The following is a 111,776-nucleotide window of genomic DNA, read 5'->3' as shown; positions in this document are numbered from 1 at the left end:
CTGGGCAACGCCATCAGCAATCGCGACAGCGCCGCCAAGGCCTGCGCGGTGCTGGCCATCGTCGGCGTGATCAACATTCCGATCATCAAATACTCGGTGGAGTGGTGGAACACCCTGCACCAGGGCGCGACCTTCACCCTCACCGAAAAACCGGCGATGCCCGCCGAAATGTGGCTGCCGCTGCTGCTGACGGTGCTGGGTTTCTACTGTTTCTTCGGCGCCGTGCTGTTGCTGCGCATGCGTCTTGAAGTGCTCAAGCGCGAAGCCCGCGCCAGTTGGGTAAAAGAAGAAGTGCAGAACAGCCTGGAGGCCGCTCGATGAGTTTCGCGTCATTCGGCGACTTCCTCGCCATGGGCCATCATGGCCTGTATGTCTGGTCGGCCTACGGCATCTGCCTGGCGGTGCTGGCCCTCAACGTGGCGGCGCCGATCCTGGCCCGCAAGCGGTATCTGCAACAAGAGGCGCGTCGTCTGCGCCGGGAGAACGGCAAGTGAATCCGCTGCGCAAAAAGCGTCTTATCATCATTCTGGCGATTCTGGTCGGGGTCGGCGCTGCCGTCGGCCTGGCCCTGAGCGCCCTGCAGCAGAACATCAATCTGTTTTACACCCCGACCCAGATCGCCAACGGCGAAGCACCGCAGGACACCCGCATCCGTGCGGGCGGCATGGTCGAGAAAGGTTCGCTGCAACGTTCCTCGGATTCTCTGGACGTCAAATTCGTGGTCACTGACTTCAACAAATCCGTGACCATCACCTATCGTGGAATCCTGCCTGACCTGTTCCGTGAAGGGCAGGGCATTGTTGCTCTCGGCAAGCTCAACGCCGACGGCGTCGTGGTCGCCGATGAAGTGCTGGCCAAGCACGACGAAAAATACATGCCACCTGAAGTGACCAAAGCACTGAAGGACAGCGGTCAATCCGCGCCAACCCCTGCGAAGGAGGGTTGATCGATGACATCCAGCATTTTCATTCCTGAGTTGGGCCACCTGGCCATGATCCTGGCGCTGTGTTTCGCGCTGGTGCAGGCCGTGGTGCCGTTGCTCGGTGCCTGGCGTGGCGACCGTCTGTGGATGGGCCTCGCCCAACCGGCGGCGTGGGGGCAGTTCGCATTCCTGCTGTTCGCCTTCGGTTGCCTGACCTACGCGTTCATGACCGACGATTTCTCCGTGGCTTACGTCGCGATGAACTCCAACAGCGCGCTGCCGTGGTACTACAAGTTCAGCGCCGTGTGGGGCGCCCACGAAGGTTCGTTGCTGTTGTGGGCGTTGATCCTCGGTGGCTGGACCTTCGCGGTGTCGGTGTTCTCCCGGCAGTTGCCGCAAGTCATGCTCGCTCGCGTACTGGCGGTGATGGGCATGATCAGCACGGGTTTCCTGTTGTTCCTGATCCTGACCTCGAACCCGTTTTCGCGGATCCTGCCGCAGATCCCGGCCGACGGTCGTGACCTCAATCCGTTGCTGCAGGATATCGGCCTGATCGTCCACCCGCCGATGCTGTACATGGGCTACGTCGGTTTCTCGGTGGCGTTTGCGTTCGCCATCGCCGCACTGCTCGGCGGTCGTCTCGACGCGGCGTGGGCACGCTGGTCGCGTCCGTGGACCATCGTCGCCTGGGCCTTCCTCGGCATCGGCATCACCCTCGGTTCGTGGTGGGCTTACTACGAACTCGGCTGGGGCGGCTGGTGGTTCTGGGACCCGGTGGAAAACGCTTCCTTCATGCCTTGGCTGGTGGGCACGGCGCTGATCCATTCGCTGGCGGTCACGGAAAAACGTGGCGTGTTCAAGAGCTGGACGGTGTTGCTGGCGATTGCCGCGTTCTCCCTGAGCCTGCTCGGCACTTTCCTCGTGCGTTCCGGCGTGCTGACCTCGGTGCACGCGTTTGCCTCGGACCCCGAGCGCGGCGTGTTCATCCTGATCTTCCTGTTGTTCGTGGTCGGTGGTTCGCTGACGCTGTTTGCCTTGCGTGCTCCGGTGGTCAAGAGCCAGGTCGGTTTCAACCTGTGGTCGCGGGAAACCCTGCTGCTGGGCAACAACCTGGTGCTGGTGGTGGCCGCGTCGATGATCCTGCTCGGCACGCTGTATCCGCTGATTCTGGATGCCATCAGTGGCGCCAAGCTCTCGGTCGGTCCGCCGTATTTCAACGCGTTGTTCATTCCGCTGATGGCCTTGCTGATGGTGGTGATGGCAGTCGGTGTGATAGTGCGCTGGAAAGACACACCGGTGAAATGGCTGGCAAACATGCTGACCCCGGTGTTGCTGGGCAGCGTTGCACTGGCGGTCGTTGCCGGTGTCGCCTACGGCGATTTCAACTGGGCGGTGATCGCAACCTTCCTGCTCGCAGCCTGGGTGTTGCTGGCCGGCGTGCGCGACATCTTCGACAAGACTCGTCACAAAGGCCTGATCAAAGGCCTGCCGACCCTGACCCGCAGCTATTGGGGCATGCAACTCGCCCACCTCGGCATCGCCGTTTGCGCCCTGGGCGTGGTGTTGTCGAGTCAGAACAGTGCCGAGCGCGACCTGCGTCTGGCGCCGGGCGAGTCGATGGAACTGGCCGGTTATCAGTTCGTGTTCGAAGGCGCCAAGCATTTCGAAGGCCCGAACTTCACCTCCGATAAAGGCACCGTCCGGGTGATCCGCGATGGCCGCGAAGTCAGCGTGCTGCACCCGGAAAAACGCCTGTACACCGTGCAGAGCTCGATGATGACCGAAGCCGGGATCGACGCCGGTTTCACCCGCGACCTCTACGTCGCATTGGGTGAGCCGCTGGGCGATGGCGCCTGGGCAGTGCGGGTACACGTCAAACCGTTCGTGCGCTGGATCTGGTTCGGCGGTCTGCTGACCGGTTTCGGTGGTTTGCTGGCGGCGCTGGATCGGCGCTACCGGGTCAAGGTCAAAGCCAAGGTGCGTGAAGCGCTGGGCATGGAAGGAGCCGCTGCATGAGACGTTGGTTGATGCTGGTGCCATTGGCGATTTTCCTGCTGGTGGCCGTATTCCTTTATCGCGGTTTGTACCTGGATCCGGCGGAGCTGCCGTCGGCGATGATCAACAAGCCATTCCCGGAGTTTTCCCTGCCGGCCGTGCAGGGCGACAAGACCCTGACCAAGGCTGACATTCTCGGTAAACCGGCACTGGTCAACGTCTGGGGCACCTGGTGCATTTCCTGCCGGGTCGAGCACCCGGTGCTGAACAAACTCGCCGAGCGCGGCGTGGTGATCTACGGCATCAACTACAAGGACACCAACGCCGATGCGTTGAAGTGGCTGGCCGAATTCCACAATCCGTATCAACTGGACATCCGTGACGACGAAGGCTCCCTGGGCCTGAACCTCGGTGTCTACGGCGCGCCGGAAACCTTCTTCATCGACGCCAAGGGCATCATCCGCGACAAGTACGTTGGCGTGATCGATGAGCAGGTCTGGCGGGAAAAACTGGCGGCCAAGTATCAGGCGCTGGTTGACGAGGCCAAGCCATGAAGCGCTTTTTAGCTGCCGTGGTGTTGGGCTTGAGCCTGGCCGGTGTGGCCCACGCCGCCATCGACACCTACGAGTTTGCCAAAGAAGGCGATCGCGAGCGTTTCCGTGAGTTGACCAAGGAACTGCGCTGCCCCAAATGTCAGAACCAGGACATCGCCGACTCCAACGCGCCGATTGCCGCCGACCTGCGCAAAGAGATTTTCCGCATGCTCGGCGAGGGCAAGGACAATCAGCAGATCATCGACTTCATGGTCGACCGCTACGGTGATTTCGTGCGCTACAAACCGGCGCTCAATGCCAAGACCGCGCTGCTGTGGTTTGGCCCCGCCGGATTGTTGCTCGGCGGTTTTGTCGTCATCGCCGTGATCGTCCGCCGCCGTCGCGGGCAACATGCCGAGACTCCGCAATCGCTGTCCCCTGAAGAGCGTCAGCGTCTCGACCAACTGTTGGATAAAAACCAAGAATGATTGATTTCTGGCTTGCCGCAGGGCTGTTGCTTCTGGTCGCCCTGAGTTTTCTGCTGATCCCCGTTCTGCGTGAACGTCGCGCCCAGCGTGAAGAGGATCGGACTGCCCTGAACGTCGCGCTGTATCAGGAACGTGTCGCCGAGCTGCAATCGCAGCAGGCCGAGGGCGTTCTCGATGCCGCGCAAATGGACAGCGGCCGTGCCGAAGCGGCGCGGGAACTGCTGGCCGACACCGAAGGCGTGGCTCCAGCGCGGGTTTCGCGTCTGGGCAAACCGCTGCCGTTGCTGGCGGCCGTGCTGGTGCCGGTGTTGGGCCTCGGCCTCTATCTGCATTTTGGTGCCGCCGACAAAGTCGAACTGACCCGGGAATTTTCCCAGGCGCCACAGTCGATGGAAGAGATGACCCAGCGTCTGGAGCGCGCCGTAGCCGCGCAACCGGATTCCGCCGAAGGCCTGTACTTCCTCGGTCGTACCTACATGGCTCAAGATCGTCCGGCAGACGCGGCGAAGATGTTCGAGCGCGCTGCCAACCTGGCCGGTCGTCAACCGGAACTGCTCGGCCAGTGGGCGCAGGCGCAGTACTTCGCCGATGGCAAGAAGTGGTCGGACAAGATTCAGGCCCTGACCGACGAAGCACTGAAGGCTGATCCGAAAGAAGTCACCAGCCTCGGCCTGCTGGGGATCGCCGCGTTCGAAGGCGAGCGCTATCAGCAAGCCATTGATTACTGGAACCGTCTGCTGGCGCAACTGCCGCCGGAAGATAAATCCCGCGAGCCTCTGCAAGGCGGCATCGCCCGCGCCACTGAAAAACTTGAAGCCAGCGGCGGTAAAGTCGCCCAGGCACCGGTCGCGAAAACCGCGCTGCTCAAGGTCAGCGTCGATCTGGCCAGCGAGCTCAAGGGCAAGGTGCAACCGGGCGACAGCGTGTTCATCTTCGCCCGTGCAGTGTCTGGCCCTCCAGCGCCGCTGGCGGCCAAGCGACTGACCGTCGCCGACCTGCCGGTGACCGTCGAACTGGGCGATGCCGACGCAATGATGCCGCAGTTGAAACTGTCGAACTTCCCCGAAGTCCAACTGGTTGCGCGCATCTCCCGTGCCGGTCAGCCGACCGCCGGTGAGTGGGTCGGTCGCAGCGGGCCTCTGGCCAGCAGCACCACCGCGACGCAGACACTGACCATCGACAGCCCGGACAAATAGCCGGAATCAACAGGAAAGCACCGCCATGAACGCCATCGCCCGAATCACAGTCCTCACACTGGCCCTGGGCTTGAGCGCATGTGCGGTGCAACGACCGGAGCCGACCACCCGGCTGCCGCCGATCCCGCCTTCACAACCCGGCCCGACCCCGTCAACCACCCCGACACCGAGCAAACCGGGCATCCCGGCCAAACCCGCGAAACCGGCCCCACGCACCTCCGCCAGCTTCGCCCCGCCACCGGGTGGCAACAGCCACTGGGATCAGAAGCTGGGCGTATACGTACTGGATGACCAGACCAACACCTTCTACCGCCAGCGCACCTACTACCGCTGGAACAACGGCTGGAGCCGCTCGATCAGCCCGAACGGACCGTGGGAAGAAACCAACATCCACGGCGTGCCGGCGGGGCTGGGCAAGCAGTTCGGGGAGTAATGAAAAACGGCGATCTTTGGATCGCCGTTTTGCTGTGTGCGGTAATGAATTTTCAAAGGATCGCGTGATAGTCGCTGAGTGCCTGGACCGACTTAACCAGGCCTTGGCGGCGCAGTAGATCAAGAAACGGTTCGACATCCATGGCAGGCATTTTCAGTTGGCGACGCTGCTTTTGGGCCGCTGCAACCACTGCTGCCGGATCAAGCCCCAAGAGGTTGTCGACGAACTCGTCCGGATGCTGCGCCTCGATGCCGAAAGGCTCCAGCGTTTTGCCGGGAAAGTCTTTCTGGTTGAAGGTCACTATCACACTTGCGCCGCAACGGATGGCCGCTGCCAGAACATGACGATCATCGCAGTCAGGCAACGTGAGTCCGGCAATCAGGTCTTCATAGTCATGGACACAGGCATCGGGTATCGCTTGATCCATCAGGCCGGACGTACGATCCAGCTGTTCCATCGTCAGGTCAGGGCGGTTCTTCAGCAGATTGCGTTTCCATTCGCAGTGAATCTCCTGGGTCCATCTCGCCCGAAATCGCCCTGAGAGCGCAAGCCACATCAGAAAGTCTCTCAAGGGGGCGGGGTACAAGACACATGCGTCGGCTTTTCATTGGCGAGGCAGCGGTGAAAGAGGAATGCCTCACTCGTATCCTGTCCTTAACGCCTGAGCTTGCTCTGCGAGAAGCGTCATTGCCTGCTCGCTGGCGGTGGTGCGCCGGTTCTTATAGTCCATCAGATCGGCAAAGCGCACACGTCGGTGCTTGCCTGTTTTGTGGTAGGACAACTCGCCGCTTTCCAGCAGTTTTATGAGGTGTGGACGTGAGACGTTGAGCAGGTCGGCGGCTTCCTGGGTCGTCAATTCGGCATGCACCGGCACGACCTGAACCGCGTTGCCGGCTGCCAGCTCTGCCAGAATGTCGATCAGCAGGCGCAGGGCCGAGGTGGGCAGTTCGACGCGATGAGCTTCGTTCTGCTCGTCGAAAATCTGGATGTGCTGAGTCTCGAAATGGGTTGCGAGGTAAGCAGCCAGCGCGCGCTGTCCTTCAATGGCGGCTTTTACTTCGCGTTCTACAGGGAGGCTGATTGAGGGATGAATAACGGTCGACATGGCGAGTCCGGCTTTGGGAATGATGAATGCCGGAACGTTATTCGAAATAAGCGAAAATCGCAATAAACGAAACGAGTGCTGATTTTACGACATTTCCGCCAACAAGCCCTGCACATATTCAACAAACGCCCGCGCCTTCGCGCTGGCCATCCGTCCCGTCGGAAACACCGCCCACAACTCCTGCTTCGGCAACACCCAATCGCTCATGACAGCCTTCACTGCGCCGCTGGCCAGTTCAGGTGCAAACATCCACTCCGAGCCCAGCCCCAGGCCCTGATGGGCGAGAACCGCCTCACGCAAACCTTCGGCAGCACTGACGCGCAGGCGCCCATTAACAGTCACGGACTGTTCTTCCCCATCTTTGCTGAAATGCCAGGTCGCGCCACCGCCGCGGTTGTAGATGACGGCGCGATGTCGGGTCAGATCGGCAGGGCAGGCGGGTTCGCCGTGGCTGGCGAAGTAGGTCGGCGTGCCCAGCACAACGCGACGGCATTCGGCGATCTTGCGCACGGTCAGGCCAGAGTCGTTGAGCGGGCCCAGGCGCAGGGCGATGTCGATGCCTTCTTCCACGAGGTTGATGTTCTGGTCGTCAAGCAGCAGGTCGACATTGAGTTGCGGGTGCTGATCGAGGAACGGCCCCAGGTGTGGAACCACATGCATCCGGCCGAAGGTCACGGCGGTGCTGATGCGCAGGTTGCCGCTCAGGCCGCTGGCGGTGCCGCGAGCTGCATTGTCGGCCTCATCGGCTTCTTCGAGGGTGCGTTTGGCCCGTTCGAAAAACGCCAGGCCGGCTTCGGTCGGCGTCAGGCCTCGGGTCGAGCGCAACAGCAGGCGCACGGCGAGTCGGGTTTCGAGTTGGGCGATGGTTTTCGACACGGCCGGCTGACCGATATTCAGCCGCCGGGCGGCAGCGGAAAACGAGCCGGTTTCCACGACGTAGACAAAGGTTTCCATGGCGGCGAGGCGGTCCATCGGGTGTCCTTGTGCCAGTGATCAGAACGCGGCTTTGCCGACCGAGGCGCCGCCGTCGACAAACAACGTCTGCCCGGTGATGAATCCGCTTTGCTCGGACAACAGAAAAGCAATCGCCGAAGCAATCTCTTCCGGCTGCCCGAGACGACCCATCGGCACCCCGGCCAGATACCGCGCTTCACCTTCGCTGCCCGGCGGGTTGTTGGCGCGGAACAGTTCGGTCTCGGTCGGCCCCGGCGCGACGGCGTTGACGGTAATCCCGGTCTGCGCCAGTTCCAGCGCCCACGAGCGCGTGAAACTGACCAGCGCTGCTTTCGCCGCCGCATACGCGGTGCGCTGAGCGATACCGAGCACGGTCAGGCTGGAAATGTTCACCACCCGGCCCCAGCCGCGCGTGCGCATGCCCGGCAACAACGCCTGAGTCGCCTGCAAGGCCGAATGCAGGTTGACCCGCATCACATCGTCAAATGCGTCGAGATCGATGTCCCCCAACGCTTGCGGTCGCACCAGCCCGACGTTGTTCACCAGCCCATCGAACTCATAAGTGCGCGCCAGATCCGCCAGCACTTCACCGGCGAGCTTGCGATCACTCAGGTCCAGCGGAAACAGAATCCCCGGAAAGCTCAGATCCGGCTTACGGGCAATCCCCACCACCCGATGCCCGGCCCGATCCAGATGCTCGGCCAGCGCCCGCCCGATACCCTTGCTGGCGCCGGTGATGAGGAAGGTACGACGGGTCATGGCAACTCCTTGGGGCAGGCTGCGGCTCGGGCAGCCATTGATTGTTTGAAGATGCCGAGTGTAATGCGGGTTGTGCGTGGCGTCCTCAAACGGTATGCGGTGATTGCAACGGTTCTGGAAAACACGCTGCAACATAACCGACCGTCGTTCTGCGAATTTCTGTGCTTGAGTAAATATAACTCTAGGGTTACTTTTGTTTGGCCGAAGCAAGGAGACGCTTGGTGCAGAGCAGGTTATTGATCAAGGAGCTGGAGGAGGCAGGCTGGACGCTGGATCGGGTTACCGGCAGTCATCACATCTTCACGCACCGTTACAACCCTTACACGATTCCCGTTCCTCACCCGAAAAAGGATTTGCCGGTCGGAACGGTCAAGAGCATCAGGAGGCGTGCCGGGTTGCACAACCCGCCAGCCAGTTACAAAGGAGATCCGTAATGCAATATCCAATCTGCATCGAGTGGGGCGACGAGAACACCGCCATCGGTATTCAGATCCCCGATATTCCCGGCGCCGTGACGGCCGGAGATACGTTTGAGGATGCCTACAACGCTGCCGTCGAGATTGCGCACATCATGCTGCAGGAGATTGCAGCGGAAGGTGATTCGATTCCGATGCCGACTTCTGCGGCTGCTCATCGCAACAATCCAGAGTTCGCGGACATGGGGTGGGGCATGCTGGAGCTGGACATCTCGCCGTACATGGGCAAGACCGAAAAGGTCAATGTGACATTGCCCGGCTATGTCATCCAGCGGATTGACCGCTACGTGCGTGAGCACAATGTCAAAAGCCGCTCTTCCTTTCTGGCGGATGCCGCCATGGAAAAACTGGTTCGGCATTGAGCATCAGGCACTGTCGGATCAGCGATCCGACAGTGCTTTCAAGTTTCTAGGCAGTCGCCAAAACACCCTTTTGCGAAGCACTCAAGAACCGCACCAGCGCCAGCAGCGGGAACACGCTGCCAACAATCACGATCCACAGCCAGCCGCCGTGCTCATACACCGCGCTGGCGATCGATGAGCCGAAGGCGCCGCCGACGAAGATGCTGGTCATGTACAGCGCGTTGAGGCGGCCGCGGCTTTTGGCGTCGAGGGAGTAGACCGCGCGCTGGCCGAGCACCATGTTCATTTGCACACAGAAGTCGAGTACGACGCCGGTCACGGCCAGGCCGATCACGCTGTAGGCCGGGTGGATGAAGGCGGGCAGGAAACACAGGCTGGCGAACAGCATGGCCAGCAGCGAGGCGACGCGGGTGTGGCCGGCGTCGGCCAGGCGTCCGCTGATCGGGGCGGCAATCGCACCGATGGCGCCGACCAGGGCGAAGATCGCGATTTCACTCTGGGACAGGCCATGGTTGCGCGCGAGTTCCAGCGGCACGGCGGTCCAGAACAGGCTAAAAGTGGCGAACATGCAGGCCTGGTAGAACGCCCGCTGACGCAGCACCGGTTGTTTGCGCAGCAGCGTCCACAACGATCCAAGCAACTGGCCGTAGGAAGCGCTGTGATCCGGTTGACGCTTGGGCACGGTCAACGCCAGGACGACGCTGATTGCCGCCATCAACCCTGCCGCGATCATGAACATCGCCCGCCAGCCGAGATGGTCGGCGACCACGCTCGACACCGGCCGCGCCAGCAGAATGCCCAGCAGCAGACCGCCCATGATCCCGCCGACCACCCGGCCACGGGATTCTTCCGGTGCCAGATGCGCCGCCAATGGAATCAGCACCTGCACCGACACCGAGCTGAAACCCACCAGCAACGAGATCAGCAGGAACACATTCGGTTGATCGGTAAACGCTGCGCCGAGCAGGCTGGCAATCGCCACCACCGTGGTGATGATCATCAAGCGGCGGTTTTCCAGCAGATCCGCCAGTGGCACCAGGAAAAACAGGCCCAGCGCATAGCCGATCTGGGTCAGCGACACGATGAAACTGGCCATGGTGTCGGTCAGTCCGATGTCCGGGGCAATCAGGCCGATGATCGGCTGGGCGTAGTAGATGTTGGCAACGATGGCGCCGCAGCAGAAAGCGAACAGCAGCACCATGCCTCGGGTCATTGCGTGAGTTGTGGCGGTCATAGGGTTTCTCGATCCAGCGAAAAGGAATGCGGTGAGGCTAAGGGACGAACCGGGCCGGCGGTAGAAGCCTTGGATCGATATCAGTTATTCCGTTGCGGAATAGGTGGCGGCCGGTGAGGTGTCGTCCATCGGCGAACCTTGCGTCCGACCGGGGAGGGGCGATGATACATTCACTTACATCTTGTTCGATAGCGTGCTTATGTTGTCAGTGGATTTCCACCTGCAAACAACCGGAGGATTGCGATGTTTCGTCAGCTGCTTCGCCACACCACGACTCTTGCATTGATCGGCGTGCTCAGCGCCGGCAGCGTCTACGCCGGTGACGCCCCGGGGATGCGCATTGGCGTGCGCGGCGAAATCACCGGGGTCAGTTCCGAGTCGCTCAAGGTTCACGTCAACAGCGGTGAAAACGTGGTGGTCCAGTTGACCCCGGACACCAAGGTCCGCGCCGTCACCCTGGCCAACATCGAAGACATCAAGCCCGGCAGCTACATTGGCTCGGCAGCCATTCCGATGGAGGATGGCACGCTCAAGGCGCTGGAGGTGCATGTCTTCCCGCCGGAGTTGGCCGGCAGCGGCGATGGCCATCGGCCGTTCGACCTGGCCAAGGGCAGCAGCATGACCAATGGCAGCGTCGGCGATCTGGTGGTGAGCAACGGCCGGGTGCTGACCGTCAACTACAAGGGCGGTCAGCAGAAGATCCTGGTGCCGGAGGACGTGCCGATCGTCAACCTGATGCCGGGTGATCGCAGCCTGCTCAAGGTTGGCGTGAAGATCGTCACCTTCGTGACCCAGAGTGCGGACGGCACGTTGACCGCGCAATCGATCTCGGCCGGCAAGGATGGCGTGAAACCGCCGATGTAAACGCATAAAAAAGGCGACCTCTTCAGGTCGCCTTTTTCATTTCAGCTCACGCCTTACTGGCCGCTGTAGATCTGGTCGAAGATCCCGCCATCGTTGAAGTGGGTCTTCTGCACGGTGCGCCAGTCGCCGAAGGTCTTCTCTACCGACAGGAAGTCGACTTTCGGGAAGCGGTCGGTGTACTTGGCCAGTACCGCCGGGTCACGTGGACGCAGGTAGTTGGCGGCGGCGATCTCCTGGCCTTCCGGCGACCACAGGTACTTCAGGTATTCCTCGGCAGCGGCGCGGGAGCCTTTCTTCTCGACGACTTTGTCGACCACCGATACCGGCGGCTCGGCTTCGGCGGAGACGCTTGGGTAGATGACTTCAAACTGGTCGCGGCCGAACTCGCGGGCGATCATTTCGGCTTCGTTTTCGAAGGTCACCAGCACGTCGCCGATCTGGTTGGTCATGAACGTGGTGGTCGCGGCACGGCCGCCGGTATCCAGCACTGGCGCCTGCTTGAACAGCTTGCCGACGAAGTCTTTGGCCTTGTTCTCGTCACCGCCGTTTTTCAACACGTAGCCCCAGGCAGACAGATAGGTGTAGCGGCCGTTGCCCGAGGTTTTCGGGTTCGGCACGATCACCTGCACGCCGTCCTTGAGTAGGTCAGGCCAGTCTTTCAGGGCTTTCGGGTTGCCTTTGCGGACGATGAACACGGTGGCCGAAGTGAACGGCGCGCTGTTGTTCGGCAGACGGGTGACCCAGTCCTTCGGCACCAGTTGACCATTGTCCGCCAGGGCATTGATGTCGGTGGCCATGTTCATGGTAATGACGTCAGCCGGCAGGCCGTCGATGACCGAGCGCGCCTGCTTGCTTGAACCACCGAAAGACATCTGCACGGTGATGCTCTCTTTGTGTTCGGCCTGCCAGTGTTTCTGGAACGCAGCGTTGTAGTCCTTGTAGAAATCGCGCATCACGTCGTAGGAAACGTTGAGCAGGGTCGGTGCGGCTTGAGCCACGCTACCGAAGGCAAGACCAGCGGCGAGAAGTGAGGCGCCAAAGAGTTTTTTCACTGCGCATTCCTTGTTCTGTAGGGGGTGTCTTTACAAAGATGAGGCCATTTGCCAGCGACTATAGCGGGGCGCGCATAGTCGCTTAAAGATTAAAAAGAACTTTGCTTATTCCATTTTCTTGAACAGCGCATTGCCACAACGGGAGCAGAACGACGCTTCCTGTTCATGGCTGTTTTTTGTGCACACCGGGCAGTCGTGCTGCAACTGACCCCCGCGCATGGCCGTGGCCAGTTCAGCGGTGAAAATCCCGGTGGGTACGGCGATGATCGAATAACCGGTGATCATCACCAGTGACGAAATCACCTGGCCCAGAACGGTCCTCGGCACGATGTCGCCATAACCCACGGTGGTCAGGGTCACGATAGCCCAATAGATGCCTTTGGGAATGCTGGTGAAGCCGTGTTCCGGGCCTTCGACCACGTACATCAAGGTGCCGAACACCGTGACCAGGGTGCAGACGCTGAGCAGGAACACGAGGATTTTCTGCTTGCTGCCGCGCAGGGCATCGAGCAGGTAATGCGCCTGTTTCAGGTACGGACCGAGCTTGAGTACGCGGAAGATCCGCAGCATCCGGATCACCCGGATGATCAGCAGGTACTGGGCATCGCTGTAATACAACGCGAGGATGCCGGGCACGATCGCCAGCAAGTCCACCAGCCCGTAGAAACTGAAGGCGTAGCGCAACGGCTTGGGCGAGCAGTACAGGCGCAGCAGGTACTCGCCGAGGAAGATGACCGTGAAGCCCCATTCGATGTACGCCAGCACATCGGCGTAGTTCTGGTGGACGTCGTCGATGCTGTCGAGGATCACCGTCACCAGACTGGCGAAGATGATCAGCAGTAGGGTCTTGTCGAAACGGCGGCCGGCCACCGTATCGGTCTGGAAAATGATCACGTACAGGCGATCACGCCACGTGTTGTTACCGTTCATGCACATCGCCTTGGCCATCAATCAGCGCAGCCTAGGTTGATTCTCCCCGTTAGCGCAAGGCGCGGCGTTGATCTGCGGTTGGCGCATCAGGCGAATGCCGGTGCGCAGCAGCCAGCAGGCGAGAATGAAGGGCGCCGTGAGGGTCGCAAGGCCAAGGGCACTGAACAGCGGCGTCAACAGCAGCGCCAGGCCGATGCCGAACAATGGCAACCACGGTTGCTGGCGTTGCGCGCTGAAGGCGAGGGCGGCGAGCACCGCGTTGTAGCCGCCCAGACCCAGCAACGCGACCTGGCTGTCGTGGTGCAACAGGCTGGAACCGAGGCCAATCACCGAAGCCAGCAGCGCCCAGGCGAAGGCCCGGCGATCGGCGATCAGCAAGCCGGCAGCGATCAATCCACCGGCCAACGGATGGTCGAGGAACATCACCTGGCCGAATCCTTTCAGGGTGGCACCGAGCAGGTTCAGGGTGTTCAGTTCAAGTGCCGGAGCCGGCGTCGAAGGCTCGGCGAAACACAGGAACACCCAGCTCAGCAACACGAACGGCGCGGTGTAGGCGGGCAGGTACTCGGTGAGGCGTGCGCGTTTCAGCCATTGCTGCGTGATCATCGCGCTCAGACCCCCAGCCGCCAGAATCAGCGGTGGCAGCATCGGCGACCAAGGGAAGTACAGGCTCAGCAACAGACCGACCAGCACGCCGTTATAGCTGAACAGTCCGGCCTGGCGATCCGCCTTGGCGTAGTTACGGCGTTGCGCGGTGAGCAAACCGGCGACCGCGCCGAGCAGCGCGCCGGCAAACAGCACGGGCGCGGTGAATAAAATGGCCAAAAGGCACAGGAGTCCACACAGCGGATGGCGCTGGAGGAAGATTTGACTGAAGCCGTTGAGCAAAGCCTCGGCCCAGTCGGGGCAGTGGGTGTTGAAATGGTTGGCAGGCATGTCTGGGAAATCTGGGCAGTGGGAAAATCAAAAGGTCTTGCTTGAAGCTGTAGCGAGGGAGCTCGTGCCCGGTGAATGCGGTGTCTCTTGTGGAAACCGTCATGCCGAGCGACGGGAGCACGCTCCCTCGCCACACAGGTGTTGCTTAAATCAATGTTTCGATCCGCAGCGAATTAGTCGACCCCGGCTGCCCGAACGGCACACCCGCGGTGATGAGCAACGTATCGCCACGCTCGGCCATTCCTTGAGCCTGAGCGATTTCCAGCGCGGTCGAGCACACCTCATCCACCTGACGCAGGCGATCATTGACCACCGAGTGAATGCCCCACGCCACGCTCAAGCGGCGGGCGGTCTGCAGGTTCGGCGTCAGGTTGAGGATCGGCGCTTTCGGCCGCTCCCGCGCCGCACGCAGACTCGATGCACCGGACTCGCTGTAATTGACCAGTACAGCCACCGGCAGCACGTTGCTGATGCGACGGATCGCGCAACTGATCGCATCGGACACGGTCGCTTCGGCTTTCGGCCGGCTGACGTCGAGTTGGGTCTGGTAGTCCGGACCGTTTTCGACCTGACGGATGATCTTGCTCATCATCTGCACGGCTTCCAGCGGGTACTCGCCGGACGCGGTTTCGGCCGACAGCATCACCGCATCGGCGCCTTCAGCCACGGCGTTGGCAACGTCGGTGACTTCAGCGCGGGTCGGTGCCGGAGAGAAGCGCATCGATTCGAGCATCTGCGTCGCCACTACTACCGGTTTGCCGAGCTGACGGCAGGTGGTGATGATGTTTTTCTGGATCTGCGGCACGCTTTCGGCCGGCACTTCCACGCCGAGGTCACCGCGAGCCACCATGATCGCGTCGCTCAGTTCGGCGATCTCACGCAGTTGCTCGACGGCCGACGGCTTCTCGATTTTCGCCATCAGGAACGCCTTGTCGCCGATCAGCTCGCGAGCCTCGATGATGTCTTGCGGACGTTGCACGAACGACAGCGCGACCCAGTCCACACCCAGCTCCAGACCGAAGCTCAGGTCGCGGCGATCCTTGGCCGTCAGCGGGCTCAGGTCGAGCACCGCCTGCGGCACGTTCACGCCCTTGCGATCCGACAGTTCGCCGCCGTTGAGCACGGTGGTGTCGATCGCGTCGGCGTATTTGGTGACGACCCGCAGACGCAGTTTGCCGTCATCGAGCAGCAGATCCATCCCGGCTTCCAGCGCGGCGATGATCTCCGGATGCGGCAGATTCACCCGGCGTTCGTCGCCCGGCGTCGCGTCCAGATCGAGGCGGAAGGCCTGACCGCGATGCAGTTGCACCTTGCCGTCAGCGAACTTGCCGACCCGCAGTTTCGGCCCTTGCAGGTCCATCAGGATCCCGAGCGGATAGTTGAGCTGGCGCTCGACTTCGCGGATCCACTGATAGCGCTTGGCGTGGTCGGCGTGATCGCCGTGGCTGAAGTTGAGACGGAAGATGTTGACCCCGGCCTCGACCAGCTCGCGGATGTCTTCGATGCCGTCGACGGCAGGCCCGAGGGTGGCGAGGATTTTGACCTTTTTGTCAGGCGTCATGATTTAGAGCTCTCGAGGATCAGGATGGCGCGGAAGTCGTTGACGTTGGTGCGGGTCGGCTCGGTGACGATCAGCGCATCGAGCGCCTCGAAGTAGCCGTAACCGTTGTTGTTATCCAGCTCGTCGCTGGCGCTCAGGCCCAGGGCAACGGCACGGGCGTAGCTGTCCGGGGTCATGATCGCGCCGGCGTTGTCTTCCGAGCCGTCGATGCCGTCGGTGTCACCGGCCAGCGCGTAGACGCCGGGCTGGCCCTTGAGGCTGTCGGTGAGGCTGAGGAGGAATTCGGCGTTGCGTCCGCCACGGCCATTGCCGCGCACGGTCACCGTGGTTTCGCCGCCGGAGAGAATCACGCACGGCGCCGCCAGCGGCTGGCCGTGATGAATGATCTGGCGGGCGATGCCGGCGTGGACTTTCGCCACTTCGCGGGATTCGCCTTCCAGGTCGCCGAGGATCAGCGTGCTGAAACCGGCCTGACGGCATTTCACCGCCGCCGCATCCAGCGATTGCTGAGGGCGGGCGATCAACTGGAAGTGACTGCGGGCCAGGCTTGGATCACCGGGTTTGACGGTTTCCGATTCCGGGCTTTGCAGCCAGCTGCGCACGGAGGCCGGAATCTCGATGCCGTAGCGCTTGATGATTGCCAGCGCTTCGGCGCTGGTGCTCGGGTCGGCCACGGTCGGGCCGGAGGCGATGACCGTGGCGAGGTCGCCCGGTACATCGGAAATCGCGTAGGTATAAACAGTCGCCGGCCAGCAGGCTTTGCCCAGGCGTCCGCCCTTGATCGCCGAGAGGTGCTTGCGCACGCAGTTCATCTCGCCGATGGTCGCGCCGGATTTGAGCAGGGCTTTGTTGATCGACTGTTTGTCGGCCAGGGTAATACCTTCGGCCGGCAGCGCCAGCAGGGCAGAGCCGCCGCCGGACAGCAGGAAGATCACGCGGTCGTCTTCGGTCAGGTTGCTGACCAGTTCCAGCACGCGTTTGGCCACGGCCAGGCCTGCAGCGTCCGGCACCGGATGTGCGGCTTCGACCACTTCGATTTTTTCGCACGGGGCGCCGTGACCGTAGCGGGTCACCACAAGGCCCGAGACTTCACCTTCCCAGCAGCGCTCGACCACTTGCGCCATGGCAGCGGCAGCCTTGCCGGCGCCGATGACGATCACGCGACCGCTGCGATCGGCAGGCAGATGGGCTTCGAGGACCTGGTTCGGATGGGCCGCGTCGATGGCTGTGGCAAACAGCTCGCGCAGCAGTTGTTGCGGATCGACCGACATGGCGGGCTCCCATTCTTATTGTTCTTGGTTAGTGCAGTTGATCGTTCCCACGCTCTGCGTGGGAATGCCTCAATGGACGCTCTGCGTCCGCTTCGGCAGGGACGCGGAGCGTCCCGGGCTGCATTCCCACGCGGACGGTTCGACGCCTCGACGTGGGAACGAGCGACGGGGCAGGCTTACTTCTTGTCGCGAATCGAGAAGTTGGCCATGTGTTCCAGGCCCTTGATCAGCGCCGAGTGGTCCCAGTTGCTGCCACCGATGGCCGCGCAGGTGCTGAACACTTGCTGGGCGTTGGCGGTGTTCGGCAGGTTGATGTTCAGCTCCTTGGCGCCTTGCAGGGCCAGGTTCAGGTCCTTCTGGTGCAGGCTGATGCGGAAGCCCGGATCGAAGGTGCCTTTGATCATTCGGTCGCCGTGCACTTCGAGGATCTTCGACGAGGCGAAACCGCCCATCAGCGCTTCACGGACCTTGGCAGGATCGGCACCGTTTTTCGACGCGAACAGCAGGGCTTCAGCGACGGCCTGAATGTTCAGGGCCACGATGATCTGGTTCGCGACTTTGGCGGTCTGACCGTCGCCATTGCCACCGACCAGGGTGATGTTCTTGCCCATGGCCTGGAACAGCGGCAGTGCGCGTTCGAAGGCATCGGCGTCGCCACCGACCATGATGCTCAGGGTCGCAGCCTTGGCGCCGACTTCACCACCGGAAACCGGGGCGTCGAGGTACTGCGCGCCTTTCTCGTTGATCTTCGCCGCGAAAGCCTTGGTGGCGGTGGGCGAGATCGAGCTCATGTCGATCACGACCTTGCCTTTGCCGATGCCGGCAGCGACGCCGTCCGCGCGGAACAGCACGTCATCGACCTGCGGGGTATCCGGCACCATGACGATGATGAATTCAGCTTCCTGCGCCACTTCGCGCGGGTTGGCCAGGGCGACGGCGCCAGCGGCGACCAGGTCGGCAGGGGCGGCGTCGTGGTGCGCCGACAGGAACAGGCTGTGACCGGCTTTCTGCAGGTTCGCCGCCATTGGGTGGCCCATGATGCCGGTGCCGATGAATCCGATTTTAGCCATGAGAAATTCCTCTTGTTTTTGTCTTGCTCAAGCAAATAGGGGGTCAGATCGCGTTGTGGGTCTTCAGCCAGCCGAGGCCCGCTTCAGTGGTGGTCAGCGGTTTGTATTCGCAGCCGACCCAGCCCTGATAACCGATGCGATCGAGGTGTTCGAACAGGAAGCGGTAATTGATTTCGCCAGTGCCCGGCTCGTTGCGGCCCGGGTTGTCGGCCAACTGCACATGGTTGATCTCGGCCAGGTGCGATTGCAGCGTGCGGGCCAGATCGCCTTCCATGATTTGCATGTGATAGATGTCGTATTGCAGGAACAGATTGGCGCTGCCGACCTGTTCGCGAACCGACAGGGCCTGCGCCGTGTTGTTCAGGTAGAAACCCGGGATGTCGCGGGTGTTGATCGCTTCCATCACCAGTTTGATACCGACGGCTTGCAGCTTGTCGGCGGCGTACTTGAGGTTGGCGACGAAGGTCTTTTCAACGGTGGCATCGTCCACGCCTTGCGGACGGATACCGGCCAGGCAGTTGACCTGGGTGTTGCCCAGCACCTGTGCGTAAGCGATGGCCAGATCGACCCCGGCGCGGAATTCTTCGACCCGGTCCGGCAGGCACGCGATACCGCGCTCGCCCTTGGCCCAGTCACCGGCCGGCAGGTTGAACAGCACTTGGGTCAGACCGTTGGCGTCGAGTTTGGCCTTGATTTCGGCGGAGCTGAAATCGTAGGGGAACAGGTATTCGACACCGCTGAAGCCAGCCTTGGCGGCGGCGTCGAAACGGGCAAGGAAATCCTGTTCGGTGAACAGCATGGACAGGTTGGCTGCGAAACGCGGCATGGTGGTCTCCCGTTAGAGTGATCGTTCCCGCGCCCGGCGCGGGAACGAACGGCAAGCAGTTTTAATCGAGCAGCGAAATCGCCGTTGGCGCATCGTTGCCGACCAGCGCCAGGTCTTCGAATTCGTTGACGGCGTTGATCTCGGTGCCCATGGAGATGTTGGTCACACGCTCCAGAATGATCTCGACGATCACCGGCACCTTGAACTCTTCGATCATCTGTTCGGCCTTGCGCAGGGCAGGGGCGATTTCAGACGGTTCGAACACACGCAGCGCCTTGCAGCCCAGGCCTTCGGCGACTGCGATGTGGTCGACACCGTAACCGTTGAGTTCCGGCGCGTTCAGGTTATCGAAGGACAGCTGCACGCAGTAGTCCATTTCGAACCCGCGCTGGGCCTGACGGATCAGCCCCAGGTACGAGTTGTTCACCACGACGTGGATGTACGGCAGATTGAATTGAGCGCCGACCGCCAGTTCTTCGATCATGAACTGGAAGTCATAGTCCCCCGACAGGGCCACGACTTTACGGTTCGGATCGGCCTTCACCACGCCCAGCGCTGCCGGAATGGTCCAGCCCAATGGGCCCGCCTGGCCGCAGTTGATCCAGTGACGCGGCTTGTAGACGTGCAGGAACTGCGCGCCGGCAATCTGCGACAGACCGATGGTGCTGACGTAGCAGGTGTCCTTGCCGAACACCTGGTTCATTTCTTCATACACGCGCTGCGGCTTGACCGGCACGTTGTCGAAGTGGGTCTTGCGTTGCAGGCTGGACTTGCGCTGCTGGCAGTCTTGCAGCCATGCACTGCGGTTTTTCAGTTTGCCGGCGGCTTGCCATTCACGAGCGACTTCGATGAACACGGTCAACGCGGCGGCAGCGTCGGAAACGATGCCCAGGTCCGGGGTGAACACGCGGCCGATCTGGGTGCCTTCGATGTCGACGTGAATGAACTTGCGACCTTCGGTGTACACGTCGACCGAACCGGTGTGACGGTTGGCCCAGCGGTTACCGATGCCCAGCACCACGTCGGATTTCAGCATCGTGGCGTTGCCGTAACGGTGCGAAGTCTGCAGACCGACCATGCCGACCATCAGCGGGTGATCGTCCGGAATGGTGCCCCAGCCCATCAGGGTCGGGATGACCGGGATGCCGGTCAGCTCGGCGAACTCCACCAGCAGGTCGCTGGCGTCGGCATTGATGATGCCGCCACCGGCCACCAGCAATGGACGCTCGGCCTGATCGAGCAGCGCCAGAGCCTTCTCGACCTGTACGCGGGTCGCGGTCGGTTTGGCCAGCGGCAGTGGCTGGTAGGCGTCGATGTCGAATTCGATTTCGGCCATCTGCACGTCGAACGGCAGGTCGATCAGCACTGGGCCTGGACGGCCGGAGCGCATTTCAAAGAAGGCTTTCTGGAACGCGTAAGGCACCTGGCCCGGCTCCAGAACGGTGGTCGCCCACTTGGTCACTGGCTTGACGATGCTGGTGATGTCGACAGCCTGGAAGTCTTCCTTGTGCATACGGGCGCGGGGGGCTTGCCCTGTGATGCAGAGGATCGGGATCGAGTCCGCGGAGGCGCTGTACAGGCCCGTGACCATGTCGGTGCCGGCAGGACCGGAAGTACCGATGCACACGCCGATGTTGCCGGCCTTGGTGCGGGTGTAGCCCTCGGCCATGTGCGAGGCGCCTTCAACGTGGCGAGCAAGGACGTGATCGATGCCACCGACTTTCTGCAGGGCGGAATACAGCGGGTTGATTGCAGCGCCCGGAATGCCAAAAGCGGTATCAACCCCTTCACGGCGCATCACCAGAACGGCGGCTTCGATTGCTCTCATTTTGCTCATGGTTTTGTGCCTCTTTACGTTTTGTAATTGTATACAAGTGGCTTTGCGCAGAGTGTATTCACGGCGGACGGCGCAGGTCAATCCATTTTCTCAAGCGGCTGTTTCATTCGTCGGAAGCCTGTTCTGCTGTGGCTTTTCGTCGCATGGAGCGCTTTTCGAGAATTATTGTATACAAAAAAATAATTCATTGTGTTCTATTTGTTGCATCGGGCTGCGGCACAAACGCGCAGCCCAACGGCTTTCCCAATAACAAAATGAGGACGGCACCATGAGCGCTTTAACCTTGAAAGTCGCAGTCAACCTGGTCAACGAAGCCATCAGCGCAGGGCGGGCAATCTCCGCCGCGCCGCTGACCATTGCAGTACTGGACACCGGCGGCCATCTGGTCACCTTGCAACGCGAAGACGGCGCCAGCCTGCTGCGCCCGAACATCGCCATCGGCAAAGCCTGGGGCGCCATCGCCCTGGGCAAGGGCTCACGCCTGCTGGCGCTGGACGCGCAACAACGTCCGGCCTTCATCGCTGCACTCAACAGCATGGGGCAGGGCAGCGTCGTGCCGGCACCGGGTGGTGTGTTGATTCGTGATCAGGCGGGCAACGTGCTGGGAGCGATCGGTATCAGCGGCGATCTGTCGGATGTCGATGAGCAAGTGGCGATCAAGGCTGTGGAGGCCCTGGACCTGCGGGCGGATGCGGGGGTGGCGGCCTGACGGGAACTGAATCACCTCGGTTGGTATTGAGGTGATGACGAATCGGGGTGGCGTCGATAGACTGCCGCCCCGTTTTTGTATCAAGGAAGATCAGCGTGAAGACGCTACTTGGCTTTTCTCTGGCCACGGCCATGACCCTCATCACTCCCTTTCTGCACGCCGCCGAACCGCTGGACGCCGAAGACATCGCGTTCCAGGCGCTGAGCCCGGTGGTCACCGCGCTGATCAATGCCGACGATGTTCCTGAATTGATGGCGCGGGCCGAGAAGCTCGAAGACACCGATACCTTGCAGGCCATTGCGGTTTATCTGGCGGCCACTCGTGAAGACCCGAAGCAAATGCTCGCGCCTTATCAGGTCGCTGCGCTGTTTGCTCGCCGTGGTGACGACAAACTGGCCTTGCGCTTCCTGCAAGAGGCTGACGATCGTGGCATGTGGTTCGGCCCATTGCTGGCCGGCGACGAGGATTTTTCCGACCTGCGCGAGACCGCCACCTACAAAGCCGTATTGGCCAACGCGCAGCAGCGCTACAAGACCATCGCGCCCGGCAAGGTCGGCGCCATTTCAGTGCTCAACCCATCGGCGGATATTCCCGCGCCCAAGGCGTGCCGTCCGGTGGTGGTCTGGCTGCACGGCTACGGTATCAACGGCGAGCTCGACGAGAGCTACCAACCACTCGCTGATACCGGGGCCATTATTCTTGGCATCAACGGTACAGAGATGATCAATGCGGTGGACAGCTTCCGCTGGATCGGCCCGGGCTTCGAAGGCACCCATCAAACGGTGCAGAACGGCTTGAACCAATTGGCGGCGCAGCAATGCATCGATCGCAAGCACGTCTACCTGATGGGCTTCTCTCAAGGCTCACAACACGCGGGCGCACTGCTGGCGCAACATCCGGATGACTACGCGGGTGCTTTGTTGCTGTCACCTGGTGGCCGACAGCCGACACCGACGGTGAGCAAGGCGCACGGCAAAAGGGTGTTTGTGATCAACGGCAAGATGGAAGGGTCGGGCAATCAGCAGATGGCCACGGACTTCCGCAAGTTGTTCAGTGACGGTAACGAAGTCAAATCCCGTACCCATGAGGGCGGACATTCCTTCCCGGACGACTGGAGCACCTCTCTACCCCAAGCGCTGCGCTGGTTGATGGGTAGCGACGCCTGAAACAAAAAAATCGCAGGTCTGGCCACGTCTTCAGGACGCTTTGGCCAGGTCTGCGATTTTTTTTGCGTGTGTGTCGCGCAGTCAGTCCGGTTCGCAGCCCTTGAGGACCAACCGGATGATGGTTTGCGCCGCGGCTTCATAGTCGGCTTCGTCGAGCTTTTCCTTACCGGTCACGGCGGAGATCTGCCAGTCGAAGTCGGCGTAGGTCTGGGTCGCGGCCCAGATGCTGAACATCAGGTGGTTGGGGTCGATCGGGGCGATCTGGCCGCGGTCGATCCAGCTCTGGATGCAGTCGATGTTGTGCTTGGCCTGGCTGTTCAATTGCTCGACCAGGTCGGCGCTCAGGTGCGGGGCGCCGTGCATGATTTCGCTGGCGAACACCTTCGAGGCAAACGGCAGGTCGCGGGAGATGCGGATCTTCGAGCGGATGTAGCCGCTCAGCACTTCGCTCGGCACGCCGTCCGGGTTGAACGGGGTCGAGGCCTGCAGGATCGGCACGATGATGCTTTCCAGAACCTCGCGGTAGAGGTTTTCCTTGGACTTGAAGTAGTAGTAGACGTTGGGCTTGGGCAATCCCGCCTTGGCGGCGATGTCGCTGGTTTTGGTCGCAGCGAAGCCCTTGTCGGCAAACTCCTCACTGGCAGCACGCAGGATCAGTTCTTTGTTGCGCTCGCGGATTGTGCTCATAAACCCGGTGGTTCCTTGCCTGTACTGGCGGTTGCGCATGGTAGCACCGGCCTCGCGCAGCGCTCAACAATGCCGGTCGGTGGCGCTCGTCGCGTCAGTCTGTCGCCAGCCTGAACGAGTTCACCTTCGCCCGCGACGGCTTTCGGGGCGCTGCTAGAGTCTAGGCAGACGCGGGGGCAAGAGGCGGGCGGTCATGGCGAAACGCAGGCGCGGCAAAGTCCTGTTGATCATCGGCATTGTGCTGTTGCTGGGGCTTGGCCTGTGGCTCTACCTGAGTGCCGGTCAGCATCGGGTCAAACCTCCGCCCGCCGCCGAGCCGGTCGCAACGGTCGCGGTCAAGCTTCAAGACGTGCCGGTCTACATCGACGCTTTGGGCACGGTGACCCCGACCCGCAGCGTGACCGTGGTGACGCAGGTCAACGGCATTCTCAGCTCGGTCGAGTTCAAGGAAGGCCAGCACGTCGCCAAGGGCCAGGTCATCGCCCGCATCGACGACCGGGCGCTGAAGGCGCAACTGGCGGTGGCCAAAGGCACGCTGATGCACGATCAGGCGCTGCTTGCCAACGCCGTGCGGGATCTGGCGCGTTATCGCGAACTGATTAAAGTCGGCTCCACCACCCAGCAGACCCTCGATACCCAGGCCTCGCTGGTGCAACAACTGCAAGGCACGGTCGCTTCGGATCAGGGTAGTGTGCAGAACCTCGACGTCCAGTTGAGCTACTGCACCATCACCTCGCCGGTGGACGGCGTAGTCGGTTTGCGCCAGGTCGACCCCGGCAACTACGTGACCACCACCAGCACCACCGGGATTGCCGTGATCACCCAGATGACCCCGGCCACGGTGGTGTTCGCCGTGCCCGAGGATGATCTGGGGGCGATCAATCAGGCCATGGCCAAGGGCGCAGTGACGGTGCTGGCGTATGACCGCAACAAACACAACCTGCTGGCCACCGGCAATCTGCTGGCGCTGGATAATCAGGTCGATACCAGCACCGGCACGATCAAGGTCAAGGCGCAGTTCGACGATGCCGACAAGGCGCTGTTTCCCAATCAGTTCGTCAACGCCCGGCTCAAGACCGACACCCTGAGCCAGAACCCCGTGGTGCCGACCCGGGCGATCCAGCACGGCAGCAAGGGTGATTTCGTGTTTGTAGTGGTCAACCCCGGCAACAAGGTCAGCCTGCGCAACATCAAGACCGGGCCGGCCACCGGTGATGTCTCGGCGGTGCTCGACAACGGGGTGAAGGAGGGCGAGCAGGTCGTCACCGAGGGCGCCGACAAACTCGACGATGGCGCTGCGGTGAAAGTCGTCGCGCCTTAGGAGGCGTAGCCCATGAACGTCTCGCGCCCCTTCATCGAACGCCCGGTGGCTACCACGCTGTTGATGGTCGCCGTACTGTTGCTGGGGCTGCTGGGTTATCACTTGCTGTCGGTGTCGGCGTTGCCGGAAGTCGATTACCCGACCATTCAGGTGTTTACCCAATACCCCGGCGCGAGCCCCGAGGTCATCAGTTCGTCGATCACCGCGCCGCTGGAACGCCAGCTCGGCGAGATGCCGGGGCTCAAGTCGATGAACTCCACCAGCTCCGACGGCGCCTCGGTGGTGACACTGCAGTTCGATCTGTCGCTGTCGCTGGATGTCGCCGAACAGGAAGTGCAGGCCGCGATCAACGCCGCCGGCACCTTCCTGCCGGCGAACCTGCCGTACCCGCCGGTCTACAGCAAGGTCAACCCAGCCGACGCGCCGGTGCTGACGCTCTCGCTGACCTCCGACGTGCTGCCGTTGACCAAGGTCGAAGACCTCGCCGATACGCGGCTGGCGCAAAAGATTTCACAGATCACCGGTGTCGGCCTGGTCACCCTCAGCGGTGGTCAGCGCCCGGCGGTGCGGGTCGAGGCCAACACCTCGGCGCTGAACAGTCTGGGGCTGTCCCTCGATGACCTGCGCACTTCGCTGGGCACGGCCAACGTCAATCAGGCCAAGGGCAATATCGACGGCAAATATCAGGCGTATTCCATTGGCACCAACGACCAGTTGCAGTCGGCCGAGGAGTACCGAGACCTGGTGATCGCTTACAAGAATGGCGCGCCGATTCGCCTGTCGCAGATCGCGTCGTCGACCCAGGGTCCGGAGAATCCTCGGCAAGCGGCATGGACCGACAGCACGCCGTCGATTGTCCTGAACATTCAGCGCCAGCCAGGCGCCAACGTCATTGATGTGGTCGACCGCGTGCAACAACTGCTGCCCAAGTTACGTGCGAGTTTGCCGGCGACGCTGAAGGTCAACGTGCTCACCGACCGCACGCAAACCATCCGGGCCTCGGTCACCGACGTGCAGTACGAACTGGCGGTGGCGGTGTTGCTGGTGGTGATCGTGATTTTCCTGTTCCTGCGCAACGTGGCGGCAACGATCATCCCGGCGGTGACCGTGCCGCTGACGCTGGTCGGCACCCTGGCGGTGGCCTATGCGGTGGGGTTTTCGCTGAACAATCTGACGTTGATGGCGCTGACCATCGCCATCGGTTTTGTGGTCGATGACGCCATCGTCATGATCGAAAACATCACCCGCTACATCGAGGCCGGCGACTCGCCGATGCAGGCCGCGCTCAAGGGGGCGGAGCAGATCGGCTTCACCATTATTTCGCTGTCGGTGGCGCTGATCGCGGTGATGATCCCGCTGTTGTTCATGGGCGATGTGGTCGGTCGGCTGTTTCGCGAATTCGCTATGACCGTGGCGGTAACCATCGTCATCTCGGCGCTGATCACCCTGACCCTGACGCCGATGATGTGTTCGCGGATGCTCAAGCACAAACACGAGGAGCGCCGCGTCGATTTGTTCGACCGGGTCAACGGCTATTACGTCAAAGGCCTGGATTGGGTGCTGCTGCATCGCGGGCTGACGCTGATCTCGGTGGTGCTCACCGGGTTGCTGACGCTGTTGATCATCGTGGTCATGCCCAAAGGCTTTTTTCCCGAGCAGGACACTGGACTGATCCAGGGCATTTCCCAGGCGTCGCCGGGCATTTCCTTCCAGCAGATGCAGCTCGAACAGCAGCGGCTGGCTGCGCGGATTCTCAAGGATCCGGCAGTGGCGAGCCTGTCGTCATTCGTCGGTATCGACCAGACCAACCCGACGATCAATCAGGGCAACCTGTTGATCAACCTCAAGCCCCATGGCGACCGTGACAGCAGCGCAGCGGTGATTCGCCGGCTCTCCGACGCCAATGCCGACGACGCCGGGATTCGCCTGTACCTGCACAGCGTGCAGGACCTGACGCTGGACGCCACGGTCTCGACCACCAGTTATCGCCTGGGCCTGCAAGCTACTGACCCGGGCGAACTGGAAACCTGGACCAACAAACTGCTGACGGCGATCAAGCAAGACCCGATGTTCACCGACGTGCAAAGCCAGGCGATGCAGTTCGGCAATCAGATCCAGCTCAACTTCGACCGCGCCACCGCGTCGCGTCTGGGCATCACGCCACAGGCCATTGACGATGTGCTGTATGACGCCTTTGGCCAGCGTCAGGTGTCGACCATCTACACCCAGCTCAACCAGTATCACGTGGTGATCGCCACCGACCATCCGCCACACAATCTGGCGGATCTGTTGACCGGGCTCTACGTCGACATTCCCGGCGGTGGCGTGGCGCCGCTGTCGAGCATGGCGACGATGCAGGTGATTCGCGCGCCGGTAACGATCAATCGTCTGGGGCAGTTTCCCTACGCCGATGTCTCGTTCAACCTCGCCCCCGGCCAGACCCTCGGCGCGGCGGTGACGCGACTCAAGGACATCGAAACCCAGGCCGGCCTGCCGCTGTCGGTGCAGGCCAATCTGGAAGGGGCGGCGGCGACGTTCGAGGCGTCGTTGTCCAATCAGGTGTTTCTGGTGCTGGCGGCGATCATCGTGGTGTACCTGATGCTGGGGATTCTCTACGAGAGTTTCGTGCACCCGGTGACGATTCTCTCGACCCTCTTGTCCGCCGCGCTCGGCGCCTTGCTGGCGTTGCTGATCACCGGCACGCAGTTCGACATCATCGGTTTGATCGGCATCGTGCTGCTGATCGGGATCGTGATGAAAAACGGCATCATGATGGTCGACTTCGCCCTGGAGCTGGAGCGCAAGGGCGGACTCGATCCGGTGGCCGCGATCCGTCAGGCCGCCGAGCTGCGTTTCCGTCCGATCCTGATGACCAGCATGGCTTCGCTGTTTGGCGCAGTGCCGCTGGCGCTGGGCACCGGGATCGGTTCGGAACTGCGCCATCCGCTGGGGATCGCGATCATCGGCGGGCTGTTGCTGAGCCAATTGTTGACGCTGTTCTCGACCCCGGTGATTTTCCTCGCCATGCATGGCCTGGCGCAGCGCTTCACCCGGCGCCGGCCAGCTTCGGCCGAGGCCTTGCGCGATGAACCTTAGCGCGCCGTTCATCCAGCGCCCCATCGCCACCACGCTGTTGGCGGTCGGGCTGGCGCTGTTCGGCGTGCTGGCGTTCAACCTGCTGCCGGTGGCGCCGTTGCCGGAGGTGGATTTCCCGACCATCAGCGTGCGTGCGTCGTTGCCGGGTGCCGACCCGAGCACCGTGGCGTCATCGGTGGCGACGCCGCTGGAGCGTCAGTTCGGGCAGATCGCCGGGGTCACCGAAATGACCTCGTCCAGCTCGCTGGGGGCGACCCGCATCACCTTGCAATTCGACCTCAATCGCGACATCGACGGCGCGGCGCGGGACGTGCAAGCGGCGATCAACGCGGCGCGCAGCAGCCTTCCGAGCGATCTGTCCGGCAACCCGACCTACCGCAAGGTCAACCCGGCCGATTCGCCGATCCTGATCCTCAGCCTGACTTCCGACACGGCGACGCGCGGCCAGATGTACGACGTGGCCTCGACCCTGCTCGAACAGCGCCTGTTGCAGACCACGGGTGTGGGCGATGTGACGGTGGGGGGCGCGGCGTTGCCGGCGGTGCGCATCGAGCTCAATCCGGATCGGCTCAACCGCTACGGCGTCAGCCTGGAACAGGTACGACAGGTGATTCAGGCATCCAACGTCAACTTGCCCAAAGGCACCGTGTCGGTCGGCGATCAGTCCTATGGCCTGAAGGCCAACGACATGCTGTATCAGGGCAGCGATTACGGGCCGTTGGTGGTCAAGCAACGCAACGGCGATGTGGTGCGCATCTCGGACCTGGGCGACGTCAGCGAAGACGTCGAAGACTTGCGCAACTTCGGCCTGTCCAACGGCAAACCGGCGGTGTTGCTGGTGGTGTTCAAGCAGCCCGGCGCCAACGTGATCGATACCGTGGATGCGGTGAAGGCCGACCTGCCGTTTCTGCAGAGTTCGATCCCCTCGGCGATCAGGATCAACATCCTGATGGACCGCACCACCACGATTCGGGCATCGCTGCACGACGTGGAAGTGACCCTGCTGATTTCGATCGCGCTGGTGACGCTGGTGACCTTCGGCTTCTTCCGCGACTGGCGCAGCACATTGATCCCGGCCATCGTTGTGCCGTTGTCGCTGCTGGGCACTTTCGGGGCGATGTATTTTCTCGGCTACAGCCTCAACAACCTGTCGCTGATGGCGCTGACCATTTCCACCGGGTTCGTGGTGGACGATGCGATCGTGGTGGTCGAGAACATCATGCGTCACCTGGAAAAAGGCGAGAGCCGGGTGCAAGCGGCACTGGCCGGGGCGCGGGAGGTGGGCTTCACGGTGATGACCATCAGCGTGTCACTGGTGGCGGTGTTCATTCCGTTGCTGCTGATGGGTGGGGTGGTCGGGCGGCTGTTTCGCGAGTTTTCGATTTCGCTGTCGGTGGCCATCGTGATTTCGATGCTGGTGTCGCTGACGGTGACGCCGATGCTGGCCAGCGTGCTGCTGCGCACACAGCAGCAGAGCGGCAACGGCGACGATCACCCGGACTCGTACTTTCACCGGTTCTACGACCGCACGCTGGGTTGGGTCGTCGAGCATTCGTTCCTGATGGGCCTGCTGACGCTGCTGGTGATTGTGCTGGCGTGCGTGCTGTATGTGCTGGTGCCCAAGGGTTTCTTCCCGCAGGAAGACACCGGGCGCATGTCCGGCAGCATCATCGCGGCGCAGAGCATTTCCTTCGGGGCGATCCAGTCGAACTTCAGCGAGATCAATAAAAAGGTCTTGAGCAATCCGAACGTAGCGACGGTGGGCGGGTTCGTCGGCGGTGGTGGCGGGATTGGCGGGGCGGTCAACAGTGCGCAACTGTTCATCACCCTCAAGTCCCTGGAGGATCGCAAGGACAGCGCCGATCAGGTCATCGCGCAGGTTCGCCACACCCTCGGCGACATGCCCGGCACGCGCCTGTATCTGCAATCGGCGCAGGACATCACGGTTGGCGGGCGGCAGAGCGGGGCGCAGTACCAATACACGATGACCGCCGACGACCAGAGCACCCTCGACGAATGGGTGCCGAAAGTCGTCGCGGTGCTGCATGGCTTGCCGCAACTGACCGACGTGAACACCGATCAGCAGGACAACAGCCTGATGGCCAGCGTGACGGTCAATCGCGATGCCGCCGCCCGGCTCGGGGTCAGTATGTCGGCCATCGACCAGACGCTTTACGACGCCTTCGGTCAGCGCCAGGTTTCAACCATTTACCGCTCCGCCAATCAGTATCACGTGGTGATGGAAGTCGCGCCGCCGTACTGGGATTCCCCGGCGACCCTGAAAAACATCTACGTGCCGGTGGGCTCCGCCGCTGTCACCGGCAAGGGCGCTGCGGCGGCGCCGAACCTTAGCGCCACAGCCTCGCAGGCGTTGGTGCCGCTGTCGGCACTGGCCGATTATTCGGTGGGGCGCACGGCAATTTCGATCAGTCATCAGGGCACTTTTCCAGCGGTGACTGCTTCTTTCAATCTCGCGCCGGGCGTCTCCATCGGCCAGGCGACGACGCTGGTGGACAACGCCGTGAAGCAGTTGCGCATGCCGGCCAGTGTAGTCGGGCAGTTTGCCGGGACGGCGCAGGTGTTCCAGTCGTCGGTGGCCAGCGAGCCGTTGTTGATCGTCGCGGCGTTGCTGTCGGTGTACGTGGTGCTGGGCATGCTCTACGAGAGCCTGGTGCACCCGTTGACGATCCTTTCGACCTTGCCGTCGGCCGGTGTCGGCGCGCTGATCGCCTTGCTGCTGACCGGCACCGAGCTGTCGATCATCGCGCTGGTGGGGGTGATTCTGCTGATCGGGATCGTCAAGAAGAACGCGATCATGATGATCGACTTTGCCATCACCGAGCGCCGCGAATTCGGTTTGAGTGCCAAGGACGCGATTCGTCGCGCCTGCCTGATCCGCTTCCGGCCGATCATGATGACCACGCTGGCGGCGATCCTCGGTGCGCTTCCTTTAGTGCTCGGCAGCGGCTATGGCTCGGAACTGCGCCGGCCGTTGGGGATTTCGATCATTGGGGGCTTGCTGTTCAGCCAGTTGCTGACGCTGTACACCACGCCGGTGATCTACCTTTGGCTGGACCGGGCGTCGCAGCGCCTGAAGCGTAAGGAGCGATAAATGAAACGTCGCCTGTTCCCCGTGTGTGCCAGCCTGTTGCTGAGCCTGTTGTTGACCGGTTGCATGGTCGGGCCGGACTACCACAAGCCTGCCATTGAGCTGCCGACTTCGTTCAAGGAAGGCACGCAATGGCAGCGTGCGCAGGCCAATCCGCAAGGTGCATTGGACAGCCAATGGTGGCGGGACTATCAGGATCCTGTGCTCAACGATTTGATCGAGCGCTCGGCCAAGGCCAATCAATCGATCATCGGTGCCGAGGCGGCGTATCGGCTGGCGCAGGCGCAAGTGGCGTCGAGCCGCGCCGGGTTGTGGCCGACCGTGGGCGTGGGATTGTCCGGCGCTCGCGGAGTCGGCGGCGGGGCCAGCGGCAGCACCACCAGTGGTTTGACCGGCAGCAGTGGCAGCACCGTCGAACAAACGGTCAGCGCCACCCTGACGGCCAGTTGGGAGCCGGATTTGTGGGGGCAGGTGCGGCGCGGTATCGAGTCGAGCCAGGCGTCGCTGCAATCCTCCGACGCGTTGCTGGCCGGCGTGCGGCTGTCCATCGGCGCCAGCGTGGCGACCAACTATCTGGGGCTGCGGCAACTGGATATCGACATCGACCTGTTGCAGCAACAGCAGGCCATCAATCAGCAACTGCTGACGATGATTCAGGCGCAAACCGTTCAGGGCACGGCGACCAACGATCAATTGCTGGTGGCGCAGGATCAGCTCAGCACGGTGATCACGGCGCTGCAAACGGCGCAGCGTTCGCGGGAGCAGGCCGAGCATGCGCTGGCGGTGCTGGTGGGCGTGGCGCCGGCGCAATTCGATCTGCCCAAGGCCGCCGACTATCGCTTCACGACGCCGATGCCGCCGCTTGTATTGCCGTCGAATCTGCTGCTGCGCCGACCGGATGTGGTGTCGGCCGAACGCCTCGCAGCGGCGGCCAACGCGCGGATCGGCGTCGCTGAAGCGGCGTTCTTTCCGACCCTGAGTCTGACCGCCGAAGGTGGCTTCCGTGGTTCGGCGCTGGGCGGTCTGTTCTCCGTGCCAAACCGTATCTGGACCCTTGGGCCGGCGCTGGCTGAAACCGTTTTTGACGGCGGCGCCCGCGAAGCGGCCAAACAGGAAGCCGAGGCCACTTACGATCAGGACGTTGCGACGTATCGCGGCACGGTGCTCGGCGCGTTGCAAAACGTCGAAGACAACCTGTCGGCGATCCATCACCTGCACATTCAGGCGCAAGCCTTTGATCAGATGTTCCAGCGCAATCAGCAATTGTTCGGCAGTCAGCAGGCGCAGCAGCGGGCAGGCACGGTCAGCCAGCAAGCGGTGCTGACCCAGCAATTGGTGCTGTTGCAGGCCGAGCAGAACCTGCGCGATACCCAGGGATTGCTCAGTCAGGGCAGTGTCGCGCTGTTCCAGAGCCTGGGCGGTGGCTGGCAGGTGCCGTAGCATCTCGCTCCCTTGAGTGGCGCACGGTATGCTGCGCGCACTTTTTTCACGTAGGGAAGCCTGACCCATGGCAGGAAGCAGTTTGCTGGTGCTGATCGACGACATCGCCACCGTTCTGGACGATGTGGCGTTGATGAGCAAAATGGCCGCCAAGAAGACCGCCGGGGTGCTCGGCGATGACTTGGCGCTCAATGCCCAGCAGGTCTCGGGCGTGCGCGCCGAGCGGGAAATTCCCGTGGTGTGGGCGGTAGCCAAGGGTTCGTTCGTCAACAAGCTGATCCTGGTGCCGTCGGCGCTGGCGATCAGTGCCTTCGTGCCGTGGCTGGTGACGCCGCTGTTGATGGTCGGCGGCGCGTACCTGTGCTTCGAGGGCTTCGAGAAACTCGCGCATCCGCTGCTGCACGGCAAGGAGGAAGATCAAGCCGAGCATGCACAGTTGACCGAAGCGGTGGCCGATCCTGCTACCGATCTGGTGGCCTACGAGAAGGACAAGATCAAAGGCGCGATCCGCACCGACTTCATCCTTTCGGCGGAAATCATCGCCATCACGCTTGGCACCGTGGCCGAGGCTTCGCTGACCCAGCAAGTGATCGTGATGTCGGGCATCGCCATCGTCATGACCGTGGGCGTCTATGGTCTGGTGGCCGGTATCGTCAAACTCGATGACCTCGGCCTGTGGCTGACGCAGAAACCCGGCGCTGCGGCGAAACGCATCGGCAACGCGATCCTGCGCGCCGCGCCTTACATGATGAAAGGCCTGTCGGTGATCGGCACGGCGGCGATGTTCCTGGTCGGCGGCGGCATCCTGACCCACGGCGTACCGGTGGTGCATCACTGGATCGAGAGCGTTGCCGCAGCGGCGGGCAGCGCTGGGTTTGCAGTCCCCGTGTTGCTCAATGGCGTGGCGGGGGTTGTCGCGGGTGCGGTGGTGCTGGCTGTTGTATCGGTCGTCGGCAAGATCTGGAAAGCGCTGAAGGGCTGATCGCCTGCTCAATGAAAAAGGCCATTCGACTCGCATCGAATGGCCTTTTTTGTGGCTGCCGGTTTTATTCGGCGATCTGCAGTTTGCGCGATTCGGTGTACACGTAGCGCACCTTCTCGTACTCGAACGGCGAGTTCATCTGGCCGTAGCGGAAGTGGGTCTGATAGCGCTTATCGACTGCACGCAGCGCCCAGATTTCCGGGTGGTTTTCGCTGACTTTCGACACGTTCAGGTAGTTGATCGCCGATTCGGCGGTGTAGTCCACGGCCAGGCCGGCGGTGTCGCGGATGTTCGACGGGCCGAGGATCGGCAGCACGAAGTAGGCGCCGCCCGGTACGCCGTAGAAGCCCAGGGTCTGGCCGAAGTCTTCGTTCTGGCGCGGCAGGCCCATGGCGGTGGCCGGGTCCCACAGGCCGGCGATGCCGATGGTGGTATTGAGCAGCAGGCGCGCGGTGGTTTCCATCGAGCGCTTGCCCTTGAACTGCAACAGGCTGTTGACCAGGTTCGGTACGTCGCCGAGGTTGTTGAAGAAGTTGCTCACGCCGGAGCGCACGAAACCGGGTGTGACGTAGCGATAGCCGTCGACCACCGGCAGGAACACCCATTGGTCGAAGCGGTAGTTGAAGTGGTAGACCCGGCGGTTCCACGATTCCAGCGGGTCATACACGTTCAGCGCGTTGAGCGTCGAGCGCTCGAATTCGCGCTGGTCCAGCCCCGGGTTGAACTTGAGTTTGGACAGCGGCTCCTTGAAGCCGTCACTGTCGACTACCACGGGTGCGTTGGCTTTGCTGTTGTCGGCCTGGGCCACGCCTGCACAGAGTAACGCTGCAAACAGCAGGAGATATTTAGCCACGGAAGAACTCCAGCATGGCGTCGCTGTTGACGCGGTAGTTAAGGTTGCCGCAATGGCCGCCCAGTGGGTAAACCGTCAGGCGATCGCCGAAGGTCTTGCGCAGGAAACCGAGGTCGCCCGGGCCGAGGATCACGTCGTCGGCGTTGTGCATCACGGCGATTTTCGGGCTGTCGTGCAGGTAGTCCTTGAGGGCGTACAGGCTGACCTGATCGATCAGTTGCAGCAGGCTGCCACCGTCGGTGCGGGCGCGCCACATCGGGATCACCTGCTCGGTCAAATAGCAGTCGAAGTCACATTGCAGCGCACGCTTGAGGAACGGCGTGAGGCTGGTGCCTTCGGTGATCGGGAATTTCGGTGGGGTGATCAGGCCGCGACGGTTGATCAGGTCCGAGGTGAAGGCAATGTCCGCCGCCGAGAAGCGGAACGAGGTGCCGATCAGCATCGCCATCTGCTCGTTGCTCAGGTGCTGCTTGGATTGCTGGAAGTCATAGAGCAGCGCATCGTTGAGGTCGATGTAGCCTTTCTGCTGGAAGTAGCGGGTCAATTTGCCCAGCACCAGTTCATAGAAGGTGGTGCTGTTGTTGATGCCCTTGACCTCGGTCTGCACCAGCTTGTCGAGGTTGGTAATCGAGGTGTAGAGGTTGACCGGCGGGTTCAGCAGCAGGACTTTCTTGAAGTTGAAGCTGCGACGGGTTTCGTCCAGATGAGCGACGAACGCCGCATCCAATGCACCGAGGCTGTAGCCGCTGAGGTAATAGTCGGTGACCGGCAGTTTCGGGTTCTGCGCACGCACGGCCTGCATCACCCGGTACATGTCTTCGGCGTCTTCCTTGGTCACACCGGGGGTGGCGAAACGCGAGGCAGCGCTCATGAAGTCGAAACTGGTCGGGGAGGACAGCTGGACGACGTGGTAGCCGGCCTTGTAATAGAGCTTTTTCAGGTACTCATTGAGAGTGCTGTCAAAGCGCGCGCCAGTGCCGGCGATCAGGAAAATCAGCGGTGCGGCCTTGTCCTGGGTGGCGATGCGATACGTCAGTTTTTTCACCGGCCAGAAATTGTCCGGCAGGATGAATTCGCGTTCCGGGCGCAGGGTGACGCTGCGGTCGGTCTGATTGATGTCATCGTCCGACGGCAACTCCGGACGCAGGTCCGGCGGCGTGGTGGCGATGGTCGCTTCGAACGGGTTGGTCAGGGGATAGCCATAACTGGCGGCGTCGATATCCACCGCCAGCGCGGACGCACTCAGAATAAGGCCGCCAAGCAGGGCGACGAAGCGCAAGGATCGGAGCATGACTGAATCCCTTAAAGGAAGGTGCCGAATGAGGTTCGCAGGCTATGACCACTGGGTTTGCGCCAAAGTGCCACGCATCGGCACCAATCAGACGGAATTCGGGGTAATAGTAGCCGGACGATACACTTTGCACGGATTGAATGACCAGTTAAGAGTTGTTAGTCCTTGCGTATGTGCGGCGGCAGATTAAGCTGGCCGCCGATTTCATCGTTTGGAGTGTTCCATGTCCCGCCGCTTGCCCGTGATTCTGCTGCTCGTTCTTTTGCCGTTATGGCTGGCCGCCAGTTATGGCGCGCGTTATGGCTTCATGGAGGACGCGCAGTGGGTGGGCATCTGCGTGGATGAGGCGAGCCGTTGGGAATGCTCGGTGCGCTCGAACCTGGGCTTGATGATTCATTTCCAGATGCTGGGTTGGGCGGCGATCGCGGCTGCGGTGATCGGCTTTGTCGTGCCGGGGCGGGCAGGGTGGTGGCTGGCGGTGCTTGCGCTGGTGTTCGGGTTTCCCGCGCTGGCGCTGTACAACACCACGCTGGCGGTGTTTGCAGTGGTGATTGCCGGGTTGCGGCTGGTGCGGGAATCGCGCGACGCCAAGTAGTCATGCATCGCGGGCTTGCCCGCGATGCTGTGCTTTCAGGTGCTGAAGGTCAGCCCTTGCGAACCCGCAGGCAGCGCCACAACGCGGCCACCATCAACACGCTGACCAGCGCCCAGCCCCAGGCCTGCTGATTCTGCAAACCTTCACGGAACAACTGCGGCGCAATGCACGCACCGATGATGAAGGTCAGCAGGGCAATCTCCCGACGGGCCACCGGCACTGGGCGGCACAGGTAAACCAGTGCCGGCAGAATGAACGCCGCACTCGCAAAGCTGCGATAGCGCGGATCGAACACCATCTCCAGCACCATCACCGCGCCCGCGAAACCGACGGCGGCGACCAGCCAGCCTGCTTGTCGTTCGAAAACGTTGAAGGCGCGCTCACGCCAGCCACTGCGGGCGCTCAACGCCAGTGCGGCATGCGCCAGCACCAACAGATTCAGCACGGTCAGCAAGCCGACCCACACCCATTCGCTGGCAAATCGCGTGGTCAGCCACGCCAGGTGGCCCCAGGCACCGATCGAGCACGCGGCGAGGGCGCCGAGCAATGGCAGCACCAGCGCTGAACGTGTGGTGCGAACCCGACCGCCAAGCATCAACGTGCCGACAAAGATCAGACCACCGAGCGCCAGCCAGCGCGACCAGTCGGGCACGTTCGACACCGGCCCGGCCAGTACGCCTTTGTCCTGACGATCGGCATCGAACAGTCCCCAGTAACCGCCGACCGCGCCTTCGCTGCCGCGCTTCCACGGCTGGTCGAAAGCTTCGATCAGGTTGTAATGCCAGCCCTGCTGTTCGGCGAGGGTGACAAAACCACGAATGAACTTGGCTTCGTTGACCCGGCTTGGCAGCGCGGTCTCACGCTGACGGCCTTCGCTCGGCCAGCCGGTTTCGCCAATCATCACGTCCTTGGGCGCGAACTTGTTGCCGAACACCTGACGCACTTCTGCGACGTGTTGCAGGGCGGCGTCGATGTTCGACGGTTCATCTTCCCAGTACGGCAGCAAATGAATGGTCAGGAAATCCACCGCCGGCGCAACTTCCGGGTGCTTGAGCCAGAACTCCCAGACATCGGCGTAGGTCACTGGCTGCTTGATATGGCTCTTGACCTTGTTGATCAGCTTTGCCAATTGCGCCCCGGTGACTTCCTTGCGCAGCAACGCTTCGTTGCCGACGATCACCGCGCTGACCACGTCCGGGTTGGCGTTGGCCGATGCGATCAGCAGATCGACTTCTTCCTCGGTGTCCACCGGGTTGCTGTTGACCCAGGCGCCGATCATCAGCTTCAAACCATGCTTGCGCGCCAGATCAGGCAGGGCTTCGAGGCCGGTCATGGAATAGGTGCGGATGCATTCGAAGCGGGTGGCGAGCAGGGCGAGGTCGGCGTCCATGCGCTCCGGGCGCAGTTTGAACGGTACGTCGAACGGCGACTGATCCTTGTCGAACGGGGTGTAGGAGGCGCACTGCAACTTGTGGGTCGGGGTGGCGACGTCCGGCAGGATCACCGGTTTGCCGAGGCCGTACCAGAAGCCGCAAAGGGCAAACAGGCCGAGCAGGCAGGCGAACAGATAAGGCAGAAAAGGGAAGCGGGAGGATGCGGACATGGTCAGGCCGAGTGGCTGCAAAGCGACGCATGTTACCTGCATTTATAGAGGGGTTGGTGGCCCGCATGATTTTGACATGCAAAGTTTGGGCGGATTGTCTGGCGCCAATTATTCAGCCGCAGTTAATGGCTTTCTGATGTCGTTTCTCGTTGCTTCGAGGTCGCTGGCAGAGCAGGTCTTAACGAGCGTCAGGTTGATGATCGAACTCGTCAGTACCCTTATTGATAATCCGGCTGATGTACTAACGAGTTTGCGGTCAGGCGTGATGGGGGCGCTGTGCACCATAACAATACGTTGACGATGCCCGGCATCCGTCGGGCGCAGCATTTCGGGGAAGTAACGATGAAGATGCGACGACTTTTAGGCGCAGGTGCCGCTCTGGTGCTTGCGATGAGCTCCACTTTCGCCAGCGCTGAAAAACAGACCCTGAACATCGGTTACGTTGACGGCTGGTCCGACAGCGTGGCGACCACCCACGTGGCGGCCGAAGTGATCAAACAGAAACTCGGCTATGACGTGAAGCTCCAGGCCGTCGCCACCGGGATCATGTGGCAGGGCGTTGCCACCGGCAAACTCGACGCCATGCTGTCGGCCTGGCTGCCCGTGACCCACGGTGAATACTGGACGAAGAACAAGGATCTGGTCGTCGATTACGGCCCGAACTTCAAGGACGCGAAAATCGGCCTGATCGTGCCGGAGTACGTCAAAGCCAAGACCATTGAAGACCTGAAGACCGACGACAGCTTCAAGAAGCGCATCGTCGGCATCGACGCCGGTTCAGGCGTGATGCTCAAGACCGACCAGGCGATCAAGGATTACGACCTGACCGGCTATCAACTCAAGGCCAGTTCCGGCGCCGGCATGATTGCCGAGTTGACCCGTGCCGAGAAAAAGAACGAATCCATTGCCGTGACCGGTTGGGTGCCGCACTGGATGTTCGCCAAGTGGAAACTGCGCTTCCTCGACGACCCGAAAGGCGTGTATGGCGCAGCTGAAACCGTGAACAGCATCGGCAGCAAGGAACTGGCGACCAAGGCGCCGGAAGTGGCCAAGTTCCTGAAGAACTTCCAGTGGGCTTCGAAAGACGAAATCGGCGAAGTCATGCTGGCGATTCAGGACGGTGCCAAACCTGACGCAGCGGCCAAGGATTGGGTGGCCAAACACCCTGATCGCGTGGCTGACTGGACCAAGTAATATAAGTCGAAGCGTCTAGTCTGCGCTTCCCAGGGCCGCCCGGCATCACCGCCGGGCGGCCTTTTTTATGGCGCTTCTTTTTATAGGGGAAGTGGGCCGTTTTCGGGCGGTCTGGAAATTGGCAAAAACGCCATGGCGTTCTACTACTAAGGTCGTCTGGAAGCCGGCTCGCAGCCGCATAGAGTGGCTATGTTCCAAAAATAAAAATCTGTGCTGCGAGGATAAAAACAATGAACGACAGCATTTACCTCTCTATTCAGAACAGCCCGCGCTTCAAGGAGCTGGTGAAAAAAAGGGAAAGGTTCGCCTGGATACTCTCGGCGATCATGCTAGGGCTCTACTCCGGATTCATTCTTCTGATCGCGTACGGGCCACAAGTGCTCGGGACCAAGATCAGTGCCGGTTCATCGATCACCTGGGGCATCCCCATCGGTGTCGGGCTGATTGTCTCGGCCTTCATCCTGACCGGTATCTACGTGCGCCGCGCCAATGGCGAGTTCGACGACCTGAACAATGCGATTCTCAAGGAGGCTCAGCAATGATCCGGCGTCTACTGGCTCTTTTGAGCATCGCAGCGTTCGCTCCAGCCGCCTGGGCCGCTGACGCCCTGACTGGTGAAGTCCACAAACAACCGCTCAACGTTTCCGCGATCGTCATGTTCGTGGTGTTCGTCGGCGCGACCCTGTGCATCACTTACTGGGCGTCCAAACGCAACAAGTCGGCTGCCGACTACTATGCGGCGGGCGGCAAGATCACCGGTTTCCAGAACGGTCTGGCGATTGCCGGTGACTACATGTCGGCGGCGTCCTTCCTGGGGATTTCCGCGCTGGTGTTCACCTCCGGCTACGACGGCCTGATCTACTCGATCGGCTTCCTGGTGGGCTGGCCGATCATTCTGTTCCTGATCGCCGAACGTCTGCGCAACCTGGGTAAATACACCTTTGCCGACGTGGCGTCCTACCGCCTCGGGCAAACCCAGATCCGCACACTGTCGGCCTGCGGCTCGCTGGTGGTGGTGGCGTTCTACCTGATCGCGCAAATGGTCGGCGCCGGCAAGCTGATCCAGCTGCTGTTCGGCCTCGACTACCACGTTGCGGTGATTCTGGTCGGTATCCTGATGTGCCTCTACGTGCTGTTCGGCGGCATGCTGGCGACCACCTGGGTGCAGATCATCAAGGCTGTGCTGCTGCTGTCCGGTGCCTCGTTCATGGCGCTGATGGTGATGAAGCACGTCAACTTCGACTTCAACACCCTGTTCTCCGAAGCCATCAAGGTTCACGCCAAGGGCGAAGCGATCATGAGCCCCGGCGGTCTGGTGAAAGACCCGATCTCGGCGTTCTCCCTGGGCCTGGCACTGATGTTCGGTACCGCTGGCCTGCCGCACATCCTGATGCGCTTCTTCACCGTGAGCGACGCGAAAGAAGCGCGTAAGAGCGTGCTGTACGCGACTGGCTTCATCGGTTACTTCTACATCCTGACCTTCATCATCGGCTTCGGCGCGATCCTGCTGGTCAGCACCAACCCGGCCTTTAAAGATGCAGCGGGCGCTCTGCTCGGCGGCAACAACATGGCGGCGGTGCACCTGGCCAACGCCGTGGGCGGCAGCATCTTCCTCGGCTTCATCTCGGCGGTGGCGTTTGCAACCATTCTGGCGGTAGTGGCGGGTCTGACCCTGGCTGGTGCTTCGGCGGTGTCCCACGACCTGTACGCCAGCGTGATCAAGAAAGGCAAAGCCAACGACAAGGATGAGATTCGCGTTTCGAAGATCACCACCATCGCACTGGGCATCCTGGCCATCGGCCTGGGCATCCTGTTCGAAAGCCAGAACATTGCGTTCATGGTCGGCCTGGCGTTCTCCATCGCGGCGAGCTGCAACTTCCCGGTGCTGCTGCTTTCGATGTACTGGAAGAAGCTGACCACCCGTGGCGCCATGATTGGCGGCTGGCTGGGGCTGGTGAGTGCGGTGGGTCTGATGATCCTTGGTCCGACCATCTGGGTGCAGATTCTGCATCATGAGAAGGCGATCTTCCCTTACGAGTATCCGGCGCTGTTTTCGATGATCATTGCGTTTATCGGGATCTGGTTCTTCTCTGTTACCGATAAATCGGCGGCGGCAGAGAATGAGCGTGCGCTGTTCTTCCCGCAGTTTGTGCGTTCGCAGACGGGGTTGGGGGCTAGTGGGGCGGTTTCGCACTGAGGTTTTTGTGTAGGTTGAGTTGAATGGAAAATGCCCTGATCGAGAGATTGGGGCATTTTTTTGTGGGCGGTTTTTGATTGAGTACATATCCGTTGCTGCGGTAACGGCTTCCTAGGGTTCCGCCCTTACGGCGGGTCACTTTTGGCAAACGCCCCAAAAGTAACCAAAAGGTCTCTACCCTGACGTACGGCCCTCGCTGTGGCTCGGGTTCCTTCGCTCCGGGATCGATCCGGGGGCATCGCCTACGGTTTGCTTCGCTGCACCTCCTCTCGATGTGTTTGGCTTCGCCAAACGGTCGCTGCGCTCCCACCCCCGAATCAATCCCTCCACTCAGCCTGCCGACGGGCCTGTGCGTCAAAAGCGGTACTTGAGCTAACGCTCATCGTGGTGAGTGGCGAGGGGCTCTTGATCTGGCTTTGGCTTTTGATTTTTTGCCCCTTCGGCAGGCCGAGCGGAGGTGTTCATCAGGGGGTAGGCGCGCAGCGCCGTGCGGCGAAGCCGCATACATCGAGAGGAGGTGCAGCGAAGCAAACCGTAGGCGATGCCCCCTGGTGGACACCGTAGCGAGGGAACACTGAGCCTAAGCGAAGTGCCGTACGCTGGGGTCCAGCCTTTTTGGTTACTTTTTTGGCGTTTGAAAAAAGTGACCCGCCGTAAGGGCGGAATCCTAAGAAGCCGTTACCGCAGCAACGGATATGCCCCCAAAAAAAAACAATAAAAAAACGGCCCCCATTCACATGGAGGCCGTTCCCGGTACAACGTTAAGACGTTATCGCAAGACAGGTCTTATTTGCGGTCTTCCAGCTTGGTGATATCCCGCGACTCATAACCAGTGTACAGCTGACGCGGACGGCCAATCTTGTACGGGCTGGAGAGCATTTCCTTCCAGTGCGAGATCCAGCCGACAGTACGTGCCAGGGCGAAGATCACAGTGAACATGCTGGTAGGAATGCCGATCGCCTTGAGGATGATCCCCGAGTAGAAGTCGACGTTCGGGTACAGCGAGCGTTCGATGAAGTACGGGTCGGTCAGGGCGATCTCTTCCAGGCGCATGGCCAGTTCGAGTTGCGGATCGTTCTGGATGCCCAGTTCCTTCAACACTTCGTCGCAGGTCTGCTTCATCACGGTCGCACGTGGGTCGCGGTTCTTGTAGACGCGGTGACCGAAGCCCATCAGCTTGAACGGATCGTTCTTGTCCTTGGCCTTGGCGATGAACTTGTCGATGTTCGAGACATCGCCGATTTCATCGAGCATGGTCAGTACTGCTTCGTTCGCACCGCCGTGGGCAGGGCCCCACAGTGCGGCGATACCGGCGGCGATACAGGCAAACGGGTTGGCACCCGAGGAGCCCGCCAGACGCACGGTGGAGGTCGAAGCGTTCTGCTCGTGGTCGGCGTGGAGGATGAAGATCCGGTCCATGGCCTTGGCGAGTACCGGGCTGATCGGTTTGATCTCGCACGGGGTGTTGAACATCATGTGCAGGAAGTTTTCCGCGTACGACAGGTCGTTGCGCGGGTACATCATGGGTTGGCCCATGGAGTACTTGTAAACCATCGCGGCCAGGGTCGGCATCTTGGCAACCAGGCGGATCGCGGAAATTTCGCGATGCTGCGGGTTATTGATGTCGAGGGAGTCGTGGTAGAAGGCCGAGAGGGCGCCGACTACGCCACACATGACGGCCATCGGGTGGGCGTCACGGCGGAAGCCGTTGAAGAAGGTTTTCAGCTGCTCGTGAACCATGGTGTGGTTCTTCACGGTGCCAACGAACTGGGCCTTTTGCTCTGCAGTCGGCAGTTCGCCGTTCAGCAGCAGGTAGCAGGTTTCCAGGTAGTCCGACTTTTCAGCCAGCTGTTCGATCGGGTAGCCGCGGTGCAGCAGGATGCCGTTGTCGCCGTCGATATAGGTGATCTTCGATTCGCAGGAAGCGGTCGACATGAAACCGGGGTCGAAAGTGAAGCGGCCCGTGGCCGTCAGGCCCCGAACATCGATTACATCGGGACCAACGGTGCCGGTTAAAATGGGCAGCTCGACGGGGGCTGCGCCCTCGATGATCAACTGCGCTTTTTTGTCAGCCATGTGGCCTCCTATTTATGCTTGAAATCATCAGACAGACCCCCCACGCAGGGCCCGCACCACTATAGTGAGATAAATTCGAATGTCAATTTGCCTAAAGTCTTGCTCCAGAAGGCTTTAACCGCACTTTTTCCTCGAAATTGACTGCCATTTACGCCTTTTATACAACTTGTGCAATCAGCTATTGGGGGTAGGCGATTGCGTTGTCATTAGTAGCCTAACTGTCTATACTCGGCGACCGACCGCCAAGGGCTTTTGGGCTTGCTTTCATTGGGGGTCGCATCCCTGGGTGGTGGTTACCTGACCAGTGCACTCCCCAACAACTTTGCCCTGATTGTTAGGGGCTCTTCAGTGTGAAAAAAAAGCCGTGAAAAGCCAACGACCTGTAAACCTAGACCTAAGGACCATCAAACTCCCCATCACCGGCGTTACGTCGTTTCTTCACCGTGTTTCCGGCATCATCCTCTTCCTGGGCCTTGGCATCATGCTTTATGCATTGGGCAAATCCCTGGGTTCCGAGGAAGGTTATGTCGAGGTGAAGGCATGCTTGACCAGCCCGCTGGCCAAGTTCGTAGCATGGGGCCTCCTGTCCGCTCTGCTGTATCACCTGGTTGCCGGTGTGCGCCACTTGATCATGGACATGGGCATCGGTGAGACGCTGGAAGGCGGCCGCCTGGGCTCGAAAATTATCATCGCCGTTTCCGTGGTGCTGATCGTTCTGGCAGGAGTTTGGATATGGTAACCAGCGTTACGAACCTTTCGCGTTCGGGCCTCTATGACTGGATGGCACAGCGTGTGTCTGCGGTTGTTCTCGCGGCTTATTTCATCTTCCTGATCGGCTACCTCGCCGCTCACCCGGGCATCGGCTATGAACAATGGCATGGCCTGTTCGCCCACAACGGAATGCGTATCTTCAGTCTGCTGGCACTGGTTGCCCTGGGCGCTCACGCCTGGGTCGGCATGTGGACCATCGCGACCGACTACCTGACGCCAATGGCGCTGGGCAAGTCCGCGACTGCAGTACGTTTCCTTTTCCAGGCAGTATGCGGCGTTGCGATGTTCGCTTACTTCGTCTGGGGTGTGCAGATTCTCTGGGGTATCTGAGTCATGGCTAACATTCCAACGATTTCTTTCGACGCCATCATTATTGGTGGTGGCGGTGCCGGCATGCGCGCTGCGCTGCAGCTGGCACAGGGCGGTCACAAGACTGCCGTGATCACCAAGGTCTTCCCGACCCGTTCGCACACTGTATCCGCCCAGGGCGGCATCACTTGCGCCATCGCGTCCGCTGATCCGAACGATGACTGGCGCTGGCACATGTACGATACCGTCAAGGGTTCCGACTACATCGGTGACCAGGACGCTATCGAATACATGTGTCAGGAAGGCCCGGCTGCCGTTTTCGAGCTGGACCACATGGGTCTGCCGTTCTCGCGTACCGAGCAAGGCCGTATCTACCAGCGTCCGTTCGGCGGTCAGTCGAAGGATTACGGTAAAGGCGGGCAGGCTGCCCGTACTTGCGCCGCTTCCGACCGTACCGGTCACGCGCTGCTGCACACCCTTTATCAGGGCAACCTGAAAGCCGGTACCACGTTCCTGAACGAGTACTACGCTGTCGATCTGGTGAAAAACCAGGAAGGCGAATTCGTCGGTGTGATCGCAATCTGCATCGAAACCGGCGAAACCACCTACATCCGCGCGAAAGCCACCGTACTGGCGACCGGCGGTGCAGGTCGTATCTATGCATCCACCACCAATGCCCTGATCAACACCGGTGACGGCGTCGGCATGGCTCTGCGTGCTGGCGTGCCGGTACAAGACATTGAAATGTGGCAGTTCCACCCGACCGGCATCGCCGGCGCCGGTGTACTGGTTACAGAAGGCTGCCGTGGTGAAGGTGGTTACCTCATCAACAAGCACGGCGAGCGTTTCATGGAGCGTTACGCTCCGAACGCCAAAGACCTTGCCGGTCGTGACGTGGTTGCCCGTTCGATGGTTAAAGAAATCATCGCCGGCAACGGTTGCGGTCCGAATGGCGACCACGTAATGCTCAAACTCGACCACCTGGGCGAGGAAGTGCTGCACAGCCGTCTGCCAGGCATCTGCGAACTGTCGAAGACTTTCGCTCACGTTGACCCGGTTGTTGCCCCGGTTCCGGTTGTTCCGACTTGCCACTATATGATGGGCGGCGTTGCCACCAACATTCATGGCCAGGCGATCACCCAGGACGCCGAAGGCGTGGATCAGATCATTCCTGGTCTGTTCGCCGTAGGTGAAGTGGCTTGCGTATCGGTTCACGGCGCCAACCGTCTGGGCGGCAACTCGCTGCTCGACCTGGTGGTCTTCGGTCGCGCTGCCGGCCTGCACCTCGAAAAAGCGCTGACTGACGGCATCGAATACGATGACGCCACCGAAGCCGACATCGAAGCTGCCCTGTCGCGCCTGAACGCACTGAACAACCGTACCGACGGCGAAGACGTCGCTACCCTGCGTCGCGAGCTGCAAAGCTGCATGCAGAACTACTTCGGTGTATTCCGTACCGGCGAATACATGCAGAAAGGTATTGCCCAGCTGGCTGATCTGCGCAAGCGCATCGCGAATGTGAAGATCAACGATAAGTCGCAGGCGTTCAACACTGCACGTATCGAAGCGCTGGAACTGCAAAACCTGCTGGAAGTGGCTGAAGCTACCGCCATCGCTGCCGAAGTACGTAAAGAGTCCCGCGGTGCTCACGCCCGTGAAGACTTCGAAGATCGTGACGACGAAAACTGGCTGTGCCACACCCTGTACTTCCCGGGTGACAAGCGCGTCACCAAGCGTGCCGTGAACTTCTCGCCGAAGACTGTTCCGACTTTCGAACCAAAAGTCCGGACTTATTAAGGGTGACCGCCATGTTGCAAGTCAGTGTTTATCGTTACAACCCTGATCAGGACGCTGCGCCGTTCATGCAGGAATTCCAGGTCGATACCGGTGGTAAAGACCTGATGGTGCTGGACGTGCTGGCCCTGATCAAAGAGCAGGACGAGGGTTTCTCCTATCGTCGCTCTTGCCGTGAAGGCGTCTGCGGCTCCGACGGCATGAACATCAACGGCAAAAACGGCCTGGCGTGCATCACGCCGCTGTCCGCTGTCGTCAAAGGTAACAAGTTGATCGTTCGTCCTCTGCCAGGTTTGCCGGTTATTCGTGACCTGGTTGTCGATATGAGCATCTTCTACAAGCAATACGAGAAGGTTAAGCCATTCCTGCAGAACGACACGCCGGCTCCGGCCATCGAGCGTCTGCAGTCCCCTGAAGAGCGTGAAAAGCTCGACGGTCTGTACGAGTGCATCCTGTGCGCTTGCTGCTCGACCTCTTGCCCGTCCTTCTGGTGGAACCCGGACAAATTCCTGGGTCCAGCTGCCCTGCTGCAAGCGTACCGCTTCCTGGCAGACAGCCGTGACACCAAGACGTCCGAGCGTCTGGCGTCCCTCGATGACCCGTTCAGCGTCTTCCGCTGCCGGGGCATCATGAACTGCGTCAACGTATGTCCGAAAGGCCTGAACCCGACTAAGGCCATCGGTCACATCCGTAACATGCTGCTTTCGAGCGGCGTGTGATTCAGAAGCTGTAACTGCCGCTGTAAAAAGCGGCAGCGCTGTACCCGTAGAGGGCTTAGGTGCGGGCTTCAACCCGCGCCATGGCTATAACCAGAGCAGCAGCCATAAGCTGCGGCTCTTATTTTGAAGAAATGAGACAAGCAGGGGCATCCGGGCTGGTACCCGGACTATCAGTGTGATCCTAAGTGGCTTGTTTTGGTCGCTGCATTCGGACTTCTGCAAGTTTGCTCGGTGTCGACACCGATGGTGTTCCCCTAACCGAGGGTGACCAAGCATGCAAGAAAGCGTGATGCAGCGCATGTGGAACAGCGCCTACCTTTCAGGTGGAAACGCTGCCTATGTGGAAGAGCTTTATGAGCTCTACCTGCACGACCCTAACGCTGTGCCAGAAGAGTGGCGCACCTACTTTCAGAAGCTGCCCGCCGACGGCGGCTCTGCCACCGATGTTTCGCACTCCACAATTCGCGATCATTTCGTGCTGCTGGCAAAGAACCAGCGCCGCGCCCAACCGGTTTCCGCCGGCAGCGTGAGCAGTGAGCACGAGAAGAAGCAAGTTGAAGTGCTGCGATTGATCCAGGCCTACCGTATGCGTGGCCACCAGGCAGCCCAGCTTGACCCGCTGGGACTGTGGCAGCGTCCTGCACCTGCAGACCTGTCGATCAATCATTACGGCTTGACCAATGCCGATCTTGATACGACCTTCCGTGCCGGCGACCTGTTCATCGGCAAAGAGGAAGCGAGCCTACGCGAAATTCACGAAGCGTTGCAGCAGACATATTGCCGCACCATCGGCGCTGAATTTACGCATATCACCGATTCCGTGCAGCGCCAGTGGTTCCAGCAGCGTCTGGAAAGCGTACGTGGCCGTCCGACCTACTCCGCCGACATTCAGAGCCACCTGCTCGAGCGCGTCACCGCCGGTGAAGGTCTGGAAAAATACCTGGGTACCAAATACCCGGGCACCAAGCGTTTCGGTCTGGAAGGCGGCGAAAGCCTGATTCCGATGCTCGACGAACTGATCCAGCGTTCCGGTTCCTACGGCACCAAGGAAGTCGTCATCGGCATGGCCCACCGTGGCCGTCTGAACGTGCTGGTCAACACCTTCGGCAAGAACCCGCGCGAGCTGTTCGACGAGTTCGAAGGCAAGAAGAAGGTCGAGCTGGGTTCCGGTGACGTTAAATACCACCAGGGCTTCTCGTCCAACGTGATGACCGCCGGCGGTGAAGTTCACCTGGCCATGGCGTTCAACCCGTCCCACCTGGAAATCGTTTCCCCGGTGGTTGAAGGTTCGGTTCGCGCCCGTCAGGATCGTCGTAACGACCCTACCGGCGAGAAGGTTCTGCCGATCTCCATCCACGGTGACGCTGCATTCGCAGGTCAGGGCGTGGTGATGGAAACCTTCCAGATGTCGCAGACCCGCGGTTTCAAGACCGGCGGTACCGTGCACATCGTGATCAACAACCAGGTTGGTTTCACCATCAGCAACCCGCTGGACTCGCGCTCCACCGAGTACGCGACCGACGTTGCGAAAATGATCCAGGCGCCGATCCTCCATGTGAATGGCGATGATCCGGAAGCCGTATTGTTCGTGACCCAGCTGGCCATCGACTACCGCATGCAGTTCAAGCGTGACGTGGTGATCGACCTGGTCTGCTACCGTCGTCGCGGCCACAACGAGGCCGACGAACCAAGCGGCACCCAGCCTCTGATGTATCAGCAGATCACCAAGCAGCGCACCACCCGTGAGCTGTACGCTGATCGTCTGACCCAGGGCGGTGTGCTCGACGTTGAGCGTGTTCAGGCGAAAGTCGACGAATACCGCAACGCGCTGGACAACGGTCTGCACGTAGTGAAATCGCTGGTCAAAGAGCCGAACAAAGAGCTGTTCGTGGACTGGCGTCCGTATCTGGGCCACGCCTGGACTGCGCGTCACGACACGCGCTTCGATCTGAAGACCCTGCAGGAACTGTCCGCCAAGCTGCTGGAAATTCCGGAAGGCTTTGTGGTTCAGCGCCAGGTTGCGAAGATCTACGAAGACCGTCAGAAGATGCAAGCCGGCGGCCTGCCGATCAACTGGGGTTACGCCGAAACCATGGCGTACGCGACCCTGGCGTTCGAAGGTCACCCGATTCGCATGACCGGTCAGGACATCGGCCGCGGTACGTTCTCGCACCGTCACGCTGTTCTGCACAACCAGAAAGACGCCGGCACCTACATTCCGTTGCAGAACCTGTACGACGGTCAGCCGCGCTTCGACCTGTACGATTCGTTCCTGTCGGAAGAAGCCGTACTGGCGTTCGAATACGGTTACTCGACCACCACGCCAAACGCGCTGGTGATCTGGGAAGCCCAGTTCGGCGACTTCGCCAACGGTGCACAGGTTGTTATCGACCAGTTCATCACCAGCGGCGAGCACAAGTGGGGCCGTCTCTGCGGTCTGACCATGCTGCTGCCGCACGGCTACGAAGGTCAGGGCCCTGAGCACTCCTCGGCACGTCTTGAGCGTTACCTGCAGCTGTGCGCCGAGCACAACATTCAGGTGTGCATGCCGACCACGCCGGCCCAGATCTACCACTTGCTGCGCCGTCAGGTGATTCGCCCGCTGCGCAAGCCATTGGTAGTGCTGACTCCGAAGTCGCTGCTGCGTCACAAACTGGCAATCTCGACGCTGGAAGATCTGGCCGAAGGTTCGTTCCAGACCGTTATCCCGGAAGTCGATGCACTGGACCCGAAAAAGGTCGAGCGCGTTGTTCTGTGCAGCGGCAAGGTCTACTACGACCTGCTGGAAAAACGCCGTGCCGAAGGCCGCGAAGATATCGCCATCGTGCGTATCGAGCAGCTGTACCCATTCCCTGAGGACGACTTGAAAGAAGTCCTGGCTCCTTACACCAACGCCAAAGCGGCTGTCTGGTGCCAGGAAGAGCCGATGAACCAGGGCGCCTGGTACTGCAGCCAGCACCACCTGCGTCGCAGCATCAGCAACCTCAACAAATCTCTCGTACTTGAGTACGCGGGTCGTGAGGCTTCTGCTGCACCAGCATGTGGTTACGCATCGATGCACGCCGAGCAGCAGGAAAAACTGCTGCAAGACGCGTTTACCGTTTAACGCCTTCGCGCACCTGAAACCGAATTTAAGGAACCACAGACAATGGCTATCGAGATCAAAGCCCCCACTTTCCCGGAATCGGTTGCCGATGGCACCGTTGCCACCTGGCACAAACAACCGGGCGACGCCGTCAAGCGTGACGAACTGATCGTCGACATCGAAACCGACAAGGTTGTCCTGGAAGTGCTGGCTACCGCCGACGGCGTACTGGGCGCAATCGTCAAGGGCGAGGGCGAAACCGTCCTGTCCGACGAAGTCCTGGGCTCCATCGTTGAAGGCGGCGCTGCTGCTGCCGCTCCGGCTGCCGCTGCTGCACCGGCCGCTGCTGCCGCTGCTCCAGCTGCCGGCGCTGACGAAGACGCTATCGCGGCTCCTGCCGCTCGCAAGCTGGCCGAAGAGAACGGCATCAACCTGGCTTCCGTAAAAGGCACTGGCAAAGACGGCCGTGTGACCAAGGAAGACGTGGTTGCTGCTGTTGAAGCCAAGAAAGCCGCTCCGGCTGCTGCGCCGAAGGCTGCTGCTCCGGCCGCTGCCGCTCCTGTGTTCGCTGCTGGCGACCGCGTCGAGAAGCGCGTTCCGATGACCCGCGTTCGCGCCACCGTCGCCAAGCGTCTGGTGGAAGCTCAGTCGAACATGGCGATGCTGACCACTTTCAACGAAGTCGACATGACCGAAGTCATGGCGCTGCGTTCGAAGTACAAGGACCTGTTCGAGAAGTCCCACAACGGCGTACGCCTGGGCTTCATGTCGTTCTTCGTGAAGGCTGCTACCGAAGCGCTGAAACGCTTCCCGGCTGTCAACGCTTCGATCGACGGCGGCGACATCGTTTACCACGGCTACGCCGACGTAGGTGTTGCTGTTTCCAGCGACCGCGGTCTGGTGGTTCCGGTTCTGCGTAACGCCGAACTGATGAGCCTGGCTGAAATCGAAGGCGGCATCGCCACTTTCGGCAAGAAAGCCCGTGACGGCAAACTGTCGATGGACGAGATGACCGGCGGTACCTTCACCATCACCAACGGTGGTACCTTCGGTTCGATGATGTCGACCCCGATCGTTAACCCGCCGCAGGCAGCGATTCTGGGCATGCACAACATCATCCAGCGTCCGATGGCCATCAACGGTCAGGTCGTTATTCGTCCGATGATGTACCTGGCACTGTCCTACGATCACCGTCTGATCGATGGCAAAGAAGCTGTGACTTTCCTGGTGACCATCAAGAACCTGCTGGAAGATCCGGCTCGTCTGTTGCTGGATATCTGATAGAAGCAGTCACGCGCTGCAAGCTTCAAGCTGCAAGAGAACGCAGCCTGGCTTGCAGCGCGCGGCTTGAAGCTTTTCGCTAAAGAGGATTTTTTGAATGTCGCAGAAATTTGACGTAGTAGTGATCGGTGCGGGCCCTGGCGGCTACGTGGCTGCCATCAAGGCCGCGCAACTCGGTCTGAGCACTGCCTGCATCGAGAAGTACACCGATGCTGAAGGCAAGCAAGCCCTGGGCGGCACCTGCCTGAACGTAGGCTGCATTCCTTCCAAGGCGCTGCTGGACAGCTCCTGGAAATACAAGGAAGCGAAAGAAAGCTTCAACGTCCACGGTATCTCGACCGGCGAAGTCAAAATGGACGTCGCTGCGATGGTTGGCCGCAAGGCTGGCATCGTCAAGAACCTGACCGGCGGTGTTGCCACCCTGTTCAAGGCCAACGGCGTTACTTCGATCCAGGGCCACGGCAAACTGCTGGCCGGCAAGAAAGTCGAAGTCACCAAGCCAGACGGCTCGGTTGAAGTCATCGAAGCCGAAAACGTCATCCTGGCTCCAGGTTCGCGTCCGATCGACATTCCACCGGCTCCGGTCGACCAGAAAGTCATCGTCGATTCGACTGGCGCTCTGGAATTCCAATCCGTACCTAAGCGTCTGGGCGTTATCGGCGCTGGCGTGATCGGTCTGGAACTGGGTTCGGTATGGTCGCGTCTGGGTGCAGAAGTGACTGTCCTGGAAGCCCTGGACACCTTCCTGATGGCAGCGGATACCGCTGTTTCCAAGGAAGCGCTGAAAACCCTGACCAAACAAGGTCTGGACATCAAACTGGGCGCTCGCGTGACCGGCTCGAAAGTGAACGGCGACGAAGTCGTTGTGAACTACACCGACGCCAACGGCGAACAGACCATCACTTTCGACAAGCTGATCGTAGCCGTTGGTCGCCGTCCGGTGACCACTGATCTGCTGGCTGCCGACAGCGGCGTGACCCTGGACGAGCGCGGTTTCGTGCACGTTGACGATCACTGCGCCACCACCGTACCGGGCGTATTCGCCATCGGTGACGTGGTTCGCGGCATGATGCTGGCTCACAAAGCCTCGGAAGAGGGCATCATGGTTGTCGAGCGCATCAAGGGCCACAAGGCTCAGATGAACTATGACCTGATCCCTTCGGTTATTTATACTCACCCGGAAATCGCATGGGTGGGTAAAACCGAGCAGGCCTTGAAAGCTGAAGGCGTTGAAGTTAACGTCGGCACCTTCCCGTTCGCAGCTTCCGGCCGTGCCATGGCCGCCAACGATACCGGTGGTTTCGTCAAGGTCATCGCCGATGCCAAGACTGACCGCGTATTGGGCGTGCACGTGATTGGCCCGAGCGCTGCAGAACTGGTTCAGCAGGGCGCGATCGGTATGGAATTCGGCACCAGCGCTGAAGATCTGGGCATGATGGTTTTCTCCCATCCGACCCTGTCTGAAGCCTTGCACGAAGCAGCTCTGGCAGTGAATGGCGGCGCCATTCACATTGCCAACCGCAAGAAGCGTTAAGACACAATAAGAAACCACGGCGGTACGGCCCGTCGTGAGCCTTGCGTGCAAGACTCACCGCGGAATGTCCGCTGGACGCAGCCTTGCGTAGCTGCACCGGGTATCCGGAAAGGCTACGCAAGCAGCAGTCACAGGTGGCGCGGCACTCATCAAGAGCGCAGCGCCGAATGCGCAGTACCTAACGAAGACGGTAAAAAGCATGAATCTTCACGAGTATCAGGGTAAGCAGCTGTTCGCTGAATACGGCCTGCCAGTTTCCACTGGTTATGCAGTAGACACCCCGGAAGCAGCAGCAGAAGCTTGCGACAAAATCGGCGGCAGCGAGTGGGTTGTCAAAGCCCAGGTCCACGCCGGTGGTCGCGGTAAAGCGGGCGGCGTAAAGCTGGTTCGCAGCAAAGAAGACGCCAAAGCCTTCGCACAGCAGTGGCTGGGCAAGCGTCTGGTGACTTACCAGACTGACGCCAATGGCCAGCCAGTCACCAAGATCCTGGTTGAATCGTGCACTGATATCGCTAAAGAGCTGTACCTGGGCGCTGTCGTTGACCGTTCGAGCCGTCGCATCGTGTTCATGGCTTCCACCGAAGGTGGCGTGGACATCGAGAAAATCGCTCACGACACTCCAGAAAAAATTCTGAAAGCCACTATCGATCCACTGGTTGGCGCTCAGCCATTCCAGGGTCGCGAGCTGGCATTCCAGCTGGGTCTGGAAGGCAAGCAGGTTGCTCAGTTCGCCAAGATCTTCGTAGGTCTGGCCAAGCTGTTCAAGGATCACGACCTGGCTCTGCTGGAAGTGAACCCGCTGGTGATCAAGGCTGACGGCGATCTGCACTGCCTGGACGCCAAGATCAACATCGACGCCAACGCAATGTACCGTCAGCCTAAGCTGAAGACTTTCCACGATCCGTCGCAGGACGATCCGCGCGAAGCGCACGCTGCCAAGTTCGAACTGAACTACGTAGCGCTGGAAGGCAACATCGGCTGCATGGTAAACGGTGCCGGCCTGGCCATGGGTACCATGGACATCGTCAACCTGCACGGCGGCAAGCCAGCCAACTTCCTCGACGTAGGTGGTGGTGCTACCAAAGAACGCGTAACCGAAGCATTCAAAATCATTCTGTCCGACACCAACGTCGCTGCAGTACTGGTTAACATCTTCGGCGGCATCGTTCGTTGCGACATGATTGCCGAAGGCATCATCGGTGCAGTGAAAGAAGTCGGCGTGAAAATCCCGGTTGTTGTTCGTCTTGAAGGCAACAACGCTGAACTGGGCGCTAAAGTACTGGCAGAAAGCGGTTTGAACATCATCGCTGCTACCAGCCTGACCGACGCTGCTCAACAAGTCGTTAAAGCTGCGGAGGGCAAGTAATGAGCGTCCTGATCAATAAAGACACCAAAGTTATCTGCCAGGGTATTACCGGTTCGCAAGGTAGCTTCCACACCCAGCAAGCCATCGAATACGGCACCAAGATGGTTGGCGGCGTAACTCCAGGCAAAGGCGGCACCGAGCACCTGGGTCTGCCAGTGTTCAACACCGTGAAAGACGCCGTAGCTGCCACTGGCGCCACCGCCAGCGTGATCTACGTTCCGGCTCCTTTCTGCAAGGACTCGATCCTGGAAGCAGCTTTCGGCGGCATCAAGCTGATCGTCTGCATCACCGAAGGCATTCCTACCCTGGACATGCTGGACGCTAAAGTTAAGTGCGACGAGCTGGGTGTCATCCTGATCGGCCCTAACTGCCCAGGCGTGATCACCCCAGGCGAATGCAAGATCGGCATCATGCCAGGTCACATTCACTTGCCAGGCAAGGTCGGTATCGTTTCCCGTTCCGGCACCCTGACCTACGAAGCTGTGAAGCAGACTACTGACGCCGGTTTCGGTCAGTCGACTTGCGTCGGCATCGGTGGTGACCCGATCCCGGGTTCGAACTTCATCGACATCCTGAAGCTGTTCCAGGAAGACCCGAAGACCGAGGCGATCGTGATGATCGGCGAGATCGGCGGTTCGGCTGAAGAAGAAGCGGCTGCCTACATCAAGGCTCACGTGACCAAGCCGGTTGTTTCCTACATCGCTGGTGTGACTGCTCCTCCGGGCAAGCGCATGGGCCATGCTGGCGCAATCATCTCCGGCGGCAAAGGCACTGCAGACGAGAAATTCGCTGCTCTGCAAGACGCAGGCGTGAAAACCGTGCGTTCGCTGGCAGACATCGGCAAGGCCCTGGCCGAGCTGACTGGTTGGGCTGTCAAGTAAGCCTCGCGCTTAGCTGACGCTTTACCAAACAAAGGCCACCTTCGGGTGGCCTTTGTCGTTTCTGGTGCTTGTTTGACGATAGCGATTTATAGGCTCTCGTCCAATAACATGCAAAAACGCGACACAGACACGTCGCGTATCGGATAGTTCGCCCTCAAACAGTGCGTTTGTCAGACAAATTCGTTAGGCTAGCAGCCATTTTTGCGTCTGCCGCCCACAAGGCATGCAACGCGCTAAACGGGTCAGTCCCATACGGATTGACAGCATTTCCCTAACCCCACAGGGAAATCCCCCTCTAAATTCCGATTCAGTAGTGTGGTATTTCCTTAATGAAAGTTTTGAAAGGTCAGGACATCCTGGCACTTGGTTTTATGACATTCGCCCTGTTCGTCGGGGCCGGTAACATCATCTTCCCGCCTATCGTCGGTTTGCAGTCCGGGCCTCACGTCTGGATGGCGGCGCTGGGCTTCCTGATCACGGCGGTCGGTCTGCCGGTGATCACTGTCGTCGCGCTGGCCAAGGTCGGCGGAGCGATGGATTCCCTGAGCAGCCCGATCGGCAGGATTGCCGGTGGCGTGCTGGCTGCGGCTTGCTATCTCGCGGTCGGCCCGTTGTTCGCAACGCCGCGTACTGCGACCGTGTCGTTCGAAGTAGGCCTGGCGCCGCTGACTGGCGAAAGCCCGCTGGCACTGTTCCTCTACAGCTCGGTGTACTTCCTGCTGGTGTTCTTCATCTCGCTCTACCCGGGCCGTTTGCTGGACACCGTAGGACGCTTCCTCGCGCCGCTGAAGATCATCGCTCTGGCGGTACTCGGCATCGCTGCGTTTGCGCTGCCGGCCGGTGATATCGGCGTGGCCACTCCGGAATACGTCGCGGCACCGTTCTCCCAGGGCTTCATCAATGGTTACCTGACCATGGATACCCTCGGCGCTCTGGTGTTCGGCATCGTCATCGTCAACGCGATCCGCTCCCGTGGCGTCGAGTCGCCGGCGCTGATCACCCGTTACGCGATCATCGCCGGGCTGATTGCCGGCGTCGGTCTGGCGCTGGTGTATGTCAGCCTGTTCCGTCTGGGTTCCGGCAGCCATGAAGTGGCTGCGGGTGCGACCAACGGCGCGGCGGTGCTGCACGCTTACGTGCAACACACCTTCGGTTCGTTGGGCAGTGGTTTCCTTGCAGTGCTGATTTCCCTGGCCTGCCTGGTGACGGCGGTCGGTCTGACCTGTGCCTGTGCCGAGTACTTCAGCCGCGTATTGCCACTGTCCTACAAGACGCTGGTGATCATCCTGGCTGCGTTCTCGCTGCTGGTGTCCAACCTGGGCCTGACCAAGCTGATCGCGTTCTCGATCCCGGTGCTGACCGCGATCTACCCTCCGTGCATCGTGCTGGTGGCCCTGAGCTTCTGCGCTGCGTTCTGGCATGAACAGAGCCGCATCATGGGCCCGGTGATGCTGGTGTCGTTCGTGTTCGGCACCATCGATGCGCTGAAAGGTGCCGGTCTGGCTGACTGGCTGCCGTCGCAACTGGCCCACTTGCCGCTGAGCGAGCAGGGCCTGGCGTGGCTGGTGCCGTGCGTGATGACCCTGGTAGTTGCCGTGGTTTGCGACCGCCTGCTGGGCAAGCGCGCCGAAGCCCTGGCTTAAGATTGCCCGGCCGCCACAAGCGGCTTCCGAGCGATTAAACAGAAATGCCCCGTATCAATCGATACGGGGCATTTTTTATGGGCCTGAGGCAGTGTCTTTTTCCCTGAGCTAACGTCGAAGGGTTGCCGAAATCTTCATCACAGGGAATTGCATGTCATTCATCCAAGCCAATCAGATCCACTTGCTTGCCGCGCTCTGGTTCGTCATCTGCTGGGGCGGTTACACCCGTTATGCCACCTGGAAGGGCCGCGACACTGCGTGCCTGGCCAGCGTGTTGCACCTGTACCGCGAAGACTGGATGCGCCGCATGCTGCTGCGTGACAACCGCATCGCCGACACCAGCGTGATCGGCAACCTTGAGCGCAATGCCTCGTTCTTCGCTTCCAGCACCCTGATCATCCTGGCGGGCATTCTCACCGTGCTCGGGGCCTCGGAACGTGCGGTGTCGTTGCTGGCGGATATTCCGATGGTGCAGCAGGCTTCCCAGGGCATGTCGGAGATCAAGTTGCTGTGCCTGGCGCTGGTGTTCGTCTACGCCTTCTTCACGTTCAGCTGGTGCATGCGCCAGTACAACTTCGCAGCGATCCTGATCGGCTCGGCGCCGATGATCGGCGAGCGGCACGTGTCCGAGCAGGAGCGCAAGGCGTTCGCTTCGCGGGCGGCGCGGGTGATTTCGATGGCGGCCAACCAGTTCAACTTCGGTCTGCGCTCCTATTACTTCGGCATCAGCATGCTGGCGTGGTTCGTCAGCCCGTGGCTGTTCATGCTGATGAGCGCGGGCGTAGTGCTGGTGTTGTATCGCCGCGAGTTTCATTCCGACGTGCTCGATGTAATGGTCTATACCCCTACAGAGGCACCATTGCCCGAAGCGATCAAAGAGGCTGCTTGATGAGTATTCCGTTCTGGTGTGTGTTTATCAGTGCGTTGTTGATCTACGTGGCGCGCATGCCGGTGGGCAAGGCCATGAAAGAGCAGGGGGGTTACAACAACCACTTGCCACGTCAGCAGCAGGCGCAACTCACCGGTTACGGGGCTCGCGCACTGGCAGCGCATCAGAACAGCATCGAAGCGTTCATCTTGTTTGCCGTAGGTGTGTTGATGGCGCATACCACGCAGACGGCGGGATGGCTGATCGATACGTTAGCGATCATCTTCGTGATCGCACGGATTCTCTACTTGTGGTTTTACCTGGCCGATATCCCGAAGCTGCGCAGCCTGGTCTGGCTGATCGGCTTAGTGTGTTCATTGTTGCTGATGATTAGTCCGACTTTTAGAACTGTCTTGCTCTAATTCGGTATTAGCAAAAAATGACAGGCAAAAGAAAACCCGCACTTGGCGGGTTTTCTTTTTTGCCATCGAGAAGCGGCTTATTGCTTCTTGGCTGCTTCGTCTGCAGCGGCTGCGTTCGATTCGGCCTGATCTTTGGCGGCTTCGGCGTTTTCTTTCGCCGCGTCGTTCACTTTATCCTGAGCTTCATTCATTTTCTGCTGAGCTTGTTCAGCATGTTGGTTGGCATCTTGAGCTTTGTCCTCGGATTTTTTATCGCAGGCTGCGAGACCGAGGGAAGCGGTCAACATCAAGGCAATAGCTAAAGTCTTACGCATGGGGTGTTTCTCCTTATGGAAAATAACTACTGGCCTTAAGAACGCAGCCCCGAGGGTTAAGTTCCTCATTTCTCACAGATATATAAGTTTGTTTTGCAATGGAACTTTTACTGTTCTTTCCACTACCGGGAACAGTGACTAACAAGAGTAATTATCAAATGGCCGAAAACCCTGTTTTTGAGCGCGCGACCCGCTTTCTTTCGGCCCTGCGCCACTGCCAGGTGCTGGGCTTGAAAGTGCACAGCGCCAGCAGCGAAGGCCTGACGGTGGTCTTGCCGTACAGCGCACAAATCGTTGGCAACCCGCTGACCGGTGTGGTCCACGGCGGGGCAATCACGTCGCTGATGGACACCGCGTGCGGCATGGCCACCCTGTGCGTGCTGCCGGAATTCGAAGTCTGCCCGACCCTGGATTTGCGCATCGACTACATGCATGCCGCCGAACCGCATAAAAATGTCTATGGCTTCGCCCAGTGCTACCGGGTGACCACCGACGTGATCTTCGCCCGGGGCTTCGCCTATCAGGATGATCCCGAACATCCCATCGCCCATGTCGTCGGCACGTTCATGCGCATGGGCAAGGGCCTCAAAGGCACAAAAGGCTTTGGTGGCGCGATCAAGGGAGACAGCCAATGAACGATGATTTCAAGCAGCAACTGCAAGAGGCCCACGAAAAGGCTGACTACGCGCCACTGCTGAAGCTGATTCCCTACGCCGGGCTGATCGGTGTCGAGTGTTCGCGAGTCGGTGATGACCTGCTGTTCAAGTTGCCGGCCAACAAGGACAACATTGGTAACCCTTTATTGCCGGCGATCCACGGCGGGGTGATTGCCGGATTCATGGAGCTGTCCGCCGCCCTGCATCTGTTGATTTTTACCGGTGCACCCGGCGTGCCGAAGATCATCGACTTTTCCCTCGATTACCTGCGGGCCGGGCAGTTTCGCGATACCTGGGCCCGGTGCCAGGTCTGCCGTCAGGGCCGGCGGGTTGCCAACGTTGCGGTCACGGCCTGGCAAAGTACCGAGAGTGAACCGATTGCCACTGCGCGCGCCCACTTCAAAATCGACGAGCCCTTGAAATCCTGAACACCGCCCCCAACTCAGTGAACAACCCGCCGCAGACCATTTGGGTCGCGGCCAATGCCATCTGATTGGAGTTTGATGACCATGAGTGTGGAAACTCAAAAGGAAACCCTGGGCTTCCAGACCGAGGTGAAGCAACTGCTGCACCTCATGATCCATTCGCTGTATTCCAACAAGGAAATCTTCCTTCGCGAATTGATCTCGAACGCCTCCGACGCCGTCGACAAGTTGCGCTTCGAAGCCCTGGCCAAGCCTGAGTTGCTCGAAGGTGGCGCTGAACTGAAAATCCGTGTGAGCTTCGACAAGGACGCCAAGACCGTCACCCTCGAAGACAACGGTATCGGCATGAACCGTGACGATGTGATCACCCACCTGGGGACCATCGCCAAATCCGGCACCGCCGATTTCATGAAGAATCTCTCGGGCGATCAGAAAAAGGATTCGCACCTGATCGGCCAGTTCGGTGTGGGCTTCTACTCGGCCTTCATCGTTGCTGACAAAGTTGACGTGTACAGCCGTCGCGCCGGCACCGCTGCCAGCGAAGGCGTGCACTGGTCGTCGAAAGGCGAGGGCGAATTCGAAGTCGCCACCATCGACAAACCAGAGCGCGGCACCCGCATCGTCCTGCACCTGAAATCCGGTGAAGACGAGTTCGCCGATGGCTGGCGTCTGCGCAACATCATCAAGAAGTACTCCGACCACATCGCGCTGCCGATCGAGTTGCCGAAAGAAGTGGCCGCTGCCGAAGGCGAAGAGCAGCCTGCTGTTGAATGGGAAACCGTCAACCGCGCCAGCGCCCTGTGGACCCGTCCTCGCACTGATGTGAAGGACGAGGAATACCAGGAGTTCTACAAACACATCGCCCACGACTTCGAAAACCCGCTGTCGTGGAGCCACAACAAGGTCGAAGGCAAGCTCGAGTACAGCTCGCTGCTGTACGTGCCGGCCCGCGCACCGTTCGACCTGTACCAGCGTGAAGCGCCGAAAGGCCTGAAGCTGTACGTGCAGCGCGTGTTCGTGATGGATCAGGCCGAGTCGTTCCTGCCGCTGTACCTGCGCTTCATCAAGGGCGTGGTCGACTCCAACGACCTGTCGCTGAACGTGTCGCGGGAAATCCTGCAGAAAGACCCGATCATCGACTCGATGAAGTCGGCGCTGACCAAGCGCGTGCTGGACATGCTGGAAAAACTGGCGAAGAACGAGCCTGAGCAATACAAAGGCTTCTGGAAAAACTTCGGTCAGGTCATGAAAGAAGGCCCGGCAGAAGATTTCGCCAACAAGGAAAAAATTGCCGGTCTGCTGCGTTTCGCATCGACCAACGGCGACGACGGCGAGCAGATCGTCGGTCTGGCCGACTACCTGGCCCGCGCCAAGGAAGGTCAGGACAAGATCTACTACCTGACCGGCGAAACCTACGCGCAGGTCAAGAACAGCCCGCACCTGGAAGTCTTCCGCAAGAAAGGCATCGAAGTGCTGCTGCTGACCGACCGTATCGACGAGTGGCTGATGAGCTACCTGAGCGAGTTCGACGGCAAGAGCTTTGTCGACGTCGCCCGTGGTGACCTTGACCTGGGCAAGCTGGACTCGGAAGAGGACAAGAGGGCCGCAGAAGAAGTCGCCAAGTCGAAGGAAGGTCTGGTTGAGCGTCTGAAAACCGCACTGGGCGATTCTGTTGCCGAAGTCCGCGTTTCCCATCGCCTGACCGATTCGCCGGCCATTCTGGCCATCGGCGAGCAGGACCTGGGTCTGCAAATGCGTCAGATCCTCGAGGCCAGCGGGCAGAAGGTGCCGGATTCGAAGCCGATCTTCGAATTCAACCCGAGCCACCCGCTGATCGCGAAACTCGATAACGAGACCAGCGAAGAGCGTTTTGGCGACCTGTCGCACATCCTCTTCGATCAGGCCGCCCTGGCGGCTGGTGACAGCTTGAAGGACCCGGCCGCTTACGTGAGCCGTCTGAACAAGCTGCTGGTTGAGCTGTCCGCTTGATCAAACTGTAGAAAAACCCGCTTCGGCGGGTTTTTTCATTCTGGTGTTCAACCAATCAGGAGTCAGAAATGAGCCAAGTCACTGTACGTTCCGTGGTCTATCAGATTGACGGCCAGCCTTATGAGGGCCGACTGGCTTTCGACGCTGAGCACAAAGGCGCGCGTCCGGGCCTGTTGATGGCGCCGAACTGGATGGGTGTCAGCGCTGGTGCTGAAGAGATTGCCAAATCGGTGGCGGCCAAGGGCTATGTGGTGCTGATCGCCGACGTGTACGGGCAAGCGGTGCGTCCGCAGAACGGCGACCAGGCTGGCGCGGCGATGATGCCGCTGAAAAATGACCGTGCACTGCTGCGCAAGCGTATGCAGGCTGCGTTCGAGCAATTGCAGAAGCAGGGCGAAGCGGCGGTTGATACGTCGAAACTGGCGGTGTTCGGTTTCTGCTTCGGCGGTTGCTGTGCGCTGGACCTGGCTCGCACCGGTGCGGCGGTCAAGGCTGCGGTATCGTTCCACGGCACGCTGGATTCGCCGAACCCGGCGGATGCAAAAAACATCAAGGGCTCGGTGCTGGTGCTGCACGGCGCTTCCGATCCGCTGGTGCCGAAAGAGCAACTGCCAGCATTTGAAGACGAGATGAATGCGGCTGGCGTGGACTGGCAATTGCTGAGCTACGGCGGTGCGGTGCACTCGTTCACCGATCCGCACGCCAATGTGCCGGGCATGATGATGTACGACGCGAAAACCGCTGCGCGGGCGTTCAAGTCGATGCATGACTTGCTGGAAGAAGTGTTCAAGGGCTGATTCGGTTGAAAGCACTCCCACGCCTGGCGTGGGAGTGTTCGTTTACAGCGGTGTCGGCTCGCTGCGCGATTTCGGCAGCTCGATCCGCTCGACTTCCCCCGGTACGGTCGGCCAATCCCCGGCCGCCCATTTGCGCCGGGCCTCATCGATCACCGTCGGATCGCTCGCGACAAAATTCCAGTTGATCCGCCGAGGCCCGTCCAGTGGCGCGCCGCCGAACAGTACGGCATGACTGTCGCTCTCGGCGAACAGACTCATCTCTTCCCCGGCCGGCAACACCACCAGCGCATGCGGTTCGACCGCTTCGCCATTCAATTGCACATCACCGCTCAACACATACACCGCCCGCTCTTCATGCTCGGTCGGAATCAGCAGCGTGGTCGCGGTTTGCATCTTAAGTTCGGCATACAACGTCGGAGAAAGCACAGGCACCGGCGATTCCAGACAAAAGCCTGACCCTGCAATCATGCGGATCTGCACGCCGAGGTTGTCGCTGACCGGCAATGTCGACGCCGGGTGATGGCTGTAATGCCCGGGACCTTGTTCGTGATCCTTGGGCGAGGCGAGCCAGATTTGCAGCCCGTGCATCCTGAAGCTTTGTTCCCACAGCGGTTCGGGCGTGCGCTCGACATGGGCGATCGCGCTGCCCGCCGTCATCCAGCTGACATCGCCGGCACTGACCACCTGATCGGAGCCGAGGCTGTCCTTGTGCTGGATCTGCCCCTCAAACAGATAAGTCAGGGTCGACAGACCGATGTGCGGATGCTGTCGGATGTTCATCCCTTTGCCTGCGGGATAAACCGTTTCAAGCATGTGGTCGAAAAACACGAAGGGCCCGACGCTGCGGCATTTGGCTGACGGCAGCGGGCGCAGGATCGGCTGGCCTTCGACGTCTTCGGCGCGCGGGCGGATGATCAGGGGTTGGGTGTCCATGGTCCATTCCAGGCTGAGCGGGTGATGCATGGAGCATAACCCGCCGGTGTCGTGGTGGTGATTACTGGCTGTCGAAGCCTTGTGGGGCGTGGGTTTCGATGGTGACTTCGCTGGTGGTCATCAGTTTATGAATCGGGCAGCGATCCGCCACTCGCAACAGCTCTTCGCGTTGCGCATCAGTGAGCACGCCTTTGAGCGTCAGGGTGACGTGCAGGGCGTATTTGCCTTTCTGTTCCTGGCTGTTGTCGCGTTTGACCTCGACACCGACGCCGGTAAGTGGAATGTCTTTTTTCTTCGCGTACAGCTTCAGCGTCAGGGCTTTGCAGGCGCCGAGGGCGGCGTCGAAATAATCGTGCGGCTCCGGCGCCGAGCCTTCGCCGCCGGCAGTCGTCGGGACATCGGCAAACAGTTCGTGCTCATCGATCTGTACGGTGTGACGGAAACCTTCGGCGGAGATGGTATTGACGGTGACGGTCATGTGAACCTCGCAAGCAGTAGGAAAAGTCATTCGATCAAATAAGACCTTGCAGGTATAGAGCATTCCCGCAGGGGCGCGTTCCACTTTCTTGCGGGTGCGCGGCAGGGCGACAGGTTATGCCGTTGACTCGAAGATTACTTGTGTCGGTGTTTCACTTGCGGGGTTGTTTCAAGGTTTTCCAATAACTTCCCGGTGATCTTGCAGCGAACGGCGTTCAAGTCCGGCCAATCGACGCTGAATCGTTAATGCCAAGGGTTCGAAGTATTAAGGCCTTTTGATATCACGTTTTGGTCTTACGCAAATTTTCGCCGGGCCGATACCTTCTAAAGCAGCCAGCTGCAGGGTTGATGCAGCGCTTTTGGAAGGAACCAGAGCAATGAGTATCCGTAGTCTCAATATTGCCCCCCGTGCGGGGCTGGGCTTCGGCCTGTTGGCGCTGATGGTGTTCGGCCTTGGCGCATTCGCCTTGCTGCAAATGTCGAACATGCGCGCTCAGTCCGATGAGGTCGACAACAACTGGTTGCCGAGCGTGATGGCGGTGGGCGAAATGAGTCAGGACATGTTGCGCCTGCGCGCCCTGACCATGCGCCTGCTGCTCAATCGCGATCCTCAGGCGCTCGATCAGAATGTCGCCAAGCTCAACGAGCTGCGCGGAGTGCTGAGCGAAGCCCAGCAGCGTTACGACGTATTGATCGTGTTGCCCGAAGAGCGGGCGCTGTTCGATCGGTTCAAGGTGGCTGAACACAAGTATCTGGAGCTTCAGGCCCAGGTGATGGCGCTGTCGGCCCAGAACCGGGTGGAAGAGGCGGCGAGCATTCTCAATGCGCAGATGAGCCCGCTGGCCGACGATATTGCAGTCACCCTTAAAGAGCTGGTGGAGCTGAACAAGCACAACGCCAACCTCGCCACAGAGGCGGCGCGGCTGGTGTTCATCAATTCGCGGGTCTGGGTCGGGGTAATGATCGGCATCACTGCGCTGATCACCATTGGCCTGGCGCTGCTGCTGACCCGCAGCATCGTGGTGCCGCTTTCGCAATCGCTGGGGGTTGCCGAAGTGGTGGCTGGTGGCGATCTGACCGGCGATATCAGCATCATCGGCAAGGATGAGCCGGCGCGGCTGCTGCATGCGCTCAAAAGTATGCAGCACAGCCTGCGCGACACCATCCGGCAGATCTCGGAGTCTTCCAGTCAATTGGCCTCGGCCTCGGAAGAGCTGAGCTGCGTCACGGAAGATGCCACGCGAGGGCTGCATCAGCAGAGCCTGGAGATCGAGCAGGCTGCAACGGCAGTGAATCAGATGACCGCTGCGGTGGAGGAAGTCGCCAGCAACGCCGTGGCGACCTCCGAGGCGTCGCGTGAGTCGGACCGCATCGCCCAGCATGGCCGTGAGCAAGTGCAGCAGACCGTGTCGTCCATCGAGTTGCTGGCGGACGATGTCACTGCCAATGCCACGCAGGTCGAGGATCTGGCGCAGAAGGTCTACAGCATCAGCAAAGTGCTGGAGGTGATCCGCTCGATTGCCGAGCAGACCAATCTCCTGGCGTTGAACGCGGCGATTGAAGCGGCCCGTGCCGGCGATGCCGGGCGTGGTTTCGCGGTGGTGGCCGACGAAGTCCGGGCGTTGGCCCATCGCACCCAGCAATCGACTCAGGAAATCGAACAGATGATCGGCGGTATCCAGCAGGGCACCGATTCGGCGGTCAGTTCGATGCAGCAAAGCAATGTCCGCGCGCGCTCGACGCTGGATCTGGCGAAAGCTGCTGGCGTTGCGCTGGAGGAAATCGCTTCGGCGTTCACCTTGATCAACGAGCGTAATCTGGTGATCGCCAGTGCGTCGGAAGAGCAGGCTGCCGTGGCGCGGGAAGTGGATCGCAATCTGATGAATATCCGCGATCTGGCGATGCAGACCTCGGCCGGGGCGAATCAGACCAGTGCGGCGAGCCAGGAGTTGTCGCGGCTGGCGGTGGATCTGAACAATATGGTGGCGAAGTTCTCGGTTTGATCACTGAATGACAGGCGAAAAAAAGCCCCGCAATTGCGGGGCTTTTCGTTGAATCAGCTGCCTTTGACCGTCTTGCCGTTGACCGTGCCGTCCAGGAGCATGATGTTGTACTCCTTGCCGTCGGTCTCGACCTGTTGCAGGCGGACCAGCAAGTAATCCCAGTCCTTGGCGAACCACATCACGGTGGTGCGCTTGCTTTGTGTCGGGTCGCGCACGCGCTCGACCTTGATGGCGTCGATCTTGCCGGCCTTGGTCTCGACTTTCTCGGAGCCCAGGACGCGGAAGTCATAAGTATCGACTTCGCCGCCGTCGACCACTTGATAGCTCATGGTCTTCTTGCCAGCAGCGACGTCATGCTGCAGCGCCAGCTGGTAAGTGGATTTGTCGACCATGCCACGGTTCAACGGGACTTTCACCGCGTCGCCGCGATCGGTGCCGGTGACCATCTTGGTGGTCCAGTCGAAGTCCAGGTCAGCCTTTTTCGCTTTGCCCAGGCCACCACGTTCGAAGTGGTAGGACTGCGGGAGCAGGGTGTCCTTGTCCAGGGTCAGGGTGCTTTCTTCGGACAGGCTGGCGATCATCATCGAAGCCTTGAAGGTGAGCTTCCAGACGCCGTTGGCTTCCTTGGTCAGGCTGCGTTCGGCAGTGCCGCTCATGGGCAACTGTTTCCAGTCGGCGGTGTAGCTGGCGGAGAACGGTTGAAGGTCTGCCGCCTGGGCGAATGGCAGGGCGAGCAGAGCGCAAGCGAAGAGCAGGGCGCGACGCATAAAATCTCCTAGTTTCGAATCAAGTGACCGCTGGCCCCAAGTAACTGGCCATCCAGTAAAGCACCTTGCTCGCCGAGGGTCAGCCGTCCTTCGGCAAACCAGCGTACGGCCATCGGGTAGATCAGGTGTTCCTGAACGTGAACCCGTTGCGCCAGACTCTGCGGCGAATCGTGCAACTCTACCGGTATTACTGCCTGTACGACCAGTGGTCCGCCATCGAGTTCCTCGGTGACGAAGTGCACGGAGCAGCCGTGTTCGGCGTCGCCGGCCTCCAGCGCGCGCTGATGAGTGTGTAACCCTTTGTATTTGGGTAGCAGCGACGGGTGGATGTTGAGCAGGCGACCCTGGTAATGACGGACGAAGTCAGCGCTGAGAATGCGCATGAACCCGGCCAGTACCACGAGTTTGGGCTTGAAGGCGTCGATCAGTTCGATCAGGGCGGCATCGAAGGCCTCGCGGCCTTCGAATCCCTTGTGATCCAGCGAGCGGGTGGCGATACCCGCGTCACTGGCGCGTTGCAGGCCGTAGGCGTCGGCGCGGTTGGAAATCACCGCAGCGATGCGGACCGGGCTGTCGCCGGTCCGCGTGCTGTCGATCAGGGCCTGCAAGTTACTGCCGGTGCCGGACAACAGCACCACGACATCACAGGTTGCGGACATTAATGAGCCTTAAGGTTCTGCAGATCAACCTGTGCAGCGCCTTCGGCTGCAGCAGCGATCTGGCCGATGACCCAAGGCTGCTCGCCGGCGTCACGCAGGGTGTTCAGGGCAACTTCAACGTGCTCCTGAGCCACGCAGATCACCATGCCTACGCCGCAGTTCAGCACGCGGTGCATCTCGGTTTCGTCGACGTTGCCTTTCTCTTGCAGCCAGTCGAAGACGGCCGGGCGAGTCCAGCTGGCCACGTCAACCACCGCTTGAGCGCCTTTTGGCAGAACGCGCGGGATGTTGTCCAGCAGGCCGCCACCGGTGATGTGGGCCATGGCTTTGACGGCGCCGGTGTCTTTGATCAGCTTGAGCAGCGGCTTCACGTAGATGCGGGTCGGGGCCATCAGCAGTTCGGTCAGCGGCTTGCCGTCGAGCTGAACGGTTTCGATGTCGGCACCGGACACTTCGATGATCTTGCGGATCAGCGAGTAGCCGTTGGAGTGCGGGCCGGACGATGGCAGGGCGATCAGGGCGTCACCGGTAGCGACTTTCGAGCCGTCGATGATTTCCGCTTTTTCCACGACGCCGACGCAGAAGCCGGCCAGGTCGTAGTCTTCGCCTTCGTACATCCCAGGCATTTCAGCGGTTTCGCCGCCAACCAGGGAGCAGCCAGCCAGTTCGCAGCCTGCGCCGATACCGGTAACGACGGTGGCGGCAACGTCAACGTTCAGCTTGCCGGTGGCGTAGTAGTCGAGGAAGAACAGTGGTTCGGCGCCGCAGACCACCAGATCGTTGACGCACATGGCGACCAGATCCTGGCCGATGCTGTCGTGCTTGTTCAGGTTCAGCGCCAGGCGCAGCTTGGTGCCGACGCCGTCGGTGCCGGAAACCAGCACGGGCTGTTTGTAGCCGGCCGGGATTTCGCAGAGGGCGCCGAAACCGCCCAGGCCGCCCATGACTTCCGGGCGCGCAGTGCGCTTGGCGACGCTCTTGATGCGTTCGACCAATGCTTCACCGGCGTCGATGTCTACACCGGCGTCCTTGTAGCTCAGGGAGGGTTGCTTGCTCATGATCCAGGCCTTTAGGGGAGGGGATTCAGGGGTAACGACCGAGTCCAGCGGGAACGCCGAAAACGACAGAGGCGATTGCCTCACGCGAAATCGATGTGCCCGGCTGTTGCCGGTCTGCGAAGGCGCGCGATTTTATCAGGCTTGAGGGGCAGCGGCCATCCTCACGCCGACGGGCAGGGGCATATCGGCCGAAAAATTTTGCAATTGATGCTTCGGGTGACATCACGGGTGCCTGTATAAGGAACCGTCTATCGTTAGGACTGTGCAAAAACTTATCGCCAGCGTGTGAATGTTTTGCAACGGCCAGTGGTCACAGGCTTGCTCAATCCGGTTCACGCGGCCTGTTCCAGCCGCTCTTGTCGACGGGAATTCTCCATGCGTTTGTGTAAATTGCTGTTAGTGGGTTGCTTGTCTCTGGTCAGCCTGGCGAGCCAGGCCGAAAACGTCAAAGGTCTTTATCAGGTGCGCGAACCGGTCAACGGCCAGTCGCCGGAGGAGCGTGATCGCGCCACTCAGTCCGCGCTCGACACGCTGGTGCTGCGCCTCACCGGCGACCCGAAGGCGCCGCAGAACCCCGGGCTGGCTCCGATTCGCAAGGACCCGCAGCAGATCATCAGTCAGTTCGGCTTCGATGCCGGGCCGCCTGAAGTGTTGAAGGTCGATTTCGATCCGGCCACCACCGAGCAGGCATTGCGCCGTGCCGGGCTGGCGCTGTGGGGGGCGAGCCGGCCGTCGATCCTGAGCTGGTGGCTGAATGATTCTGCCGAAGGCTCGAGTCTGGTGGGTGACGGTCAGGCCAGTGCCGCGCCGTTGCGGCGTGCCGCCCAGCACCGAGGGTTGCCGTTGCGCCTGCCGCTGGCGGATCTGAGCGAGCAACTGGTCGCGACCGCGCCGACGCTTGAAGGCACCGATCCCGCGCCGCTGCATGCAGCCTCGGAACGCTATAGCGCTGATGCCTTGCTCGCCGTGCATGCCCGCGAAGAAGGCGGCCAGTGGCAAGCCAAATGGCATTTGTGGCTGGGCGATCAAAAGGAAGCGGGCAGCGTGCAAAGGGCAGATCAAGCCGCTGTCGCCGATGCTGTGATGCTGGCGGTCGCCGAGCGTCTGGCGCCTCGTTTTGTCGCCAAGCCGGGCGCTTCGGGTCAGCAGACTCTGGAAGTGCAGGGCATGAATCTGGAGCATTACGCGACGTTGCTGCGGATGCTCGAACCCTTTGGTGTGCGTCTGCAGAGTGTCGATGCCGATCGCATTGTGTATCGGGTGAACGGCAGTGCCGATCAGTTGCGGGCGCAGTTGTCGCTGGCGAAATTGCAGGAAATGCCGGCCGAGGCGCCGGCTCCGGTGGCTCCGCAGCCCGCAGTGCCGGGTGGTGCGCCTGTCGTTGCGCCTGCACCGGCACCTGCGGCGCCGTCGTTGCGGTTTCGCTGGTAGATTTTCTTTCATATATAGAAGCAATGGAGTGTTACATGGCCGATACGCGGCGTTGGTTCTGGCTCGGTGGGGTGCTCCTGCTTTGCGCGTTTGTCTGGTTGCTGCATCCGATCCTCACGCCGTTTCTGGTGGCGCTGTTGCTCGCTTATCTGTTCGACCCTTTGGTGGATCGTCTTGAGCGACTTGGCTTGTCCCGTACCTGGGGCGTGATTGCGGTGTTCGCCTTGTTCACCCTGATCGTCACCACGTTGCTTCTGGTGCTGGTGCCGATGCTCGCCAAACAGTTGCTGCGCCTTTATGAGCTGGCACCGCAGATGCTCGACTGGCTGCAGCACACGGCGCTGCCGTGGGCGCAGTCGAAGCTGGGGCTGTCCGAGGGCTTCTGGAAATTCGACAAGGTCAAGGCGGCGATCACCGAACACATGGGCCAGACCACCGACATCGTCGGTGTGGTGCTGAGTCAGGCCACGGCCTCAAGTCTGGCGCTGATCGGCTGGTTGGCGAATCTGGTGCTGATCCCGGTGGTGAGTTTCTACTTGCTGCGCGACTGGGACGTGATGATGGCCAAGATCCGCAGCCTGTTGCCGCGTGACCGCGAAGAGCGTGTAGTGGCGTTGGCCGGCGAATGTCACGAGGTGCTTGGCGCTTTCGTGCGCGGCCAGTTGCTGGTGATGCTGGCGTTGGGCGTGATCTATGCGGCGGGCCTGATGATTGTCGGTCTGGAGCTGGGCCTGTTGATCGGCCTGATTGCCGGTCTGGCGGCCATCGTGCCTTATATGGGGTTTGTGATCGGGATCGGTGCGGCGTTGATTGCCGGGCTGTTCCAGTTCGGTGGTGATCTGTATCCGATGATCGGGATCGTGGCGGTGTTCATGGTCGGTCAGGCATTGGAGGGCATGGTGCTGACGCCATTGCTGGTGGGCGATCGAATCGGCCTGCATCCGGTGGCGGTGATCTTTGCGATCCTGGCCGGCGGTGAGCTGTTCGGCTTCACCGGTGTGCTGCTGGCGTTGCCGGTGGCAGCGGTGATCATGGTGCTGGTGCGTCACGTCCATGACTTGTACAAGGACTCCGACATTTATAGCGGTGTGGATGATCCGAAGCTGTAAAGCGAGGGAGGGCCGCCCGGTGGATTGCCGGGTTGGCCCGTCTCATGCAGGCAATGCTGGCACTCGTGCGCCAAAGAAACTGTCATAAAACCAGCGTGTTAACGCAAACCTTTGATTTTGCTTGGGGTCTGTCGCATTGTGCGCTCCGCTTCACGGGTATAAACTTCGCACACTTTACACAGAGGCCACTAACGGTTCCTTGGGAACTGTTCAGTCAGCATGAAACCGATTCAGCTGCCCCTAGGTGTGCGTCTGCGTGACGACGCCACCTTCATCAACTACTACCCAGGCGCCAATGCCGCTGCACTCGGCTATGTCGAGCGTCTATGCGAAGCCGACGCCGGCTGGACCGAAAGCCTCATCTATCTGTGGGGCAAACACGGGGTAGGGCGTACGCATCTGTTGCAGGCCGCGTGCCTGCGTTTCGAACAGATGGGCGAGCCGGCGGTGTACCTGCCGCTGGCCGAGTTGATGGATCGCGGCATCGAAATCCTCGACAACCTCGAACAGTACGAACTGGTCTGTCTGGACGATTTGCAGGTGATCGCCGGCAAGCCCGACTGGGAAGAGGCGATGTTTCACCTGTTCAACCGTCTGCGCGACAGCGGTCGCCGCTTGTTGATCGCCGCTTCAACCTCGCCACGTGAATTGCCGGTAAAACTGGCGGACTTGAAATCGCGCCTGACCCTCGCGCTGATTTTTCAGATGCGTCCTCTCTCCGATGAAGACAAATTGCGTGCCCTGCAATTGCGTGCATCCCGTCGCGGTCTGCATCTGACCGATGAAGTCGGGCATTTTATTTTGACTCGCGGGACCCGCAGCATGAGCGCGCTTTTTGACCTGCTCGAGCAGCTCGATCAGGCCTCTTTGCAGGCTCAGCGCAAGCTGACCATTCCCTTCCTGAAAGAAACCCTGGGCTGGTAAAACCGGGGCTTTCAGCGGGTTTCGGCATATTTCAGGCGCCAGAAAATCCGCTTTCCTGTGCACTGCACAGGCCGCGTCTCGATTCAAATAGGCTTAAGCGCTTAGATGTAAACGAGAAACCGAGAAGTCACAAAAAGATCGATTGAATTTGCAAATGAGGCTGATAGCGGGCATAGTCTCGGCTTCTTTACAACTATCAGCCACGGTCGTGCCCATGCTAAAGCGCTTCGCACCCCTCGTGCCTCTCGCACTCGTCACCCTGTTGTTCGGTTGCGCTGCTCATTCACCTGTTAATCAAGAGCAGCAACAGGCTAAAAATTCTGCCACCGCCCAGTCTTCCGTTATTTACCAGGAAGAGCTGGACACCGAGAAAGAACTCGCCGCTTTCAACGGCAAGAAGCCTTATCAGCTTCCGGTTCTGGCAGACAGTATTCTTGAACGCGGCATGTCCCTGATCGGTACCCGTTACCGTTTCGGCGGTACCTCTGAAGCCGGGTTCGATTGCAGCGGTTTCATCGGCTATCTGTTCCGCGAAGAAGCCGGCATGAACCTGCCGCGCTCCACCCGCGAAATGATCAACGTGGATGCTCCGCTGGTATCGCGCAGCAACCTTGAGCCGGGTGATCTGCTGTTCTTCGCCACCAATGGTCGTCGCGGTCGTGTAAGCCACGCCGGGATCTACCTGGGCGACAACCAGTTCATCCACTCCAGCAGTCGTCGCAGTGGCGGTGTCCGCATCGACAGCCTGGGTGACAGCTACTGGAGCAAGACCTTCATCGAAGCCAAACGCGCTTTGGCGAACGCTCCAACCGTGGTTACCGCTCGCAAGTAATCACGCCTTGGTCGCCACGCTCGTGGCGACAAGCGGTCCTTCAGGGGCAATAGACTTAAACTTTACAAGGTGAAGTTAAAGTCTTACTTGAAGTTTGCCGCGTAGCCGCTAGAATCCTGATCTATATTGATGGCAAACCGCCTGCGTCCCAACGCAGGCGGTTTTGTTTTCTGTCGAATCGGCAGTAAAAGCCGCAGCCAGATCAGGATGTTCTGCTTATGACGATGCCGGCCCGCCTCGCCCTGATGTTCTTCGCAGCGCTGCTCAGCGCTTGCGCCAGTCGCACTCCGCCGCCAGCCCCCGTGGTTCGCGCGCCGATTGTGTTCGGATCCTCCCAGGCCTTTTCTCCTGCTGCCGAAGACGTGCTGTTCCGCGCGCTCGGGCTGGTGGGCACGCCTTATCGCTGGGGCGGCAACACGCCGGACTCGGGCTTTGATTGCAGTGGCCTGATCGGTTTTGTCTACCGCGATGCCGCCGGCATCAGCCTGCCGCGTTCGACGCGCGAGTTGATCGTCATGCAGGCGCCGAATGTCGGCAAGGAAGGGTTGCAGACCGGCGACCTGATCTTCTTCGCCACCAATGGCGGCTCTCAGGTCAGCCATGCGGGGATTTACGTCGGGGAAGGGCGCTTCGTTCACGCACCGGCCACCGGTGGCACGGTGAAGCTGGACAGCCTGTCGAAGGCGTATTGGCAGAAGGCCTACCTGAGTGCCAAGCGTGTTCTGCAGCCGGAGCATCTGGCGCATAACCCGTAGTCATCCGAAACAATAAAAAACCTGTGGGAGCACATTGGCTCCCACAGGTTTTTTTTGTTTCAGGGTCGGGCTACTTGGCCGCTGACACTCGCCATACCTTGTTCCCCACATCATCTGCCACCAGCAACCCACCTTGCGGGTCGATCACCACGCCGACCGGGCGACCCAAGGCGTTTTCATCTTTATCGAGGAAGCCAGTCAGCACATCCACCGGCGTTCCGCTCGGCTTGCCGGCAGCAAACGGGACGAAGATCACCTTGTAGCCACTGTGCGGCTTGCGATTCCACGAGCCGTGCTGGCCGATGAATGCACCTTCCTTGAATTGCGCTGGCAGCGCGTTGCCCTCGGCGAACGTCAGCCCCAGTGAGGCAGTGTGAGGTCCGACGGCGTAGTCCGGAGCGATGGCCTTGGCCACCATCTCCGGGTTCTGCGGTTCGACGCGCACATCGACATGCTGGCCGTAATAGCTGAACGGCCAGCCATAGAAGCCGCCGTCCTTGACCGAGGTGATGAAGTCCGGCACCAGGTCGCTGCCGATCTCGTCCCGTTCGTTCACCGCTGTCCACAGCGCGCCGCTTTTGGGTTCCCAGGCCAGACCGTTGGGATTGCGAATGCCCGAGGCGAAAATCCGATGGTCGCCGGTCGCGCGGTCCACTTCCCAGATTGCCGCCCGACCTTCTTCCTGATCCAGGCCGTTCTCGCCGACGTTACTGTTCGAGCCGACGGTGACGTACAGCTTGCTGCCGTCCTTGCTGGCGATGACGTTCTTGGTCCAGTGATGGTTGAGCGGGCCACCCGGCAGATCCACGACCTTGATCGGCTGGTTCTTGATCTCGGTTGCGCCGGGTTCGTAGTGAAAACGCAGCAAACGGTCGGTGTCGGCGACGTACAGATCGTTGCCGACCAGGGTCATACCGAACGGAGAATTCAGATTTTGTAGAAATACCGTGCGGGTTTCGGCCACGCCATCGTGATCAGCGTCGCGCAACAGGGTGATGCGATTCGGGCTGGGAACCCCGGCGCCGGCGCGACCCATGACTTTTTTCATCACCCAGCCACGTATGCCTTTGCCGTCGTCCGGTTTTGGCGGGGCATTGGTTTCTGCCACCAGGACATCGCCGTTGGGCAGTACGTAGAGCCAGCGCGGGTGATCGAGATTCTCGGCAAACGCCGCCACTTGAGTGCCCGTCGCTGGCGTCGGTTTTGCGCCGGCCGGCCAGCCGATCGCCGGGGCGATGTTCACCGTCGGGATCAGGGTCTTGTTCGGCTCGGGCAGTTTGGGGGACGGGCCGGTGCCGTCCGAGACTTGCAGGCTGGAGGATTCACCACAGGCGGTGAGCCCTCCGGCGAGTGCGATGACGAAAACGAGGTGGGGCTTGCGCATTACTGATCTTCCCTATGAATGCATTCCTAATCATAGAGAAGTGCGCGAGCCCGATGGTTCCACCCCTCAGCCGCGAGCTTCCTTGAACAGCACGGCAATGCCGGGGTGGTAGTTGCCGGCCTCGCTGCGCAATTTGCGATAGGCGTAGGGGAAATACCAGGCGACGGCGCAGGTGTGTTCCTTTTGCAGGTCGTCGACCATGTCCTGCAGTTCCTCGGGGCTGGCGCTGTGCTGGGCTTTCTGTGGGGCGACGAACAGGCAGCCGAGCTTGAGATCGCTGGCGTAGCTGATGCGCTTGGCGTCGCTGGTGATATCGGCCAGGGCCTGGGTCAGATTCAGGCTGTTGACGCGCGGCCAGCGTTGCGTCGCCTGGATGTACGCGCGATCTTCGGCGCCGGCCAGGAACAGGTCGGCGCGGGCGTTGCGTTCGCCTTCCTCGTTCTGCTTGCGGGTGGCGGTATCGCGCAGGGTGACCAGTTCGGCCATCCACGCGGCGGCGGACAATAGGCCGAGGTTGGCTTTTTCGTCATGCCAGTACGGCGTGTCGTTGTCGCCGCGCACGGCGTTGTAGCGGTCGATACAGTCAAACCAGCGTTCCAGCACCGGGCGCAGGAATTCCAGCCGCGGATTGCTGATGATCATGCCTTGCATGGTGCTCTCCCTTGTTATTGTGATGTGCTCTCTGCAGTCAAAAAACATGGCTCTTTGATATCACTGCTGACAGTGTGGCACAAGATTGGCGTCAGATAATTGATCGACGGCAGTTATTCGCTTTCAGGGGGCCTCTTCATTTGACGCTCCCCCCCCAACCCTCTAACCTTCGCGGCTTGTTTCAGGTGCTCTGTGACCGCTGTCGACAGAGTGAAACAGGGAAGCCGGTGAGGCGGGTCTTCAAGCGAAGAATCCTCACGATCCCGGCGCTGCCCCCGCAACGGTAAATGAGTAAAAGCTGCGTCCGATGCCACTGCTGCAAAGCGGGAAGGCGCGCAGCCAGGCCAAGGCCGCTCATGAGCCCGGAGACCGGCCTGATCCATCCAGCGGCATCACGGTGGGCGATGCCAGGCTTGTTGCCTTCTATTCTTGTGCCTGCCCGCCGTTATCCAGCCTCAACGGAGAGCTCCCCCATGACTGATTCCCCCGAACGCGACGAGCGCCATCTGGCGCGCATGCAGCGCAAAAAAGCCGTGATCGACGAGCGCATCGCCAATTCGCCAGACGAATGCGGCCTGGTGCTGGTGCTGACCGGCAATGGCAAAGGCAAAAGCAGCTCGGCGTTCGGCATGCTCGCCCGCGCCATGGGCCACGGCATGCAGTGCGGCGTGGTGCAGTTCATCAAGGGCCGCAACAGCACCGGGGAGGAGCTGTTCTTCCGCCGCTTCCCCGAGCAGGTACGTTTTCATGTGATGGGCGAAGGTTTCACCTGGGAAACCCAGGACCGCCAGCGCGACATCGCCGCTGCCGAGGCTGCCTGGGAAGTCTCCCGTGAGCTGCTGCGTGATCCGTCGATCGGCCTGGTGGTGCTCGATGAGCTGAACATCGCCCTCAAGCACGGTTACCTCGATCTGGATCAGGTGCTCAGCGATCTGCAGGCCCGTCCGCCGATGCAGCATGTGATCGTCACCGGCCGCGCTGCCAAGCCGGAAATGATCGAGATGGGCGACACCGTCACCGAAATGGGCATGATCAAACACGCCTTCCAGGCCGGTATCAAAGCGCAGAAAGGCGTCGAACTTTGAATCAACCACGTCACTGCCCGGCGGTACTGATCGCCGCGCCGGCCTCCGGCCAGGGCAAGACCACCGTCACCGCCGCGCTGGCCCGTCTGCACCGCAATCAGGGGCGCAAGGTCCGCGTGTTCAAGTGCGGCCCGGACTTTCTTGACCCGATGATCCTAGAGCGCGCCAGCGGTGCGCCGGTCTATCAACTGGATATGTGGATGGTCGGCGAGCAGGAAAGTCGTCGACTGCTGTGGGAAGCCGCCGCTGAAGCCGATCTGATCCTGATCGAAGGCGTGATGGGCTTGTTCGACGGCACGCCGTCGAGCGCCGATCTGGCGCGGCATTTCGGCGTGCCGGTACTCGGCGTGATCGATGGCACGGCCATGGCTCAGACGTTTGGTGCGCTGGCCCTGGGTCTGGCGCGCTATCAGCCGGACCTGCCGTTTGCCGGCGTGCTGGCCAACCGCGTCGGCACGGTACGCCATGCGCAATTGCTGGAAGGCAGTCTCACCGAAGGCCTGCGCTGGTACGGCGCGTTGTCCCGGGAAACCGGGATCGAACTGCCAAGCCGCCATCTCGGTCTGGTGCAGGCCAGCGAACTCAATGATCTCGACGTGCGCCTCGACGCCGCCGCCGAAGCGCTGGCCAGCACCTGCGAGGTAGCGCTGCCACCGGCCGTCGAATTCGCCGCGCCTGAAATCGTGAAGACCGAAAGACTGCTCGAAGGCGTGCGAATTGCCGTCGCCCGGGACGAGGCGTTTGCCTTCACCTATGGCGCCAGTCTTGATCTGTTGCGGGCGATGGGCGCGGAGTTGAGCTTCTTCTCGCCGATCCGCGATACGCAATTGCCCGAGGCCGACAGCTTGTACCTGCCCGGCGGTTATCCGGAATTGCATCACGTTGCCTTGTCGCAGAACGCCTCCATGCTCGACGCGATCCGCGCGCATCACGCCGCCGGCAAACCGTTGCTCGCCGAATGTGGTGGCATGTTGTATTTGCTCGATTCGTTGACCGATGTCGAAGGCACCCGCGCCGGACTGGTCGGTTTGCTCAAGGGTGATGCGGTGATGCAGAAGCGTCTGGCAGCGCTGGCCCTGCAATCCGTCGAACTGCCGGAAGGCTTGCTGCGCGGCCACACTTATCACCATTCCCTGACCACCACCGAACTGACCCCCATCGCCCGCGGCCACAGCCCCAATGGCGGGCGTGGCGCCGAAGCGGTGTATCGGGAAGGGCGGATGACTGCCTCGTACGTGCATTTTTACTTCCCGTCGAATCCGTCGGCGATTGCCACACTGTTGGTACCATGACCGACAACGCCTTCACTGAAACCGAGCGCGAAGCGGTCTATCGCGCCATCGCCGAACGTCGCGACATGCGCCACTTCAGCGGCGGCACGGTCGAGCCTGAATTGCTTCGCCGATTGCTTGAAGCCGCACATCAGGCACCGAGCGTCGGCCTGATGCAGCCGTGGCGCTTCATCCGCATCAGCGACCGCGCGCTGCGTGGCCAGATCCAGAACCTTGTTGAAGAAGAGCGCGTACGCACCGCCGAAGCCCTCGGCGAGCGCAGCGACGAGTTCATGAAGCTCAAGGTCGAAGGCATCAATGACTGTGCCGAAGTGTTGGTCGCAGCCTTGATGGACGATCGCGAGCGACACATTTTCGGCCGTCGCACGCTGCCGGAAATGGACATGGCCTCATTGTCTTGCGCGATCCAGAACCTGTGGCTGGCGGCGCGCGCCGAAGGCCTGGGCATGGGCTGGGTGTCGCTGTTCGAACCGCAGGCGCTGGCCGATCTGCTGAAACTGCCGGCCGGGGCCAAGCCGCTGGCGGTTCTTTGTCTGGGGCCGGTCAAGGAATTCTATCCGGCGCCGATGCTGGTACTCGAAGGGTGGGCGCAGGCGCGTCCGCTCAATGAGCTGCTGTATGAAAATTTCTGGGGAGTGAGTCAATGAGTGTGGCGTTGTTGAGTGTCGCCGCGGTTGCGCTGGACGCGCTGCTGGGTGAACCGAAACGCTGGCATCCGCTGGTGGCGTTCGGCAATTTCGCCGGGCGCATCGAGCAACGTTTCAATAGCGGCGGTCGCGGCTGGCGCAGCCATGGCGTCACCGCGTGGGTGATTGCAGTGCTGCCGCTGACCCTGCTCGCCACGGCATTGTCCTGGGCGCCGTATGTAGGCTGGGTGGTCGAGATTCTCGCGCTGTATTGCGCCCTCGGCATGCGCAGCCTCGGCGAGCACGTCGAGCCGGTGGCCAAGGCCCTGCGCAGCGATGATCTGGAAGAGGCGCGCAAGCGCGTGGGGTATCTGGTCAGCCGTCAGACCAGCGAACTGGACAGCACCGCTGTCGCCCGCGCCGCCACTGAATCGGTGCTGGAGAACGGCAGCGATGCAGTGTTCGCCGCACTGTTCTGGTTTGCCGTGGCCGGTGCGCCGGGCGTGGTGCTCTATCGCCTGAGCAACACGCTCGACGCGATGTGGGGCTATCGCAACGAGCGTTTCGAGCGTTTCGGCTGGGCGGCGGCGAAGATCGACGACGTCCTCAACTACATTCCTGCGCGGCTGGTGGCGTTGACCTACGCGCTGCTGGGCAAGACCCGACTCGCACTGAAATGCTGGAGAACGCAGGCGCCGAAATGGGACAGCCCGAACGCAGGTCCAGTGATGGCCGCCGGCGCAGGTGCGCTGGGTGTCGAGTTGGGCGGGCCGGCGATCTATCACGGCGAGCTGCACGAGCGTCCGCAACTGGGCGAAGGCACGCCAGCCGACGCCGATTCCATCGATCGTGGCTGGCAATTGGTCCAGCGCGGGGTATGGTTATGGCTGCTGATTCTCTGCGTGGGGGCTGAATTCTATGCTTGAGCACGGTGGCCGGCTGCGCAGGGCGGCGCTCGAATACGGCATCGCGGAAGAAGACTGGCTCGACCTGTCCACCGGCCTGGCGCCGTGGCCGTTTCCGGTTCCGGACATTCCGCTGCGGGCCTGGGCGCGTTTGCCGGAAACCGATGACGGTCTGGAGCAGGCGGCGTGCGACTACTACGGCGCCGCGCAAGTGCTGCCGGTGGCCGGTTCGCAGATGGCCATTCAGTTGCTGCCGCGATTGCGTCGCGCTGGCAAGGTCGGCGTGTTGTCGCCGTGTTATGCCGAGCATGCCGAAGCCTGGCGGCGCAGTGGTTACATCGTGCGCGAGGTGCTGGAGCAGGAAGTCGATTTCTTCCTCGACAGCCTCGACGTGCTGGTGGTGGTCAATCCGAACAATCCCACGGGCCTGAGCCTGACCCCGGCGCGCTTGCTCGACTGGCATGCGCGGCTGGCCCAGCGCGGTGGCTGGCTGGTGGTCGACGAAGCGTTCATGGACAACACGCCGCAGTTGAGCCTGGCTCCGCATGCGCATCAGGTCGGACTGATCGTGTTGCGTTCGTTCGGCAAGTTTTTCGGCCTGGCCGGTGTGCGGCTGGGATTCGTGCTCGCCGAACGCAAACTGCTCAGGTTGCTGGCCGAACAGGTCGGCCCTTGGGCCGTCAGCGGGCCGACTCGCGTGCTGGGTCAAGCCTGCCTGCAAGACACCGAAGGTCATACCCGCCAGCGGATTCGCAGCGACGAGGTCAGTGAACGGCTGGCTGCTCTGCTCGAACGTTACGGCTTCAAACCTCAGGGTGGTTGTGCGCTGTTTCAGTGGCTGATCACTGAGCACGCCGCCGCGATGCACGAATTCATGGCCCGCCGCGGCATTCTCCTGCGCCTCTTCGTGCACAACAGCAGTCTGCGTTTCGGCCTGCCCGCCAACGCCGCCGATGAAGCGCGCCTTGAGCAAGCCCTGCAAGCCTTCGCCCTGGACCGCTCTATGGAAAACCAACCAGCATGACCACATTAATGGTGCAGGGCACCACCTCCGACGCCGGCAAAAGCACGCTGGTGACGGCGCTGTGCCGCTGGGCAACCCGCCAGCGCGTTGCCGTGGTGCCATTCAAACCGCAGAACATGGCGCTCAACAGCGCGGTGACTGCTGACGGCGGCGAGATCGGCCGGGCACAAGCGGTGCAGGCGCAAGCGGCTCACCTTGAGCCGCACACCGACATGAACCCGGTGCTGCTCAAGCCCAACAGCGACACCGGCGCCCAGGTCATCATCCACGGTCGCGCGGTCACCAGCATGAACGCCGTCGCCTATCACGACTACAAAGCCATCGCCATGCAGGCGGTTCTCGCTTCCCATGAACGCTTGAGTGCCGCGTATCCGCTGGTGATGGTCGAGGGCGCGGGTTCGCCGGCAGAGATCAACCTGCGTGCCGGTGATATCGCCAACATGGGCTTCGCCGAAGCGGTGGATTGCCCGGTGTTGCTGATTGCCGACATCAACCGTGGCGGCGTGTTTGCCCATCTGGTCGGCACGCTGGAACTGCTGTCGCCGAGCGAACAGGCAAGGGTCAAAGGCTTCATCATCAACCGTTTTCGCGGTGACATCGCCTTGCTGCAACCGGGCCTCGACTGGCTGGAACAACGCACTGGCAAACCGGTGGTGGGCGTGCTGCCGTACGTGATGGACCTGCATCTGGAGGCCGAGGACGGCATCGACCAGCGCCAGACCGACAAGGCCGAGCAAGTCTTGAAAGTGGTGGTGCCGGTGCTGCCGCGCATCAGCAACCACACCGATTTCGATCCACTGCGGCTGCATCCGCAGGTGGATCTGCAATTCATCGGCCCGGGGCAAGCGATTCCGCCGGCTGATCTGATCATCCTGCCGGGCTCGAAAAGCGTGCGCAGCGACCTGGCGTATCTGCGCGCCAATGGCTGGGAATCCGCCATCAGCCGACATCTGCGTTACGGCGGCAAGCTGCTGGGAATCTGCGGCGGTCTGCAAATGCTTGGCGAGCAGGTGCACGATCCGCTGGGCCTTGAAGGCGCGCCGGGTTCCAGCGCCGGTCTGGGCTTGCTGGCGTTTGAAACACAGCTCGAAGCCGAGAAACAGTTGCGCAATGTGCGCGGACGTCTGGTGCTGGAAGATGCCGAGGTCAGCGGTTATGAAATTCATGCCGGTGTGACGACGGGAGCTGCGCTGGAAAACGCCGCTGTTCATCTGGACGACGGTCGCTGCGACGGCGCGCAAAGTCTCGATGGACAGATTTTCGGCACCTACCTGCACGGCCTGTTCGAGTCGCCGGCGGCAAGTGCGGCGCTGTTGCGCTGGGCCGGTTTGAACGATGTGCAGGAAGTGGATTACCACGGCCTGCGCGAACGCGACATCGAGCGGCTGGCGGATCTGGTGGAGAAGCATCTGGATACCGGGCTGTTACGTGAACTCTGTGGAATGTCCCCATGCTCCAACTGATCCTCGGCGGCGCCCGCTCCGGCAAAAGTCGCCTGGCTGAAAAACTCGCCACTGACAGCGCGCTGGCCGTGACGTACATCGCCACCAGTCAGCCGCTGGATGGCGAGATGAATGAACGCGTCGCTCATCACCGCGCCCGTCGTCCCGCCGAATGGGCGTTGATCGAAGAGCCGCTCGAGCTGGCCCGGGTCCTGCGCGAAACCGCCAGCGCCGAGCGCTGCCTGCTGGTGGACTGCATGACGCTGTGGCTGACCAATCTGCTGATGCTCGAAGACGCCGAACGCCTCGCTGCCGAACGCGAAGCCCTGCTCGAATGCCTGGCGTCGCTGCCGGGTGAAATCATTTTTGTCAGCAACGAGACCGGAATGGGTGTCGTGCCGCTGGGCGAATTGACTCGCCGCTACGTCGATGAAGCCGGTTGGCTGCATCAAGCTCTGGCCGAGCGTTGTCAGCGAGTCGTCCTGACGGTTGCCGGCCTGCCCCTGACTCTGAAAGGACCTGCGTTATGACCCAAGCCTGGTGGCTGAACCCGTGCAAACCGGTGGATACGGACGCCGTTGAAAACGCGGCGGCGCGTCAGCAGCAATTGACCAAACCCGCCGGCTCCCTCGGGCAGCTCGAATCGGTGGCGGTGCAACTGGCCGGATTGCAGGGCCAGATCAACCCGAAACTCGAACAGGTCTGGATAGCGATTTTTGCTGGTGACCACGGCGTTGTGGCCGAAGGCGTTTCCGCGTTCCCGCAGGAAGTCACCGGGCAGATGCTGCTGAACTTCGTCAGCGGCGGCGCGGCGATCAGCGTGCTGGCGCGGCAACTGAGTGCGCAACTGGAAGTGGTGGATCTGGGCACCGTGACCCCGTCGCTGAATCTACCGGGCGTGCGTCACCTGAACATCGGCCCGGGCACGGCGAATTTCGCCAAGGGCCCGGCGATGACGTCGGCCCAGGGCGAACTGGCCTTGCAGGCCGGCCGCGACAGCGTGCTGCGCGCGAAGGCGGCGGGTGCGCAACTGTTCATCGGCGGTGAAATGGGCATCGGCAACACCACCGCCGCCAGCGCGCTGGCCTGTGCGCTGCTCGATTGCCCGGTCGTACACTTGACCGGTCCCGGCACCGGGTTGAATGCCGAAGGCGTCAGCCACAAGGCGCAGGTGATCGAGCGGGCGCTGGCGCTGCACGCGGCGCAACGCGGCGATGCATTGCAGACCCTGTTCAATCTCGGCGGATTTGAGATTGCAGCATTGGTGGGCGCGTATCTGGCGTGTGCTCAGGAAGGCGTGGCGGTGCTGGTGGACGGTTTCATCTGCACGGTTGCGGCATTGGTGGCGGTGCGGCTGAATCCGGCCTGCCGTGAATGGCTGCTGTTCGGGCATCGCGGTGCCGAGCCGGGTCATCGTCATGTGCTGGAAACCCTGGGCGCTGAACCGCTTCTTGAACTGGGCCTGCGTCTGGGCGAGGGCAGTGGCGCGGCGCTGGCGGTGCCGTTGCTGCGTCTGGCCTGCGATCTGCACGGGCAGATGGCGACCTTCGCCGAAGCCGCGGTAGCGGATCGCCCGGCATGACCTTGCGTCTGGACCTGCTGCGCCACGGTGAAACCGAACTCGGCGGCGGCCTGCGCGGCAGTCTCGACGATGCGCTGACCGAAAAGGGCTGGGCGCAGATGCGCGAGACGGTGATCGGGCAGGGGCCGTGGGATCGGCTGGTCAGTTCACCGTTGCAGCGTTGTGCGCGATTCGCTGAAGAGTTGGGCGCGCAACGGGATCTGTCGGTGTCTCTGGACAAGGATCTGCAAGAGCTGCATTTCGGTGCCTGGGAAGGGCAGAGTGCGGCGGCGTTGATGGAAACCGATGCCGAAGCGCTTGGGCTGTTCTGGGCTGATCCGTATGGGTTTACCCCGCCGCAGGGAGAGCCGGTCAGCGATTTCTCCGCGCGAGTGCTGGCGGCGGTCATGCGCTTGCGCGCGGCTCATGCGGGAGAGCGGGTGTTGCTGGTCAGTCATGGCGGCGTCATGCGTCTGTTGCTGGCTCGCGCCCGTGGTTTGCCCCGTGAGCAATTGCTCAATGTCGAAGTCGGTCATGGCGCGTTGTTTTCCTTGATCGTCGAGGCTGATGGTTCGCTCAAGGAAGTGTGCTGACATGTTGCCCCTGTGGATCGCCCTGCAATTTCTCAGCAGCCTGCCGATTCGTCTGCCGGGCATGCCGGCGCCCGAAGAACTCGGCCGCTCGCTGCTGTTCTATCCGCTGGTGGGACTGCTGTTCGGCGTGATTCTCTGGGCGCTGAACATTGCGTTGGCCGGCGCGCCCTTGCTATTGCATGCCGCTTTGTTGCTGACGGTGTGGGTGTTGCTCAGCGGTGCGCTGCACCTTGATGGATTGGCGGACAGCGCCGATGCGTGGCTCGGCGGTTTCGGTGATCGCGAGCGTACGCTGACGATCATGAAGGATCCACGCAGCGGACCGATCGCGGTGGTGACGCTGGTGCTTGTGTTGCTGCTCAAGTTCGCCGCGTTGCTGGCGTTGATCGAGCAACAACAAGGCCTGGCGTTGATCATTGTGCCGCTACTTGGGCGGGCGGCACTGCTCGGACTGTTCCTCACGACAACCTATGTGCGGGCCGGCGGGTTGGGGCAGGCGCTGGCGGATCATCTGCCACGCAAGACCGGGTGGTGGGTTCTGCTGGGCAGTGCGCTGACGTGTGTAGTAATCGCGGGTTTCAACGCTATTGTGGCGCTGCTGCTGTCGGTCGTCGTATTCATCTGGCTGCGGCATTTGATGGTGCGGCGACTGGGTGGAACTACGGGCGATACGGCCGGCGCACTGCTGGAATTGCTGGAGATGTCAGTGCTGGTCGGGCTGGCCTTGTTTTGATAAGTAACTTTGATCTGTAACTTGATTTAACACAGTCGCGGGTATATACACGCATCATGCTTCCTTCTCAGTGTTTGTGCACCAACCTGCGTCGCGCCGCGCGTGGCGTCAGCAGGCATTACGACGGCGCTCTCGACGGCTTCGGGATCAACGTTGCCCAGTATTCTCTGCTGTGCAACCTGCAGCGTCTGGATCAACCGAGCATTTCCGAACTGGCCGAGGCCATGGGTCTGGATCGCAGCACCCTGGGGCGCAATCTGCGGGTGCTGGAAGGCGAAGGTCTCGTGGCGCTGGCCGAAGGCGAGGACATGCGCAACCGCATCGTCCGGCTCACCGAAACCGGCGCACAACGCCTGGCAGCGGCCCTGCCGGCCTGGGAAGCGGCGCAACAGCGGTTGATTGACCGGCTGGGTGCCGAGAAGCGTGAAACCTTGCTGCGGCTATTGGATGAACTGGCCTGAGGGCCGGTTTTTTCCGAATCTAAGCGGGTATATACCCGCGACTGGAGAATAACAATGAGTTCGATGTGGCGTACATGCGGTTGGGTGTTGCTGGGAAGTGCGCTGATTCTGGCGTTGTCATTGGGCGTGCGGCACGGCTTCGGATTGTTCCTGTCGCCGATGAGCGCCCAGTTCGGCTGGGGGCGTGAAGTGTTCGCCTTCGCCATTGCCTTGCAGAACCTGATCTGGGGTCTGGCGCAACCGTTCACTGGCGCACTGGCTGACCGTTTTGGCGCAGCGAAAGTGGTGCTGATCGGCGGCGTGCTCTACGCCTTGGGGCTGGTGTTCATGGGGCTGTCGGAAACAGCGTTGGGCCTGTCCCTGAGCGCCGGTTTGCTGATCGGTATCGGCCTGTCCGGCACGTCGTTCTCGGTGATCCTCGGCGTCGTCGGCCGCGCCGTGCCGCCGGAGAAGCGCAGCATGGGCATGGGCATTGCCAGCGCCGCCGGTTCCTTTGGCCAGTTCGCCATGCTGCCCGGCACCCTCGGGCTGATCGGCTGGCTGGGCTGGTCTGCCGCGTTGCTGGTGCTGGGTTTGCTGGTGGCGCTGATCGTGCCGCTGGTGAGCATGCTCAAGGACAAGCCGCTGCCGGTGCTAGGGCACGAACAAACCCTGTCTGAAGCCCTGCGCGAGGCCTGCTCGCACTCCGGGTTCTGGCTGCTGGCGTTCGGCTTCTTCGTTTGCGGTTTCCAGGTGGTGTTCATCGGCGTGCACCTGCCGGCCTATCTGGTCGATCAGCATCTGCCGGCCACCGTCGGCACTACCGTGCTGGCGTTGATCGGGTTGTTCAACATCTTCGGCACCTACACCGCCGGCTGGCTGGGCGGGCGCATGTCCAAGCCTCGCCTGCTGACCGGTTTATACCTGCTGCGAGCGGTGGTGATCGGGCTGTTCCTGTGGCTGCCGGTGACGACGACCACGGCGTATCTGTTCGGCATGGCGATGGGCTTCCTGTGGCTGTCGACCGTGCCGTTGACCAACGGTACGGTGGCGACCTTGTTTGGCGTACGAAACCTGTCCATGCTCGGTGGGATCGTATTCCTGTTCCATCAGCTCGGCTCTTTCCTTGGCGGCTGGCTGGGCGGGGTGGTGTATGACCGAACCGGGAGTTATGACTTGATCTGGCAGGTGGCGATTCTCTTGAGCCTGTTGGCGGCCGCGCTGAACTGGCCGGTGCGTGAGCGTCCGGTCGCGCGTCTGCAAGCCCACGCGAGCGCTGCATGAACGGCTACTGGCCTCGAATGCTGGCCATCGCAGTCGGTGCCGCGTTGCTGGCACTGGTGTGGTGGGGCTGGCACCAGGGCGGCCTGGCGCTGATGCAGTTGGGCATGGGCGCTTGCTTGTAGGCTTTGAGGGCGAGTAACGTCGGGTTCTGACGAATGCATCAAGGAAGCCCGACATGCTCAAGCGCTGGTGTGCTTTTCCCGCGTTGCTGATGGCGTTGACCGGACTGGCCCAGGCCGCGGACTGTCCGGAGCTGCTGCAAGGCTCGTTGCCCAAGTTGCGGGCCAAGGAATCCATCGACCTGTGCCAGCACTACGCCGACAAACCGCTGGTGGTGATCAACACCGCCAGCTTCTGTGGTTTCGCCCCGCAGTTCGAAGGCCTCGAAGCGCTCAATCAGCGTTACAAGGCGCAAGGGCTGGAGATGCTTGGCGTACCGTCCAATGACTTCAAGCAGGAGTCCAAGGACAGCGCCGAAACCGCCAAGGTCTGCTACGCCAACTACGGTGTGACGTTCACCATGACCGAGCCGCAGAAAGTCCGCGGTGACGGTGCCACCCACCTGTTCCAGGTGCTGGCCGCGCAAAGCAGCGCGCCGAAGTGGAATTTCTACAAATACGTGGTTGATCGCCAGGGCAAAGTGATCGCCAATTTCTCCAGCCTGACCAAGCCTGACGATCCGGAGTTTTTGGCGGCCATCGAGAAAGCCATCGCGTCGAAGCCCCTGAAGCCCTGATCGACGCCCACTAAAAAGCCCCGCCTCTGTCGAGAGAGAGGGGCTTTTTAGTGGGCGAGGGGTTAGCCTCGCCGTACAGCATCAGAAGCGGTAGGTTGCACCAACACCGAAACCGTTTGCCGAGTTTTCATACTTGGAATCGTAGGTCTGACCGCGATCGTTCTCGTTGCGGATGCTGACTTTCTCTTCCTGCAGGTACGAGTAAGCGACGTCGATGGTCAGGTCTTCGGTCGGGCTCCAGCCGGCACCGATGCTGAAGATCGTACGGTCGCCGGTAGGGATGCGTGGCGAACGGTCGACGTTGTTGGTCGGCGACTGGTCGAAAGTCAGACCGGTGCGCAGTACCCATTCCTTGTTCAACTGGTAGGACGTACCGATGGCGTAAGCCCAGGTGTCATGCCAGTTCTGCTCTTCGGTGATCTCGCCGAACTGGCCAGCCAGTGCAGGTTGAACGCCGGAGTTCTTGACGGTGATCTTTTCCAGCTGGCTCCAGCGGGTCCAGGTGGTACCGGCGTAGACGTTCCAGCGGTCGTTGATCGCCTGAGTGACCGAGAAGTCCACGGATTCAGGTGTGGTGATCTTCAGCGAAGCGTCGTACTTCTGGCTGGAGCTCAGGCCGGCCAGGGCCAGGGCGCCGTAGTTGACCTTGGTGTTGCCTTCGAGCTTGTAGTCGACTTTCGAGTGGTAAGTCAGACCCAGGCGAGTGGTGTCGGTCGCTTGTACCAGCACACCGATGTTGTAGCCCAGTGCAGTGTCGTCACCCTTGATCTTGACCTTGCCGTCCGGCAGGGCCTGAGTGATCGACAGGTTGGATTCCAGGGTGCCGTCGATACGGTTGATGGTCGGACCGAAACCGATCGACACGACGTCGTTGAACTTGTAGCTGACCGTCGGCTGGAAGGTGATGACTTGTACTTCGGACTTGCTGCCGAAGTAACGGCCGGCAAAGCCTTTTTCATAGTCGGTAATCAGGCCGAAGGGTACGTAGACACCCAGGCCGAATGCCCAATGCTCGTCGATCGGCTTGACGTAGTAGCCCATAGGTACGGAGGTAAAGGGCACCATGTCGCCTTTGTTGCTGCCGCCGTTAGGGCTGGAGCGACCATCGCTGATATCGGTCTTGGCGTCGAGGAATGCAACACCACCGGTGACTTGTTCGCGCGTGATGCGCGACATGCCGGCAGGGTTGCCATAAACAGTGCTTGCGTCGTCGGCAGAAGAAGATCGCCCGGCGTACCCAGTCCCCATCCCGCTGATGCTGTGTTCGTTGATGGCAAAGCCAGCTGCGAAAATCTGGGTGGATGCCAAGGAAACGGCGAGGCTAAGGGTGGTTTTGAGCATTACTTTTTTCATTATTAGAACTCCTGGTGATCACCGGGGCGAAAATTACCAACATTTTCGTCCCAGCGCTATAGTCCGTATGGCTTGAGTTAGAGCGGTTTTGTAGGACAATCCGACCAGATTCGCGACCCGTTGGACGATCTTGCGAAACTGGCGAGTCAGCACGCGACCTGATTCAGCGGTGAAACACAGGTCTGCCATGCACAGGTGAAGTCACGCAGACGACCTTGGGGCTGAAAGGTCTGACGCCAGATACGCGCCATTCCCAGCAGATCGTCCGGGTCGGGGAGGGTGGGATTCTGTTCTTCGACCAGCAGCCAGGCGATGGCGGTGGCGTAACGCAGGTTGACGGTGAGTTCGAGGTGCGGGCCGCTGAGAAAGGCATGCTGGCTGGCGAGGCCGCGAACCAGGCTGGCGCGCTCCGGATCGAGCGCCAGATAATGATCCCAGAGCGCCTGGTGGCGATGCTCGGCAATCCGGTACAGGCCGTGGCCACGGCGGTCATGCAGGGCGGAACCGAGGGCGGACTGGCTGGCGGCGATGCCCAGCAGCAGGGATTCGGCGGTGGCGCAGTGACGTCCCAGATAAATCAGCGTTGGACGGATCACATAGCGGCACAGTTCGCTGGCAGCGATACCCATAAAACCCTCGGATCTTGTTATTGGGCGGCGAGACCTGAAGGGGAGCTTGGCAGCTGTGAATCGACTCAGGCTCGCCGGAAGCGGATCACGCCGCTTGAGTTGAAGTGTAGTGTCATATTCGCGACGTAAAGGCCTGTTTTTAAAATATTTCCGGCGAGCAGTTATAACCGTTATATCGGTTGGTGCTTAACCGCGAAGGGTAAAAAGAGAAACATCGGGCAATAAAAAGCCCCGCGTTTCAGGCGGGGCTTTTGCTTTTGCAGCCATTTCGGCCTCTCAGGCGATCAATGCCTGACGGGTGCGATCAATCACGGCCTGCAGCGGTTCGGCGCTGGAGTACTGATCGGGGTACAGACGCTCGCTGTGGCGGGCGATCCCGTGTTCATTGACCACGGTGAAGCTGAAGCAACCTTTGCGAGCGGCCATGATCAGGCAGTTCATTGGAGCAAAAGCGTTGGTTAGGGTGCGAATGGCATCCTGAGTCTGGATTTGAGTAGACATAGTTATTAGGTGTTCCTACAAATGACACGGATAAGAACCGTGCAACGTTAAAACGTTCCAGTAACGTCGACCACCATTGGTCGAACGAAGAACCCGACTGGAACAAAGCAGCCAGTTTGAAGCGCTGATAAGTTGGCGCGCTTGGGCTGGCAGGTAGGTACTTAGGAGGGCAGGCAACACATCGAGGGCAAAGGTTCTGGGCCCGGGGTGAAGATCCTGATCAATTTGCAGGTTGGTTCGGTCAGAGTAAGTGGTCTTCGCGACACCCTTTGCATTCGATTCAAAGGCTGTGTCGTCGCAAGATTTACCTGGAAACCATCGAGGGGTCGGTCCCGCTTTGTCGGAGGAGGCTTCTCTGAGAGAAGGCTGACCGTGGGGTTTGTTCGACCGGAATTGACTTTCAGCTTGGTACTAACGCCGCGGATACTAACGGAACACTTCGAGGAAGGCAAATCTGATTTTTAAAAAGAACCAACAGACTGTTCCTCAAGCCCCGGCCCCGCCCCGATTTGGCTCACACTCCGACCGTCGGTCGTTGCAGAGGGCAAGCCGAACCCGCGAAGCGCAAGGGCTTATCCCCAGCCCGCCTGCCAAAACGACCCGAAAAAGCGCACCGATATAACCGCGTAACAGGTACTTGTGCACATTAGTTGCGCGGACGGTAACGACGCTGTCACATCGATCCTGACCCCGGTGGCTGCCTGTAACGAAAGTTTAAGTCAATGAAAAACATCGCTTTTTTTTACTGGTGAAAAAATCGTCAGTTTGACTGCGGGCCCCATTCCACAAGGCTTTGCGGCGAGTCAGGGGCGGTTGTCCACTGAGTTATCCACAGCTTCTGTGGATTGTCCCGAGCGCTTGCTCTAGCACGGGCGTGCCGGGTTTTTTTCGACTTTACCTGTGCGAAAAAAAGAGTAGAGTGGCGCGCCCTTCGATCTGTCCCACAGTGCTTTATGAAGTTTCGCTCAGCTCCAGATTCTGTTACCTCCCAACCCCCTCGTGTTACCGCTCCCAAGCGATTTTCCGTGCGCGTGGCCGAATGGCTGCTGGACAGCCCGCGCCTGGGCGACAGCCAGAATGCCAAGCACCTCGCCGGCCGCCTGCTCAAGCAACCGGCCCGGGAAGGCGTGGTCGCTGCACAAAGTCGCCTTGGCCAGTTGATGTGCCGTGAGTGCGGCAATGCCCGGGATCGTCGTATCGGCCAGGACCTGCTGCGTCAGGCTGCCCGTGCGGGTGATCGACGTGCGCAACAGGAACTCGGCCTGATCGAAGACTGAGCTGTCCAAGACCTGACGCCTTGGTTAACCTTCAGGCTTTATCGGATCGGCGGGAATGACTATGGCGATGGACTTGACCAGCATCTTGCTCGGGTTGGCGGGCGCGGCCGTGCCGCTGCTGGCGCTGGCCTGGCAACTGCAGCGCCGGGCCAGTCATGGCGAGTCTGAAGTCGCATTGCTCGAAGAACGACTGGCCATGGCACAAATGGCCCAGGACGGCCTCAACGCCCAGCTCGAAGCCAGTCGCGACGAAGTCGCCGACCTCGGCCAGGCCAATGCCTCCAAACAAGCGGATCTTGCGGCCGTGCGCCGGGAAGTCGAACTGTTGCAGATCGAGCGCGATGACGCCCGTGACGCCGCTCATGCCTGGAACCTCGAGCGCGCCAACAAGGAAGCCGAGCTGCGGCGCCTGGACGCTCAGGCCGCTTCACTGAGTGCCGAGTTGCGTGAGCAGCAGGAAAGCCATCAGCAGCGTCTCGATGACCTGCAAGGTTCCCGTGACGAGTTGCGCGCCCAGTTCGCCGAGCTGGCGGGCAAGATCTTTGACGAGCGTGAACAGCGTTTCGCCGAAACCAGCCAGCAGCGCCTCGGGCAGTTGCTCGACCCGCTGAAAGAACGCATCCAGTCCTTCGAAAAACGGGTTGAGGAAAGCTATCAGGCCGAAGCCCGTGAGCGCTTCTCGCTGGCCAAGGAACTTGAGCGCCTGCAGCAACTGAACCTGCGCTTGAGCGATGAAGCGACCAACCTGACCCGCGCCCTGAAAGGCCAGAAAACCCAGGGCAACTGGGGCGAGTTGATCCTGGAACGGGTGCTGGAACATGCCGGGCTGGAGAAGGGCCGCGAGTACCAGACCCAGGTCAACCTCAAGGGCCCGGACGGCGAGCGCTTTCAGCCGGACGTGATCATTTACCTGCCGGGCGATAAACAAGTGGTGGTCGACTCCAAGGTCAGCCTCACGGCGTACCAGCAATACGTGGCGGCCGACGACGATGCGATTGGCCAGATCGCCATGAAGCAGCACGTGCTGTCGCTGCGCAGCCACGTCAAGGGCCTGGCCGGCAAGGACTACAAGCGTCTGGAAGGGCTGCACAGCCTCGATTTCGTCTTGCTGTTCGTGCCCATCGAAGCGGCGTTCTCTGCGGCGTTGCAAGCCGAACCGACGCTGTTCCAGGAAGCCTTCGACCGCAACATCGTGATCGTCAGCCCGACCACGCTGCTTGCTACCCTGCGGGTCATCGACAGCCTGTGGAAGCAGGAGCGTCAGAGCCAGAACGCCCGGGAAATCGCCGAGCGCGCCGGATGGCTGTACGACAAGTTCGTGTTGTTCATTCAGGATCTGGATGAAGTCGGCAATCGTCTGCAACAGCTGGACAAAGCCTACAGCTCGGCGCGAAACAAGCTGACAGAAGGGCGCGGCAACCTTGTCAGCCGCAGCGAGCAGCTCAAACTGCTCGGCGCACGGGCCAGCAAGAGCCTGCCGACAGATCTGCTGGAACGCGCGATGACCGATGCCGACGGATTGGTCGAATTACCCGAATAAGGCGCGGCGTCAAAGCGGCGCTCTTATAGAGGCGCTTTTAGAGAGGCAAATAGCGACTCAACAACGCCCGCAACGCCGCCGGCTTCACCGGTTTGGCCAGGTAATCCAGCCCCGCCGCGTGCACCTGGGCCACGGTTTCCGGATGCCCGTCGGCGCTGATCACCACACCTGGTACCGGCTCACCCAGGCTTGTGCGCAACCATGCCATCAGATCGGTGCCGGTCTCGCCGTGATCGAGGTGGAAATCCACCAGCGCCAGTTGCGGCCGCACGCCATCGTTGAGCAGCGCCGCGCATTCTTCGCGGTTGCGCGCCGTCCACACCTGACACCCCCAGCGCGTGAGCAGGCTGTTCATGCCGATCAGAATGCTGTCTTCGTTATCGATGCACAGCACCTGCGCGCCGCTGTGCAACTTGCCGTTGAGTTCGACCGCAGCGCTCGGCTGGGCAGTCTGCGTGCGGGCCAGCGGCACCCGCACACTGAACACGCTGCCGCGCCCCGGCCATGAACGCACGCGCAAGGTATGCCCGAGCACCCGGCACAAGCCGTCGGCAATCGCCAGGCCCAGACCAAGGCCTTTCTCGGCACGGGTCTGGTGGCTGTCGAGGCGTTTGAATTCTTCGAAAATCACTTGTTGCTTGTCTTCCGGAATCCCCGGTCCGCGGTCCCAGACCTCCAGGCAAATCTCGCCCTGTCGTCGACGCACGCCCAACAACACCGGGCCTTTGGCGTAGCGGAAGGCATTGGTGAGGAAATTCTGCAGGATCCGCCGTAGCAGTTTGATGTCGCTGTCGATGCGCAAATGACTGCCGCGCACCCGGAAATTCAGGCCCTGTTCCTGCGCCAGCGCCTTGAACTCCGCGCCGAGAATATCGAACAGCTCATTGACCGCGAACGGCTTGCGATCCGGGTTGATCTTGCCGTTTTCCAGGCGGGAAATGTCCAGCAAGTCGCTGATCAGGTCTTCGGCCGAACGCAGCGAACTGTCCAGGTGCTGCACCAGTTTCTGCGCTTCGCCGCTCAAGCCGTCGTCCTGATGGGAGAGGGCGGCGGAGAACAGCCGCGCGGCGTTCAAGGGTTGCATCAAGTCGTGGCTGACCGCCGCGAGGAAACGGGTTTTCGACTGGTTGGCCGCCTCGGCATTGCCCTTGGCTTCCGTCAGCGCGACGTTGAGTTGCGACAGTTCCTGAGTCCGTTCGCTGACCCGTTGCTCCAGCCCTTCGTTGGCCTCGGTCAGCGCCTGCTCGGCTTCGCGGAACGCGGTGATGTCGGTGAAACTCATGACGAAACCGCCACCGGGCATCGGGTTGCCGATCAGTTCGATCACCCGGCCGTTGGGGAACAGTCGTTCAGACGTGTGGGCGCGGCCCTGACGCATCCAGTGCAGGCGGCGGGCGACGTGGACCTCCGCTTCGCCGGGGCCGCACAAGCCGCGTTCGGCGTTGTAGCGGATGATGTCGGCGATCGGTCGGCCAACGCTGATCAAACCGTCCGGGTAGTTGAACAGCTCCAGGTAGCGCCGGTTCCAGGCCACCAGTTTCAGCGACTGGTCGACCACGCTGATGCCCTGGGTGATGTTTTCGATGGCGCCTTGCAGCAGCGCCCGGTTGAACTGCAGCACTTCCGAGGCTTCGTCGGCGATCCGGACGACGTCCTCCAGTTGCATTTCCCGACCCTCGATGGCGGCTTTTACTACAGCCCGCGTCGAAGACGCGCCGAGTACCCCCGCCAGCAACCGCTCGGTGTGGGCGATCCATTCGCCGTCGGCGTTCTGGTTCGGGTTGAAACCTTTGCCCTGACGATAAGCGAAGCGGATGAAGCTCTGCCGCGCACGTTCTTCACCGACAAACCGTGCCGCCAGTTGCAGCAAGTCGTCGATCTGCACTGCCAGCATCGAGCGTGCGCTGGGCCGGGCGCTGATTTCCTGACCGATGAAACGCCCGGCCTGCCAGTGTTCCGACACTCGTGTGCGCGACAGCACCGAAACCCAGGCGAACAACGTGAAGTTGCCCGCCAGCGACAGCACCACGCCTTGGGTCAGCGGGGTGATCGGCAGGTTCAGCGGGTTGCTGTGCAGCCAGGCCAGGCCGGGGAACGTGTCCAGCGACCAGCCGAGGCTGCGGGCGGCAATCGGCAGAATCAGCGTGTAAAACCAGAGGAAGGTGCCGGCGGCGAGACCAGCGAATACACCGCGGCGGTTGGCCTGTTTCCAGTACAGCGCGCCAAGCATGGCCGGGGCCAGTTGGGTCACGGCAGCGAAAGCGATCTGGCCGATGGTCGCGAGGCTCGCGGTGGAGCCGAGCAGGCGATAGCTGACGTAAGCCAGCAACAGAATGACCACGATGCTGACCCGGCGCACCGAGAGCATCCACTGACGGAACACTTCGAACGGCCGCTCGGCATTGTTACGCCGCAACAGCCACGGCAACAGCATGTCGTTGGAGACCATGGTCGACAGCGCCACACTCGCCACAATCACCATGCCGGTGGCCGCCGAGGCGCCGCCAATGAACGCCAGCATCGCCAGCGCCGGGTGGGCCTGGGCCAATGGAAGGCTGATGACGAAAGAGTCAGGGATGACCGAACTGGGCAACATCATCTGACCGGCCAGGGCGATCGGGACTACAAACAGCGCCGCCAACGCGAGATAGGCCGGGAACACCCATTTGGCCAGACGCAAGTCCTGCGGGTCGATGTTCTCCACCACCGTCACGTGGAACTGTCGGGGCAGGCAGATGATCGCCATCATCGCCACGCCGGTCTGCACCACCATCGAGGGCCAGTTGATGGTTTCTTTCCAGTATTCCTCCAGGCGCGGGGCGAGCATTGCCTGATTGAACAGGTCGTCGAAACCGTCATACAGGCCATAGGTGACGAAAGCGCCGACGGCGAGGAAGGCGAACAACTTCACCAGCGATTCGAACGCAATCGCCAGCACCATGCCCCGGTGGTGTTCGGTGGCGTCGAGGTTGCGCGTACCGAAAACGATGGTGAACAGCGCCAGCACCAGTGACACGATCAGTGCCGTGTCCTGGGCGCGGGTGCCCATGGCGTCGGCACCGGCACCGATCAGCAGGTTTACGCCGAGGACAATGCCTTTGAGTTGCAAGGCTATATAAGGGAGAACGCCGACCAGACAGATCAGCGCAACCACCACCGCCAGCGATTGGGATTTGCCATAACGGGCGGCGATGAAGTCGGCAATGGAGGTGATGTTCTCCTGCTTGCTGATCATCACCATTTTTTGCAGGACCCACGGCGCGCCCAGCAACAGCAGGATCGGTCCGAGGTAGATCGGCAGAAATGACCACAACTGTTCGGCTGCCTGACCGACCGCGCCGAAGAACGTCCAGCTGGTGCAGTAGACCGCCAGCGACAGGCTGTACACCCAGGCACGCATCCGCGGCGGCAACGGCGCGCTGCGACGGTCGCCGTAGAAGGCGATGGCGAACATGATGGCCATATAGGCCAGGGCGACGGCGGCGATCAGCCCGCTGGACAACGACATGGAGCACTCCCGACAAAATACGACCGGACTCGCGCCCGGCCAGACAGTCTCGCATGTGCGCGGCGGTTAGTCAGTGTCGACCAAGGTCGTGGCGTGGCGGGGTGTCGCAGGCGCAGAACCGGGCGGTTCTGCGCTGTCAGTCCTGACGCAGCGCGATGTCGATCAGTCGGTGCAGTTCTTCGACTTCCAGCGGTGCCACGGCAAACAGAATGCGGAACACCGTCGGCGAAACCACCAGGTTGATCAGGTGATCCACGCTGGGTGGCGACTGATCCGGGAAGCGATCGACAATGGTCTGCAACTGATCGGCAATGATCGCAATGCAGAATCCCGGTGTGGCGCTGGCCTGCACATCGCGCATGACATTGCGCCCCGGCTCGGAACTCATTTCGTCCAGATACTGCTCGGCCCAGGCGCGGATATCGCCGCGCAGGCTGCCGGTTTCCAGCGGATCGCTTTCAGGACGCAGACGGGCGAGGGCGACGTCGGCGAGCAGTGCCGACAGATCGCCCCAGCGCCGATAAATGGTCGAGGGCGTGACCCCGGCCCGCGCAGCAATTTGCGGAACGGTCACGGTTGAGCGCTCCTGTTCTTCGAGGAGTGCGCGCACGGCGCCGTGAATCGATTCCTGTACCCGGGCGCTTCGGCCGCCGGGACGGCTACTTTCTTTAATAGGCATGTGCCAGACCTTAACACAAAGAATTTGCTTTAAGCGCAAGTCGAGAGCACACTCCGCAAAAGCAAAAAAATAGCTTTTAAGGAGTATGTCCATGACCCGCCTTGCTTCCAACCGTTCCAGCCTGTGGTTTCTGGCGATCACCTTACTCAGTTTTCTCGCCGCTTCCACCGCGCCGACGCCGTTGTATCACCTGTACCAGGATCACCTGCATTTCTCGGCCGCGGTGCTGACCCTGATTTTCGGCGTTTACGCGCTGAGTCTGTTGGCCGCGCTGCTGACGGTCGGTTCGCTGTCGGATCACCTGGGCCGCAAACCGGTGATTTTCACCGCCGTTGCCCTGAACGCCGTGGCGATGCTGCTGTTTGTCTACGCCGACAGCGTGGGTTGGCTGATCGGCGCGCGGGTGCTGCAAGGTTTCGCCACCGGCATGGCTACCGCTGTGTTGAGCGCGACGCTGCTGGACACCGATCGCCAGCAAGGGCCGCTGATCAACAGCGTGGCGCCGCTGCTGGGTATGGCGCTCGGTGCGATGGGCTGCGGTTTGCTGGTGGAGTTCGCGCCCGCACCATTGCAACTGACCTATTGGCTGCTGCTCGTGCTGTTTGTGTTGCAGGGCATTTATGTCTGGCGCTTGCCGGAAAGCGTCTCGCCGCAGGCCGGGGCGTGGGCCTCGTTGCGGCCGACCCTGCATGTGCCGGTTCAGGCGCGTTCGACGCTGTGGCGAGTGTTGCCGCTGAACACCGCGACCTGGGCGCTTGGCGGTTTTTACGCTTCGTTGGCGCCGTCACTGGTGCGCACGGCGACCGGTTCGACTTCCAATCTGATCGGCGGCGCGACCGTGGCGGCGTTGACCGTGACCGGCGCCCTGATGATCTTCACGTTGCGCAATCGTCCTGCCTCACGGGCGCTGCAACTCGGCGCGAGCCTGTTGCCGGCCGGCATCGTGCTGATGCTGCTGGGTGTGCACAGCGCCAGCCTGTCGCTGTTCTTCTTCGGCACGTTGGTCGCCGGTTGTGGATTTGGCTCCGGGTTTCTCGGTGCTGTACGCAGTCTGGTGCCGTTGGCGTTGCCCCATGAGCGCGCAGGTCTTATGTCGGCATTTTATGTGCTGAGTTACCTGGCGTTCTGTCTGCCGGCATTGCTGGCCGGGCACTTCACCCACAGCCTGGGCCTGCTGGCCACCACCGATGTGTATGGCGCGGTGCTGATCGTGCTGGCGGTCGGCGCGCTGCTGATGAGTTTCCGTCCGCAAGCGGTCAAGACCTGCAGCGCGCCATAACCCTGAAGATTCGGTTAGCCTTGGCCAGCCCATTCTTCTCACGGATCGACTCATGAAGATTATCCGCAGCAAGTCCTTCACCGCCGAGCGTGCCTGGGGCGCGCTCGACATCGCCAACATGAACGGCATCACCACGCGCCTGCACTGGACTGATCAGCCCTACAAATGGCACGTCAACGACGGTGAGGAAGTGTTCGTGGTGCTCGACGGTGAGGTGCTCATGCACTACCGCGAGGAAGGCGAGGAAAAGCAGGTGCAGCTCAATGTCGGCGACATCTTCTACGCGTCCATCGGCACGGAGCATGTTGCTCAACCGCAAGGGGTTGCGCGGATTCTGGTGATCGAAACCGAAGGCAGTGTCTGACTGTATATCTACAAAACAGATAACAGTTAGAGATATTACCCGTTATATAGATATTCGATTCGGTTCTACCATGGACTCAACCTCACCTGAGGACAGGAGTTCATGATGACTTGCCCCAACAGTGCCAAACCCGGCATCAAGCCTTTCAGCCAGCTTCAGCATCCGCGTGAAGTGATCCGTCAATTCACACCGAACTGGTTCGCCGCGACCATGGGGACCGGCGTGCTGGCGTTGGCGCTGGCGCAACTGCCTTTTGCCATCCCGGGGCTGCACGCCGTGGCCGAAGGGTTGTGGATGTTCAACATTCTGTTGTTCGTGCTGTTTACCGCTGCGTACGCCGCGCGCTGGATTCTGTTCTTCGACGAAGCGCGGCGGATCTTCGGGCACTCCACGGTTTCGATGTTCTTCGGCACCATTCCCATGGGCCTGGCGACCATCATCAACGGTTTTCTGCTGTTCGGCCTGCCGCGGTGGGGCGAGGGCGTCATTCACCTCGCCGAAGTGCTGTGGTGGCTGGACGTGGCGATGTCGCTGGCCTGCGGTGTGCTGATTCCCTACATGATGTTCACCCGTCAGGAACACAGCATCGATCAGATGACCGCTGTCTGGCTGTTGCCGGTGGTGGCGGCAGAAGTGGCGGCAGCCAGCGGCGGACTGCTGGCACCGCACTTGGCCGATGCGCACTCGCAACTGGTGGTGCTGGCGACGAGCTACGTGCTCTGGGCGTTTTCCCTGCCGGTGGCGTTCAGCATTCTGACTATCCTGCTGTTGCGCATGGCCCTGCACAAACTGCCACACGAAAACATGGCGGCGTCGAGCTGGCTGGCGCTGGGGCCGATCGGCACCGGTGCCCTGGGCATGTTGCTGCTGGGTGGCGATGCGCCAGCGATTTTCGCGGCCAATGGCCTGCCGGGGATCGGTGAAATCGCTTCGGGCCTGGGCCTGGTGGCCGGCATCACGCTCTGGGGTTTTGGTCTGTGGTGGATGTTGATGGCGCTGCTGATCACCGTGCGCTACCTGCGCGACGGCATTCCGTTCAACCTCGGCTGGTGGGGATTCACCTTCCCGTTGGGCGTGTATTCACTGGCGACCCTGAAATTGGGCAGCACGTTGCACCTGACGTTCTTCAGCGTGGCCGGTTGTGTGCTGGTGACGTTGCTGGCAGTGATGTGGCTGATCGTCGGCAAGCGCACGCTGCAAGGTGCATGGCGCGGCGAGCTGTTTGTTTCACCGTGCATTGCAGGTTTGAAGAAATAACCTGAAAAGTTTAGGTAAGGTGTGGCCTGGATCGCGGATCGACATTCCAATAAGCGTATCCAGGCCACTCGCTACCCAACATCAGGGACACACGGAAGATGAGTCACCCCTCACAGTTCAACCTGCTGCGTACCCGGCGCTTCCTGCCGTTCTTCATCACCCAGTCGCTGGGCGCGTTCAACGACAACGTGTTCAAGCAATCGCTGATCCTCGCCATTCTCTATCGGCTGACCATCGAAGGTGACCGCTCGATCTGGGTCAACCTGTGTGCGTTGCTGTTTATTCTGCCGTTCTTCCTGTTTTCGGCGCTGGCCGGACAGTTCGGCGAAAAGTTCGCCAAGGATGCGCTGATCCGTCTGATCAAACTGGCGGAAATCGCCATTATGGCGGTGGGATCCGTCGGTTTCCTGTTCGATCACCTGTCGCTGATGTTGGTGGCGCTGTTCGCCATGGGCACGCACTCGGCGCTGTTCGGACCGGTGAAGTATTCGATCCTGCCGCAGGCCTTGCACGAGGATGAGCTTGTTGGTGGCAACGGACTGGTGGAAATGGGCACCTTCCTGGCGATCCTGGCTGGCACCATCGGCGCCGGGGTCATCATGTCCTCGTCGCACTATGCGCCGCTGGTGTCGACCGCGATTGTCGGCATCGCTGTACTCGGTTACCTCGCCAGCCGCAGCATTCCCCGGGCGGCGGCCGCTTCTCCGGAAATGCGCCTGAACTGGAACATTTTCAGCCAGTCCTGGGCCACGCTGAAACTCGGGCTGGGCCAGACCCCGGCGGTGTCGCGCTCGATTGTCGGCAACTCGTGGTTCTGGTTCGTCGGGGCGATTTATCTGACGCAGATCCCGGCCTACGCCAAGGAATGGATGCACGGCGATGAAACCGTGGTCACCTTGATTCTCACCGTGTTCTCGGTCGGCATCGCCCTCGGTTCGATGCTCTGCGAGAAGCTTTCCGGGCGCAAAGTCGAGATCGGCCTGGTGCCGTTCGGTTCGTTTGGCCTGACGGTTTTCGGGCTGCTGTTGTGGTGGCATTCCGGTGGAATTCCGGAGAGCGCCGTCGGCCATAGCTGGACCGAGGTGTTGGGCTTCGGTCACGCCTGGGCGGTACTGGTCGACATCCTCGGCCTCGGCATCTTTGGTGGTTTCTACATTGTGCCGCTGTATGCGCTGATCCAGTCGCGCACTGCCGAGAACGAGCGGGCGCGGGTGATTGCGGCCAACAACATTCTCAACGCGCTGTTCATGGTGATTTCGGCCATCGTTTCCATCGTGTTGCTGAGCGTGGTCAAACTGTCGATTCCACAGCTGTTCCTCGTGGTGTCGCTGCTCAACATCGGCGTCAACGCCTACATCTTCAAGATCGTCCCCGAATTCAGCATGCGTTTCATGATCTGGCTGCTCAGCCATTCCATGTACCGCGTCGAGCATCGCAACCTTGAAGCGATTCCCGATGAGGGCGCGGCGTTGCTGGTGTGCAACCACGTTTCGTTCGTCGATGCGTTGCTGATTGGCGGCGCGGTGCGTCGGCCGATTCGCTTTGTCATGTACTACAAGATCTACAACCTGCCGGTGCTGAACTTTATCTTCCGCACGGCGGGGACCATTCCTATCGCCGGACGCCAGGAAGACATCCAGATCTACGAAAAGGCCTTCACCCGGATTGCCCAATATCTGAAGGACGGTGAGCTGGTGTGCATCTTCCCTGAAGGCAAGTTGACCGCTGATGGTGAGATCAACGAGTTCAAGGGCGGGCTGACACGGATTCTCGAAGAGACACCGGTGCCGGTAATTCCGCTGGCGTTGCAGGGGTTGTGGGGGAGTTTCTTCAGCCGCGATCCCAAGAAAGGGCTTTTTCACCGCTTGTGGTCGCGGGTAACGCTGGTCGCGGGTTCGCCGGTGGCGGTCGAGGCGGCGCAGCCTGCCGAGTTGCAGGCGTTGGTGGGAGAGTTGCGCGGGACAGTCAGATAGTTGTTTGTGAAGCCGCCATCACCGATGCATCGGTGATGGCGGCAACGGCTCAGGCGCTGACCTTGAGCCCGATCAATCCGGTGATGATCAGTGCAACGCTGGCCAGTCGAATCAACGCCATCGATTCGCCAAACAGAATGATCCCGGCAATCACCGTGCCCACGGCACCGACCCCGGTCCAGATCGCATAGGCCGTGCCCAGCGGCAGTTCCTTCATCGCCAGACCCAGCAGGCCAAGGCTGACCGCCATGGCGGCGACGGTGAGAACGGTGGGCAGCGGACGGCTGAAGCCATCGGTGTATTTGAGGCCGACGGCCCAGCCGACTTCGAACAGGCCGGCGAAAAACAGAATGATCCAGGACATGAAAGACCTCCATCGATTGACGGGGCCGTCCCCAGATTGAAAACTCGATTGAGCCGCAGGGTCGTCCCCGCGTGGCGCACATACTACCTAAAATTGTGCGCCGCGCATTGATCCGGGCTCAGTCGGCTGTCTGTTGGGCCAACGTTTCACGGTCTTCCTTTTCGCTCATTCGGCGGAAGTACGTCGACAGCAGCGCCCCGGAAATGTTGTGCCACACGCTGAACAGCGCACTCGGCACCGCCGCCAGCGGCGAGAAGTGCGCACTGGCCAATGCAGCGCCGAGCCCCGAGTTCTGCATGCCGACTTCCAGCGCCAGGGACTTGCGCTGAGCCAGCGGCAAACCGAACAGGCGCCCGGTGAAGTAACCCAGCAAATAGCCGAAGCTGTTGTGCAGCATCACCACCGCCATGATCAGCAGGCCGGATTCGGCGATTTTCGCCTGACTGGCAGCAACCACCGCGGCGACGATGATCACGATGCTGACCACCGACACCAGCGGCAATACTTCCACCGCATGCCGAACCCTGTCGCCAAGCAGTCGCTGCGCCACCACGCCGAGGATGATCGGCAGCAGCACTACTTGCAGGATCGACCAGAACAATTCCATGAACGAAACCGGCAACCAGGCCGAGGCCAGCAGCCAGATCAGCGCCGGCGTCAGCAGCGGGGCGAGGAGGGTGGTGACGGCGGCGATGGCCACTGACAGTGCCAGATCGCCTCGGGCCAGCCAGGTCATGACGTTCGAGGAAGTGCCGCTCGGGCAGCAACCGACCAGAATCACCCCGACGGCGATTTCCGGCGGCAGGTGAAAAACCTGGCAAAGCAACCACGCCATCCCCGGCATGATCACGAAATGCGCAACCACGCCCAAAGCCACGCGCCACGGATGGCGGGCGACGGCGGCGAAGTCGTCGAGTTTGAGGGTCAGGCCCATGCCGAACATCACCAGCCCGAGCAGCGGCACGATCGCGCCTTTCAGACCGAGGAACCACGCTGGTTGCAGGAACGCGACCACGGCGAAAATCAGAACCCAGTAAGCGAAGGTGTTGCCGACAAAACGACTCAGTGCAGCCAGTGCGCGCATGGCCTGTTCCTTATTATGTGAAAACGCCACCGAAGCGGTGGCGTTTGAAGATAACTCAAAGACTGCAGCGGGACTTAGATCCCCTGCGGCGTCTCTTCACCGCCCAGTGCTTCAACCAGCGCCGGCAGGAAGTCGCCGAACGTCAGCATCATCAGGGTGAAGCTGGCGTCCAGTTGGCCGAGGGCTTCGTCGCCGCCGTCCTGTTCTGCCTGATCCTGCAACAGATCTTCGAACTTCAGGCGCTTGACGGTCATCTTGTCGTCGAGCATGAACGACAGTTTGTCCTGCCAGGCCAGCGACAGTTGAGTCACCACTTTGCCGGTGCTCAGGTGCAGCTGGATTTCTTCGCTGGTCAGGTCCTGACGCTTGCAACGCACGATGCCGCCATCTTCGTGGGTGTCGCGCAGTTCGCACTCGTCCAGGACGAAGAAGTCCGGCGCGGCTTGCTGGGTGGTGACCCATTCGGTCATCACGGCAGTCGGCGCGGTTTTCACGGTCAGCGGACGAACCGGCAGGGTGCCGATCACTTCACGCAGGGTGGAAAGCAGGTCTTCGGCGCGTTTCGGGCTGGCGGAGTTGACCAGGATCAGGCCCTGTTTCGGCGCGATGGCGGCGAAGGTCGACGAGCGGCGGATGAAGGCGCGCGGCAGGAAGGCCTGGATGATTTCATCCTTGATCTGGTCGCGTTCCTTCTTATAGACCTTGCGCATCTGCTCGGCTTCGATCTCTTCGACCTTTTCCTTGACCGCGTCGCGCACGACGCTGCCCGGCAGAATGCGTTCTTCTTTGCGGGCGGAGATCAGCAGGAAGTCACCGCTGACGTGCACCAGTGGTGCATCTTCGCCCTTGCCGAACGGCGCGACGAAACCGTAGGTGGTCAACTCCTGGCTTGCACATGGACGCGCCAGTTTGGTGGCCAGTGCAGTTTCCAGCGCCTCGGCATCGACAGGCAGGTCTTGGGTCAGGCGATAGATAAGCAGGTTCTTGAACCACATGGGGTGAGTCTCTCCTTTATACAAAGGGGGGCATTATTGTCTTCGCCGGGTCATAGGCCAACCCTTCTCTAAGCCTTTGGAAGGCCTGAGAAAATTAATTAAAAAAGTGCTTGCCAGAGGTTGGGTCGCTCCGTAGAATGCGCGCCACACCGAAGCGAAGGGTGATTAGCTCAGCTGGGAGAGCGTCTGCCTTACAAGCAGAATGTCGGCGGTTCGATCCCGTCATCACCCACCATTCGTTTCAAGTGTTTAGCGCAGCGGTAGTTCAGTCGGTTAGAATACCGGCCTGTCACGCCGGGGGTCGCGGGTTCGAGTCCCGTCCGCTGCGCCATATTCGGTAACCTGGAACACTGAACGCCAGGTCACCACGGAAAAACCCGCCAAGGCGGGTTTTTTTTCTGCCTCGAGTTGTACATGCGGAATGTGTCGTTTCACCGGTTTTCGGATTTATTTGAAAAAAACTTCAATTAAATCAACACTTTACGAAAACTTGTGGCATAATGCGTCCCGTAACGAAGCGAAGGGTGATTAGCTCAGCTGGGAGAGCGTCTGCCTTACAAGCAGAATGTCGGCGGTTCGATCCCGTCATCACCCACCATTCGTTTCAAGCGTTTCGCGCAGCGGTAGTTTAGTCGGTTAGAATACCGGCCTGTCACGCCGGGGGTCGCGGGTTCGAGTCCCGTCCGCTGCGCCATATTCGGTAACCTGGAACACTGAACGCCAGGTCACCACAGAAAGCCCGCCTAGTGCGGGCTTTTTGCTGTCTGGCGATTGGCTTTTTGCTCGTCCGGCATGAAAAAAGCGACCTGCGGGTCGCTTTTTTCGTTTCTGCGGTTTGTTACTGGCTGGCGTTGCGACTGTGCCGGTAATCACTCACCGCTTCATACACCGCTTTACGCAGACGGTTGATCCCGCCAATCGGGCGGTGGGCCTCGATGCCAAACCATGGATTGAACGACAAGTTGTCGCATTGCAGGTTCAGAGCCGGGGTGTCGAAGTCCTGCGGGGGCAGGGTGATTTTGGCTACGGTCTGAAATGGACTGTCCTGTTCACGCCATTCGATGCTGGTGTCTTCGATCGGCATGAACCGGTTGGCGTCCTGACGCTGGATCTGCAACACAAAACACGCGGGCACCCGATCCGTGGACAGTTGCTGATTCAGCGCACTGCGCAGGAAATTCGGCAGATCCTGGTTTTGCTTCGGCAGCGTGTACGCCGGGCAGTTGTCCGGATCCGGCATCACCCGAAACTTCGCATTGGCCTCACCAAATTTGTAGGGCGATACCGAAAAGTAGGTCGTACGTGTCGGGCTCTCTGGTGGTGGAGAAAGCGTCGCCAGCGCAATGAACAAATGCCTGATCTGCCAGTTTCGCGGGTCCCAACCCGGAAAAAACGCCATGACCTTTTTTCCGTCAGCCTGCGCCGCCACATTCTGACGATATTCAGCGACATCACTGACAAAGAAATTCGGATGGCTGAACATCACGAAATCCTGTTCGTGCAGGCCCTGACGGTCACCCAGCAACTGTTTGCCCGGCACATCGAGCAATTTGAGCGCCATGCCCCGGGCATCACGGATGCTGTCGAACTGCGGATAGGCGTTGCCGTTGGACAGGCGCATCGTCGCCTGCCAGATCTTGCCCGGCTCGCTGAAAACACCTCGGCGCAGATCCTGAGCCAGATCCGGCAGCACCTGCACGTCGGCCTTCACACAACCGTGGGCCTTGGCATGGGCGTCGCGCAGAAAACGCGTGCTTTCCCGGTGCTGATCGACAATTCGCACAGCGGTCTGGATCACGTCCTGCGTCATGGCTGCTTCGCCATCTGGAATCTGCTCTATCGCCGATACCGGGCCCCGGTGTTGCCAGGCAAACCAGGCGGTTGCCAAAGCCCAGCCGATCAGGCCGACCACCAGCAAGAACAGCAGGGTTTTGCCCAGCAACCGCCCCAGCCACAACCAGAAACGCGCCAGCATCGATGGTTTCTTGAACGAATTGAAGATCATGGCAGTTGCGCCTCCAGCGGGCCGCCCAGCACTTTCAGGTATTCCAGCAGCGCCCAGCGTTCCTCGGGCTGCAGCAACCGTCCGATGACCCCGTTACCGCGCTCGCCGGCGCGGAATTCATGGCCACTGTTGTGGTTGCCGGTGATGCGGGTGTCGAACAGGAAAGCGTTGGTAAAGGCTTCGGTGCGATAACCCAGATGCCGAGGGTCATATTCGAAGGTGCCCTTATAGAAAGTGGTGGCGCGTTCATCCTGAGGCGAAAGCAACTGATAGAGACTCGGCACCGAGCCGTTGTGCAGGAAGGGCGGTGTAGCCCACACGCCTGCCAGCGGCCGGGCCTTGTAGGCGACTTTTTCCCGGACACCGATCGGCAGGCCAAAGCCATCGAGTTTTGGTTTTTCTGCAGGTGTGACGCCGGCTTCGCGGTAAGCGCGGTTTTCAACGAACGCCGTGACGTAAGCCAGGCCTTTGGCCACGGATAACTGGCTGAGGTCGAGCGGTTCTTTGGGAGTGGGGTGCAACTTCACGTCCATTTGCTCCAGCTCCGCCGGATTCCATTGCAGGGCTGTCAGGTCGAAACGGTGATTGGCGATGTTGTTGGCCGCATTCGGATCGGTGCCGATGACGTCCACCGGCAGCATGTGCAGATGCTGGACCCAGCGTTCACCTTCTTGCGTCACCCGTGGGACGTGGCAGCCAGCGCAGTTTTCGGCAAACAGGGCTCGACCCTTGGCCGCCATCGGTTTGTCGACAGCGCCAAACAGTTCTTCCGGCCACGCAGGCGGCTGAAGTTTTTGCAGGGTTTCTTCGATCCTGTGCAGATCGCGCACCCGTACGCTCGATGCGTAACGTTCATCACCCTGCAGTGGCTGGCCGTTGGCGTCGAAGAAATTCAGGGTAGCGCCAACCCCCAGCGCCTCGCCGATGTTGCGTGCCATCGGTTGCTGTGCCGAGCCGTTCCACTGCACCCAGTCGAACGTCCACATGTCCCACAGTTGCGGGTAATCCACGGGGGCGTTGGCTACTCGGTAATTGCTTGGGGAGATCGCATCGCCGAAGGTCGCATTGGCGATTCGCCCGAATGCATCGGTTCGGCCAGGGCCTTCCTCGGTGGGGTAGAGGCCGCGATGGGTGTCGTTCCACGCCACTTTGAGGAAGGTATTCAGTGAGCCTTTGAAGTCTTTGCGCAGTTGGTCGTGGCGCGCGTCGTAATCCTCGCCGAGAACGGTGCGGGCGAAGCGTTCGAACTTCCAAGGGTTGTAGTACGTGGAGGTGAGACTGGCGACCAGTGCCTGTCCGAAACTGCCACCACGCAATGTAGGAACGCTGGAAGGCAGCACATGCTGCGCCGAGCCGCCGTCGATGCGCACGGCCTGACCGTTGAGATGTAATTCGCCGGTGTGGCAGGCCGCACAGGTGATGTCGAGATACTGCTCAGAGCTGCCAGGATTCTGATGGCGGGCGAAACCCACTGGCAGATTCCCCGGGTTGTTCGATGTGGCTTTCTGCTGCGGGTCGATCAGAAAACCGAAGCGTGCGAGATATTCCGGGGAGGCGAAACGTTGCTGCGAAAACGGCAGTTCCAGGGCCTGAAACCATTCATAACGCAGGCCTTTGACCTGGGTGCCTTGCGGCGTGAAGTAGTAGGTCTGGCGCTCCTCGTCGGTCCATTGCTTGAGGTAATGCACCTGTTTGGCGGGCGACGGGAAGGGCAGTTTTGGATTGGCGACATAGTAGAGAATCACCGCCAGGACCAGTCCCAGCAGTACCACGATCAGCGTCAGCACACGGAATAAGAGGCGCAAGATGAACATCCTTGTCGAGTTGTTGCGCTGTTATGCCTGAGCCGAGCCGTGTGCGGCAAGTGGCCATTACGCCAAGTGTTGTGGGAAGAGGCATTGGTTACTGTCAGGTCAAGATGACAGAAGCTTCATCCTGCCTTTGCCCAAATGCTTTTTAATCCCTGAACTTATCGGAAGATTCCTGCTCTCATGCCGGTAGCCATTGGTCGTGGCGGCCTGATAAGCTCGCGGCTTTACTCGATTGCCCTTTCGGCGCATGAACAAGGAAATAGCATGAAACAGCATCGGTTGGCGGCGGCGGTAGCCCTGGTTAGCCTGGTACTCGCGGGTTGTGATTCGCAGACCAGCGTAGAGCTGAAAACCCCGGCGCAAAAAGCTTCCTACGGTATCGGCCTGAACATGGGCAAAAGCCTTGCTCAGGAAGGCATGGATGATCTGGACTCCAAAGCGGTAGCCCAGGGCATCGAAGATGCCGTCGGCAAGAAAGAACAGAAGCTGAAAGATGAAGATCTGGTCGAAGCCTTCGCTGCACTGCAAAAGCGTGCCGAAGAGCGTATGGCCAAGATGAGCGAAGAGTCGGCAGCCGCCGGCAAGAAATTCCTCGAAGAAAACGGCAAGAAAGCCGGCGTGACCACCACCGCTTCCGGTCTGCAGTACGAAGTGGTCAAGAAAGCCGACGGCCCACAGCCTAAGCCTACCGACGTAGTGACCGTTCACTACACCGGCAAACTGACTAACGGCACCGTATTCGACAGCTCCGTCGAGCGCGGCAGCCCGATCGATCTGCCGGTCAGCGGTGTGATCCCGGGTTGGGTCGAAGGCCTGCAACTGATGCACGTTGGCGAGAAGTACAAGCTGTACATCCCTAGCGATCTGGCTTACGGCGCACAATCGCCTAGCCCGGCAATCCCGGCCAACTCGGTTCTGGTCTTTGACCTGGAACTGCTGGCCATCAAGGATCCAGCCAAAGAAGACGCTGCCGCCGCCAAGTAACAGGCATCGGCACCGGCTTCAACAACAACGCCTCGCTTATGCGGGGCGTTGTTGCATCCGGGGCACGGCCAGCGTAAACAGACCGAACCGATACGCGTCACGACAGTCCTAGACTTTGAGGCCGCCCGCGCTAGACGCCCTGAGCCGCCAAGTCAATGAAATAATGGGGTTTTTTATGTGAGTAAAAAACGCCCGATCTGAGCGCAGCCCTTATGAACCGGGGCTCTCAGCGTCGAAATGCAGCTCTGTTCACAAGGTTATCCACAATTTGTGTGGATAACATTTCAACGGGAGAAATAGATGAAAGCTCCATGGAATTTCGCCCGATTCCTGCCGTTGGCCGGACGACTCCTGGCCCGTGGCCGCTTGCCGACGCTGTTGTTTGCCGTGGCCAGCAAAGGTGCCGCCCAGGGCAACCGCCTGGGTAAACTGAAGGATGACCTGCGATTGCTCCAGGCCCTGTGCCTGGCGTACTGGCGTGGCGAATATCGTGCGATCAGTGGCAAGGCGATCGTTTCGGTCGTTGCGGGCCTGATGTACTTTCTCAGTCCGGTGGATGCGATCCCGGATTTCATTCCCGTATTCGGCATGCTCGATGACATCGCGGTCCTTGCCTGGGTGATGAAAACCCTCGACGACGAGCTCAGCGCCTTCCGCCTCTGGCGTCAGCGTCAGGCGCCGGAAAAGCTCAGGGTTGTCGAGCGCCTGCCCGATACGCCCGAACAACTTCAGCTTCAGGGTCCGAAAAAGTCCTGAATCGCGACAGTCTCTTATTCAGATAGATACCCCCCACGACCTTGGCCGCTGTTAGGATTACACTTCTAGGGAAAAGTGCCGACTCGCTAAGCGTTGTTGTCCTACGGGGTAGTCATGGATATTCAGATAATTGCACGCGATGGCGAACCCGAATATGCGGTTCTGCCATGGGCTCAGTATCAGGCTCTACTGAAAGCAGCAGGCATTAACGAAGCACCGTCGCAACCGGCTCCAGCGCCGCTTGCGGCCACACCGGACCCGATTCTTCCAGGTCTGGATCAGTTACGCAGTTTGCGCGAAGGGAAGGGCATCGCCATCGAGGCGCTCGCCCGCACGGTAGGCATCAGCCCGTCTTACCTGGCCATGATCGAAAGCGGTGAGCGTCTGCCCGACGCTGCGATTCGCCGCAGCCTGGCCTGGGAGTTGACGGTGCCAGGGTGGAGGGAACAATCGTGAGCGTACGCATCAGTCGTCAACATTGGGACGGATTGCTGGGGGAGCTGGACCAGGCGCGCAGGCAGCGCCATCTTCTGACCTATCGAGCCTTGCTCGAGCGTCTGCAACTGCCCACGCCGGCGATGCAGACATTGACCGCTGCACTGGAGCATCTCGCTGCGCTGGACGCGAAAGCCGAACAACCGTTGCGCAGTTCGCTGGTGATCAGCCAGGGCGCCAGTCGCCTGCCACGCACCGGTTTCTTTGAATGTGTCGAGCGTCTGGGGCGTTTTTCCGGGCCGTCCGATGGTGTTGCCGCAGCCTCATGGCACGCCTCGGAAGTGGTGCGGGTCTTTGAATACGAATACCCGGAATCGGCGGAGGCCTGAGTGTTTTTACGACTCAAGGCGCGGGCAAGTTACTGGCTGGCCCGCAGGCTGTTTCACTGGTCGTGGTTTGTCCGTCAGCCCCGAGGCTGGCGCTGGCTCGAAGGGCAGTTTGCGCGCATGGCCAACCTGGGCGATGTCGGCGCGCAAAGCTTTTACGGGCACATCCTGACGTTTCGCGGCGTTGTCCTGGGCGCGCGTGAGGAGGGTGTTCGATTGTTGCGGCTGGCTGCGCTGGCCGGAGATGGCAAGGCGGCGTATCAGGTGGGTGTCATCAGTCTTGCAGGTACGCCCAGTAAAGCGCCCGACCCTTCGGAAGCCGCTCGCTGGTGGACCATGGCCGCGAAGGCCGGGCATCCGTTGGCTGAGCTCAAATTGAAAGAGCTGGCCGGCCGGGATCATTCTCGTTAAGCGGTTTTGTGTTCCCTGAACGGGGCGTGAGGGCAACCTCCCGCCCCGTTTTTGCGTCTGCTGTTTGATAAAGATCAGTTACAGACTTCTCCTACATCCATCGCCTACTCGCCTGACTTCTTTTCTGTTTGATCCCCCGCAAAGTCCTTCGCCTGATTTTTGCGCGAGGGAACGCACATGTTTGACCCGGTTTTTCATTTCGTCATGCGCCTGGGAATGCGCTGATGGAGGCCATCACTCGCATCGAGCAAGCACTCGACAGCTTTCCCCGCACCCTCGATCTCTATCGCGAACAGCTCAGGCACTGGTTCAGTCGTTCGGCAGACAGCGTCAGCCATGCGGCCGATCTGCCGTCGCTGATGGGGATGGAGCGGATCATCCGTTTCGGTGAACACAGTACAGCGGTCGCGATTGACGACAACCGTTTCTCTTCGGCTGTCGTGCAATGCCCGGAAACCGGGCCGATGGAGATCGAGAGCAAGTTCGAGTCGGTGTACGACATTCCGTTGGGCGACATCGTTGTCGATGTCGTGGCGATGGATGGCGGCAAGGTCAAGTCCGTCACCCTCGATGCTCAGGGCAAAGGTTTGTTCACCGGAGAGGCGGGCAAGTTCTATCGGGTGTTAGTGCACAGCGAGGCCAGCGAGAAGCAGGTCGACGCGCTTTTCGAGTCCTACGATGGCCTGACCCGGCAGCTGGATAGTTGGCTGCGCAGCGAGTGGCAGGGCTTCAGTCCGCAGTGGTCGCAGTCGGTGGCCACTGCTGCCGGCAACGGCCTGCTGGCCGGGAGCTGGGCGGCGATCGAGGGGGTGTGGGACAGCATTGGGTTGCTGTCGGAGATTCTCCAGGATCCCGGAAAGTTTGCCGAGCGGTTGGGCAGTGGCGCCGCACAACTGATCGCGCTGGCAGAGACAGCGCCTGAAATGATGGAGAAGCTTCAGTTGCTGGTCAGTGACGAGGCGGCGCTGTGCCTGTTGCTGCGTACCGCCAGCCTCTGGCTGGAGATGCTGCCGCCCAATGACATTGCCGGGAAAACCGCCGAGGCCGTCTCGATGGTGGTGGTGCAACTGCTGATCGATGTGTTGATCGGCGTTGTGCTGACCTTCGTTGGTGCTGGGGCGGGGATTGCGTATCTGACCTTGCGTCTGGTGGATCGCGGCGCTCAGTTGTTGTCGGCGGTAACGCGTCTGGTGAAGGCGATGTTCGGCATCGTCAGCACCTTCATCGGTTATGTGAACCACTACAAATCCGTCGCCGCGCGAGGCATCGCAGCCGGCGTGAAGAAAGGCCGCATGCAATTGCGTTGGGATGCCAAACGCAACGCTTCCCTGAAAAAAGACGAGCATCACGACGACAAGCCTGATCAGGCGAAAAACCCCAACGGCGACAGTGCCGACTGTGTACCCCGCACTTGCACCAACGGCTGCCCGGTGTCGATGGTCACTGGCGAAGAGCTGCTGACGCTGACCGATGGCGTGCTAGACGGGTTGCTGCCGTTCGAGTT

General features: G+C 60.7%; 105 protein-coding genes, 4 tRNA genes, 1 pseudogene and 1 riboswitch (1 of these 111 running past the window's edge). Of the genes and pseudogenes, 74 read left to right on the top strand and 36 right to left on the bottom strand.

What is annotated here, in order from left to right; genetic code table 11:
- The 8 genes in view from AC07VV_RS12430 to AC07VV_RS12395 are tightly spaced (at most 25 nt apart) and all read left to right on the top strand, a layout consistent with a single transcriptional unit that may run on beyond the window.
- Positions 1 to 321 carry the 3' portion of a heme ABC transporter permease gene (locus AC07VV_RS12430; protein ID WP_096822152.1) on the top strand. Its footprint begins 435 nt before the window's first position, so 321 of the gene's 756 nt are visible here — the last part of the coding sequence; its start codon lies beyond the left edge, outside the window; its stop codon occupies positions 319 to 321.
- Positions 318 to 494, top strand: a complete 177-nt coding sequence (ccmD, locus tag AC07VV_RS12425; RefSeq protein WP_008055370.1) for a heme exporter protein CcmD — start codon at positions 318 to 320, stop codon at positions 492 to 494. Before AC07VV_RS12430 ends, ccmD begins: the two co-directional genes overlap by 4 nt.
- On the top strand, positions 491 to 946 hold the full coding sequence (gene ccmE, locus AC07VV_RS12420; protein WP_096822151.1) for a cytochrome c maturation protein CcmE: 456 nt from the start codon (positions 491 to 493) through the stop codon (positions 944 to 946). Before ccmD ends, ccmE begins: the two co-directional genes overlap by 4 nt.
- 3 nt (positions 947 to 949) lie before the next feature.
- Positions 950 to 2,938 (top strand): heme lyase CcmF/NrfE family subunit, encoded by a 1,989-nt coding sequence (locus AC07VV_RS12415; protein WP_495036379.1) that lies wholly within the window; start codon positions 950 to 952, stop codon positions 2,936 to 2,938.
- Positions 2,935 to 3,471 (top strand): DsbE family thiol:disulfide interchange protein, encoded by a 537-nt coding sequence (locus tag AC07VV_RS12410; protein ID WP_007959246.1) that lies wholly within the window; start codon positions 2,935 to 2,937, stop codon positions 3,469 to 3,471. Before AC07VV_RS12415 ends, AC07VV_RS12410 begins: the two co-directional genes overlap by 4 nt.
- Complete coding sequence (locus AC07VV_RS12405; protein WP_495036378.1) at positions 3,468 to 3,938, top strand: cytochrome c-type biogenesis protein; 471 nt, start codon at positions 3,468 to 3,470, stop codon at positions 3,936 to 3,938. The genes AC07VV_RS12410 and AC07VV_RS12405 overlap by 4 nt, the downstream gene beginning before the upstream one ends.
- The gene (gene ccmI / locus AC07VV_RS12400) at positions 3,935 to 5,134 is read left to right on the top strand and encodes a c-type cytochrome biogenesis protein CcmI (RefSeq protein ID WP_495036377.1); all 1,200 of its coding nucleotides are present in this window, start codon (positions 3,935 to 3,937) and stop codon (positions 5,132 to 5,134) included. Before AC07VV_RS12405 ends, ccmI begins: the two co-directional genes overlap by 4 nt.
- A 25-nt stretch (positions 5,135 to 5,159) precedes the next feature.
- Positions 5,160 to 5,567 (top strand): hypothetical protein, encoded by a 408-nt coding sequence (locus AC07VV_RS12395; protein WP_495036376.1) that lies wholly within the window; start codon positions 5,160 to 5,162, stop codon positions 5,565 to 5,567.
- 52 nt (positions 5,568 to 5,619) lie between these two features.
- Here the strand turns inward: AC07VV_RS12395 and AC07VV_RS12390 are convergent, their stop codons facing one another.
- From AC07VV_RS12390 to AC07VV_RS12375, 4 genes are all read right to left on the bottom strand, one after another.
- Positions 5,620 to 6,123, bottom strand: a complete 504-nt coding sequence (locus AC07VV_RS12390; RefSeq protein ID WP_495036375.1) for a VapC50 family PIN domain-containing toxin — start codon at positions 6,121 to 6,123, stop codon at positions 5,620 to 5,622.
- A gap of 81 nt (positions 6,124 to 6,204) precedes the next feature.
- Entirely contained in the window at positions 6,205 to 6,672 is a 468-nt protein-coding gene (locus AC07VV_RS12385; protein ID WP_495036374.1) for a helix-turn-helix domain-containing protein, read from the bottom strand.
- Between the two features lie 84 nt (positions 6,673 to 6,756).
- A complete protein-coding gene (locus AC07VV_RS12380) occupies positions 6,757 to 7,644 on the bottom strand; it encodes a LysR family transcriptional regulator (RefSeq protein WP_495036373.1) in 888 nt (295 codons plus the stop codon).
- Between the two features lie 21 nt (positions 7,645 to 7,665).
- Complete coding sequence (locus AC07VV_RS12375; protein WP_096822145.1) at positions 7,666 to 8,385, bottom strand: SDR family oxidoreductase; 720 nt, start codon at positions 8,383 to 8,385, stop codon at positions 7,666 to 7,668.
- A gap of 221 nt (positions 8,386 to 8,606) precedes the next feature.
- Between AC07VV_RS12375 and AC07VV_RS12370 the strand changes: the two genes are divergently transcribed.
- Positions 8,607 to 8,819 carry a type II toxin-antitoxin system HicA family toxin gene (locus tag AC07VV_RS12370; RefSeq protein WP_096822144.1) on the top strand — a complete coding sequence of 71 codons (213 nt, stop codon included), beginning with the start codon at positions 8,607 to 8,609 and terminating at the stop codon, positions 8,817 to 8,819.
- A complete protein-coding gene (locus AC07VV_RS12365) occupies positions 8,819 to 9,223 on the top strand; it encodes a type II toxin-antitoxin system HicB family antitoxin (RefSeq protein ID WP_096822143.1) in 405 nt (134 codons plus the stop codon). The genes AC07VV_RS12370 and AC07VV_RS12365 overlap by 1 nt, the downstream gene beginning before the upstream one ends.
- Positions 9,224 to 9,269: 46 nt before the next feature.
- On the opposite strand, the gene AC07VV_RS12360 is transcribed toward AC07VV_RS12365, so the two are convergent.
- The gene (locus AC07VV_RS12360) at positions 9,270 to 10,457 is read right to left on the bottom strand and encodes an MFS transporter (RefSeq protein WP_495036372.1); all 1,188 of its coding nucleotides are present in this window, start codon (positions 10,455 to 10,457) and stop codon (positions 9,270 to 9,272) included.
- Between the two features lie 243 nt (positions 10,458 to 10,700).
- Between AC07VV_RS12360 and AC07VV_RS12355 the strand changes: the two genes are divergently transcribed.
- Complete coding sequence (locus AC07VV_RS12355; protein ID WP_495036371.1) at positions 10,701 to 11,321, top strand: hypothetical protein; 621 nt, start codon at positions 10,701 to 10,703, stop codon at positions 11,319 to 11,321.
- Between the two features lie 53 nt (positions 11,322 to 11,374).
- Here the strand turns inward: AC07VV_RS12355 and AC07VV_RS12350 are convergent, their stop codons facing one another.
- The 8 genes from AC07VV_RS12350 to gcl form a co-directional block, all read right to left on the bottom strand.
- On the bottom strand, positions 11,375 to 12,373 hold the full coding sequence (locus tag AC07VV_RS12350) for a sulfate ABC transporter substrate-binding protein (protein ID WP_102620357.1): 999 nt from the start codon (positions 12,371 to 12,373) through the stop codon (positions 11,375 to 11,377).
- A gap of 105 nt (positions 12,374 to 12,478) precedes the next feature.
- Entirely contained in the window at positions 12,479 to 13,303 is an 825-nt protein-coding gene (locus tag AC07VV_RS12345) for an ion transporter (RefSeq protein ID WP_495036370.1), read from the bottom strand.
- A gap of 21 nt (positions 13,304 to 13,324) precedes the next feature.
- The gene (locus AC07VV_RS12340; protein WP_495036369.1) at positions 13,325 to 14,239 is read right to left on the bottom strand and encodes an urea transporter; all 915 of its coding nucleotides are present in this window, start codon (positions 14,237 to 14,239) and stop codon (positions 13,325 to 13,327) included.
- Positions 14,240 to 14,384: 145 nt separating this feature from the next.
- Entirely contained in the window at positions 14,385 to 15,800 is a 1,416-nt protein-coding gene (gene pyk, locus AC07VV_RS12335; protein ID WP_495036368.1) for a pyruvate kinase, read from the bottom strand.
- Positions 15,797 to 17,071, bottom strand: coding sequence for a glycerate kinase type-2 family protein (locus AC07VV_RS12330; protein ID WP_495036367.1), 1,275 nt, complete (start codon positions 17,069 to 17,071; stop codon positions 15,797 to 15,799). The genes pyk and AC07VV_RS12330 overlap by 4 nt, the downstream gene beginning before the upstream one ends.
- Before the next feature lie 176 nt (positions 17,072 to 17,247).
- A complete protein-coding gene (locus AC07VV_RS12325) occupies positions 17,248 to 18,141 on the bottom strand; it encodes a 2-hydroxy-3-oxopropionate reductase (protein WP_007959284.1) in 894 nt (297 codons plus the stop codon).
- Between the two features lie 43 nt (positions 18,142 to 18,184).
- Positions 18,185 to 18,967 carry a hydroxypyruvate isomerase gene (gene hyi / locus AC07VV_RS12320; protein ID WP_495036366.1) on the bottom strand — a complete coding sequence of 261 codons (783 nt, stop codon included), beginning with the start codon at positions 18,965 to 18,967 and terminating at the stop codon, positions 18,185 to 18,187.
- Between the two features lie 61 nt (positions 18,968 to 19,028).
- Positions 19,029 to 20,804, bottom strand: coding sequence for a glyoxylate carboligase (gene gcl / locus AC07VV_RS12315; RefSeq protein ID WP_495036365.1), 1,776 nt, complete (start codon positions 20,802 to 20,804; stop codon positions 19,029 to 19,031).
- A gap of 268 nt (positions 20,805 to 21,072) precedes the next feature.
- On the opposite strand from gcl, the gene AC07VV_RS12310 reads away from it, so the two are divergent.
- Both AC07VV_RS12310 and AC07VV_RS12305 read left to right on the top strand, forming a co-directional pair.
- The gene (locus tag AC07VV_RS12310; protein ID WP_085710524.1) at positions 21,073 to 21,513 is read left to right on the top strand and encodes a GlcG/HbpS family heme-binding protein; all 441 of its coding nucleotides are present in this window, start codon (positions 21,073 to 21,075) and stop codon (positions 21,511 to 21,513) included.
- Positions 21,514 to 21,608: 95 nt separating this feature from the next.
- Positions 21,609 to 22,679, top strand: coding sequence for an alpha/beta hydrolase-fold protein (locus AC07VV_RS12305; RefSeq protein ID WP_495036364.1), 1,071 nt, complete (start codon positions 21,609 to 21,611; stop codon positions 22,677 to 22,679).
- A gap of 81 nt (positions 22,680 to 22,760) precedes the next feature.
- On the opposite strand, the gene AC07VV_RS12300 is transcribed toward AC07VV_RS12305, so the two are convergent.
- Complete coding sequence (locus AC07VV_RS12300) at positions 22,761 to 23,366, bottom strand: TetR/AcrR family transcriptional regulator (protein ID WP_096822132.1); 606 nt, start codon at positions 23,364 to 23,366, stop codon at positions 22,761 to 22,763.
- A 193-nt stretch (positions 23,367 to 23,559) separates the two neighbouring features.
- Between AC07VV_RS12300 and AC07VV_RS12295 the strand changes: the two genes are divergently transcribed.
- The 5 genes from AC07VV_RS12295 to AC07VV_RS12275 all read left to right on the top strand — a co-directional run bounded on the left by AC07VV_RS12295 (position 23,560) and on the right by AC07VV_RS12275 (position 33,314).
- Positions 23,560 to 24,687, top strand: coding sequence for an efflux RND transporter periplasmic adaptor subunit (locus tag AC07VV_RS12295; protein WP_495036363.1), 1,128 nt, complete (start codon positions 23,560 to 23,562; stop codon positions 24,685 to 24,687).
- 12 nt (positions 24,688 to 24,699) lie between these two features.
- A complete protein-coding gene (locus AC07VV_RS12290) occupies positions 24,700 to 27,783 on the top strand; it encodes an efflux RND transporter permease subunit (protein WP_495036362.1) in 3,084 nt (1,027 codons plus the stop codon).
- On the top strand, positions 27,773 to 30,895 hold the full coding sequence (locus AC07VV_RS12285) for an efflux RND transporter permease subunit (RefSeq protein ID WP_495036361.1): 3,123 nt from the start codon (positions 27,773 to 27,775) through the stop codon (positions 30,893 to 30,895). The genes AC07VV_RS12290 and AC07VV_RS12285 overlap by 11 nt, the downstream gene beginning before the upstream one ends.
- On the top strand, positions 30,896 to 32,332 hold the full coding sequence (locus tag AC07VV_RS12280) for an efflux transporter outer membrane subunit (RefSeq protein WP_495036360.1): 1,437 nt from the start codon (positions 30,896 to 30,898) through the stop codon (positions 32,330 to 32,332).
- A 67-nt stretch (positions 32,333 to 32,399) separates the two neighbouring features.
- Entirely contained in the window at positions 32,400 to 33,314 is a 915-nt protein-coding gene (locus tag AC07VV_RS12275; protein ID WP_495036359.1) for a DUF808 domain-containing protein, read from the top strand.
- Between the two features lie 64 nt (positions 33,315 to 33,378).
- Here AC07VV_RS12275 and AC07VV_RS12270 read toward each other — a convergent pair whose 3' ends face one another.
- Together AC07VV_RS12270 and AC07VV_RS12265 are read right to left on the bottom strand one after the other, a co-directional pair.
- On the bottom strand, positions 33,379 to 34,167 hold the full coding sequence (locus AC07VV_RS12270; protein ID WP_169429444.1) for an MlaA family lipoprotein: 789 nt from the start codon (positions 34,165 to 34,167) through the stop codon (positions 33,379 to 33,381).
- On the bottom strand, positions 34,160 to 35,458 hold the full coding sequence (locus AC07VV_RS12265) for a serine/threonine protein kinase (protein ID WP_495036358.1): 1,299 nt from the start codon (positions 35,456 to 35,458) through the stop codon (positions 34,160 to 34,162). The genes AC07VV_RS12270 and AC07VV_RS12265 overlap by 8 nt, the downstream gene beginning before the upstream one ends.
- A 223-nt stretch (positions 35,459 to 35,681) precedes the next feature.
- Between AC07VV_RS12265 and AC07VV_RS12260 the strand changes: the two genes are divergently transcribed.
- A complete protein-coding gene (locus tag AC07VV_RS12260; RefSeq protein ID WP_495036357.1) occupies positions 35,682 to 36,053 on the top strand; it encodes a hypothetical protein in 372 nt (123 codons plus the stop codon).
- A gap of 49 nt (positions 36,054 to 36,102) precedes the next feature.
- Here the strand turns inward: AC07VV_RS12260 and AC07VV_RS12255 are convergent, their stop codons facing one another.
- A complete protein-coding gene (locus tag AC07VV_RS12255; protein ID WP_495036356.1) occupies positions 36,103 to 37,698 on the bottom strand; it encodes a glycoside hydrolase family 17 protein in 1,596 nt (531 codons plus the stop codon).
- Positions 37,699 to 37,998: 300 nt separating this feature from the next.
- On the opposite strand from AC07VV_RS12255, the gene AC07VV_RS12250 reads away from it, so the two are divergent.
- The 3 genes from AC07VV_RS12250 to AC07VV_RS12240 all read left to right on the top strand — a co-directional run bounded on the left by AC07VV_RS12250 (position 37,999) and on the right by AC07VV_RS12240 (position 41,047).
- Positions 37,999 to 38,850, top strand: coding sequence for a glycine betaine ABC transporter substrate-binding protein (locus AC07VV_RS12250; protein WP_096822126.1), 852 nt, complete (start codon positions 37,999 to 38,001; stop codon positions 38,848 to 38,850).
- A gap of 230 nt (positions 38,851 to 39,080) precedes the next feature.
- Complete coding sequence (locus AC07VV_RS12245; RefSeq protein ID WP_085710541.1) at positions 39,081 to 39,392, top strand: DUF485 domain-containing protein; 312 nt, start codon at positions 39,081 to 39,083, stop codon at positions 39,390 to 39,392.
- Positions 39,389 to 41,047 carry a cation acetate symporter gene (locus AC07VV_RS12240; RefSeq protein WP_096822124.1) on the top strand — a complete coding sequence of 553 codons (1,659 nt, stop codon included), beginning with the start codon at positions 39,389 to 39,391 and terminating at the stop codon, positions 41,045 to 41,047. The genes AC07VV_RS12245 and AC07VV_RS12240 overlap by 4 nt, the downstream gene beginning before the upstream one ends.
- 786 nt (positions 41,048 to 41,833) lie before the next feature.
- Here the strand turns inward: AC07VV_RS12240 and gltA are convergent.
- A complete protein-coding gene (gene gltA / locus AC07VV_RS12235; RefSeq protein ID WP_007959044.1) occupies positions 41,834 to 43,123 on the bottom strand; it encodes a citrate synthase in 1,290 nt (429 codons plus the stop codon).
- A 364-nt stretch (positions 43,124 to 43,487) separates the two neighbouring features.
- On the opposite strand from gltA, the gene sdhC reads away from it, so the two are divergent.
- The 12 genes from sdhC (at position 43,488) to AC07VV_RS12175 (ending at position 57,796) form a co-directional block, all read left to right on the top strand.
- Complete coding sequence (sdhC, locus tag AC07VV_RS12230) at positions 43,488 to 43,862, top strand: succinate dehydrogenase, cytochrome b556 subunit (protein WP_055137330.1); 375 nt, start codon at positions 43,488 to 43,490, stop codon at positions 43,860 to 43,862.
- Positions 43,856 to 44,224, top strand: a complete 369-nt coding sequence (gene sdhD, locus AC07VV_RS12225) for a succinate dehydrogenase, hydrophobic membrane anchor protein (protein WP_085710546.1) — start codon at positions 43,856 to 43,858, stop codon at positions 44,222 to 44,224. The genes sdhC and sdhD overlap by 7 nt, the downstream gene beginning before the upstream one ends.
- A gap of 3 nt (positions 44,225 to 44,227) precedes the next feature.
- Positions 44,228 to 46,000 carry a succinate dehydrogenase flavoprotein subunit gene (gene sdhA / locus AC07VV_RS12220; protein ID WP_085608857.1) on the top strand — a complete coding sequence of 591 codons (1,773 nt, stop codon included), beginning with the start codon at positions 44,228 to 44,230 and terminating at the stop codon, positions 45,998 to 46,000.
- A gap of 11 nt (positions 46,001 to 46,011) precedes the next feature.
- Positions 46,012 to 46,716 carry a succinate dehydrogenase iron-sulfur subunit gene (locus tag AC07VV_RS12215; protein WP_007959035.1) on the top strand — a complete coding sequence of 235 codons (705 nt, stop codon included), beginning with the start codon at positions 46,012 to 46,014 and terminating at the stop codon, positions 46,714 to 46,716.
- Positions 46,717 to 46,990: 274 nt separating this feature from the next.
- Complete coding sequence (locus AC07VV_RS12210) at positions 46,991 to 49,822, top strand: 2-oxoglutarate dehydrogenase E1 component (RefSeq protein ID WP_096822973.1); 2,832 nt, start codon at positions 46,991 to 46,993, stop codon at positions 49,820 to 49,822.
- A gap of 42 nt (positions 49,823 to 49,864) precedes the next feature.
- Entirely contained in the window at positions 49,865 to 51,082 is a 1,218-nt protein-coding gene (odhB, locus tag AC07VV_RS12205) for a 2-oxoglutarate dehydrogenase complex dihydrolipoyllysine-residue succinyltransferase (RefSeq protein WP_495036355.1), read from the top strand.
- A 97-nt stretch (positions 51,083 to 51,179) separates the two neighbouring features.
- On the top strand, positions 51,180 to 52,616 hold the full coding sequence (gene lpdA, locus AC07VV_RS12200; protein WP_085732276.1) for a dihydrolipoyl dehydrogenase: 1,437 nt from the start codon (positions 51,180 to 51,182) through the stop codon (positions 52,614 to 52,616).
- Positions 52,617 to 52,815: 199 nt separating this feature from the next.
- Entirely contained in the window at positions 52,816 to 53,982 is a 1,167-nt protein-coding gene (gene sucC, locus AC07VV_RS12195; protein ID WP_007919879.1) for an ADP-forming succinate--CoA ligase subunit beta, read from the top strand.
- Complete coding sequence (sucD, locus tag AC07VV_RS12190; RefSeq protein WP_017127973.1) at positions 53,982 to 54,863, top strand: succinate--CoA ligase subunit alpha; 882 nt, start codon at positions 53,982 to 53,984, stop codon at positions 54,861 to 54,863. Before sucC ends, sucD begins: the two co-directional genes overlap by 1 nt.
- A gap of 329 nt (positions 54,864 to 55,192) precedes the next feature.
- Positions 55,193 to 56,506 carry a branched-chain amino acid transport system II carrier protein gene (brnQ, locus tag AC07VV_RS12185; RefSeq protein ID WP_495036354.1) on the top strand — a complete coding sequence of 438 codons (1,314 nt, stop codon included), beginning with the start codon at positions 55,193 to 55,195 and terminating at the stop codon, positions 56,504 to 56,506.
- Positions 56,507 to 56,657: 151 nt separating this feature from the next.
- The gene (locus AC07VV_RS12180; RefSeq protein ID WP_495036353.1) at positions 56,658 to 57,395 is read left to right on the top strand and encodes a DUF599 domain-containing protein; all 738 of its coding nucleotides are present in this window, start codon (positions 56,658 to 56,660) and stop codon (positions 57,393 to 57,395) included.
- Positions 57,395 to 57,796 (top strand): MAPEG family protein, encoded by a 402-nt coding sequence (locus AC07VV_RS12175; RefSeq protein ID WP_096822977.1) that lies wholly within the window; start codon positions 57,395 to 57,397, stop codon positions 57,794 to 57,796. The genes AC07VV_RS12180 and AC07VV_RS12175 overlap by 1 nt, the downstream gene beginning before the upstream one ends.
- Before the next feature lie 77 nt (positions 57,797 to 57,873).
- Here AC07VV_RS12175 and AC07VV_RS12170 read toward each other — a convergent pair whose 3' ends face one another.
- Positions 57,874 to 58,110, bottom strand: coding sequence for a hypothetical protein (locus AC07VV_RS12170; protein WP_085682944.1), 237 nt, complete (start codon positions 58,108 to 58,110; stop codon positions 57,874 to 57,876).
- Positions 58,111 to 58,268: 158 nt separating this feature from the next.
- Between AC07VV_RS12170 and AC07VV_RS12165 the strand changes: the two genes are divergently transcribed.
- The 4 genes from AC07VV_RS12165 to AC07VV_RS12150 all read left to right on the top strand — a co-directional run bounded on the left by AC07VV_RS12165 (position 58,269) and on the right by AC07VV_RS12150 (position 61,977).
- Complete coding sequence (locus AC07VV_RS12165) at positions 58,269 to 58,745, top strand: PaaI family thioesterase (protein ID WP_495036352.1); 477 nt, start codon at positions 58,269 to 58,271, stop codon at positions 58,743 to 58,745.
- Positions 58,742 to 59,194, top strand: a complete 453-nt coding sequence (locus AC07VV_RS12160; RefSeq protein ID WP_249484184.1) for a PaaI family thioesterase — start codon at positions 58,742 to 58,744, stop codon at positions 59,192 to 59,194. The genes AC07VV_RS12165 and AC07VV_RS12160 overlap by 4 nt, the downstream gene beginning before the upstream one ends.
- An 81-nt stretch (positions 59,195 to 59,275) precedes the next feature.
- Entirely contained in the window at positions 59,276 to 61,180 is a 1,905-nt protein-coding gene (htpG, locus tag AC07VV_RS12155) for a molecular chaperone HtpG (protein ID WP_495036351.1), read from the top strand.
- A 68-nt stretch (positions 61,181 to 61,248) separates the two neighbouring features.
- The gene (locus AC07VV_RS12150; protein ID WP_102620369.1) at positions 61,249 to 61,977 is read left to right on the top strand and encodes a dienelactone hydrolase family protein; all 729 of its coding nucleotides are present in this window, start codon (positions 61,249 to 61,251) and stop codon (positions 61,975 to 61,977) included.
- 42 nt (positions 61,978 to 62,019) lie between these two features.
- On the opposite strand, the gene AC07VV_RS12145 is transcribed toward AC07VV_RS12150, so the two are convergent.
- Together AC07VV_RS12145 and AC07VV_RS12140 are read right to left on the bottom strand one after the other, a co-directional pair.
- Entirely contained in the window at positions 62,020 to 62,910 is an 891-nt protein-coding gene (locus AC07VV_RS12145) for a pirin family protein (protein WP_495036350.1), read from the bottom strand.
- Positions 62,911 to 62,971: 61 nt separating this feature from the next.
- The gene (locus AC07VV_RS12140) at positions 62,972 to 63,388 is read right to left on the bottom strand and encodes an OsmC family protein (protein ID WP_096822982.1); all 417 of its coding nucleotides are present in this window, start codon (positions 63,386 to 63,388) and stop codon (positions 62,972 to 62,974) included.
- Between the two features lie 376 nt (positions 63,389 to 63,764).
- On the opposite strand from AC07VV_RS12140, the gene AC07VV_RS12135 reads away from it, so the two are divergent.
- Positions 63,765 to 65,390, top strand: coding sequence for a methyl-accepting chemotaxis protein (locus tag AC07VV_RS12135; protein WP_096822983.1), 1,626 nt, complete (start codon positions 63,765 to 63,767; stop codon positions 65,388 to 65,390).
- A 53-nt stretch (positions 65,391 to 65,443) separates the two neighbouring features.
- On the opposite strand, the gene AC07VV_RS12130 is transcribed toward AC07VV_RS12135, so the two are convergent.
- The 3 genes from AC07VV_RS12130 to purM are packed head-to-tail and all read right to left on the bottom strand — an operon-like array spanning position 65,444 to position 67,874.
- Positions 65,444 to 66,157, bottom strand: a complete 714-nt coding sequence (locus tag AC07VV_RS12130; protein WP_249484189.1) for a DUF3108 domain-containing protein — start codon at positions 66,155 to 66,157, stop codon at positions 65,444 to 65,446.
- Between the two features lie 8 nt (positions 66,158 to 66,165).
- Positions 66,166 to 66,816 (bottom strand): phosphoribosylglycinamide formyltransferase, encoded by a 651-nt coding sequence (gene purN, locus AC07VV_RS12125; RefSeq protein ID WP_273537039.1) that lies wholly within the window; start codon positions 66,814 to 66,816, stop codon positions 66,166 to 66,168.
- Positions 66,816 to 67,874 carry a phosphoribosylformylglycinamidine cyclo-ligase gene (gene purM / locus AC07VV_RS12120; RefSeq protein WP_027614051.1) on the bottom strand — a complete coding sequence of 353 codons (1,059 nt, stop codon included), beginning with the start codon at positions 67,872 to 67,874 and terminating at the stop codon, positions 66,816 to 66,818. Before purM ends, purN begins: the two co-directional genes overlap by 1 nt.
- 375 nt (positions 67,875 to 68,249) lie before the next feature.
- Here purM and AC07VV_RS12115 point away from each other — a divergent pair, with 375 nt between their 5' ends.
- The 5 genes from AC07VV_RS12115 to AC07VV_RS12095 all read left to right on the top strand — a co-directional run bounded on the left by AC07VV_RS12115 (position 68,250) and on the right by AC07VV_RS12095 (position 72,925).
- Entirely contained in the window at positions 68,250 to 69,305 is a 1,056-nt protein-coding gene (locus tag AC07VV_RS12115; RefSeq protein WP_495036349.1) for a DUF2066 domain-containing protein, read from the top strand.
- Between the two features lie 35 nt (positions 69,306 to 69,340).
- Positions 69,341 to 70,414: an AI-2E family transporter gene (locus AC07VV_RS12110; RefSeq protein ID WP_096822987.1), complete on the top strand. Its 1,074-nt coding sequence runs from the start codon at positions 69,341 to 69,343 to the stop codon at positions 70,412 to 70,414.
- 219 nt (positions 70,415 to 70,633) lie between these two features.
- Positions 70,634 to 71,338, top strand: coding sequence for a DnaA regulatory inactivator Hda (gene hda / locus AC07VV_RS12105; protein WP_025111852.1), 705 nt, complete (start codon positions 70,634 to 70,636; stop codon positions 71,336 to 71,338).
- 214 nt (positions 71,339 to 71,552) lie between these two features.
- Entirely contained in the window at positions 71,553 to 72,170 is a 618-nt protein-coding gene (locus AC07VV_RS12100) for a C40 family peptidase (RefSeq protein WP_096822988.1), read from the top strand.
- A gap of 218 nt (positions 72,171 to 72,388) precedes the next feature.
- Entirely contained in the window at positions 72,389 to 72,925 is a 537-nt protein-coding gene (locus tag AC07VV_RS12095) for a C40 family peptidase (protein ID WP_096822989.1), read from the top strand.
- 70 nt (positions 72,926 to 72,995) lie between these two features.
- Here the strand turns inward: AC07VV_RS12095 and AC07VV_RS12090 are convergent, their stop codons facing one another.
- Positions 72,996 to 74,309, bottom strand: coding sequence for a PQQ-dependent sugar dehydrogenase (locus tag AC07VV_RS12090; protein ID WP_495036348.1), 1,314 nt, complete (start codon positions 74,307 to 74,309; stop codon positions 72,996 to 72,998).
- 66 nt (positions 74,310 to 74,375) lie between these two features.
- Positions 74,376 to 74,960, bottom strand: coding sequence for a hypothetical protein (locus tag AC07VV_RS12085; RefSeq protein WP_085710581.1), 585 nt, complete (start codon positions 74,958 to 74,960; stop codon positions 74,376 to 74,378).
- A gap of 166 nt (positions 74,961 to 75,126) precedes the next feature.
- A riboswitch (cobalamin riboswitch) is annotated at positions 75,127 to 75,352 on the top strand.
- Between the two features lie 81 nt (positions 75,353 to 75,433).
- Between AC07VV_RS12085 and cobO the strand changes: the two genes are divergently transcribed.
- Genes cobO through AC07VV_RS12015 form a run of 14 tightly spaced genes read left to right on the top strand, consistent with a single transcriptional unit; the run spans position 75,434 to position 86,681 of the window.
- Complete coding sequence (gene cobO / locus AC07VV_RS12080; protein WP_007950401.1) at positions 75,434 to 76,045, top strand: cob(I)yrinic acid a,c-diamide adenosyltransferase; 612 nt, start codon at positions 75,434 to 75,436, stop codon at positions 76,043 to 76,045.
- Positions 76,042 to 77,337: a cobyrinic acid a,c-diamide synthase CobB gene (locus tag AC07VV_RS12075; protein WP_495036347.1), complete on the top strand. Its 1,296-nt coding sequence runs from the start codon at positions 76,042 to 76,044 to the stop codon at positions 77,335 to 77,337. Before cobO ends, AC07VV_RS12075 begins: the two co-directional genes overlap by 4 nt.
- On the top strand, positions 77,334 to 77,984 hold the full coding sequence (gene bluB / locus AC07VV_RS12070) for a 5,6-dimethylbenzimidazole synthase (protein WP_102620380.1): 651 nt from the start codon (positions 77,334 to 77,336) through the stop codon (positions 77,982 to 77,984). Before AC07VV_RS12075 ends, bluB begins: the two co-directional genes overlap by 4 nt.
- The gene (cbiB, locus tag AC07VV_RS12065; RefSeq protein WP_102620381.1) at positions 77,981 to 78,889 is read left to right on the top strand and encodes an adenosylcobinamide-phosphate synthase CbiB; all 909 of its coding nucleotides are present in this window, start codon (positions 77,981 to 77,983) and stop codon (positions 78,887 to 78,889) included. Before bluB ends, cbiB begins: the two co-directional genes overlap by 4 nt.
- Positions 78,882 to 79,892, top strand: coding sequence for a threonine-phosphate decarboxylase CobD (cobD, locus tag AC07VV_RS12060; RefSeq protein ID WP_495036346.1), 1,011 nt, complete (start codon positions 78,882 to 78,884; stop codon positions 79,890 to 79,892). The genes cbiB and cobD overlap by 8 nt, the downstream gene beginning before the upstream one ends.
- Entirely contained in the window at positions 79,889 to 81,355 is a 1,467-nt protein-coding gene (locus AC07VV_RS12055) for a cobyric acid synthase (RefSeq protein WP_495036345.1), read from the top strand. Before cobD ends, AC07VV_RS12055 begins: the two co-directional genes overlap by 4 nt.
- Positions 81,343 to 81,864, top strand: coding sequence for a bifunctional adenosylcobinamide kinase/adenosylcobinamide-phosphate guanylyltransferase (cobU, locus tag AC07VV_RS12050; protein WP_495036344.1), 522 nt, complete (start codon positions 81,343 to 81,345; stop codon positions 81,862 to 81,864). The genes AC07VV_RS12055 and cobU overlap by 13 nt, the downstream gene beginning before the upstream one ends.
- Positions 81,861 to 82,916 carry a nicotinate-nucleotide--dimethylbenzimidazole phosphoribosyltransferase gene (gene cobT / locus AC07VV_RS12045; RefSeq protein WP_495036343.1) on the top strand — a complete coding sequence of 352 codons (1,056 nt, stop codon included), beginning with the start codon at positions 81,861 to 81,863 and terminating at the stop codon, positions 82,914 to 82,916. The genes cobU and cobT overlap by 4 nt, the downstream gene beginning before the upstream one ends.
- Positions 82,913 to 83,488 (top strand): alpha-ribazole phosphatase family protein, encoded by a 576-nt coding sequence (cobC, locus tag AC07VV_RS12040; protein WP_495036342.1) that lies wholly within the window; start codon positions 82,913 to 82,915, stop codon positions 83,486 to 83,488. The genes cobT and cobC overlap by 4 nt, the downstream gene beginning before the upstream one ends.
- Position 83,489: 1 nt before the next feature.
- On the top strand, positions 83,490 to 84,221 hold the full coding sequence (locus AC07VV_RS12035) for an adenosylcobinamide-GDP ribazoletransferase (protein ID WP_495036341.1): 732 nt from the start codon (positions 83,490 to 83,492) through the stop codon (positions 84,219 to 84,221).
- A gap of 56 nt (positions 84,222 to 84,277) precedes the next feature.
- Complete coding sequence (locus AC07VV_RS12030; RefSeq protein ID WP_007950413.1) at positions 84,278 to 84,682, top strand: MarR family winged helix-turn-helix transcriptional regulator; 405 nt, start codon at positions 84,278 to 84,280, stop codon at positions 84,680 to 84,682.
- 54 nt (positions 84,683 to 84,736) lie between these two features.
- Positions 84,737 to 85,945, top strand: a complete 1,209-nt coding sequence (locus AC07VV_RS12025; protein WP_495036340.1) for an MFS transporter — start codon at positions 84,737 to 84,739, stop codon at positions 85,943 to 85,945.
- Entirely contained in the window at positions 85,942 to 86,067 is a 126-nt protein-coding gene (locus AC07VV_RS12020; protein WP_279612927.1) for a hypothetical protein, read from the top strand. Before AC07VV_RS12025 ends, AC07VV_RS12020 begins: the two co-directional genes overlap by 4 nt.
- Before the next feature lie 53 nt (positions 86,068 to 86,120).
- Positions 86,121 to 86,681, top strand: coding sequence for a glutathione peroxidase (locus tag AC07VV_RS12015; RefSeq protein WP_495036339.1), 561 nt, complete (start codon positions 86,121 to 86,123; stop codon positions 86,679 to 86,681).
- A gap of 81 nt (positions 86,682 to 86,762) precedes the next feature.
- Here the strand turns inward: AC07VV_RS12015 and AC07VV_RS12010 are convergent, their stop codons facing one another.
- From AC07VV_RS12010 to AC07VV_RS12000, 3 genes are all read right to left on the bottom strand, one after another.
- Positions 86,763 to 88,034, bottom strand: coding sequence for an OmpP1/FadL family transporter (locus tag AC07VV_RS12010; RefSeq protein ID WP_096823003.1), 1,272 nt, complete (start codon positions 88,032 to 88,034; stop codon positions 86,763 to 86,765).
- A 146-nt stretch (positions 88,035 to 88,180) separates the two neighbouring features.
- Complete coding sequence (locus AC07VV_RS12005) at positions 88,181 to 88,663, bottom strand: hypothetical protein (protein ID WP_085732306.1); 483 nt, start codon at positions 88,661 to 88,663, stop codon at positions 88,181 to 88,183.
- A gap of 276 nt (positions 88,664 to 88,939) precedes the next feature.
- Positions 88,940 to 89,164 carry a hypothetical protein gene (locus AC07VV_RS12000; protein WP_007950419.1) on the bottom strand — a complete coding sequence of 75 codons (225 nt, stop codon included), beginning with the start codon at positions 89,162 to 89,164 and terminating at the stop codon, positions 88,940 to 88,942.
- A gap of 953 nt (positions 89,165 to 90,117) precedes the next feature.
- On the opposite strand from AC07VV_RS12000, the gene AC07VV_RS11995 reads away from it, so the two are divergent.
- Complete coding sequence (locus AC07VV_RS11995; protein WP_495036338.1) at positions 90,118 to 90,441, top strand: sel1 repeat family protein; 324 nt, start codon at positions 90,118 to 90,120, stop codon at positions 90,439 to 90,441.
- A 175-nt stretch (positions 90,442 to 90,616) separates the two neighbouring features.
- Positions 90,617 to 91,981 carry a DNA recombination protein RmuC gene (locus AC07VV_RS11990; RefSeq protein WP_495036740.1) on the top strand — a complete coding sequence of 455 codons (1,365 nt, stop codon included), beginning with the start codon at positions 90,617 to 90,619 and terminating at the stop codon, positions 91,979 to 91,981.
- 37 nt (positions 91,982 to 92,018) lie between these two features.
- On the opposite strand, the gene AC07VV_RS11985 is transcribed toward AC07VV_RS11990, so the two are convergent.
- The gene (locus tag AC07VV_RS11985; protein WP_102622749.1) at positions 92,019 to 95,489 is read right to left on the bottom strand and encodes a hybrid sensor histidine kinase/response regulator; all 3,471 of its coding nucleotides are present in this window, start codon (positions 95,487 to 95,489) and stop codon (positions 92,019 to 92,021) included.
- Between the two features lie 136 nt (positions 95,490 to 95,625).
- Positions 95,626 to 96,168: a TetR/AcrR family transcriptional regulator gene (locus tag AC07VV_RS11980; protein ID WP_096823007.1), complete on the bottom strand. Its 543-nt coding sequence runs from the start codon at positions 96,166 to 96,168 to the stop codon at positions 95,626 to 95,628.
- Between the two features lie 91 nt (positions 96,169 to 96,259).
- Between AC07VV_RS11980 and AC07VV_RS11975 the strand changes: the two genes are divergently transcribed.
- From AC07VV_RS11975 to AC07VV_RS11960, 4 genes are all read left to right on the top strand, one after another.
- The gene (locus AC07VV_RS11975) at positions 96,260 to 97,447 is read left to right on the top strand and encodes an MFS transporter (RefSeq protein WP_495036337.1); all 1,188 of its coding nucleotides are present in this window, start codon (positions 96,260 to 96,262) and stop codon (positions 97,445 to 97,447) included.
- A gap of 52 nt (positions 97,448 to 97,499) precedes the next feature.
- Positions 97,500 to 97,811 (top strand): cupin domain-containing protein, encoded by a 312-nt coding sequence (locus tag AC07VV_RS11970; RefSeq protein ID WP_495036336.1) that lies wholly within the window; start codon positions 97,500 to 97,502, stop codon positions 97,809 to 97,811.
- 105 nt (positions 97,812 to 97,916) lie between these two features.
- A complete protein-coding gene (locus AC07VV_RS11965) occupies positions 97,917 to 99,068 on the top strand; it encodes a TDT family transporter (protein ID WP_495036335.1) in 1,152 nt (383 codons plus the stop codon).
- A gap of 98 nt (positions 99,069 to 99,166) precedes the next feature.
- Positions 99,167 to 101,041, top strand: a complete 1,875-nt coding sequence (locus AC07VV_RS11960; protein WP_192560132.1) for an MFS transporter — start codon at positions 99,167 to 99,169, stop codon at positions 101,039 to 101,041.
- 49 nt (positions 101,042 to 101,090) lie between these two features.
- On the opposite strand, the gene sugE is transcribed toward AC07VV_RS11960, so the two are convergent.
- The 3 genes from sugE to rdgC form a co-directional block, all read right to left on the bottom strand.
- Entirely contained in the window at positions 101,091 to 101,405 is a 315-nt protein-coding gene (gene sugE / locus AC07VV_RS11955) for a quaternary ammonium compound efflux SMR transporter SugE (protein WP_085732315.1), read from the bottom strand.
- 118 nt (positions 101,406 to 101,523) lie between these two features.
- On the bottom strand, positions 101,524 to 102,489 hold the full coding sequence (locus AC07VV_RS11950; RefSeq protein WP_495036334.1) for a bile acid:sodium symporter family protein: 966 nt from the start codon (positions 102,487 to 102,489) through the stop codon (positions 101,524 to 101,526).
- Positions 102,490 to 102,563: 74 nt separating this feature from the next.
- The gene (gene rdgC / locus AC07VV_RS11945) at positions 102,564 to 103,484 is read right to left on the bottom strand and encodes a recombination-associated protein RdgC (protein WP_007950430.1); all 921 of its coding nucleotides are present in this window, start codon (positions 103,482 to 103,484) and stop codon (positions 102,564 to 102,566) included.
- A 159-nt stretch (positions 103,485 to 103,643) separates the two neighbouring features.
- Between rdgC and AC07VV_RS11940 the strand changes: the two genes are divergently transcribed.
- The 4 genes from AC07VV_RS11940 to AC07VV_RS11925 all read left to right on the top strand — a co-directional run bounded on the left by AC07VV_RS11940 (position 103,644) and on the right by AC07VV_RS11925 (position 104,178).
- Positions 103,644 to 103,719: transfer RNA gene (locus tag AC07VV_RS11940), tRNA-Val, on the top strand.
- 19 nt (positions 103,720 to 103,738) lie between these two features.
- A tRNA-Asp gene (locus AC07VV_RS11935) sits at positions 103,739 to 103,815 on the top strand.
- Between the two features lie 191 nt (positions 103,816 to 104,006).
- Positions 104,007 to 104,082: transfer RNA gene (locus AC07VV_RS11930), tRNA-Val, on the top strand.
- Between the two features lie 19 nt (positions 104,083 to 104,101).
- Positions 104,102 to 104,178, top strand: a tRNA-Asp gene (locus AC07VV_RS11925).
- 144 nt (positions 104,179 to 104,322) lie between these two features.
- Here AC07VV_RS11925 and AC07VV_RS11920 read toward each other — a convergent pair.
- Together AC07VV_RS11920 and AC07VV_RS11915 are read right to left on the bottom strand one after the other, a co-directional pair.
- The gene (locus tag AC07VV_RS11920; protein WP_495036739.1) at positions 104,323 to 105,459 is read right to left on the bottom strand and encodes a catalase family protein; all 1,137 of its coding nucleotides are present in this window, start codon (positions 105,457 to 105,459) and stop codon (positions 104,323 to 104,325) included.
- Positions 105,460 to 105,485: 26 nt separating this feature from the next.
- A complete protein-coding gene (locus tag AC07VV_RS11915; RefSeq protein ID WP_495036333.1) occupies positions 105,486 to 107,294 on the bottom strand; it encodes a di-heme-cytochrome C peroxidase in 1,809 nt (602 codons plus the stop codon).
- 270 nt (positions 107,295 to 107,564) lie between these two features.
- On the opposite strand from AC07VV_RS11915, the gene bamJ reads away from it, so the two are divergent.
- The 6 genes and pseudogenes from bamJ to AC07VV_RS11885 all read left to right on the top strand — a co-directional run.
- Positions 107,565 to 108,284 (top strand): BamJ family beta-barrel-assembly machinery protein, encoded by a 720-nt coding sequence (bamJ, locus tag AC07VV_RS11910; protein ID WP_096823013.1) that lies wholly within the window; start codon positions 107,565 to 107,567, stop codon positions 108,282 to 108,284.
- 300 nt (positions 108,285 to 108,584) lie between these two features.
- On the top strand, positions 108,585 to 109,040 hold the full coding sequence (locus tag AC07VV_RS11905) for a YkvA family protein (RefSeq protein WP_495036332.1): 456 nt from the start codon (positions 108,585 to 108,587) through the stop codon (positions 109,038 to 109,040).
- Between the two features lie 114 nt (positions 109,041 to 109,154).
- Positions 109,155 to 109,496 (top strand): helix-turn-helix domain-containing protein, encoded by a 342-nt coding sequence (locus AC07VV_RS11900; RefSeq protein WP_007950435.1) that lies wholly within the window; start codon positions 109,155 to 109,157, stop codon positions 109,494 to 109,496.
- On the top strand, positions 109,493 to 109,864 hold the full coding sequence (locus AC07VV_RS11895) for a hypothetical protein (RefSeq protein ID WP_003223109.1): 372 nt from the start codon (positions 109,493 to 109,495) through the stop codon (positions 109,862 to 109,864). Before AC07VV_RS11900 ends, AC07VV_RS11895 begins: the two co-directional genes overlap by 4 nt.
- Positions 109,865 to 110,272: an SEL1-like repeat protein gene (locus AC07VV_RS11890; protein WP_495036331.1), complete on the top strand. Its 408-nt coding sequence runs from the start codon at positions 109,865 to 109,867 to the stop codon at positions 110,270 to 110,272.
- A gap of 224 nt (positions 110,273 to 110,496) precedes the next feature.
- A pseudogene (locus AC07VV_RS11885) lies at positions 110,497 to 111,776 on the top strand (type IV secretion protein Rhs); the annotation flags it as partial.

Source organism: Pseudomonas sp. GW821-FHT02C04, assembly GCF_059421845.1.
The sequence above is the reverse complement of the archived record's forward strand: the minus strand, read 5'-3'. Positions and strand labels throughout refer to the sequence as shown.

What these genes read in the sequence shown, in the direction of transcription:
- pyk (WP_495036368.1), bottom strand. Translation starts at nt 15,800, where the DNA reads ATGACGCCTGACAAAAAGGTCAAAATCCTCGCCACCCTCGGGCCTGCC.
- purM (WP_027614051.1), bottom strand. Translation starts at nt 67,874, where the DNA reads ATGAGCAAGCAACCCTCCCTGAGCTACAAGGACGCCGGTGTAGACATC.
- lpdA (WP_085732276.1), top strand. Translation starts at nt 51,180, where the DNA reads ATGTCGCAGAAATTTGACGTAGTAGTGATCGGTGCGGGCCCTGGCGGC.
- AC07VV_RS12215 (WP_007959035.1), top strand. Translation starts at nt 46,012, where the DNA reads ATGTTGCAAGTCAGTGTTTATCGTTACAACCCTGATCAGGACGCTGCG.
- AC07VV_RS12115 (WP_495036349.1), top strand. Translation starts at nt 68,250, where the DNA reads ATGCGTTTGTGTAAATTGCTGTTAGTGGGTTGCTTGTCTCTGGTCAGC.
- AC07VV_RS11905 (WP_495036332.1), top strand. Translation starts at nt 108,585, where the DNA reads ATGAAAGCTCCATGGAATTTCGCCCGATTCCTGCCGTTGGCCGGACGA.
- hyi (WP_495036366.1), bottom strand. Translation starts at nt 18,967, where the DNA reads ATGCCGCGTTTCGCAGCCAACCTGTCCATGCTGTTCACCGAACAGGAT.
- bluB (WP_102620380.1), top strand. Translation starts at nt 77,334, where the DNA reads ATGACCGACAACGCCTTCACTGAAACCGAGCGCGAAGCGGTCTATCGC.
- AC07VV_RS12095 (WP_096822989.1), top strand. Translation starts at nt 72,389, where the DNA reads ATGACGATGCCGGCCCGCCTCGCCCTGATGTTCTTCGCAGCGCTGCTC.
- AC07VV_RS11970 (WP_495036336.1), top strand. Translation starts at nt 97,500, where the DNA reads ATGAAGATTATCCGCAGCAAGTCCTTCACCGCCGAGCGTGCCTGGGGC.
- AC07VV_RS12290 (WP_495036362.1), top strand. Translation starts at nt 24,700, where the DNA reads ATGAACGTCTCGCGCCCCTTCATCGAACGCCCGGTGGCTACCACGCTG.
- AC07VV_RS12160 (WP_249484184.1), top strand. Translation starts at nt 58,742, where the DNA reads ATGAACGATGATTTCAAGCAGCAACTGCAAGAGGCCCACGAAAAGGCT.
- AC07VV_RS12150 (WP_102620369.1), top strand. Translation starts at nt 61,249, where the DNA reads ATGAGCCAAGTCACTGTACGTTCCGTGGTCTATCAGATTGACGGCCAG.
- AC07VV_RS12020 (WP_279612927.1), top strand. Translation starts at nt 85,942, where the DNA reads ATGAACGGCTACTGGCCTCGAATGCTGGCCATCGCAGTCGGTGCCGCG.
- AC07VV_RS12135 (WP_096822983.1), top strand. Translation starts at nt 63,765, where the DNA reads ATGAGTATCCGTAGTCTCAATATTGCCCCCCGTGCGGGGCTGGGCTTC.
- gltA (WP_007959044.1), bottom strand. Translation starts at nt 43,123, where the DNA reads ATGGCTGACAAAAAAGCGCAGTTGATCATCGAGGGCGCAGCCCCCGTC.
- AC07VV_RS12295 (WP_495036363.1), top strand. Translation starts at nt 23,560, where the DNA reads ATGGCGAAACGCAGGCGCGGCAAAGTCCTGTTGATCATCGGCATTGTG.
- AC07VV_RS12035 (WP_495036341.1), top strand. Translation starts at nt 83,490, where the DNA reads ATGTTGCCCCTGTGGATCGCCCTGCAATTTCTCAGCAGCCTGCCGATT.
- ccmD (WP_008055370.1), top strand. Translation starts at nt 318, where the DNA reads ATGAGTTTCGCGTCATTCGGCGACTTCCTCGCCATGGGCCATCATGGC.
- AC07VV_RS12255 (WP_495036356.1), bottom strand. Translation starts at nt 37,698, where the DNA reads ATGCAGGTAACATGCGTCGCTTTGCAGCCACTCGGCCTGACCATGTCC.
- cbiB (WP_102620381.1), top strand. Translation starts at nt 77,981, where the DNA reads ATGAGTGTGGCGTTGTTGAGTGTCGCCGCGGTTGCGCTGGACGCGCTG.
- AC07VV_RS11995 (WP_495036338.1), top strand. Translation starts at nt 90,118, where the DNA reads ATGAAGTTTCGCTCAGCTCCAGATTCTGTTACCTCCCAACCCCCTCGT.
- AC07VV_RS12130 (WP_249484189.1), bottom strand. Translation starts at nt 66,157, where the DNA reads ATGCGTCGCGCCCTGCTCTTCGCTTGCGCTCTGCTCGCCCTGCCATTC.
- AC07VV_RS12140 (WP_096822982.1), bottom strand. Translation starts at nt 63,388, where the DNA reads ATGACCGTCACCGTCAATACCATCTCCGCCGAAGGTTTCCGTCACACC.
- gcl (WP_495036365.1), bottom strand. Translation starts at nt 20,804, where the DNA reads ATGAGCAAAATGAGAGCAATCGAAGCCGCCGTTCTGGTGATGCGCCGT.
- AC07VV_RS12395 (WP_495036376.1), top strand. Translation starts at nt 5,160, where the DNA reads ATGAACGCCATCGCCCGAATCACAGTCCTCACACTGGCCCTGGGCTTG.
- AC07VV_RS12405 (WP_495036378.1), top strand. Translation starts at nt 3,468, where the DNA reads ATGAAGCGCTTTTTAGCTGCCGTGGTGTTGGGCTTGAGCCTGGCCGGT.
- bamJ (WP_096823013.1), top strand. Translation starts at nt 107,565, where the DNA reads ATGAAACAGCATCGGTTGGCGGCGGCGGTAGCCCTGGTTAGCCTGGTA.
- AC07VV_RS11980 (WP_096823007.1), bottom strand. Translation starts at nt 96,168, where the DNA reads ATGCCTATTAAAGAAAGTAGCCGTCCCGGCGGCCGAAGCGCCCGGGTA.
- sdhD (WP_085710546.1), top strand. Translation starts at nt 43,856, where the DNA reads ATGGTAACCAGCGTTACGAACCTTTCGCGTTCGGGCCTCTATGACTGG.
- AC07VV_RS12055 (WP_495036345.1), top strand. Translation starts at nt 79,889, where the DNA reads ATGACCACATTAATGGTGCAGGGCACCACCTCCGACGCCGGCAAAAGC.
- AC07VV_RS12000 (WP_007950419.1), bottom strand. Translation starts at nt 89,164, where the DNA reads ATGTCTACTCAAATCCAGACTCAGGATGCCATTCGCACCCTAACCAAC.
- AC07VV_RS12390 (WP_495036375.1), bottom strand. Translation starts at nt 6,123, where the DNA reads ATGTGGCTTGCGCTCTCAGGGCGATTTCGGGCGAGATGGACCCAGGAG.
- AC07VV_RS12090 (WP_495036348.1), bottom strand. Translation starts at nt 74,309, where the DNA reads ATGCGCAAGCCCCACCTCGTTTTCGTCATCGCACTCGCCGGAGGGCTC.
- AC07VV_RS12175 (WP_096822977.1), top strand. Translation starts at nt 57,395, where the DNA reads ATGAGTATTCCGTTCTGGTGTGTGTTTATCAGTGCGTTGTTGATCTAC.
- AC07VV_RS12280 (WP_495036360.1), top strand. Translation starts at nt 30,896, where the DNA reads ATGAAACGTCGCCTGTTCCCCGTGTGTGCCAGCCTGTTGCTGAGCCTG.
- AC07VV_RS12165 (WP_495036352.1), top strand. Translation starts at nt 58,269, where the DNA reads ATGGCCGAAAACCCTGTTTTTGAGCGCGCGACCCGCTTTCTTTCGGCC.
- AC07VV_RS12325 (WP_007959284.1), bottom strand. Translation starts at nt 18,141, where the DNA reads ATGGCTAAAATCGGATTCATCGGCACCGGCATCATGGGCCACCCAATG.
- hda (WP_025111852.1), top strand. Translation starts at nt 70,634, where the DNA reads ATGAAACCGATTCAGCTGCCCCTAGGTGTGCGTCTGCGTGACGACGCC.
- AC07VV_RS12330 (WP_495036367.1), bottom strand. Translation starts at nt 17,071, where the DNA reads ATGTCGGTCGATCCGCAACAACTGCTGCGCGAGCTGTTTGCCACAGCC.
- AC07VV_RS12015 (WP_495036339.1), top strand. Translation starts at nt 86,121, where the DNA reads ATGCTCAAGCGCTGGTGTGCTTTTCCCGCGTTGCTGATGGCGTTGACC.
- AC07VV_RS12275 (WP_495036359.1), top strand. Translation starts at nt 32,400, where the DNA reads ATGGCAGGAAGCAGTTTGCTGGTGCTGATCGACGACATCGCCACCGTT.
- AC07VV_RS12110 (WP_096822987.1), top strand. Translation starts at nt 69,341, where the DNA reads ATGGCCGATACGCGGCGTTGGTTCTGGCTCGGTGGGGTGCTCCTGCTT.
- AC07VV_RS12310 (WP_085710524.1), top strand. Translation starts at nt 21,073, where the DNA reads ATGAGCGCTTTAACCTTGAAAGTCGCAGTCAACCTGGTCAACGAAGCC.
- AC07VV_RS12170 (WP_085682944.1), bottom strand. Translation starts at nt 58,110, where the DNA reads ATGCGTAAGACTTTAGCTATTGCCTTGATGTTGACCGCTTCCCTCGGT.
- AC07VV_RS12365 (WP_096822143.1), top strand. Translation starts at nt 8,819, where the DNA reads ATGCAATATCCAATCTGCATCGAGTGGGGCGACGAGAACACCGCCATC.
- AC07VV_RS12100 (WP_096822988.1), top strand. Translation starts at nt 71,553, where the DNA reads ATGCTAAAGCGCTTCGCACCCCTCGTGCCTCTCGCACTCGTCACCCTG.
- AC07VV_RS12385 (WP_495036374.1), bottom strand. Translation starts at nt 6,672, where the DNA reads ATGTCGACCGTTATTCATCCCTCAATCAGCCTCCCTGTAGAACGCGAA.
- cobT (WP_495036343.1), top strand. Translation starts at nt 81,861, where the DNA reads ATGACCCAAGCCTGGTGGCTGAACCCGTGCAAACCGGTGGATACGGAC.
- AC07VV_RS11965 (WP_495036335.1), top strand. Translation starts at nt 97,917, where the DNA reads ATGACTTGCCCCAACAGTGCCAAACCCGGCATCAAGCCTTTCAGCCAG.
- AC07VV_RS12360 (WP_495036372.1), bottom strand. Translation starts at nt 10,457, where the DNA reads ATGACCGCCACAACTCACGCAATGACCCGAGGCATGGTGCTGCTGTTC.
- AC07VV_RS11900 (WP_007950435.1), top strand. Translation starts at nt 109,155, where the DNA reads ATGGATATTCAGATAATTGCACGCGATGGCGAACCCGAATATGCGGTT.
- AC07VV_RS12345 (WP_495036370.1), bottom strand. Translation starts at nt 13,303, where the DNA reads ATGAACGGTAACAACACGTGGCGTGATCGCCTGTACGTGATCATTTTC.
- cobC (WP_495036342.1), top strand. Translation starts at nt 82,913, where the DNA reads ATGACCTTGCGTCTGGACCTGCTGCGCCACGGTGAAACCGAACTCGGC.
- AC07VV_RS12240 (WP_096822124.1), top strand. Translation starts at nt 39,389, where the DNA reads ATGATCCGGCGTCTACTGGCTCTTTTGAGCATCGCAGCGTTCGCTCCA.
- AC07VV_RS12085 (WP_085710581.1), bottom strand. Translation starts at nt 74,960, where the DNA reads ATGCAAGGCATGATCATCAGCAATCCGCGGCTGGAATTCCTGCGCCCG.
- AC07VV_RS12210 (WP_096822973.1), top strand. Translation starts at nt 46,991, where the DNA reads ATGCAAGAAAGCGTGATGCAGCGCATGTGGAACAGCGCCTACCTTTCA.
- AC07VV_RS11920 (WP_495036739.1), bottom strand. Translation starts at nt 105,459, where the DNA reads ATGCTGGCGCGTTTCTGGTTGTGGCTGGGGCGGTTGCTGGGCAAAACC.
- htpG (WP_495036351.1), top strand. Translation starts at nt 59,276, where the DNA reads ATGAGTGTGGAAACTCAAAAGGAAACCCTGGGCTTCCAGACCGAGGTG.
- AC07VV_RS12340 (WP_495036369.1), bottom strand. Translation starts at nt 14,239, where the DNA reads ATGCCTGCCAACCATTTCAACACCCACTGCCCCGACTGGGCCGAGGCT.
- sucC (WP_007919879.1), top strand. Translation starts at nt 52,816, where the DNA reads ATGAATCTTCACGAGTATCAGGGTAAGCAGCTGTTCGCTGAATACGGC.
- rdgC (WP_007950430.1), bottom strand. Translation starts at nt 103,484, where the DNA reads ATGTGGTTCAAGAACCTGCTTATCTATCGCCTGACCCAAGACCTGCCT.
- AC07VV_RS12355 (WP_495036371.1), top strand. Translation starts at nt 10,701, where the DNA reads ATGTTTCGTCAGCTGCTTCGCCACACCACGACTCTTGCATTGATCGGC.
- AC07VV_RS12030 (WP_007950413.1), top strand. Translation starts at nt 84,278, where the DNA reads ATGCTTCCTTCTCAGTGTTTGTGCACCAACCTGCGTCGCGCCGCGCGT.
- AC07VV_RS12300 (WP_096822132.1), bottom strand. Translation starts at nt 23,366, where the DNA reads ATGAGCACAATCCGCGAGCGCAACAAAGAACTGATCCTGCGTGCTGCC.
- AC07VV_RS12025 (WP_495036340.1), top strand. Translation starts at nt 84,737, where the DNA reads ATGAGTTCGATGTGGCGTACATGCGGTTGGGTGTTGCTGGGAAGTGCG.
- AC07VV_RS11975 (WP_495036337.1), top strand. Translation starts at nt 96,260, where the DNA reads ATGACCCGCCTTGCTTCCAACCGTTCCAGCCTGTGGTTTCTGGCGATC.
- AC07VV_RS12380 (WP_495036373.1), bottom strand. Translation starts at nt 7,644, where the DNA reads ATGGACCGCCTCGCCGCCATGGAAACCTTTGTCTACGTCGTGGAAACC.
- AC07VV_RS12245 (WP_085710541.1), top strand. Translation starts at nt 39,081, where the DNA reads ATGAACGACAGCATTTACCTCTCTATTCAGAACAGCCCGCGCTTCAAG.
- AC07VV_RS12410 (WP_007959246.1), top strand. Translation starts at nt 2,935, where the DNA reads ATGAGACGTTGGTTGATGCTGGTGCCATTGGCGATTTTCCTGCTGGTG.
- brnQ (WP_495036354.1), top strand. Translation starts at nt 55,193, where the DNA reads ATGAAAGTTTTGAAAGGTCAGGACATCCTGGCACTTGGTTTTATGACA.
- sucD (WP_017127973.1), top strand. Translation starts at nt 53,982, where the DNA reads ATGAGCGTCCTGATCAATAAAGACACCAAAGTTATCTGCCAGGGTATT.
- AC07VV_RS12145 (WP_495036350.1), bottom strand. Translation starts at nt 62,910, where the DNA reads ATGGACACCCAACCCCTGATCATCCGCCCGCGCGCCGAAGACGTCGAA.
- AC07VV_RS11985 (WP_102622749.1), bottom strand. Translation starts at nt 95,489, where the DNA reads ATGTCGTTGTCCAGCGGGCTGATCGCCGCCGTCGCCCTGGCCTATATG.
- ccmI (WP_495036377.1), top strand. Translation starts at nt 3,935, where the DNA reads ATGATTGATTTCTGGCTTGCCGCAGGGCTGTTGCTTCTGGTCGCCCTG.
- sdhA (WP_085608857.1), top strand. Translation starts at nt 44,228, where the DNA reads ATGGCTAACATTCCAACGATTTCTTTCGACGCCATCATTATTGGTGGT.
- odhB (WP_495036355.1), top strand. Translation starts at nt 49,865, where the DNA reads ATGGCTATCGAGATCAAAGCCCCCACTTTCCCGGAATCGGTTGCCGAT.
- AC07VV_RS11960 (WP_192560132.1), top strand. Translation starts at nt 99,167, where the DNA reads ATGAGTCACCCCTCACAGTTCAACCTGCTGCGTACCCGGCGCTTCCTG.
- cobO (WP_007950401.1), top strand. Translation starts at nt 75,434, where the DNA reads ATGACTGATTCCCCCGAACGCGACGAGCGCCATCTGGCGCGCATGCAG.
- AC07VV_RS12010 (WP_096823003.1), bottom strand. Translation starts at nt 88,034, where the DNA reads ATGAAAAAAGTAATGCTCAAAACCACCCTTAGCCTCGCCGTTTCCTTG.
- AC07VV_RS12285 (WP_495036361.1), top strand. Translation starts at nt 27,773, where the DNA reads ATGAACCTTAGCGCGCCGTTCATCCAGCGCCCCATCGCCACCACGCTG.
- cobU (WP_495036344.1), top strand. Translation starts at nt 81,343, where the DNA reads ATGCTCCAACTGATCCTCGGCGGCGCCCGCTCCGGCAAAAGTCGCCTG.
- AC07VV_RS12265 (WP_495036358.1), bottom strand. Translation starts at nt 35,458, where the DNA reads ATGCTCCGATCCTTGCGCTTCGTCGCCCTGCTTGGCGGCCTTATTCTG.
- AC07VV_RS12415 (WP_495036379.1), top strand. Translation starts at nt 950, where the DNA reads ATGACATCCAGCATTTTCATTCCTGAGTTGGGCCACCTGGCCATGATC.
- cobD (WP_495036346.1), top strand. Translation starts at nt 78,882, where the DNA reads ATGCTTGAGCACGGTGGCCGGCTGCGCAGGGCGGCGCTCGAATACGGC.
- AC07VV_RS12375 (WP_096822145.1), bottom strand. Translation starts at nt 8,385, where the DNA reads ATGACCCGTCGTACCTTCCTCATCACCGGCGCCAGCAAGGGTATCGGG.
- purN (WP_273537039.1), bottom strand. Translation starts at nt 66,816, where the DNA reads ATGTCCGCAACCTGTGATGTCGTGGTGCTGTTGTCCGGCACCGGCAGT.
- AC07VV_RS12250 (WP_096822126.1), top strand. Translation starts at nt 37,999, where the DNA reads ATGAAGATGCGACGACTTTTAGGCGCAGGTGCCGCTCTGGTGCTTGCG.
- AC07VV_RS11950 (WP_495036334.1), bottom strand. Translation starts at nt 102,489, where the DNA reads ATGCGCGCACTGGCTGCACTGAGTCGTTTTGTCGGCAACACCTTCGCT.
- AC07VV_RS12260 (WP_495036357.1), top strand. Translation starts at nt 35,682, where the DNA reads ATGTCCCGCCGCTTGCCCGTGATTCTGCTGCTCGTTCTTTTGCCGTTA.
- sugE (WP_085732315.1), bottom strand. Translation starts at nt 101,405, where the DNA reads ATGTCCTGGATCATTCTGTTTTTCGCCGGCCTGTTCGAAGTCGGCTGG.
- AC07VV_RS12180 (WP_495036353.1), top strand. Translation starts at nt 56,658, where the DNA reads ATGTCATTCATCCAAGCCAATCAGATCCACTTGCTTGCCGCGCTCTGG.
- AC07VV_RS12005 (WP_085732306.1), bottom strand. Translation starts at nt 88,663, where the DNA reads ATGGGTATCGCTGCCAGCGAACTGTGCCGCTATGTGATCCGTCCAACG.